The sequence below is a fragment of the Planctomycetia bacterium genome, assembly GCA_015075745.1.
Lineage (GTDB): Bacteria > Planctomycetota > Phycisphaerae > UBA1845 > UTPLA1 > UTPLA1.
The window spans coordinates 403,700-519,042 of the sequence record JABTTW010000001.1; the positions used below are offsets into that span (position 1 = coordinate 403,700).

The following is a 115,343-nucleotide window of genomic DNA, read 5'->3' on the forward strand; positions in this document are numbered from 1 at the left end:
ATGATGGGCGGAGGCACGGTGCTCTGTTGTGCCGGCGCCCTGGCCGCCTATCGCCGCAAGGCCGTGATGCCGATCCTCGATCAGTGGCTGCACCAGACTTATCTGGGCGGTCATGCCCGAGCGGGCGAAGACCACGCCATGACTAATTTCATCATTCGCCAGGGCTTCAAGGTGAAGTTCCAGCGAACGGCGAAGGTCTTCACCAAGAGCCCGAAGACCTACTCGGCGCTTTGCAAGATGTTCCTCCGCTGGGGTCGCAGCAACGTCCGCGAGACGGTGCACACCGCGAGCTACCTCTTCAGCAGTTTCCGCCCTGGCCTCCAGCTTGGCGTGCGATTCAACTTCATCAACAGCGCGATCGGGCTGGTTCTTCCGTACATCTTTCTGGGGTTCACCCTGGTGATGTCCGCCGTGTATCCGACGATCTTCGGCCTCAAGCTGCTGGCGGCATGCGTGACCGGCGGCCTCTTCTCCACGCTGTTCTTCGCCGTGCGAGAAAAGAGCACCGAGGCCATCTTCGGCATCGTGTACAGCTACTACGTGACGCTCTTCGTGTCATGGGTGTGGCCCTTCGCGCTGATGACCTCTCACAAGAGCGTGTGGATGACGCGGGTCGCGGCGAAGCCTGCCGGGTTGCAACCGTCGATCGCCCTGGTCGGCAAGCCGACGGCCGAGCCGGTTCATCGCCCGCACGCGGTGGTCATTCCGCAGTCCGTGGCCGCGGCTTCCTGATCATTCGGGCGCCAGCGGCAGATCCACCACGAATTCGCAACCGCCGCCCTCACGGCTGCTCACTGAGATATTGCCGCCGTGCAGTCGCGTGACGCCCTTGGCGATGGCCAGGCCCAGGCCGGTGCCGTTGGCGCCCTCCTCCACCCGCGGAATCCGATAGAAACGTTCGAAGACGCGGTCCATGTGCTGCTGCGGGATGCCCGCGCCGCGATCGCGAACCGATACGCGTACGATCTGGCCCTCGATGCTCACTTTCACCTCGACGGATTCGCCCGCCGGAGAATATCTCACGCCGTTTTGCACGAGGTTACCCAGGAGCGACTCGAGCAGGTCCGCGTCGCCCTTGACGAGCGGGTCGGGTTCGTCGCCGCTCGGCATGGCCAGGGACAACACGAGGCGGATTCCCTTCTCCTCGGCGATTCGCTGCCAGCGCTGGACTACGTCTGTCGCCGTCTCGTTGATCGACACGGCTTCGGTCGAAGCGAGCGGCAGCCCGGCGTCGGCGCGGGCCAGGGTGAGCAGGCTGTCGATCATCTGCGCGAGGCGGCGCATCTCGTCCAATAGGCCCGTCATGTAGCGATCGTACTCTTCCGGCGAACGCGGCTTTTGCCGAAACACCTGCAACTCGCCGAGCAGCACCGCGACAGGCGTCTTCAACTCGTGGGCGGCGTCGGCGACGAAGCGCTCCTGGGCGATAAACGCGGCCTCAAGGCGGTCGAGCATCTGGTTGATCGTGATGACCAGCTCACCGACTTCATCGCGCGCCTGCGGCAACTGCATTCGACGGTCGAGCCGGGCCGCGGTCAGCTCCTGTGCCTCACGGGCGATCTTGCGAATGGGCGCCAGCGAGCGCCGGGCGATGAACCACGACGCGAGGCCGGCGGCGAGCATGCCGAAGGGAATGACGATCAGGAATATCCGCTGCAGGTTGGACCGGCTGGTGTCGAAGGCGCCGAGGTTCAGGCCGATCTGAATGTAAAACGGCAACACGCCGGAAACCTCGCAATATCGCGTGAGCAGGCGCATCTGACCGTCGGACCCGAGCAGCGCGGCGATGTCGGTACCCTCGATCGTCTCAAACTTCGGCCGCTTGGATTTTCTGAGATTTGAGAGGTCGGCGGGCATGGGGAGGCGGACGTTGCGCAGGTTTTGGGATCGGTTGCGGGATTCACCGGTCGCCGAGCGAAGCTGAATGTAGTAACGCGAGCCGCGCAGCGACTTGAACGGCGCTTCCACCGCCTCGGCAAATGGCGACTCTCGGCCTTCGTTGGCGTCGCGTTCGATCTGTCCAAGAGCGACTTCGAGGCGATCTTCCAGGCGGCCGTCGACCGTTGCGATGACGTTGGACTCCCAGAATGTGAGCACGACAACGCTCAGGACGGTGATCGAGACGCCGAACACCGTGAGGAAAAGCATCGTCAGCTTGAAGCGGAGGGTGCGGACCTGATTCCACATGGCGTCAGCTCTCCCGCCGGTCCTCACCCGGCTTAGCTATCGACGCTCTCGGTGCTGAGCACGTAGCCGCTGCCGATGACCGTGTGGATCAACGGCTGATCGAATCCCTTGTCGATCTTGCGGCGAACCATGCTCACATAGACGTCAATGACGTTGCTGTCTCCGTCGAAGTTCATGTCCCAGACATGCTCGGCGATGGCCGTTCGCGTCAACACGCGATTCGGGTTGCGAAGAAAATACTCCAGCAGCGAGAACTCCTTGGCGGTCAGTCGAATGCGCTGGCCGCCGCGCGTCACGCGCCGCTGATTCAGATCCACTTCGAGGTCGGCGAAGCGAAGGGTCGTCGATCCGGCGGCCTGTCCCCGGCGGAGGATCGCCCGGACCCGCGCGATCAATTCGTCGAACTCGAACGGCTTGGTCAGGTAGTCGTCGGCGCCTGCGTCGAGGCCGGAGACTTTGTCCGACGTGGTCGCGAGAGCCGTGAGCATCAGGATCGGCGTCTTTACGCCGCGCCGGCGGAGATTGCGGCAGACCTGCATGCCGTCCATGTCGGGCAGCATGACATCGAGGATGACCAGGTCGTAGGGGTTGGACGCCGCCTGGTGTTCGCCGTCGTGGCCGGACGCGGCCGCCTCGATCAGGTAGCCCTGCTCCTCGAGGCCCTGCCGGATGAGCCCCGCCATCTTCGGATTGTCCTCGATCACCAGAAGCTTCATGAAATCGCCGCTCGTCGGGAACCGGTTTGTTATGCGATGATCTTGGTCATTTCCGGCGGCACCACGATGGCGTTGCCGATGGCCACGTCTTCGGCGTGCTGATTCACGCAGGCGACCATGAGCCGGACCCGCCTGGCGTTCACGATCTCCATCACCGTCGCATTGGCCTTGATCACGTCGCCGATGAACACCGGCTTTAAGAACCGGATATGCAGCTCCACAAAGATCGTTCCGACCCCGGGCAGCTCGCTTCCGAGGACGGTGGAGATGATCGCGGCCATGAGAATGCCGTGGGCGACGCGGTGGCCGAACCGGCTCTTTTTTGCGTACTCCTCGTCGATGTGCAGCGGGTTAAAGTCTCCGGAGATATCGGCGAATTGGAAGATGTCCTTTTCGCTGATGACCTTTTCAAAGGCGCCCTTGTCCCCCACGGTGATGGATTCGCGTGTTCGAGGCGTCAGGCCGGCCATGACAGGTTCTCCGTTTACATGTCCCGAATTGGATTATAACCCCGGACCTGTTCAGCGTGTGGTCATGATGCGCACGCCCATCAACCGACTATGATCCGGGGCCGTCGTGCTCGATGGCGCCGGCGTCGCATTCACGGCGGATTGTGAAAAAACCGCCGGACGCCGGGCGGCAGACTCCGAGGAGATTATTCAGCTTGTTCCGATGGCTTCGAGAGCTTCTGACCGGTCGCCCCGCAGCGCCTCGACAGTTGGAGCGCGACACGGCGGCCGTCCGTTGGAGCTTTGACGATCTTGCCGCGGACTTTCCGCTGCTTTGGTCGCTCCCGGCCCGCGACAAGCGATGCCTGCCGAAGCTGGTCACGCGGTTCGTGGACGAGAAAAAGTTCTGGGGTGCGCGAGACCTCCAGGTCACCGAGCAGATGAAGGCCTTCGTCGCGGCACAGGCCTGCATTCTCATTCTGCGACTTCCGCACCTGGGGCTGTTTCCCAAGACCAAGGAGATCATCCTTTACCCGTCGGAGATCGGCGACCGAATCGACGCGATTGGTCCCGATGGCGAGACTTACTGGATCGAGCCGGACAAGATCGGGGAGACGTGGCATCGCGGGCCTGTCCTTCTTTCATGGGACAGACTGCAAGCCGCCCGGGGAAACCCAACGCTCAAAAGCAACACGGTCTTCCACGAATTCGCTCACGCGCTCGATTTCCTGACCGGCCAGGCCGACGGCCGCCCCCCTCTGGATTCGCCTCGGCAGGCGGAAAAGTGGAATCGGGTGATGACATCGGCGTATCGAACCCACATTGCTGACGTGCAAACGGGGCGCAGGACCTTTATTGACCCCTACGGCGCCACAAATCCGGCCGAGTTCTTCGCCGTCTGCACGGAACACTTCTTTACGCAGCCGAAACGATTGAGCAAATCAAATTTGGCCCTTTATGTTGTTCTTGCTCGCTTCTATAGGCAGGACCCAGGCTCCTGGTGAGGCCCGGAAAAAGGTGGTTGCCGCAAGCGTAAGACGCAATTGGGTTATCTGTGCGCAAAAAATAGGACTGGCAGGTGATGCCAGCCCTAGGTCCCTACCTCTCGGGCCGGAGAGTAGAGAAAGGAGGCTCTCTAGTGGGACCGAATGTAGTATAGCCGGGAATTTACCCGATTCAAGCTCCAAAATGGGTAACGGGCTCCTCAACGGACTTTGAGGTCCGATTACATTTCCACGCGCTTCAGACGGCACTATCGGTATAAGTTCCCTATTCTAACATTGAGCGAAGAGCCTGTGATTTGATGGGCAATCGAGTCGAAATTCGGGCCCACATCGCTTGCATTTTGCTGCAAATCGGGGCATTTCAGACCACTCGTCTATCTATGACGCTGAATTCGATCGCCGTACGTCCCCGGCAATCTCAAGCAGACTGCATTCCGCACCCCTTGCACCGCGGGTTCGCTGATGAACTCCGGCTGCTCGTACGCGTGGTGCGCCTTGCGGAGAATCGGAAATGCGAGGGCGTACTGCGCCAGGTCAACGCGAAGTGTATGTTGCACGATCGGCCGCATGCGTGGGCGATGAAGCGGCCGCGGAACTGGTTGTCGTAGATCGATCGGGAAGCGGCGGCGAAGGCGATCGAGGAGGCGCGAAGGAGCGTGGCTCGCGGATCGCCGTCTGGCAACGCGGAATGGCCGAGCGACTGTTCATAATGCCGCGATTACACTGGGCCCGATCGAGCAGTTTTGTGGCGTGCGTGATGCGGAGTTGATCGTTGCCTTTATCCTGGAACGAAATCAGGAATCGCGCCATTACTTTTGCCCAAGAGTGGTCCGGCGCTTCGCGCGAGCGCGCCGAGGCCCAGACCTTCTGGAACGAGTTCTTCAACATCTTCGGCATCCGGCGCCGGTCGGTGGCGTCGTTTGAAGAGCCGGTGCGGAATCTCGGCGGGGCCTTCGACTTCATCGACCTGTTCTGGACGGGCAGGCTGATCGCCGAACACAAGTCGCGCGGGGGGGATTTGTCGAGGGCCGAGTCGCAGGCGATGGGCTACATCCAGAACCTCCAGAACGAGGGCCGCGGCGACGAAGTTCCGCGTTATGTCATTGTCTCCGACTTCGCCCGCATTGCCTTGCACGACCTGGAGCCCGAAGAGGGGCAGCCCGCCACGCACGAGTTCCCGCTGTCGGAACTGCGGGACAACATCCGTCATTTCGCCTTCATCGCCGGTTATGAAACTCGCCGCATCGACCCCGAAGACCCGGCCAACCTCCGCGCGACCGAGCTCCTCGCCAACCTCCACGACCGGCTGGAAGACGGCGGCTACACCGGCCACGACCTGCAGCGCTTCATGGTGCGCATCTTGTTCTGCCTCTTCGCCGAGGACACCGGTATATTCGAACCGGCCGCGTTTACGAATTTCATCCTCCACCGCACCCGCGAGGATGGAACCGACACCGGCGCGCAGCTCAGCCGATTGTTCGACGTGCTGAACAGGCCCGTGGACGAGCGACAGACCCATCTCGATGAGGACCTGGCCGCCCTGCCCTACGTCAATGGCGAGCTCTTCGCCGAGCGGCTGACCTTCGCCGATTTCAACCAGGCCATGCACGTCGCGCTTGTGCAATGCTGCCGGTTCAAGTGGGAGAAGATCAGCCCGGCCATCTTCGGCTCGCTGTTCCAGAACATCATGCAGGCCCGCGAGCGTCGGCAAATCGGGGCGCACTACACCTCGGAGCGGGATATTCTCAAGCTCATCCGCTCGCTTTTCATGGACGAGCTGCGCGAGCGGTTCGAGTCCGCAAAGCGCAATCGCCGCCAGCTCGAAGCCCTGCACCGCGAGATCGGCGAGATGCGTTTCCTCGATCCGGCCTGCGGCTGCGGGAACTTTCTGGTCATCGCCTATCGCGAGCTTCGGCGGCTGGAGCTTGACATCATTCAGGCGCGCTTTGGCGACCAGCCCACCGAGGCCGACATCCGGGCTAGCGCCCGGCTGCATGTCGGCCAGTTTTACGGCATCGAGATCGAGGAGTGGCCGGTGCGGATCGCCGAAGTGGCGATGTGGCTGATGGACCACCAGATGAACGCGGAGTTGTTCGAACGGTTCGGCCAGGTGAAGGCGACGACGCCGCTGACCCGTTCGCCGCACATCGTGCAGGCGAACGCCCTGCGGATCGACTGGAATGAGGTGCTTCCGGCGGCGGAATGCACATACATCTTGGGGAATCCGCCGTTCATCGGGCACCACTTGCAAACTGAATCGCAGAAAGAAGATCAACACAGGGTCTGGCACGATATCGCTGCCGCAGGGGTCTTGGACTTTGTAACGTGCTGGTATCGCAGGGCAGCCGAGTACATGGTGGGCACTTCGAATCGAGCCGCCTTCGTCTCAACCAATTCCATTACACAAGGTGAACAGCCCGGTATCTTTTGGCCTGACCTATTTCGGCGTGGCATCCAGATTCACTTTGCGCACAGGACGTTCCAATGGATGAGCGAAGCCCGAGGCCGTGCTCATGTTCATGTAGTCATCATTGGATTCGGGCGGAAAGACATAGCGCGCAAGAGAATCCACGAGTATGAAATCGGTGAGGATGCGGCCGCCGCTGTGATTGAGGTCACTAATATCAGCCCGTATCTATTCGAGGGGCCGAATGCGGTACTTACCAATCGAGCTCATCCGATCTGCAACGTTCCCGGCATGAAGTATGGCAATAAGCCGACCGACGGGGGCCATTTTCTCATGTCGACCGAGGACCGGGATGCGCTGTTGAGGGATGAGCCGGGCGCACGTCCTTTTGTTCGTCCTTACATCGGTGCCGAAGAATTTCTCGATGGGCGCGAGCGTTGGTGCCTCTGGCTGAAGGACATAACGCCGACACAGTTGCGCAGGTTGCCCGCAGTAGCGGCAAGAGTGAGGGCGGTCAAGGAATTTCGGCTTCGCAGCAAGGCGGAGACGACACGAAAGTATGCCGAATATCCCACGCTGTTCCGTCAGATCGCGCAGCCGAACACAAGATTTATTCTAATACCTCGCCACACATCTGAATCCCGCCAATACATTCCGTTCGCCTATTTTGAACCCGATCACATAGTCAGCGACTCGTGTTTTCTGATTCCCAACGCTTCCATCTGGCATTTCGGGGTCATCAGCAGTCTGATTCACATGGCATGGGTAAAGCAGTTTTGCGGTCGTTTGGAATCGCGCTACCGATATTCGAAAGACATCGTCTATAACAACTTTCCCTGGCCGCAGAACCCGACCGACGCGCAGAAGCAGAAAGTCGAGCAGGCGGCGCAGGCCGTTCTCGATGCCCGCGCCCAGTTTCCCGACGCCACCCTTGCCGACCTCTACGATCCCAACGCCATGCCCGCCGCCCTGCGCCGGGCCCACGACGTGCTCGACCGGGCAGTGGACCGCTGCTACCGCCCCCAGCCCTTCACCACCGAACGCCAGCGGCTGGAATTCCTATTCGCCCTTTACGAGCAACTCACCGCCCCGCTGGCAGCGCCTGCCGGGCGGCGGCGAAAGAAAGACCGGGGCGGCTGAAGGCCCGGCGGAAAGCATAGCGGGCGATCCGGTCGGGCGATCGATTTGCAACCCCGACGGCAAGGTCTTCATCGAGAATTGGGACGCGGCGGCTGACGCCAGGCTGTCATTCATTCGGTCGTGTCGGTCCTGGGGGTCGCCGCTTCGTGCGGGCGAGAGGCCCGCGATCACCCGGGCGCTGTAGAGATGCGACGATCGAACGAGGTCGGCGCTAGCTCGCCGCCTTATCCTTGCCCAGTCCATACTTGTCCATGCGATACTTAAGCTGGTCGCGCGAGAGGTGCAGGAGCTTGGCGGCCTGGGTCTGGTTGTCGTTGGACATGGCCAGGGCCTGTTTGACGAGCTGCTCCTCGATCTCGTCGATGCAAATGCCACCGGCCGGCAGGCGGACGAAGACGGATGAGTCGCGCGTCTCTCCGCGGCCGAGGACCAGGTCGTCCGGGCCGATCTCATTCTGTTTGCACAGGAGGACCGCGCGCTCGATGACGTTGCGAAGCTCGCGGACATTTCCCGGCCAGGAATAGGCGGGCAGCTTCTTCAGCGCCGCCGGCGTCAGGCCGTGGACATCCTTGCGAAACTCCTTGGCAAAGACCTGCACGTAGTGCTCGGCGAGCAGCTCGACGTCGCCGTCGCGCTGACGCAGCGGCGGCAGATCGACGGGAATGATGTTCAGCCGATAGAACAGGTCCTCGCGAAACTTGCCCTCCTCCATGAGCTGATTGACGTCGCGATTGGTCGCGGCGATGACGCGCACGTCGACCTCGATATCGTGAACGCCGCCGACCCGGCGAAACACCTTCTCCTCTAGAAAACGCAATAGCTTGGCCTGCAACTGCGGGGGCATGTCGCCCACCTCGTCGAGGAAGACGGTGCCGCCGTCGGCCAGCTCGAGCAGGCCCTTTTTCATCTGCCGCGCGTCGGTGAAGGCCCCGCGCTCGTGACCGAAGAGCTCGCTTTCGAGGAGCGTCTCGGTGATGGCGGTGCAGGTGATGTTCATGAACGGCTTGTTGGCACGATCGGAGTTGTAGTGGATCGTCTTGGCGACGAGGTCCTTGCCGGTGCCGCTCTCCCCCTTGAGAAACACTGTCGACGCGCCACTGGACGCCACGTCGGTGATCATCTGAAAGAGCTTTTGCATGGCCGCGCAGCGACCCAGCAGCCTGGAGAAGCCGTACTCCTGCTTCATCCGGGCCCGCAGGTCGCGCAGCTCGCGCCTGAGCTGGGTCGTCGAGAGGGCCTTGTTGACGGTCAGCATGAGCGCGTCCATCTGGAAGGGCTTGCTGACATAGTCGAAGGCGCCGAGCTTCATGGCCTGGACGGCGGACTCGACGCTGCTGTAGGCGGTCATCATGAGGACGACGACGTCCTGATCCTGGGCGCGGATCAGCTCCAAGACCTCCAGGCCGGTCTTGTCGGGCAGCTTGTAGTCCAGCATGACCAGGTCGTAGGTTTCGGCCGCCCACTTCTCCAGACCTTCGGCGGCGGTCTCGGCCTCGTCGACCATGAACCCCTCATCCTGGAATCGCTGGCGCAGGGACCAGCGAATGAGCTTTTCGTCTTCGATGATGAGGATGCGGGTCTTGTTCATGGGACAACCGGAAACTCCACGGTGACGCGCGTGCCGACCGACGGCCGACTCTCAATGAGGATCACGCCCTGATGAGCCTCAATGATACGCTTGCAGATCGCCAGGCCTAGTCCCGTGCCGCGCGCTTTCGTTGTGAAGAACGGCTCAAAGACGCGCGACAATACCTCCGGCCGGATACCGGCGCCGGTGTCGGTGATGCGAAGGCGCACCACGCGGGCATCGGTCTCCAGGGCACAGTCGATGTCGCCATCGTCTTCGCAGGCGTGGGCCGCGTTGATGAGGATGTTGGTGATGATCTGCTTGACCTGGCTGGGGTCGACGATGGCCCAGTGTCTTTCGGTGAGGCCCTCGCAGCGTATGCGTACGTTTTGAAACGCGGGCTCCTGACGCAGGAGGATCATCGACTCGGCGACGATCTCGCTCAAGTCGCAGCGGGCGACCGTGGGGTTTTGCGGCCTTGCATAGAGCAGCAGGTCCTTGACGGCGGCGTCGAGGCGATCGATCTGCCGAAGGGCCTCCTCGATGATCGGCTTGTGAGGATGCTCGTCGCCGAGTTCGGAGCCCAGCACCTGGATGGCGCCGCTGATTCCGGCGAGCGGGTTCTTGATTTCGTGGGCCAATGAGGCGGCGACCTGTCCGATCGTCGCCAGATGCTCGCTCTCGCCGAGGCGCTGCTCGAACTGCAACCGCTCGACCGCCTGAGTCCGATCGACGAAGTCCTCGCGATAGCTGTCGTTCATCACCGCCAGCTCCAGATCGAGCAGCTTGTGCACGGCACTGATGACGACGGCGGCGTTTGGAAGGCGAGCCTCAATAATCACGCGCACCAGCTCGCGGCGAATGACGCTCATGCCGAAGAACATGAGATGCTGCGGAAGCTCGATACGGACATGGGTACGACCGATGCGGCTTCGCTGCTCGAAGTAGGCCTGGTCGTATTCGCCGCAGAAGAGCTGATCGACCCACTGACGTAGATTCTGCCGAAGCCGCTCCAATCGCCCTATCTCCGCATCGAGGATGGCCTGGGCCTCCGGATCGTGCAGCAGCGTGCCGTAGAACTCGTCCACGACGCTCTCGAAAAAGGGGCGCAAGCGCTGTCGAGCTTCCAAGAGCGCGAGTTTGTCTTTGCCGGTAAATTCGACAAATCGCTGGAATTGGGCGAATAACTCTCCGGACATGCCCCGATCATATCGCAAAGCGGCGCTTATGACCCGATCCCTGGCGCTATAGGCGATCTGGGCCCGCGGCCGGAGCTCGATTCTGCGCTGCGCCATCCTCTCACTCCAAAATGGGGCCCGTTTACGTCCCCGTGGAACGCAAAAACAATCGGGCTTATTGCTTCTGGAAAAAACTCACCCGCTGGATTGTCGCGCAGGGAGCAAATACCGTTCCACGGGAGCGGCAACAAGCGGGTATCGCCCAAGTGGAACCCTCAACAACAGAATATGGCATGCGGAGACCGAATTCGCTCGGAGTCTGCGGAATTCTGCCTTTGTCGTGCGGACAATTCCTCCCTGCCGGCGACCGGGCGGGGCCGGCTCTGGATGGAAAGTACCCGTTTCGATCGACCGGGGCAGTCCGCCTTTTGTCGAAACAGCACTTCATCCCGCCTGGCCATGCGATGCAAACATGGATGGCATAGGCATTGCTCGATGGATTGCCGTGGCGGATGTGGCTCATTGGCCCGGCAAAGCGGCGAATTTGAGGTGCGGCGATGAAGACCGTTGATCCCGCGATTGAGGCTCGACTGAGAAGTGAAATCTGCCCGAGGTGCAGTCGTTACACGGCGCAGGGCACATGCAGTCTGCCGGCCTCCCGGCCGTGTGCGATCTTCCGCAATTTGCCCGGCATCGCCGAAATTGTTCGCCGGACCCGCTCAAAGCGCATCGACCCTTATATGGAGGGCGTCAGGCTGAATGTCTGCTGCGCGTGTCCGCACGAAGACGACCACGGATCATGCCCCATGCGAGATCACGTGGATTGCGCGCTGGATGCGTATCTGCCGATCGTTGTCGATTACCTCGAGTCCGCACTTGCGGAAGAAGCAAACCGCGGGATCGGCGACACTTCACCCGGAGGCAGCGCCGACGATCCGGCCGATCATCCGAGCCGGTGAAAAAAATGCAGAGACGAAGGGAGGATGACCATGAACCCTCAGGAACTGATGAACAAGGTGAGCAACGAGCATCAGAAGGTCATCGACTTGTCGGAGCGGCTTGGTGAAAAAGTATCGGTGGCGCCGCGAGTGAATCGAGCGAAGTGGCTTCGGGAGGTCCGAGGGGAGTATGAGCATCTGCGTGGCCACCTGATCAAGCACATGGCCCTTGAGGAGCAGGATGGGTTCATGGTCTCCGTCGCCGAGCAAAGTCCCGCACTCACGCGAGAGATCGAGCGGCTTGCTCACGAACACGTCGAGATTACCAAACTGCTCGGCCTCATCCAGCGCGAACTGAATGAGGTAAACGAAAAGGACCAGCTCCTGCTGCTGGATTGCTGCCGGAGGATCCAAGCCCTCCTCCAGTATGTGGAGCATCACGAGCGCGACGAGAATTTTCTTGTGCTTACCGCCTTCACCACCGACATCGGCACCAAGGACTGACGCCGGCCGGGCCGAGGCGCGATTCCTTCGCTTCAGCGACGCTGGTCACACAATACTCCGTAAAAAAGAATCGGCCCCCCGAAGCAGTAACTCCGGGGGGCCGATGTGATGAACAGTAGTGCTCAGACCGTTCTTACGGCTGGGTCACCTGAAGGACGAACTTGCCGTCCGGCGGATTCGTCGCCGTGCCGCTCTTGACGGCGCCGGAGATGCGAATCAGGAAGGTCTGCCCGCTCGGAAGCTGACTTGCCGCCTGAGACGCATTGCGAACCAGCCGCGCCTGGCGACCCTGGAAGAACAGGGTGTTCGTGCCCAGGCCTTGCGGACAGCCGTCGTCATTGCAACCACCGTTGACGGCGATCTGCGAATCATCGGCCGAGGTGGCCGGGCATCCCATGACGCCGGAAGTGGTCTTGTGGACCGAGATGATCGCGTCAAAGGTCGAATCCAGCGTACAGATCTGGAACGTGGTTGCCGCAGCCGGCGTTACCTGCGTCCAGCGGTAATACACGTCACGTGTATTGGCCGCGGGGCCGCAACCCGAACTGCTGCCCGGGTCGGTCGTGGCGCCGATCGTCGTACCGACAATCGGACCGGCAGGACCCGTACCAATGTTCGTCGCGTTTGCACACTGGTCGTTCGCCGGGGCAACCGGGCTGAACGCACAGACAGCGCTGGACACGTTGACCGGACCGACGCAGTAGGACAGATCCCGATCAACAATCTGATACGGGAACGCCGTTGCACCGGTGCTTCGGACGGCGGCCTTCTGATTACCACCTTCGGCCGAAGTCGCCCAGAAGAACACGCACGGCAGATCAACCACGGTGTTCTGGATTTCAACCCAGATGCACGCACTCGGCGTGACGTTTACCGCGGCGTGGAACGCCTCGTACTGGTACTGGACGCCGCCACCCTGGACACCTTCCGGATTGCCCGCCGTGATGGCGACGCTCTTCAGAGGTGTCAGGTCGAACGGACCGCCAATGATTGTTGCCGTATTCGGCAAGTCACCGCTGGCGGCATAGTAGGTGATCCTGAAGGTTTCCGGCGTCTCAACACCGCCGCCGCAATCGGCATTGGCGCCCTGGCGATGGAAACCGCGGAAGCAGATCTGGTTGATGAAGTTCGCTCCGCTGGTAAACAGCGGTCGAATATCATCAGCCGTCGAGATGCCGTTGTCGGCATCAGAGACGTAGCCACCCTGCTGGAGGTTGTTGCCGAGTAGGTGCGGCAACTGGCAGCGTCCGATGTTTTCGCAGATGCCGGTCGGGCAAGGCGAACTGCAATCGGCGCCCTGGAGCCAGATTCCACCCTGTGCACTACAGGCAACCTCAGAAACTCCGGAGGTACAGGTCGTATCGATACAGCATCGACCCGTCGGGCAAGGACAACTGGCGCCCTCAACCCACAGCCCGTTTGCAGCATTGCACGCGGACTGAGTGGTTGAAGCACACTGGGTCATCATGGCCATGTCGAGGTAGCAACAGCGACCGAGCGTGCATGCCGGATTCTCCGGCGAACACGTGCCGTCCTCCGACCACTCGCCGTTCAGCACGGCCACGCAGTCGCCTTCGGTGGTGATGCTGCAGACCACGCCGCCCAGAGGGAGAGGATCGTGGCAGCATCGGCCGGTCGGCTTGCCGCATCCATCCTTCGCGATGCGAAGGTTGATGCTGAAGGCAAGGTCTCGGATCCCGATGTTCGCCGCGGTGCAGGCGCTGTAGTCAGTCGGCAGGTCGTCGGCGCCGTCGCCGATGGCGTGACGCGTATCGCCCTGTGGCGACTGCTCCCAGACCCACTTGCACAGGCTCTCGGGCGTGTTGTTGGTGATCTCGATCCAGTAGGTGTTGCCGGCCGTCACCGTGAGCGGCGTCGCCAGCGTGGCGGAGTAGAAGTACTCCGTCAGCAGGCCGGCGGGCGTAATGATCGCACCGCCCGTCGTTGCACGGGTCGCATTGCCGACATACTGGCTGCCCGGAGGCTCGATGCGCGTGCCGGGGCAGCGATTCACTGAACCGCTGTAGAACGTGATCTGGAAGCAATCGGGCTCCGGACCACAATCGGCGCCGGCCAGGTCGGCATAGCCGCCCCACCAGCAAACCTGGGTGATCTGACCGCTTTCCAGCGGCCGGAAGCAATCAGCCGCTCGCTTGTCAGGCGAAGGCGTACCCGGAGGAGGCGTGATCTCAAGATCGCTCTCCGAAGCGCCCATGCTGTCAAACGGGAACTGACTGGTCGCCGCATCGGTGCAGACGTCGTTGAGCGTGCATACCGGCTTGTTCGCCGTGACGAGCAGGCTCACGAAGCCGGACAGGTCGCCCATGTCGATCGCACCGCTGCTGTCGATGTCAGCACGGCAGTAATTGGCCGAGAAGCAGCCCAGGAACTCGTCAAACACGGTGGGCGGCGTAAAGAGGACGCTGACCCACTTCTGAATGTCGAGCCCGTTGACCTTGCCGTCGGCATTCATGTCACCGAGGCAGCAATCGGCAGGCTGGTCAAAGCCGGAGCACTCCGCCTGAACGACGTACTCAGCGCTGCATTCAGTGGTGCCGAGGCCGCCGAAGACGGACTGGGTGACTCGCAGATAGTAAGTACCCGCACATACGCTCGCGCTGATTTCCAGCGGCGAAGGAGTACCTGCCGGCGGCTCACACGCAAACGAGACCGAGTTGGACGCCAGGACGAAGACGCTGTCGCAGTCGCCCTCGGGGTCCGCGAAGATGTCGAGCTGACCGGCGAACTCCTCGCTGAGGACACGCCAGAAGATCGTGCGCGGCTCAGTCACGACGAGCTTGAACCAGTCTTCGTCGCGATTCACGAACAGGTTGTTGCCGATACAGGAACCACCGACGCCCGTGCAGGGCTCGTTGCCCGGACAATCCAGTGGATTGTCGCAGGGGAACGGATGTCGGAAGTTACCCGAGCGGCCGCAGATCGTGACCGGACCGCCGGAGCAGTCGATCGTCGGACTGTTGAAGTCGAAGGTCGCCGAGTTACATCCACCGTTCCACGTGTCCTGCGGATTCGGATCGTTGGTGTCCTGACAAATCTGGTCGTTGCCTTCATCGATCGCACCCATCGGGCACGTCGCAGGACAGGTGAAGCACTGATTGAGTGTTTCAACCGTCACGGCAGCGACCACAGGCGTGTCGATCGGATCAGTCACCGGATCGACGATCAGCCGCGGCGAACCCGCGAAGACGAACTGCTTGCCAGGGATGTTCGACGAGCCGACCGCGATGTAGATGATCTGGCCGGCGGTCACATCCATGCCCGGACCGACGGACAAACAGAGACAAGCGTTGCTCGTCGCGTTGATTCCGCCGTAGCACGGCGCCACCGTCAGCGCGCCGTTCGCGGTGCTCTCGGTCGAAGTACAGTCATCACCGTACTTGATGAGCGATCCAAGATCGCAGTCACCGCTTGAAAGGACCGAACCATAAACACCAATGATCGAATCGTAGAAGCCGTTGCTGCCGCAGGAGTGGATGACCACGCCGCCGACCGCAGGCACTTCATACTTCAGATACATGATGTCAAGGATGTTGCGCGTGAGGGCTCCCGAGCCCACGCCCTGACCGAACTCACTGCCCATGGCCACGTTGAGGTCGATGGCGCGGAAGCAGGCATCGCCGACGCCGGGGCAAGGATCGGCCTTGCAGCCCGCGACGGGATCGCCGACGGAAGGATCGCCCTGATTGAAATCAGTCGATGGCCGCGGGAATCCGTTGAGGCCGAGACAGGTCGGCTCATCAATCGTGATCTGGCAACTGCCGTCCGCGAAGCAGCAGCGGCCGGTCTGAAGGGTAAACGGCGAACTTCGCGGAATGAAGTCGATGCCGAGTCGGGCCTGACCACCCGCAGGGGCCGCCGGCGTGACCGGGCTTCGTCCACGACCAATACGAATCTTGATGCAGTCGCCGGGATCGAAGAAGGAAGCACTGCCTGCTTCGACCGGAATGACCAGGTGGCCGACGCTGTTGAACTTGAAGTTCGTGCCATTGTCCAGAATCTGGTCGCTGCAGGCATACTGAGGCGCGCCACAAAGACCGACGCCACAGTTATTAACCGCATTCGGCTGACCGTAAACGATAATCCACGCATCAATGGCACTGCCCGCGGTGCTGAGCACCACGTCACCCGCGGTGACCGGGGTACCGTTGAAGTTCGTCGGGATACGATAGTTATAGAAAACGTCCTTGCGAATCAGGATGTTTCCGGTTGAAAGGGGCTCATTGTCGCAATCAGCGGGATCCTGAGGCGGATTGGTCGAATCCGACGCGAAGCTAGTGTCAGGCGTGACTTCCACCATGACGCCGGCAAGCTGAATCTTCGTGCCGCAATCGTCGTTGCTCGGCACACCGGGGCATCCGGCGCCGGCACACAGGGTCCCGTCACCTTGATACTGTCCGGCGCGACCCACACAGGCGACCTCGGCCAACTCGGAACAGCCGGCAGGACTTGCGTCACAGCAGGCGCCGGTCGGCAGGCTGCAACTGCCGCAGGATACCGAGAGTCGGTACCGCGTATCGCAGGGGATGCCCGCGAAGGTGTCCGGTCGAACGCGAATGAACCACGTGCCGGCAGGCAGGCATCGGACGATCGAAAGGACCTCGCACGCGCGGCCGGCCTCAAAGTCGAGGGCATCGTCGGTGCAGGTCATCGGATCGCCGCCGTTATTGATCAGCGACATCTGAGCACTGAATCGGGCATTCAGGTCGATGGTGACCTGGGTGTCCTGAGTCAGGACGAGCTTGTACCAGTCGTTGTCGCGCGAGTCGGCCGGACCCGTGCAGATCATCGTGACACAGGTCTGACCTGCGCTACAGTCGGCATCGGCCGTACAGGCGGAGTTGTAGGTGCCTGCGGTCGCGCAAATGCTCTGACCACATGCAATGGTCGGCAGGTTCGGGATCAGACAGTTCTCGTTGTAGTTGTCAACGTAACCGGCGGAGCAATTCGGCTCGGCATCAACGGTCGCGCCGACACACGCGTCGGCTTGTGAGATACACAGCGCACAAGCGGGATCAGTCATGCCGAAGTCGCTGCACGTTCCGGGCTTCCAGACACTGGTTGTGCTGCTAACCAGACAGACCGACCGGAAGACAGAGTCCGTGCAGGTTCCATTGCCCATGCCGTCGTTCATGTCGCGGTCGCAGCAAGCGCCGGGATCGCCGGGGTTGGCAAAAACCTGAACCTGAAGACCGGCGTAAGGATCGCCGCCGAACCAGAAGTAGTCGTCCATCTGGCCCGGGCCCAGGTCTTCGCAGGTACCGTTATTGTTGGGGATCACCATGTTATCTTCGGTGAAGCCCAACTCAGCGGGACCGCCGATTCCCCAACCGGCGCCGGCATCCGCAGCGGGAACCATCATGCCGATCCAGAAGAAGTCTTCGTCGAGGAAGAGAGGAGGACTAATGTCGAAGTTGACAATGTTGAAGGGGTTGGTCGCCGGAACGTTCTGAGTCGCCGTGTAAAGAACGACGGATCGTGAGTCTTCCGGGCAAATCGGGAAGTAGTTTCCGCTTCGGACGATCAGGGTGTACGGGATCAAACCACCCGTATTATTCAGATCACCGAGGACGAATGAGAAGCGGCAAATGAACCGGTCGATTCCCACCAACGCACAGTCGTCGTAGGTAGGCGTCTCAGCCGGATCATTGATGTTCGCGGCGGCATTCGGGCCGTTAAGGTTGTCGTAGATGAGAATTTCGCAGGGTTCAAGCGTACAGGGCGGCGGCTCACCGCGCGGGGCGCCGTCCAGCCGATTCTGCAATTCCGGAGGCGGAATCATCGGAAAGACCGGCCTGGTGTTGTAATTCGAATTCGGCCGTGCCTGCGGGACGTAGCTGCGATCGCGTCGCAGTGCACCGTCCGGCAATGCCGGCTGATAAGCGCCGTCAGCGGTCGGAGTTCCGACCGAATCAGGACGCTCGCGATGAGCGTTCTCCGCTTGAAGCGGAACCTGCCCGAAACATACGCATGCTAGAATTGCAGCGCAACAGAAAGATAACTTTCTCGTCATCTACCCAACTCCTTCCCTAGATACCCACTCGTAATAAAAACGAATTGCTCGCCAGTTATTTGGTTGACAACACACCCATGAGAAATGATTGGAAATCGGCGAAATCAGACGCCAAGTCTAGCTTCAAGAATCGGCGAACTGTCCACTCCACCACTCCACCGGTACATCGAAGAACTCGACTTTCCGGTCCAACCCATTTCTCCCACTATCAATCGATGGTAATCGAATCCGATAGATAGAGTCAAGAGGAGCGGTCCGAGAATCACCCAATTCTGGGGCATTTTAAGACGCTTGAAACTTTGAAAATCGCTCGGGTTGACGAGGCGGAATTTTGTTATCGCTAAACACGCATTGCTCCCATGTCTACCATGAATCGTTATCTACCGGTATGAATCGTTATCTACCGGTGGTCGGCGAAATCAACTGCTATGGAAGTGTCCCTGACAGACGGCGATCAAGCGGACTTGCCTACCGTCATCTCAAGATTGTGGCCTCGTGCACGAGCTATAACCGAATTTCGTTGATGGTGGCGGGATAAAAAAAGGCGGCGTACTCTCGGGACTTGTTCGAGGTTCCGAGCCGCCCACGATGGGCAGAGGAGTACGCCGATGCAGGAGAGTAACGAGTCGATCGAGACGATTCCAGTCCCCAGCCGAGACGTTTTGACGGAGATTCTGCGGGACGGGGCCCAACGGCTCCTGGGCCAGGCGATCGAGGCGGAGGTCGATGGCTGGATCGAAGGGCACGCCGATCTGCGCGATCCGCAAGGCCGCCGGCAGGTGGTCAAGAACGGCCATCATCCCACCCGGACCCTCGTCACCGGCGTCGGGCCGGTGGAGGTGACGCAGCCGCGGGTGTGGGACCGTCGGATCGTCGGCCGCGGCGAGGCCGGCGAAGCGTTGGATGCAAATGGCCAGGCCGTGGAGCGGTTCTGTTCGTCGATTTTGCCGCCGTACCTGCGGAAGACGAAGGCCATCGAGGAGTTGATCCCCTGGCTGTACCTCAAGGGCATCAGCACCGGAGACTTCAGCGAGGCCCTGCAGGCGCTGGTCGGTCCCCAGGCGGCGGGGCTCAGCGCCACGACGATCACGCGTTTGATGACGAGTTGGCAGGACGAGTACCAGTCATGGAATCGCCGCTCCCTGGAAGGCAAGCACTACGTGTACCTCTGGGCGGATGGGATTCACTTCAACATCCGCCTGGAGGAAGACCGGCAGTGCATTCTGGTGCTGATGGGCGCGAGGGCGGACGGCCGCAAGGAGCTGATCGCGGTGGTCGACGGCCATCGCGAGAGCGAGCAGTCGTGGTATTCGCTGCTGCTGGACTGCCAACAACGGGGCATGACGATCGACCCGAAGCTGGCCACGGCGGACGGAGCGCTGGGCTTCTGGGCGGCGCTGCCGAAGGTCTATTCGACGACCCGGGCGCAGCGCTGCTGGGTGCACAAGACGGCCAACGTGTTGGACAAGATGCCCAAGCGGGTGCAGACCGGCGCGAAGGCCAAGCTGCACGAGATCTGGATGGCGCCGACGCGGGAGAATGCGAACCAGGCGTTCGATCACTTCGTGGCCCACTACGCGGCCAAATACCCCGGCGCGGCCGAGTGCCTGGTGAAGGATCGCGAGGTGCTGCTGACGTTCTACGACTTCCCGGCCGAGCACTGGCGGCACCTGCGGACGACGAATCCGATCGAAAGTACGTTCGCCACGGTGCGGCTGCGTCACCGCCGGACCAAAGGCAACGGCAGTCGGATCGCGTGTCTGGCAATGGTGTTCAAGCTGTGCGAGTCCGCCGCGAACCACTGGCGGCTGCTCAATGGCGCGACGCTGCTTCCCGATGTCATCGCCGGTGTGAAGTTCGTCAATGGAGAAAAGGCCGAGAGAAACGCCGCCTGATTACCGCGTCATCAACGAAATTTGACCATTACTCCTCGTGCACAGTCCTCAAATAGTCACAGGTCAGCCTGCCGCTTGCCTCCGCGAGCGCCCGATGACCCTTAAGCCGCAATGTTCATCGTTCATAATCGCTGCGCCGGGATTCGATCACAACGCGGTTCATTTTCGGACACATCTGTTTGATTTCCGCTCGATGCTCCTCTAAGCTGCCCTCGATCCTCAAGTTATGTTCGCTTTCCGGGGCCCGAAGGTGCAGTTGCGGCCGAGCGAACTAACCTCGTGACGGCTCCCGTGTCTAAGAAAATGACCGAACCAGCAGACAAGCATGAGACCGCGGGTCAATCCACTCATGCCGAGGACGCCAAGCTCGTTGCTCAGGTGCTCAATGGTGAGCCGAGGGCCTACGACCTCCTGGTGGAGCGCTATCAAAGACGGGGCGTCTCCGTGGCCTATCGCCTGCTGGGCAATTTGAGCGACGCGATGGACGTGGTGCAGGATGCTTTTCTGCGAGGCTACAAATCAATAGAGACCCTGGAGAACCACGAGCGCTTCGGCCCCTGGATGATGCGGATCGTCAGCAATCTCGCCTTGAATTTTCGCCGGGGCCGCCGCAAGCATCTGTCATTATCGATCGGGGGAGAGTCTGACGAGTCGCAGGAAGCGGGAATCCCCGATGAGGGGCGGCGAGAGCGCAGCGGGGCAGCGGCCATGGAGTCAGCCGAGCTCAAGGCCAAAATCGACAGCGGGATCGAATCCCTGCCCGAGGCCCAGAGACTGGCGCTCATTCTCTTCGCGATCGAGCAGATGCCGCAGAAGGACGTCGCCGAGATCATGGAATGCAGCGTGGAAATGGTGAAATGGAATGTCTTCCAGGCGCGGAAGACCTTGAAGGCCAGATTGGCCGATTATCTTGAAGAATGAACCAGATACCCGAATATCTTGATGAATTGCTCTCGCAAGCCGCCGACGGCTCGCTCACGCCGGAGCAGCGCGCCGAGCTGGACCGCGCCTGCGCATCGGATGCACGGCTGGCTGTCGAGCGTCGACGTTACCAGTCGCTTGCCCGGCTTCTGAGCAATTGGCGCAAAGTCCCTATCGAAACGGACCATTCGCAAGTGCTCGAAGGCGTGCGCGGGCAGATGTCGCGGCAGCCGCGCGACGCGGATGCCGAACTGGAGTCCTCGCTCGCGACCTATCGTCAGTTGCCGGACGTTGACTGGGACTCATTTCACGCGCGCGTGACCGGGGCCCTCAGGCAGGATCGCGCCGCCGCCGCCACACCAAGGCAATCGATACGGCAGCGCAGCCGCTGGCGATTGTTCGCCGGCGTGGGTACGCCGCTCGCGGCCGCCGCCGCCGTTCTCCTCGTTGTGTTCCTGCAACGCCCGGACGCGCCGCATTCCGGCAATGGTTCGCTCACAGCGCCGTCGATGGTCGTGATTGAGCTCGCCGTCCCACGTCAGACCGGTCGAATTGAGTTCAGCTTCGCGACCGCCGGCGGTGACGAATCTCTCGCCCAGCAGCCGGATGACATTCCCGGCTCGGCCATCGCCATCGGACCCGGCACGATCGGTGGTCAGGAGCTTCCGGAGAGCGCCCTGCTCTTCTAGTCCTCTTGTTTGAACGAATCGATTAACGCCGAAATACCGGCGCGCGCCATCAGAGCGCGCCCATTCTCGACGAGCGCGCTCGGCCCATTCACTATTAGATGGTGATTCGCGATGCCTGAAAGTTAAGCGGCGGCCGGATCGGCTTTGACGTTCTGCGGAGTTTCCACTTCGCGTCCGCTCTCCAGTTCGCCGGCCTTTGCCTCGGCGACCCGGGCATCTTCGTATCGGCCGACCCGCTCCATGAGCTTGGCAAGCTGGCGAAGGTCATCCGCCTCAAGCCCCCCGTTTTCCGTCCGACGGCTCAGACGATCCGCCAGCTCGCGCAGTTCAGCTCGTGCCGCCGGCGGGACAGCGGCATCCACTTCCGCCAGTGTGAGATCGCGCTGCGACGCGGACTCCGCCGCAAGCGCCTCCAGCCGGCGCTCCCGCGCTGTCGGCTCAATATCCTCCGATCGAATGCGCTGTTCAGAAGCTTTATCCGTTGTCGACGGCTCATCGGCAGGACTGCGCCGCGGGCGGCTGCGCGATTCACCCTGCGCCCCGGCCTCCACGAACTGTCCGTCAGGGCCGTAAAGACCTGTCCGACGAGACTGCTCGGAACCGGCAGCCCTCAACGCTTCGACATCCACTTCAGCGGCGGGCCCGAAGTCGGTCGATTCGCGCGACCGCGGCTCATCTCCTGTCGGCCGCGGCGAAGCGTGGTATACGGGCAAGTTTGCGGTTATCGCGGATAACATGTCCCCACCTTCCAAGTCTTCCCAGGATCGGCTTCCCAACCGACCACACCCATCCAATGTCGAAGGTCGAATACAAATGCCCCAGCGTCAAGCCAAATCGACCATCATTCGAAGGGACGATCGACCTGCGCCTGCATTCGCGTTCTCTATCGGAACACCCGTCAACATGGCGGTTACCGGCTCGCCGAATGATGAATCGTGAGAGAATCTGATAAGAAACGTTGATGAAGTGCGTTATCGCCCGTCAGAGTGGTCATTGCCCTGCCCCATCAGACAGGGGTACAATAACACGAGTTCACTTCGCTCTCTTTGCGGACGATCGTCCGCTGATGTTCGTGATTGCAGGATGGCCGTCATGCGGATCATGATTCTGGAGAATAAGAAGCTCCGCAATGTCCTCCCGATTGAAGGACCGGCCCTGTCCATCGGCTCCAGCCCCGACTGCACCGTCCACCTGCCCGATCCCCGGATCAGCGCTGAACAGGCCAAGTGCATCCAGGACGACGCGGGCTCCTGGTGGCTGGAGATCGTCGACGCCTCGATTCCCACCTGCCTGAACCGTGCCGTTCAAAAGGGCCGGGCCAAGCTAAGACACGCCGACGAAATCGAGATGGGCGCCTTTTCGATTCGCCTCTTTATCGAACATCAGAACCCCGAAGAGGTTCGCCGAGAGCGAGTCGCCGCCCTCACCCGCCGGCACGCCGAGAGCCTGCCCCTCGACACCATCACCACGAAGTTCGATCATCCCGTCACCATCGGCAAAGACCTGCTCATGGAGATCACCATTCTCGCGATGCGACTGGCGCAGGCCGAGGCGCCGCGAGAACTATGCCCCATACTTCTCCGCTCGCTTCTGCGCGTCGTCAATGCCCGTCGCGCCTGGGTCGGCATCCGTCGCCCCGACCATCGCGAATTCGAATGGGAAATGGGAATGACCCACGACGGCCAGCCCTGTGACGCCCCCGCCTTTTCCACCGTCATGACCGAGCGATCTGTCCAGAAGTCGCAGTTCATCGCTTGTCCCGAGGTGCATACCACCGGCATCCGCTCCGCGATGGCCGCTCCTCTGCTTTCTCAGGAAGGCGTCATCGGAATGATCTACGTCGAGAACGCCGACGGCGACGTCGCCTACTCGCGCGAGTGGCTCGACGTCCTTTCCGCCGTGGCCTGCGCCGTCTCGCCGCCGATCGAGACAGTCATCCGCAAGACGACCGCCAAACGACAGGCCGCCGCAACTTCGGAGCACGCCGTCGGCAGGGCGACCCAGGATGCCGTCACCCCGCGCGCTTTGCCGCAGTGGAATGAGTTGCAGGTCGCCGCCTATCGCCACATGGGCTCGCAGAAGTGCTGCGACTACTACGACGTCGTTCAATTGCCCGACAAGACCTGCGCCATCATCGTCGCGAAGATGCTTGTCGATGGCGTCGCCGTCGCGCGATACCTCTCGGAAGTCCGCGCCGCTTTTCGAAGTTCCGCCCTGCACTGCGATGCCCCGCATCTCTTCGCCCGCAGCCTGAACTGGATGCTGACCGGAGACACGCGCTACGCTGTTGACCTCGTTGCCGCCTGGATCGCCCCCGCCTCCGGCAAGGTGAACTACTGCGCCGCCGGCCGGGGCGTGCATCTCGGCGTCGTTTATTCAGACGGACAGGCCCACAAGCTTGACACCAAGCGCAGCGAGTCCATCGGCCGCGTTAAGAATCCCGCCCTCGAATTGCAGACGCTCGACCTGGGCCACGGCCATACCCTGGGCCTGGTCACGGCCGGCGTACACAGCGCGGTCAACGCGGCCGGCGAAAAGTTTGGACTCATCGGTGTCGAAGAAGCCCTCTGCGACGCCCTCGGCGATGCCCCCGGACAGGTGCTCAGCGAACTGGCGACCGACATCACCACTTTCCTTGAAGACGGTCAGTGCCCCGAGGACATCTCCATCCTCCTCGTCCGCCGCACCTGACGACCTGCCGCGTCTCCGCCGTCACTTCATCAGCGCCAACACCGCAATCAGGACCGTCACCACGAATAGCGCACCGAGCACCGTGTACGAGACCCACTGCGGGATGGTGCGCGTGCGATGGCTCCGTTCGCCGAGAACTAAGGTGCCGTCGCGATCGTCGGGCACCAGCGCTCGCAGGAGGTCCATCGAGAGCTGATCGGCGGAGTGATACCGATCCTTGGGGTCCGCCTGAAGACACTGAAGCAGAATCTCACACAGCCTGGGCGGCCAGTTGTCCGGCAACTGTTCGCGGCGAATGCTCTTGGCATTCTGCTGCGAACGAACCATGCCGCTCTTCGTCTTCCCCGTCACCAGCCGATTCTCTGTCATCGCGTAATAGAGCGTCAGTCCGAGACTGTAGATATCGCTTTCCGGTGTCGGCCGCTCCCCTCGCGCCACCTCGGGCGAGATCCAGCCCGGCGTGCCGAGCGTCCGCTCCGCCAATTCCTCAATGCCCGCAAGACCGGAGACGTTCGCGAGCCCGTAATCCGTGACCTTCACCTGCCCCTTGGTGTCGATCATGATGTTGCCCGGCTTCACGTCGCGATGGACCGCGCCGAGGGCGTGACCGGCGGCAATCCCGCGCGCCGCGTGAGCGATGACGTAGCACGCTCGCTGCGCTTCGAGCGGGCCGTCCTGCTCGACCAGCGCCGCCAGCGTCACGCCGCGCACCCGTTCCATGACGAAATAGTAGATGCCCTCCTGCTGGCCCACTTCAAAAATCGTCAGTACATTCGGATGCTGGAGCCCCGCCGCGACGCGCGCTTCCTGAAGAAACATCCGCAGTCCCAGCGGCTGGTGCAATGGATCGATCCGACGAGGCAGCAGCTTGATGGCCACCGCCCGCTGGAGGTCGCCGTCCCAGGCCTCATAGACGTGGCCCATCGCCCCCATGCCCAGCACCGATCGAATCTCGTACTTGCCGAGCGTCTTGCCGATCCACTCCGCCGGCGTCGGGGCCGGAGCCTGGGCATGTCGCGACGCCATCCGCCCCAGGGTCGATCCGTGGTCAGCCGCCGCAAGCGTGGTAGAGCCGAGCTGCGACCACGACGTGGCCGCGCTCTTCAGCGCGTCGGCGACTTCGTCGATCGTCGCGCCGGAATCCCGCCAGACGTGTTTGCAGTGCCGGCACCGCACACGCCGCCCGGCCGTCGGACGCAGCGGGACGTATTGCGCCCGGCACTGCGGACATACCAGTGGAACCGGCTTCCATCCTGCCGGGGTAGACGATGATCGATCTGGGGATTGGCCGCCGTCCTTCATGTTGAGCCGCCGGTCGAAACGCGGCTGCCTCCTGAACGAATACTTCGCCCGCGGAGTATAGACGCTTTGCCTACCACTGCCGAATGAGTATCTTGCAGCCATGAGCTTGCCGGGCATTCCAATTGATGCCAATGACCTAAGCGCGTGGTCCGCCGTTGCCCTGGAGTATCTGCGCGATCAACTCGCAAATGACGCCCCAACAGCGCTCGGCAAGGGCAAGTTCTTCCCCAACTCTCCCCTTGAAGGCGAGGGCTTCACCGTCATCTTTCCGTTTCAATCGCAGCGCGGCGCTCCGGCCGACACAAACTTTTACGTGGCCGTCGGCCCATCGCACAACAATTACTACCCGGCCTACGGCCTCGCGATGGACGAGGCATATGACCTTCACCTCGGCACGCGTTTCATGCTGGTCATGGGCATCGCCCTGCGCAGCCCCGTACCCGATGACGATTTTGAAATCCAGCGCGAGGCCCGGCGCGTCGTGGACCGCATCGCGCCACAGGCGGTGATCGACGATCTGGAGCTGGCCGCTTCGTTCGACGTCGACGGGCAGTTTCACGCGGTCCTTCGCTGCAAGATGGCAGGCAGACCGGTCTATATCTTCGCAGGGGATGCGCCCATCGGGTTCTCAGAGAAGATCAGCCTGTCCCCGGCCGTCGCCTATCGAATACAACTCGGCCGTGTTCTGCGTCACGAGGCCAAACCGGACGACGACTAGGCGCGCACGCATCGTCCGTCACGGCGAAGGAGCAGCCGTCCGGGCCTGCTCCTTCAAACGCGGCATGACCGGCGGCTGCATTTCGGCGGGAAGCCGATCGAAAATCGCGACCAACTCCGCGGCCATTCGAGCCTTCTCCGCATTCACCTGCGCCATCGCGTGCCGATCCCCCGGCAGGCTCCAATTCACGCGGCGCGCGACTTCAAGATCGTCCACCCCACAGGCCATGCCCATCATCGCGCTGAACTTCAGCAGCGTGCGCAGTTCCGACGTCCGATTGCGAAGGCCCACCGGATCGAGGTCCAGCCCCTGTGAGGTCGCGCCGGCGTCAAAGCGAACCTGCAGATTGGCATACGTCTCGGCCTTCTGCATCGCCGCACACACGGCCATGTAGGCGCCCGGCTCGCTCTCGAACCGAAACCGCGCCGCGACATACCACGCATCCGCCACCACGGCATTGACCCGGCGACGGGGCGTCAGTTGATCCACCTGCCGTCCGTACATCTCGGCCGCCAGCCGCGAGACGTCGGCGGCCTGCTTCAATTCTCCCTCGCCGGCCAGCCGCAGCACCTCCATCCGAAATGTCTCCGGTGCAAACGGATCGGGCCACTGGCTCTCATCTGCAATCTCGATGCTGCGCCACGCCTCGTGCACCAGATCGGCCCACGGCTTCGAGACCTCCGGCGATGCCAGATCGCGCGCAATGTACGAGGCGAGCACGTTGTTCATCGGCGAGCGCACCAGCGCCGCCCGCACGCAAAGCAGGTTCTGCATCGCATCCTGCCCGCCGAGATAAATCCGCAAAATGTTCGCCTGTAGATCGTGTGGATCGACGTGCTTCAGGTATCGCTCCAGCGTCGCCAACGCTTCGGCGCGCTCGCCGGACAGCACCAGCGCCTCCGATAGCTTGTATCCCGCGTCCGGATAGGCCGGACAGCGATCGACCAGCTCTCGCCAGGCATCAACCGTTCGTCGGGCAATCTCCGCGAATGCGCCGCCGGAAGCCTTCGCGGCCGCGTCGCCCTGCGCCGCCTTCAGCAATTGCGAACAGAGCATCGCCCGATCGTATCTCGTCGAAAGCCACGCACGCGAGCCGAACTGGCGAATCGCCACATCGTAATCAGCTAGCGCTTCCGCCGGGCTCGCCGCCTGCGCCAGTCTCGCTCGCTCGTGCGCCACCGCGCATCGGGCATCCGCAACGGTAATCAACAAAATCAGCGCGGCGCCGACCAACGATCCCAATCGAACAAGGCTGCCCGATAGCAGACTGGGCTTCGTTGCAGTGTGACTCGTCTTCGCCGCCGCTTGCGGAATTCGCAGAAGCGCCGCCGTCACACCCAGTAGCGTCCAATACCACGGTGACACAACCGGATGCCGTAGATTGATGCTGAGCAACTCGTAAACCATGATCGCAATAAGCCCGGCGGCGCAGCACAGAAGCAAATCCCCCTGCCCTCCCGCCGCACCGCGCCGATACCTGCGAAGCGCGAGCACAATGGTCGCGATCGGCAGCGCGCAATAACTCAGCCCGCCGACGATGCCCAACTCGTGAATCGCCTGTAGCCACTCGCTGTGTGCGTCATACTCGACGCGGCCCCCGAACTGCTTGGCCTGCGTGGAATGGTCGAGCGCATTCACCGACGTCATGTCGCAGACGAACATATCCGGCCCAACGCCGAGAAACGGATGGCGCGGCAGGTCCGTCACGACGTGCTTCCAGTAGCCGGTCCGACTTTGAATCCCCTGTCGCACACCGGCGCGAGGCGAGAGATAGCGTTGTTGAACGACGAAGCCCGCAGCCGGAACGATTACGAGCCCGACGATCACCCACCAGCGCAGCTTCCCGGATCGGCCGCCCTTGAAGACGCCGGCCACGACAATGACCGCGAGCGCGACGCCAATGGCCAGCCAGCTCGCCCGCCGCGCCGCGTAAATCGTCAGCACAAGCCCGGCAATGACGACAAGGCCCACCCAGACCGTGCGCGCAAGGCCCCTCGGACGATTCTGATTCGCGGAAGAAATGAATCCCGAAAAAAGCCACGCCGCGCCCATCGCCGTCATCAACGCCCCCAGCGCGCCGGTGATCGTCACCGGGCCGACCGGCAACTCAAACGCAAACACCCCCAGTGCCAGACGGTGCCATAGCGCCGTCACCACCGCCAGCGCGGCAACCCCGGAAGCCAGCAGCAGCAATAGCGGAATCCGCTCCCTCGGCAGAAACCGCCGCAGCACAATGCTCCACGCGCTGTAAAGAATCAGCCCGAATATCCAGCCGCGAGAAAAACCGTACGTCCCATTCGCCAGCGCCGAACAGACGGCGACCACAATCACCACCGCCGCCAGCCCTTCGAACCACCACCGCGACAACAATGTCGCTCCTGAAGTCTCCCCCGCCCCGCCTGCTGCTTCCGCCGTCGTCGATCTCGGCGGCCGAAACGCAAATGTGATCAGGACCATCGCCAATCCCACCGGCAGCACATACCGGCGAATGTCCGTCATCCCCGGCATCGCGATCGGAAGCATCAATGTCCGCGCGATCCACGACGGCGGCCACGTGCCCTCCGGGGCGCTGCGGCGAATCTCAGGCACGTCGTTCAGCAGCAGCAGCGCCGACGCCAATACCAGCGCCGCGATGATGGCCATCGCATAGCCGCCGGAAAATGTCGCTATCTGCGCGTCTCGTCTCATGCAGATCCTTCAATCACCGCCACTCGCCGTCGTGCGCCTACTTCCCCGCCGAACGGGCCAGCTCCACCAGCCGCGGATAACTCTCCGGCCGCTGAAACTCCGGCACGCCCTCGAAGCGTTTCACCATCTCAGCCGCGAGGACCGCCACCTCCCCCATCACATCGGAAGGCGATTGTCGCTCCGGCGGAAGACTCCACCCGATGCGCAGCGTGATCTGCTTCGAATCGCCCTTCATCGCCATCAGCATCTGCGCGGAGAATCGCCACAAGTCGCGCAGCGTCTCCGGCGGGTTAACCGGAATAATCACCCCGCCCACATGCGGCGCACCCAACACCGGGTCCGGCACGAACTCCTTCACCGCGTCGCGCATGGCAAACACCTCGGCCTTCTGCGACCGGCGATAAGCCTCGACATAGTTGGTCGGCGAAAGATCGAACACAAATCGCGCCGCCAGATACCACGCATCCGTCTCTGCCGCGGCGGGCCGGCGAAATCGCGAATCGAGCTCCGCGAGCTTTTCCATGGCCCGCGCGGCGCGCATCTGCATTTCCTCCGCGCCCGCCAGATCGCCGGTGAAGATGCGCCGAAACGCCTCTACGCGAAGCACTTCGCAGGCGAGTCGATCCTTCCACGTGTCTTCGTCCCCGCGCCCGACGTCCTCAATCGCCCCCGCCACCCGCGCCGGCCACGCCGCCGCGATCGACGGCGTCTGCATGAGTTGCTGCGCGATCGTCAGCGTGTCCTGTTCCCACCGCTCCCACTTGATCGCGCACAACAGACGCTGCAGCGCCTCCTCAAATGAGAGCTCGCCGATCGCGATCAGGAGCATGTTCGCGTTCTTCTCGTACGGATACACCTCATCGAGGTACTGCCGAAGCGTGGCCACCGCCCGCGCCGTGTCGCCCGCAAGATGCTGCGCCTGCGCCAGTTGAAAGCCCGTCTTCAGATACGCCGGCGCCCGGGCATACAGCATCTGCCACTCCGCCTCGGTCTGCGCCGCCAGCGCCTTCTCGCCGTCGCTCAACGACCACGCCTGCGTCGTTGCGATTCCCGTTGGCCCGCCCCGCCGCATCTGCAGCCACAGGTTCGTCAGGGCCGTCCCGCGATAGTTGTGCAGCGACAACCACCGCGACGTGCCGAACCTGCCGCGCGCGTTGTCGAGCGCCGTCACCGCCTGCTGCGGGTCCGTGTACATCGTCGACCGCCCGATGCCGTGTTGATATGCCCGCGAGATGTCCGCCGAGCAGAGCCAGATGATCATGACCCCAAGCACCGCCGCCGACCCGCGACCAAGTGCGCCCGGCGCCGATATACGCTCACTCTCCCGATTGCCCGCCTCGCTCGATCGACAAACCCCCAGCGCCACCCCGAGCATCGTCCAATACCACGGTATCACCGTCGCCCCGCGCAGGTTCACGCTGCTCAGCTCGTTCACGTACAGACAAACTATCGCCGCGGCCAGCGCCAGCACCACTCGCCGCCGCGCCGCATCCTGTGAAGAAGCCCACGTCCGCAGGCACATCGAAATGATCAGCAGCGGAATCGCCGAATACGCCAACCCGCCGGGGATGCCCAATTCAAACACCGCCTGAAACCACTCGTTGTGGGCATCGGCATCGACACCCCCGTGCAGGATGTTCGGCATCTGGCTGCGCACCGGCGCCAGCTTGTTGGTCATCTCGCAGATGAACATGTCCGGCCCGAAACCAAGGAGCGGCGACTCCGGCAGCATCCGGACCATCGTTTCATAATAAATGTAGCGCACCTTCAGCGGGATGCTGGTAATCCGCTTGGAGCTCTCACTCTGCTGCCAGATAAACGCGACCGCGCCGACCAGCGCCAGCGCCGCAAACCCCACAACAACCCCGCGCCACACCCGGCTGGGCCTGCGAACCCACACGACGACGCCGCCGATCAACGCCAGGCTCGCCAGGAGCCCCATGATCGCCCCGCGCCGTCGCGCCTCGTAGAGCAGCCAACAGGCGAGAACAACGACGATGATAGCCGCAAAGCTCGACGCCGCGCTGGGCTTCGCCCCCTCCCCACCGCCGAACCATCGCTCCGCCAGCCAGACCGCCGCGAACACGCTCCAAAATGCCCCGAAGCACGCCGTCACCGTCACCGGGCCGACCGGTAGCTGAAAGAATCGCGGCCCCATCGCATACAAGTGCCACAACGATAACACCGATCCCACGACAATCAGCCCCAAGACGTACCCGAAAATGCCCCCGATATTCTCCCACGACGTCACCCGGGCCAGCGCCAGCATCCAGCCCAGGCCCATGCACAGAAAAAAGATGTACCCGCGAGAAAGTTCCCATGTGTCGTTGATGTAGGCCGATGAGATCGCACAGACGATGGTCAACCCCGCCAGCGCTTCCGGCCCGAAGCGCTTCGCCCAACTCCAACCTCCGCGAAGATCCTTCGCCGCCGCCGGTTCGCCGCGTCCTCGCCGCAGCGCATACGCAAACAGCAGACAAACCAGCCCCGCCGCGCACGCATACCACCGCAGGTCAGAAACGTCCGTCAACCGAATCGGCGCCGCCAGTATTCGGTCGAGAACCGAGGCCCAGTCCTGCTCGCGCGTCGAGGCCGTCGGCTTCGCCACGTCGCATAGCAGCAGCGTCGAATTGAAGAGCACCAGCAAAACGATCGCGGGCACGAATCGGCCCGACGGCGAAGGTTTGTGATCGGCGACGCGTCGCATCCGTGGCATTATTCCGACGTGCGCGAGCAACGCAACAGGCCCGCCGCGCCGACGCTTCAGCTTCCGCTTCCGCTTCCGCCGCCGCGGACGCGATGAATCATGGTGCTGGCTTGCGTCTTGATGCCGCGAAGCTGACTGGCCAGGGCCTCGGCGTTCGGCGCAAACTGCATCGCCACGTCCATGAAGACCATGTCCGTCTCTACCAGCTTGGCGATCGACGATGTGAAGGTGTGCATGCCCTCGCGCTCGCTCGACGCGATCAGAGATGGGATATCGGAGTCCTGCTCCTTGCGGATGAGTTCCTTGCAGGTCGGGCTGTTAATCAGCACCTCGGTCGCCGGCACCAGCGGATGATCTTCCTTCGAACCCGGCAGCAGCCGCTGGGCGCAGATGGCCCTCAGCGAATTGGCAAGCGACCCGCGGATGAACTCGTGCTCGCTGCGCGGAAAGAACTCGAGGATGCGCGAAAAGGCCTGCATCGTGTCAGCGCTGTGCAGGCTGCCGAAGACCAGGTGCCCCGTCTCCGCCGCCTGGAGGGCCGCCGTCATCGTGAACTTGTCCCGCATCTCGCCGATGAACAGCGTATCCGGGTCCTGCCGCACGATGTACTTGAGCCCCTCGGCATAGTCGGGAATGTCGATGCCGATCTCCCGCTGCGAAATGATCGACTTGACCGGCCGGAACAGATACTCCACCGGGTCCTCAATCGTCACAATATTGTCGTGACGCGTCTCGTTGATGTGCTCGATCATCGCCGCCAGCGTCGTGCTCTTGCCCGAGCCAGTCACGCCGCAGACGATCACGATCCCCTCGTGCGTTCCTTCGACGATCTTCCGATAGATCGGCGGAAGCAGCAGTTCCTCGAAACTGGGAATCTTAGAATTGACCCGCCGAATCGCCGCGTTCATTCGCGCCGCCGCCCGGAAGATGTTGATCCGGAAGCGATCTCCGTCCGCCAGCTCCGTCGCGAAGTCCAGATCGCCGTACTTCTCATAGAACTCGCGCCGCCCCTCGGGAATAATCGGCGAAATGACCCGGTCGATGTCTTCTCCCGACATCGGCGGCATGCTTACCGTGCGCAGGTTTCCGCCCACCCGATAGGTCGGCGGCAGACCGGCCTTCAGATGAAGGTCGGACGCGCCGTGCGTCTTCATCGCCATAAGAAGCTGTTGAATTGTGACCGGCGCGGCCATTCGTCACTCCATTTGGTCCCGGGAGGCCCCCATCATTGGATTATAACGACTCGCGGCGTTGAATCCCCGCCGCCTCTGGTACTGGTAAAGTTTGAGCGGTTACGTCGGCGTGATGAAGCAGTCGCGCTACTGTTGAGGCTGCAATTCTTGTGTTATTTTTTTGATCCTTTGAGAGTAGTCCGATGTCTCCCACAAACGGTCAAGAGCGTCGTTAATCGCGTCAACGACTTCGGCGTTCATGCTCTCCTCGGGGCGAATCAAGTTGTTCTGTACGAGCCAGTGACTCACAGCGTACCACGGCCACAGCGGGTATCCTTCAGTCAAATGACACTCTGGCGCTGGGAAGCCCCCTGGACCACGTTTCCCGGTTATATATTGATGCACCATTTGGCGGCTGCGGCCCATGCGTCGGGCGATGTCGGCAGCCGTTACCAAATTACATTCATCAACGCGGCGAACTTGAGCGTTAATTCCTGCACTGTGGACATCATGAATCGCGCTGATCATTGCCTCTTCAAGTGATGATGCCAACCGGCTGAACTCAATATAGAGAAGCCCGTATTGAATGCTTAGTGTTCCGTCGTCACACCCCGCCTTAAACAGGGAGTCTTCTACGTCTTGCGTTAGTTCGTGAATGTTTCCAACGATCAACGCAAAATCGAATTCGCGAGGACAGTCCTTCTTCGCCTTGGCACTCATTCTGATACTTCCCCTTCTCCTTCCGACTCCTCTACCTCCCGATGAGGACAGCGATCAACCGCATTTCTAATTTGGCGGGCGTGATTCTCAGGCACCCTCGGCGTTGACCAAACACAGACGATGCATCCACTTCTATCGAAATAAGGACAAAACAATCGCCCCCATGCATGGCCATTGGACATTTTGAGTCGCCAACCCTGTTGTTCGGCATAACGAACAGCCTGCTCTATTGGGGGCTTCGGATGCCTTGGTCTGGGCATCGGCATAATTGTATCACTCGCTTGACAATTGTCAAGCAACTTTCGCAAATTAATAAATAGCAACGTCTTATAAAAGCCAAAAACCGTTACTTAATCAGCGCAATCAGCTCATCCAACGTCCACCGAAAAACAGTTAATCCGGCCGCCTGAGCCGGGGTCTTACCCCCTAGCGTCTCGTGCTTCCGGCAGTAATGGTGATACATGAAAAACAAGGCCATCGGGTATTGGTAAAAGTTGAATCTGGCCCGATCGGCCAGGCCCGAAAAACCCGACCCACTCGACTAGCCCACGACGGTCAGTGACACCGCCCTGCGTTTCCCCCCGGTGACAGTTGCCTCACCGTCCTCAATCTTCCCGTGAAGCGTGTACGGAGTCGCCGCGACGATTCGTACGCGTGCCAGCGTCCCGATCCTCCCCGGCGCGCCGTCAAACACAACGACCTGATCGCCGCCCGTGCGCCCGACAAGCTGGCCGCTCGCCGAATGGGAATGATCGACCTCGCCGCCCCGCTCCTGCTCAGACTCTTGCGCCGCCAGCGCCCGCTTGCTGTGACCCTCGACCAGCACCTCGACGACTTGCTCAAGCATCGCCCGGTGATTCGATAGGTTGATCTCCGCCTGCACCGCGAGCATGTCGTTGTTGCGACGACGCTTGACCGCCTCGGGAACGTCATCGACCAGTCGATGATCCGCCGTCGTGCCCGGTCGCGGCGAGTATTTGAAAATGAAACAATTCTTGTATCTCGCGTCCCGAAGCAGCTCGATGCTCCGCTGAAAATCCTCCTCCGTCTCGCCGCAGAAGCCCACGATCATGTCCCCCGCAAGGGTGATATCCGGCATCTTCGCGCGGGCCCGATCGAGCAGAGCCATGTAGTCTTCGACGTTGTAGCCCCGGTTCATGCGCTTGAGCACGTCGTTGCTGCCGCTCTGCGCGGGAATGTGCAGATACTTGCAGATGCGCGGGCTCGCCGCCATCACGTCCAGGGCCTCGTCGGTGAAATCTCGCGGGAAGCTGGTCACGAAGCGAAGGCGCGGTAGTTGCGGCACCTCGTCATGCACCCGGCGAAGCAGATCGGCGAAGCTCGTCCGCGAGCCTCCCTCTTCATAAAAATAATGGTTGACCGTCTGGCCCAGTAGCGTCACCTCCATGACACCCGCGTCAGCCAGCCTGCGAACCTCATCGACAATCTGGCCCGGCGGCCGATGCACTTCCGGACCGCGCGTATAGGGAACGACGCAAAACGTGCAGAATTTGTTGCAACCGCGCGTGATGCGGACATACGCCTGATGCCGCCCGAAGACCTTCGGCACATCCACATGCGTCGAAAGCCCGAACACGCGTCCGCTGTCGAGCGACTCGAGGTCTTCGTGGTCCCCGGCGTGGCGAACCGGCGTCGTCTTCGTGCGCAGCCGACCTGATAATGCCACGGCCGGCGCGCGATTGGCGCGAACGTCATCCACCAGTCCCGGCAGCCGATGCAGCTCGCTCGGGCCGCAGAGAATGTCCACCTGCGGCATCTTCTTCAGCAGATTATCGCCGTCCCGTTCCGCCATGCACCCGATCACGGCAACGACCTGATCGAAACTCCGCACACGTGAAGATTTAAGCTGCCCCAGTCGTGAATAGACCTTGTCCTCGGCGTGCTGACGAACGCTGCACGTATTGATGACCACAAGGTCCGCCGACTCCATATGTTCCGTCAGTTGGAAACCTCGCAGCAGCAATTCGCCGACAACCAGCTCGCTGTCCAGCGCATTCATCTGGCAGCCCATCGTCTCGACGTAAATGGATTTCGACTCGCTCATCGAGCTGCCGCCCTCTCGCGCAATCGCCGAAGCGACTCGCGGGCATTGACCTTCAGCACCGCGTTGAGCTTCTTGGTGCCCAGGCATTCCTCGTAAAGATCGATCGCCACGTTCAGCCGGCCCATCTCCTCATACCCGCGCGCCGCCCATATCAACCCCTCCGGCGCCCGGGCGTGGTCGGGCATCAAAATCACCAGCTTCATTGCCGCCAGCGCCGCGTTGGCGTGGCGCCCCCGGGCGGATTCAACCCTCGCCTCAAGGAGATACCACTCCGCGCGATCGTTCGCCGATAGTTTGGTCTTCGTCTGTCGGATGATCTTCAAGGCCCGCCGAAGCAGCGTCCCGGCTTCCTTCGCTTCGTCGCCTTCCAGCGCCGACACGATCTGATCGTGCAATTCTCCCAGCGAAACCGTGTCCCGCGACGGCTGCTTCGCCTTCCCACCCGGCTCCAGCGCCGTCACCTGCGCAGGGCTCAACTGGACCGCAAACGCTGCAATTGCGAGAATTGAGAATGTGAGAACCGGCCTCATCGCCGGATTCTACCGGCTCGCGCCGAAAAGGGTCAACGAAAGGCATTGTCCCCCGCGAAAGAACCGGCTCCAATGTCCCGCATGAACGACGACCGCACTGCCCATCCAGCGCGACGCCGAGTCGCGACACTGCTCGGCCTGATCGCCGTTACGTTGCTCATCTCCGGCTGCCACCAGACGCGGTACGTCGCTAATGCCATGCCCGCCGACGGCGAAGAATTGCCGATCCTCTATCGCGTCCAGGGCGTCCATTCCCACGAAACCCGCGCCATGCGCATCGTCGTGCGCGATGCCGCGACCCTCGCCCAAATTCCCATCGCCGACGTGCCGGTGGACTTCTCCACCCAGATGCTTCTCATCGTGACGCTCGGCCGAGTCACGTCCGATCTCTACACCGTGGACATCCCGCGCGTCTGGCGCGAAAAGGGCCGTTTGCGTGTCGAAACATTGCTGCGTGCCCCGCCTCCTGGGGCGCCCGTCTCCATGGCCAGTCCCTACTGCATCGTCGTCGTTCCGCAGTGCGACCTGAACGTCGCCGACTTCATGACCCGCCCGCCGATTCGAGACCGATCATGGCAGCAAAGCGAACCGCCCAAGGATTGGGGCGGCAAGCGCTGACCGCGCGATTTTAGTTTCGTGATTTACGAAGCAAGAAGCGGCAGCGGCAACACGCCCTGCGCAGGTGGCGACTGCTCCGTCTTCACATAGACGTCGTCGTACTGCCCCTGCAGATAATCCCGCGCCGGTCCACCGTGAATATGATCCCACGGCAGTACCTCGTCATAGCCGCGCTCGCGATGGGCGTACCAATCCGGATTGACGCCCGTACTGTCGAACGCCCGCAGCCAGTGCCCGTAAGAGAAACACTCATCCCAACCGTCGAAGCGAGCGCCCCCTCGATAGGCCGCCAGGATGGTCGCAGACAACCGCCTGTCACCTCTCGAAAGCACCGCCTCCAGGATGCTCCGCTGAGGATCGTGGGTCTTGACCGATACCGCCCGGCCGCGAACACGCCGCGACGCGTCGGCGAGAATGCGCCGCGCCTCGATGAAGTACTCCACGCGGGGCTGCGCCGCCCATTGAAACGGCGTGTACGGCTTGGGCACCAGCCACCCGACGCTGCCGTTGATCTTCGCCGGCGCCTTGCCCAGCGCCCTGCGCGCGTTGGACATCTCCACGCACAGTTGATGAATGCCGCGAATATCGTCGATCGTCTCGCCCGGGAAACCGACCATGAAATACGTCTTGATCCGATTCCACCCCGCCTTATAGACCTCGGTGATGCCGTCCATCAGGTTGCCGTCGGTCACCTTCTTGCGAATCGCCGCGCGAAGCCGATCCGACGCCGCCTCCACCGCGATCGTGATCCCGCCCTTGCGAACCTGATTCGCCATCCACGGAATGTTCTGCAGCATCTTGTCCACGCGCAGCGACGGCATCGAGATATTCACGTGCCGCCCCGCGAAGTGCTCGTTCACCCGACCCGCCAGTTCGCGCAAATGCGGATAATCCGCCGTCGAAAGTGACAGCAGTCCCAGCTCCGTATTGCCCGTCGACCAGTATTGCTTCTCGGCGATCTCCAGAATCTTCGCAACGCTCCGCACACCCACCGGCCGCTTGGTGTATCCCGCGTGGCAGAACCGGCACCGCTGCGGACAACCGCGCATCACCTCGATCGCCATCCGGTCGTGAACCACCTCGACAAACGGCACGATCGGCCGCGTCGGAAAAGCCGCGTTCTCAAAGTCAGGCGTCTGGCACCGCTCGATCGGTCGAATGAAAGTCGGATCGCTCGACAGCGACGACGTCATCCGGCGGATCGTCCCGTCCTCGTTGTAACTGACCTCGTACATCGACGGCGCGTAAATCCACGGAAACTTCCGCGCCATGATCTCGATCATCGCCCGCCGGCGCACCCCGCTCGCCTTCAGCTCCTTGTAGAGCGCGAGGATCGCCGCCATCGACTCCTCGCCGTCGCCGATGACCACGAGATCGACAAACGCCGACACCGGCTCCGGATTATCCGCCTGCGGCCCCCCCGCGATCACCAGCGGATGCGAGTCGTCGCGCTCCGAGGCCATCAGCGGAATCCCCGCCAGGTCCAGCATCATCAGCAGATTCGTGAACCCCAATTCATACTGTAGACTGACTGCCAGAATGTCGGCATCGCCCACCGGCTGCCGCGTGTCCCATGTGAAAAGCGGCAACCGCTGGTGCCGCATCCGCGCCTCCGCGTCGATCCACGGACAATACGCCCGCTCGGCACAGACCCCCGGCGTGTGATTGCACAGCCAATAAATGATCTGGCACCCCAGGTGAGACATCCCGATCGTATAGGCATCCGGAAAGGCCACCACCACACGCACGTCCGCGCGATCCCAGTCGCCGTCGCTCACCAACTGATTGATCTCACGACCGATATACTGGCCGGGCTGCTTGATGAAGGGGAGCAATTCCTCGCTGACGCGCGACCCCAGCCCCCGCTTCTCACTTGTCACGTCGGATACCATGAACGTCACGATAAACGAAAGTCCCTTTACATAACAGGCTTGCGCAAACGGACCACACCGTATTACCCCGCGAAACCCCGCGGCATTTCGCGTCTCGGGGACACGTGGTCAGGCCCTAGAATGATGTAGTGCCGACGCGGTCAGCGGAGCCTCGTCCGATGGTTTTCAGACGTAGATGCGACCGTCCTCATTGTGCTTTTCGCGGCGTATTTGCGGATCAAAAGTGCTTTGCGGCTCCGACTTTGCGGCACCCTGGATTCTTGACGGAGCCGGTCCTCGCGGGATAGAATGGGCGGTCAGAGGGGTCATCCTTCGTCCCACCGGAAGCTGCATGCCAAGGGACATCCCCGCTTTGCGGACCCCGACCCGCCTTGGGAGGTAGATCAACGATGAAACGCCTTTTGAACGTGCGCAAGCTCTGTCTCTGGACCGTCCTGGGCGCAAGTAGCCTCGCCCTGACGATCGGCACGACGTGCCCGACGACCGGCGACAACACGCGCCCCGTCGTCCCTCCCGGCAACCGCCCGCCGCGCATTGTCATTACCAACGTCACTACACCTGGCGGTTCATCTCTTGCCGAACAAGGCGATCCTGTCTCGATCGCATTCACTGCAGAGGACGCAGAGGACGCCGCAGTTGCCCGGGTATTCGTTTCTACTGAGGCAAATCCGACCCCTGCGCAGGAGATCGCGGTTCTCGCTGGTTTTCCCGTGGGCCCTGGTTCTGCAAACGGCGTGGCCATCTGGGACACCGGTACCGCGCCTACTGGCATATACAACATCTTTGCTGAAATTGACGATCGCACGCTCGATCCGTTTTCTGGAACGGGAAACCCTGCGGTTCGCGTTACTTGGCTTTCCACAATTATCGTCTCTCCGCCTGGAACAGCGCCCACCAACGGTCCGCCGCTTCTCGTACCAAAGCTGCCCAGCATCGATCTCGGCCTTGGTAATGAAGACACTTTGATTGTGCGATTCGATGTATCTGATCCCAACGCGGGAGACTCTATTGCGCTGACCATTTTACTTGACACCGATCGTGACCCGTCTAACGACGCCGCCGGACAACCGATTGAGCTGGACACTACAACAATCCTAGCAAGCACGGCCCCGACGAATGCTCCGTTACAGGTCGAGCGCATCATTGAAATCAACTTGGCGAACATCCCACTGCGACGTGAGACAGATCAGTTTGGACGGCCATTACCTTATTTTGTTCGAATCCGCGCCAACGATGGGCGCGGCGGGGTAGTAAACGCTTACACCCAAGGTGCCGTCCGACTCCTTGCGTCTGCATCGGGCGTAGTTGACATGTTGACGGTCGGCGGACGCGTCGCCGGCGCAACATTCCAAGGCTTCGGAGGAAACACTACGAATCCTCGCAAGGGCGACCATGCAGGCAGCACGTTTGCGCCGCTAGGTGACATGGACTTGGACGGCATCGATGACTTCGCCATAGTCGCCGAGGCAGCCAGCCCGTTCGGCAACCCCAATGTCGGACATGTCTACGCGATTTACGGACGACCACGCTCAATCAATCCGGACTTGCCCAATTCTGGGTTCTTCCAGGGCCGATTGTCGGGCATTCTTGACCTCAACACAGTGGGTACATTCGTCCCGTTTCCCTCGTCGGACCCGCGATATCGCAACTTCTTCAAGATTCGCGGCCAATCAATGCCGCACTCACATGAATCTGGCACAGGATCTCCGTCCCTTGGGATTACGTCGCTCGTAGCAATGCCGGATGAAACCGGCGATTTCCGGCCCGAAATGTTTGTTGGTGCCCCATTGGCACGCAACATTATTGACGTCGAAGATGTCGATCCCTGTGACGCTTGCCGGCAAGATGGAAACTTTCATTGCCTGGGAGTAGACATTCAAGAACAGTTAACAGGTTCTGTTGCAAACCTGCCCCAGAATGCGATTCCGAGCAACGTTTGGGCCCCTAGGAATCCGGATCAATTATTCACCAATGCCACCCCTAATATCGATCTCACATTGGGCACTAAACGCATCGTAAGTATTGACAGTCTGCGAGTTGAATTCAGCGGGCAAGTACCGAATACGATGGGCGTCGTCAACTTTGACATTGAGGTTCTCCTTGAAGGCCAATGTGGGCCCTCGAGAACCGTCTCAGTTACGACTGACATGGGTGGCGGATTCGAGGACACGACAACTTTCGTGACATTCAATGTGAACCCAGTAATGGAATTCCCGGTTGGCCAGGGGGATGCGCTGCCGCCATCTATATACGATGGACTGTTTACCGTCTTTTTCAGGCCCAGCATTGCCGTCGAGTTCGCCTCAGTTGATGCTACAGTTACTGCGACTACGCGTAACGAAACAGATGTCCCGTTCCTGTTTAGATACTTCGACGGTTTGCCAAGACCAATTTCTGACAATACCACTTGCGGATCCTTGACTCCGAACGGAATTGACCCAGCCGCACTGAATTTTTCTGTCAGTTCGGCTTTCGACTTTACGACCCAGGGGCCATCCTGCCCTCCCATTAATCGCGCGGCGATGGCGCTGTCCTCCGCGGCAAAATCGACACCGCTACCGATCCTATTTACGACTCCGGCCGATCCACTAAGCGGCGATCCTGACATTCTTCTGGTTGGCAATGGTGTCTATAATCTGCACATAGATGGACATGTCTGTGATGATGTCAATGCTGTTTTCGGAAACCAGGCCAGCAATCCCGGTGACGACCTCATCGGCCCTTATGAATCAGGAATCGTCTACTGTACCGTCAGTAATGAGCTTCTCACCACAATTAACGAACAGGGAACATGGCAAGGGGACGGATGCCCCGTGCAACCACTGGGACAGTTCGGACAAGACTACGGAGGCTGCTTGAACGACGCTATTCGCGGCGCTCGATTCAGGGGAGCTTGGTATCATCCATACAATCCGTCTGACAGCGTCGGATCCGACGGCGAACGCGACTTTGTCTATGACCCTTTTTCGCTCTTCGGATACACAGTAGACGCGATGCCTGACATCAACACTATTTTTGGTGCCAGCGAGTTGATTATCTCGGCTCCGGGGGGCGGAATGGTCGAGGCGGCCCAACAGGACCTTTCACCGCAGCTCGCCGGACTGTACTGGGTTGATAATAGTCCGCCGTTTCCCAATCCGCCCATACTCACAAGCAATATCGCCGCATTCGACCTTAATACCGAGTTTGGTAGAGTGCTCCAGGCGACTTTGCGCATTCGTGGTCGCTTTAATGTTCCGATGATGCCCAATCATGTTGCAAAAAACCTCCCTAGGCTTCGATTGAGCTTAAACGATTCTATGGGATTCCCCGTTTTTGGAGCGGATTCAACGCTTATGATGTGGGAAGGTGGTGGAACTGTTCCAATGGGCCACAACGGCGGGGAACTCCTTTACAAGCGGTTCTTCGGTAATTTTATGTCTCCACTCCCGCTTCCTCCGGCTCTGCAATGCCATAATTACGAATTCTCATATCCGTTTGGTGTTGACATTACCCTTCCTTCGGAAGCTGACCTTTCATTAGGCGTGAGTCCTGCAATACTGCCGCTGCTGACCACTGTCGGCAATTTGTTGTCCTCCGGCGAGGGCACGCTGACGCTCGAAATCCTCGAAGATTGCACCATAAGGGATTCTTCGGTTGAAATTACCGAGGCAACATTTACCGTCGTCGGCCTTGTTCCGGGATGGGGCAATGTCACTCTGATTGAGGGACAGGACTTTACAGACGACGAAACGATAAGTGGCTTATGCAACTCCGGATTCGTTGCGACAAATGGTGATCCAGAAGGCGGTGCCGCTCGGCCGATGTCCTGGCCTTCGACCGGGTGCGATTCAGTTCCCGGCCATTCGTGGCGGGAGTATTGCTACCCTCAAGGTGTAGCCTATTTGACAGGTGAAGCCCGCGGAGATGCCTTTGGGTGGGCAAGATACGCTGGGGATGTTGACTTTGATGGTGTGGCCGACATTATATGCGGCGCACCACTGAGCAATAATGATCCCTTCGCTCCGGACTTGGATAATTGTCCATGTGGCCCCATGGTTGCGTTGCAGTTCTTCGGATGTAGTGACCGAATTGGGTTCGATGAACCTGCTCCGCTGAACAACAACGGAAAGGGATACTTGATCTACGGCGAGGCCGTCCTGCAAAACGGCCCACCCTGCCGCTACGAGCGTTTCGAAATCCGAGGAACGCATGACGACGACCAGTTTGGTCGCGTTCAGGGTCGAGCCGGAGATATGAACGGAGACTCTATTGACGATGTCTTCTTCGCCGCCGAAAACTATGACGCAACGGGCGGATTCGGCGGAGTTCAGGCGCGAGGAGCGGACGCCGGATTCGTCGGGATTCTCTTTGGCAATTTCACCTTGACCGGCGAAGTGGCCATTAATGCCGAACAACTCGGCACGGGCAGTTTTCACGGCTGCAAGTTCATCGGCGGATCAGCCGGCGTAAGACTCGGAGGCAGCGAGCCCGCGAAAGTCGACGCGACGTATTATCCTGTGACGCCACCAATCGTGCCTTCCAGATATGAACTGATCAAGCCAATCATTGACCGAGGGCAATCAGGCGTCTCCACGGCCGGTGACTTCAATCTGGACGGTGTCGATGACATCCTCATTACAGCCCCCGGCCAGGATTGGCCTGGTGCTAAGATCGAATTCACGAGCGGTGTGCCGGACGGATCAACGATTACGATCAACGGACGTGTTTTTGAGTTCGACACGGGTGGTGGTGTTACTCCTGGTCGAGTACCCGTACCCGTTACAACTGCGACGGCACAAGGCGCTCAAATGGCCCTCTTCTCGATTCTCGAGACATCGCAGGCTGATCAAACTCTCAATATCGCCGCGGTTACCTCTAGAACCGATTTCCCGGATCCATTGCCCGACACTCCAACAATTACGTTTCTAGCTGGCACACCTTCCGGGTTTGCCGTTTCGAGTTCAACGCCCGCTGTGCTGGCGACCCAGTTTATTCGAAAGGGCGTGGCATACTTGGTCTTTGGTGATGATGTACTTCTTACCGACAAGACGTTCTACCTGCCCGAAGACCTAAATCGACAAGTCGGCGGCAGTCGCGTACTTCAAGGAGTCGTATTTGTATCGAGCTTCGAAAAGAACACGGCTGCCGAGAACGACGGTATCTACGATCCTGCTGAAACCCCTGACGAAGCACCAATCGAGGCCGTCTCTGCTGCCGGGGACGTTGACGGAGACGGATTTCCCGATATTTTGCTTGGCGCGCCCCGGGCGGACTTCATAAACATTGTCGCCCCCAACCAGCGTCGCCAATCTTCCGGTGAGGCTTATCTCATCTACGGAAACGATTTCGGCCTCAATGGCGGGTCAGCCCCATAGATTATTCAGGCCCTCGACGGACACATGGCTAATAACAAGAATAAAGACGAAGGACGCCTTACAATAATCGGTGCCGCACCCCAAAATCCGGCGATGGCGGCCATTCGAATGTGGAAACGCCCCAGCGACAGGAGTCTCTCATGAACCAGCGGGCTATACGTAAAGCATTTACCCTCATCGAGTTGCTCACCGTGATGGCCATCATCACCCTCCTCATCGGCATCCTCACGCCCGCCCTCGGTGCCGCACGAGACCGTGCCCGGGCGACCGCCGTCAGGGCCCAGCTTAACGCCATGGAAGTCGGCCTTGAGGCCTTCACCAGCGACGAGGACGGCTTCCCGCCCTCCAATGCAAATCTGATGGCCAGCGACATCAACAATCCAGGGGCCGGAACCGACGTCGGCAATATCGTCGATTGGGAAGTGACCGACGGCGCGGCGCTGCTCCAGGGGGCACACCTGCTGGTCGATGCACTCGTCGGCCGCGACTTTCTTGGCTACGACCCCAAGGCCCCCGGCGCAGGCGCGCCCAGCACCTACAATCGCTGGGACTCCACCAATGACCGCCGCAAGCCCTACATTCCCGCCGACGGCGTCGACGTAACCTCCGTCAACGAGCCGCCGGAAGACGCCTTCGGAACCGTTCCGGACACGCCCGTCCCCAACAAGGCCCAGCCTACGATCGACAACCTCATCTGCCGCGTCTTCCGCGACAAGTTCGGCTGGCCGATTCTCTACTACCGGGCAAACCCGACCGCCACACAGAACACCCCGATCATTCAGACGGGGACCAATCCCGGCTCTGCCAACTATGGCGACGGCGTTTATGATGGGGTCGACAACGAGGTCTTCACTAGTCACACATGTACGGCGCCGGCGCCCGCTGTGCCCCTGCCCACGGAGCATCGGGTTTGCGATGCAAACATCGCTATGACGGTCCAGGTGAACTATGGACCCACGCTGGACAATCGCAGCCGCTTCGCGGAGTTCATCCGCTCCTTCCGGGCAAGCACTTTTGACACGACGAACCCGAATGACATTATCAAGCCCCGGCCGGTCCGCTCCGACCGCTTCATCCTCTGGTCCGCCGGCAAGGACGGCATCTACGGCAACCTCGACGACGTTGCCAACTTCCAGGTCCTCTCCACCGAGCGCTAATCCCGCTCGCCAGGTTTGATATTTCTGCGGGGCTCCGCCGTCCAACCCGACGCCGGAGCCCCGCTCTTTTTCGCCACACCGGCCGCCGCGCCCCGCGTGCACCCGCCCCATTTAGCCGCCGACCTCGGTCGGTGCCCGCGCGATCATCCCCGTAGCGCGTTCCCCGCGCCGATCCGATCACCGCGCGACCCCCACCGCGGCTTGCCGTTTGGCGACGGCCCACCAACCCGCTCCCCACGACGTCGCCCGCGCTCTCCACGAAAAAACCACCCCCGCGCCCCATCCGCAGCGCCGCCCGCACCCCATCCGTAGCGTCACCCCTTGTGGGTGACGACGTAACGCCCGACATCCCCATCGGCATCATCTTCCGCGTAACCGCCCGCCCCCCATCCGTAGCGTCACCCCTTGTGGGTGACGAAGTAAGGCCCGACATCCCCATCGGCGTCATCTCCCGCGTAACCCCCCGCCCCCCATCCGTAGCGTCACCCCTTGTGGGTGACGAAGTAACGCCCGACATCCCCATCGGCATCCTCTCCCGCGTAACCGCCCGCCGCCCCATCCGCAGCGCCGCACACCCTCCATCCGCAGCACCGCACGCCCCCCATCCGTAGCGTCACCCCTTGTGGGTGACGACGTAACGCTCGACATCCCCATCGGCATCCTCTCCCGCGTAACCCCCCGCCCCCCATCCGCAGCGCCGCACACCCTCCATCCGCAGCGCCGCACGCGCCCGTTCCGCAGCACCGCGCGCCCCCCATCCGCAGCGCCGCCCGCCCCCCATCCGTAGCGTCACCCCTTGTGGGTGACGACGTAGCGCCCGACATCCCCATCGGCGTCATCTCCCGCGTAACCGCACACCCCCAAAGAAAAAGGCGCGCACGTCGAGCAAGTATTCGCCAATAGAGCTCGAACCCAACACGCTCAAAAAAGATGCACGCAATGAACGAATCGCACATCCTCCAAACCGCAAGCCCCAGGCCTCATATCCCAGCCCTGTGTCGCTCATTTTTCACCCAAATCGCGAACCACCCCAACCCACGCCCACCACAAGTGTTGCCACAATCTCCGCGAGGCCTGTGTCACCTTATGTCACCTTCGATTCTGCAAGACTTCCACGAACGCCGCGCCCCCGATCCGAGCCGCGCGCGTCAGCAAGCGGTACCAGAAAATCCGGATCCCTATTGCATCCAACACCAAGCGTCGACCCAATCAGTACCGCCGCCTCTGCATTCTCCTGGACCCTCTCGAATGCCCCCGCGCAACCCCGCCGCCGCTCACCATTTCGACGTTTCGACGTTTCGACTTTTCGACGTTTCCGCCCCCAACCCCAACCCGCACCCGCCCAAGCGCTTACAATCCCCCCCCGGAGATTTTTCGCCTATTGTCACCTCGGGAATCGTGCCCTGTCCGACGAAAAACGGGCCTTCTATCATGAAAATGCCCCTAATCACTAACCATCAGCCATCCGCCGGGTCCATTTCCCTAGCCGCCCATGCGCCCCGTTGCCCAAACTGCGCGCATGCCTCCATAATCGGCCGCACTACGAGGACCCGGACCATGACCATGCGAATCCTGCTCATCCCCGCCCTGCTGTTCATCCTGCCGCCGACCGTCGGCGCTCAAACGCCTACCGACGTCGCCGCGGCCATCGACCGCAAGGTCGAAGCCCTCACCGTCAAGGACGCCGTCATCACCGACGCCCTCGCCGACATCGGCAATCAGGCCGGCGTCAAGTTCACCCTCGACGAGCAGTCGCTGGAGCTCCTCCCCTGGGGGCCGCAGACCCGGCTCGCCAGCGTCAACATCACCAACGCCTCGCTCCGCGAAATCCTCCCCCAGCTCCTCGGCGCCATCGGCATGACCTACGAGGTCCGCGCCGATGACATCTTCGTCTTCGCCTCCGACCCGCTCAAACGAATCAATCGCCGGGCAACCTGGCAGGAGCTCCAACTTCTCCAGCGCTGCCGCGAGACGAGATACTCCCCGGAAAACCTCAAGGACTTCGATCTCCAGTATCGCATCAGCTCCAAGGTCGACGCCGCCAACATGCTCAGCCATCAGCTCACCAAAAGCGGCAACGGATCGATGGCCGACATGCTCGAAGTCGCCACCGCATCGCTCGGCTGGGTCTGGTTCCCCAATGACGGCGCCATCGTGATCCGCACCCAGCAGGCCCAGATCGCCAATCGACTCGCCCGGCGAATCTCCGTGCGCTACACCGCCACGCCCCTGGCCCGCGTCCTGATGGACTTGTCCGACAAGGCCGAGACCGCATTCGTGCTGGAGCCCGGCATGATGCTCAAGCTCCCCCCCAACACCGTCCAAAGCTACACCCTGCTCCTGCAATCCACCTCCATCAGGCAGGCCCTCGAACTCATCTGCGCCGAGACCGGCCTCAAATATGAGATCGAGCGCGAGGTCGTCCGCATCGGTCTGTCCGACGCCCTTCACGAAGGCGGCAAGCAGGCCTCCGTTCGCGCTTCGCCCTACGTCGGCAAGATCGCAGTCCCCAGCGCCGACGGCAGCTACACCCTCGAGTTCCTCATCCGCGCCGAAGAACTGCCCCCGGACATCCTCGAAACCCGCGATCAGATGATCGAAGAGATCATCCAAAAGATGCGCCGCGACATGTCCACGTCAGCCCCCATGACCTCCCCCGACGCACCGGACCAATAAGCGATAAGACCGGGGCACAACACGTCATCCAATAATGCGGCGGACCTCCGCCCCTGACCGGGCTTCTTCTCGGCATCTCGCCGCACCTAATTCCCCCCACGCCGCAACCAGGTCGAAATCCACAGGCAAAGCCGCGGTTTGCCGATGACAGAAAGCCTGTGAAAACAATCCGGAGAATGCGCAGGCCCGTTCGCGCGGCGCGCAGCCGCGGCAAGCGGCCTAAAAAGGGCGACGGCGACAAAGGAGGCGTATCGGTGGCGAACCAGAAAAAACTCAAATCAGTATCAATCGACGCCGCCGAAACATTAGTCACCTTCGCCCCGGTCGACGTCGCCGTGTATCTCCCCGGCGCCGACGGCAGCGCCCCCGTACTCTACCGCGAAGAAGGCTCCGGTCTGCAAAAGCCGGACTTCAAGCGCCTCCGTCGCACCGGCGTCCAGACGATCCTCGTCCACGGCGACGACCTCGGCAAATACGAGACCATGCTCGAAGACAACCTCTCGAGCCTCCTCATGGACGCATCCATCCCCGCCGACCACAAGGCCTCCTGCGTCCACAGCGTCGGCACCGCCGTTGTCCGGGAGCTCATCAGCAGCGAGGACACCTCGCAGTCGATCGACCGCGCCTCTCACTTCCTCGACACGATCATGGAAGGCGTCCTGTCCCAGCCCACCGTCGCGGCGAACCTCCTCTGCATGAGCGGCCACCACCAGACAACCGCCAGTCACATGTTCGCCGTCTCCACCCTCGCCGTCCTGCTGGGCGCCGAGGTCTTCGGACGCGACCACAAGACACTCCGCGAACTCGGCCTCGCCGGCATGTTGCACGATCTCGGCAAACTCCAGATCGACCGCGCCATCCTGAATAAGCAGACACCCCTGACAACGGAAGAACTGCGGATCATCCAGCATCACCCCATCGAGTCCGTTCGACTCATCGGCGCCAACCCCGAGGTGTCGGAAACAGTCAAGCAGATGATCCTCCAGCATCACGAGCGCTACGACGGCCGCGGTTACCCCCTGGGACTTGGCGGCAACGACCTCCTGACCGGCAGCAAGATCATCTCCATCGTCGACGCCTTCCACGCCCTGATTGGTCGCAGAAGCTATCGCCAGGGAATGTCGCCCGTCGACGCCGCCCGCGTGCTGATGTACCAGAAGGGATCGCAGTTCGACCCGGAACTTTACTCCGTCTGGATCAGACTGTTCCACAAGTGCTGGCAATCGCAGGAGACGATTGCCGATCAGCCAGCCTCAGAAGAAGACGGCGGACACTCATTCCACAGCGATCATCGTCAGGAAAAAACCTCCGACACACCCCGCTCGCAGCCCAGGCTCATGTGCCGCGGACGCGCCGAGGTGCAATGTGTCCACGTCGGCAAACTTCTCGACGGTGGAGAAGGCGCTACCAAAGTCGTCGCGCCCCTCCAGGATCTGTCGCGTGGCGGCCTTTGCATGTGGACCGATCGACCGATGTATCGAGGCGAAGTCGTACACGTGAGACTGGAGGCCGGCGGCAATCTGGTCTGGGTGCGTGGTCTGGTGAGCTGGTGTCGCCGGGACAACACCAAGTCGAACTACAAGACCGGCGTGAAATTCCTGGAGCGAATCTCCGAAGACCAGGTTCACGAAAAATTACCCGTACGGCCCGTGAATGATCCCCGCCTCTTCCCCGAAACCCTGAGCCTGTCACAGAAAGAAGTCGAGGACGAGTCGGCATAGCCCATACCGCCGTCGCCCGTCGCCGCACCGCTGCAGTTCTCCCGATCACCCTTTGAAATCACCGATCGAAAGCGTCCGATCTCGCCCGCCGAGCTCGTGATAAACAGCCGCATACCCAAGCGACATCTTGGAGACCGAGAAATGCTCGCGCGCGAAGGCCCGCGCATTCTTCCCGAGACGACTTCCGACACCCGGATCACCCAAAAGCCGCGTCACGGCCGAGACGAATCCATCCTCATCGCCCTCCTCATGCAGGATAGCGGTCTCCTCGTGCACCAGACCATCATGGGGGCCGCCACGGGCCGCGACGATGGCCGTTCCCGCGCTCATCGCATGAACGGTCTCTTCGCGATATCCGCCGTCCCAGTTCGGAACGCAGAATATCTGCCCCTCGCTCAGTACATTGCGGAAATACTCAATGCGCCCCGTAAAGATGACGCTCGCCGCGACATCAAGGTCCTCCGCCGCGCCGCGAAGCGCATGCTCGGCCGGCCCCTTCCCGATGACAAAGAGCAACAGCCACGGATACGTCTCAATCAACCGGCGCAGGCCGCGCAGGAGAATCATCAGACTCGAAGCCGATCCCAATGGCCCCGCGAAGACGAGCATCGGGCGCACCTCTTCAGCGCCGGGCTCCTTCGCCGTGTTCTCGTGCGAAACGCCCAATGGGACGACCAGACTTCGACACCCTTTCGGCAGTCGACCTTCCGTCGCTTCCGCCATCGCCGTAGAAGGTAGAAACAGCGCGCGTACCTGATCGGCGCCGGGCCGAGCCCCAAACTCGGCCGCCTCCTCAATCGAAAACACGCTGACGATCATCTGCCCGTCGGCCAAGTCCGCCAGTTCTCGCGCCGTCCGAAACGTGCCCGGACCTCCGAAGCAGTGGATCAGCGGCGGGCCTTCCAGCTTGAGTGATCGGAGCTGAGCGACAATCGAATGCGCCGCGTCGGACTCGCGACTGAGACGTGGCCAGCGATCCGGCCGATAGGGGATGACCGCCGTCGGGCCCACCGCAAGGTCGGTGCACATCGGCGAATCCGGCACGGTCAAGACCGGAGTGACCTGCTCGTCAATGAGCCCGATCTGAAGCGAACGTATCGCCGAGGGTATCCGCTCCGCGACGGAGTCATCGAACATCAGACATACAACGGTGTTGTCCACCTTGCGTGGCTCCCAGTGACGGCTGCAAAACGACAGGCAGCAGGATTCCTGGACGAACTCGATATGAATCGACCAACACCCATATCATAACACGAATCGGCGTTGTTTCGCCCGAAAGACTTGACGCTCTCCCGGCAAGAGAGCCTAATAGCCCTGACGCAGGTGCGATAGGCCGCCGACACACTCCGGAACACGCATGGCTGACGCTTCATCAAGCAACCAAATCGCGCTGGGATCGGACCACGGCGGCTTCGAGCTCAAGCAGCACCTGAAGAAATGGCTGACCGATCGCGGCTACGCCGTTCATGACTGCGGCGTCCATGACAAATCCCCCGCCGATTACCCCCTGATCGCCGCCGCCGTGGCCGGACGCGTAGCCGACGGCGCTGCTTCCCGCGGAATCCTGATCGACGGCGCCGGCATCGGCTCATGCATGGTCGCCAACAAGTTTCCCGGCGTCAGGGCCGCCCTCTGTTATGATGTATCCTCGGCCAACAACAGCCGGGAGCACAACGATGCCAACGTGCTCACCCTCGGCGCAGGCCTGATCGGCGCCTCCCTCGCCGAGCAGATCGCCGAGGTCTGGCTGAGGACCGAGTGCACCGCCGAGCGACATCTTCGCCGGGTCGCCATGATCGGCGATATTGAGGAAAAGCAAAGATCGCGGCCGAGTCCCGCGACAAAGACCGCCATCGCGCCGACGATCACGCAAACACCGGAGCAGCCAAGCCGAATGACCCCCGATGAGATTCGAAACATGAGCGGCCTGACCAACCTGTCCCAAACGGACCTGGAAAAAATCGCCGAACGAATCGCCGGCATGATGTCGCAGAGCGGGTGGCCGACGAAGTCCGCCTGTTCCTGCTGTGGTGAGGATTGCCGCGGTCGCTGCGCCGAAACCGGCCCGGACACGGTCAGAGGCCTGATCGGTATGGGCGCCGGTCGAATCGGCATGGGTCTCGGCGGCGGGCCCATTCCGCGTGACGTCGCTCAATTCATCGATCACACCCTGCTGAAGCCCGAGGCGACCCGCTCGCAGATCGAGCAGCTCTGCAAAGAGGCGAAGGAGCACTCGTTTGCCTCCGTCTGCATCAATCCGAATTGGGTCAAGGTCGCAGCGGGCATTCTCAAGGGTTCGCCCGTCGCGGTCTGCACCGTCGTCGGATTTCCGCTCGGCGCACATGTTGCCGAGGTCAAGGCACTCGAGGCCCGCCGCGCCATTCGCGACGGAGCCCGGGAAATCGACATGGTCATCAACATCGGGGCCCTCAAGAGCAACGACGATGATCTCGTTCTTCAGGATATCAGGGCTGTCGTCGATGCCTGCATGGACGGACGGGCGATCTGCAAGGTCATCATCGAGTGCGCCCTGCTCACCGACGACGAGAAAGTCCGGGCCTGCCTGCTCTCGCGAAGGGCCCGCGCAGACTTCGTCAAGACCAGCACCGGATTCGCCTCCACCGGCGCCACGGCGCACGATGTGGCCCTGATGAGTGAAGCCGTCGCCGGGACGCGCATGGGCGTAAAGGCAGCAGGCGGCATCCGATCCTATGGCGACTTCAAGACCATGGTTGAAGCGGGCGCCACCCGCATTGGGGCCAGCGCCGGCATCGCGATCATCCGGGAGTCGAAGGGCGATGCTCCCGCCGCTGCGGCATCCGCGCCGACCGAGCCCGCTTCGCAGAAATATTGATCACGCTTGCTCGAGGGATTCCGACGCCGCCGACGAATTCTGCGCACAATCCGCCAGCTCCCCATCCTGCCCCGGCGCCGCCAATAGATATTGATGCTTGAACTGCTCCGACGTGCGCGATCGATTCCGACGCTGCGCCTCATTCCGCCGCGTCAGTGTGCCGGCCGGCAGCGGGCACATCTCCAACGCACCCAGCCGCAAGGTGGACCGCTTCGACGCGTACTCCCCGTTGACGCTGCAAATCGCCTGATCCAGACGATCGGCAAGTCCTTCATGCTGTCGCGCCATGCCCTGTTCCACGTACAGCCGATAGCGCGGCGGCTCTCCCCATCGCGGTGACAGCACAAACTCCACCACCCTGTCCATGGACTTTCCGCAAACCGATTGCATCGCCAGCACAACCTGGTGCTCGGTCAGCTTTTCGCCGGTCAGGGAGGACGTATGCGCATCGCGGCTGAGGAACTCGATCATCGGCGCCTGCCCAAGCCAGCCCGTGACGCGTACCCGATCGCCGATGTCGTAGCGAAACAGCCCGCTCGCATTGGTCAGCAGCAGGAAGTACTCTCGGCCCTCCTGAAGCTCGTGCATGCGCAGCACGGTCGGACTTGCGTTGCCGTATTCCTCAGCGGGGATGAACTCATAAAAGTGGCTTGTGATCGCCAGCACGCCTGACGCCGATTCATCCGCCAGCGGTATCGACATTCTCCCTTCGCTGGCGATCAGGCCAATATCGCGCACCGGCACGTCACCGAAGTAGCGCGGGATCTGCGAGCGATACAGTCCCATCGTCCCGCCCGTCCAGTGCGCGAGGAAATCCAATCGCCAATAGTCCTTTGGATAGAGCGATCCGCTTGCGGACGCCAGCCGCTCCAATCGCCGGGCCACGTCGGGCATGGCCGCCAGTCGCGGTCGGAGGGTGGCGCGTATTTCATTTGATACCGGCAACTTATCCCAGAGCGTGCCCTCGTGAATGTCGCGAATGAGCCGCTCCTTGTGCGCGTCGGCCGTCTTCGCGAGAAGCATCAGTGTGGAGGGGTTGGCCGTGACGGCCCAGGCGACGTCGCGCGGCATCGCCAGTCGCATGATCGTGTAATACTTCGCGGTCGAATCGCTGATCCCGGCCACGTCCGCGGGCGACGTGTAATACTTCCGGACGAGCCGCTTCTGCGTCGCGGCGAGCAGGCCGGTGATCGCTCCGCATGGCACACCGGATGGCGCGGTGTGATCCCGCATCGAGCTGGTCACCTGGAGAATGTGTCGCAGCAGCGATCGCGGATGATCCATGATCGCCTTCAGGCCCCAGATGTTCCATCCCCGCCGGCATTCCGCCAGGACCGAGGGCGTAATGGGAATGTACTTGGGCTGCGCCGTCGTGCCGCTGGTGAGCGCGAACATGAGCACTCGTTCGCCCGGCGGCAGGAGCGCATCGACCCGCCCGGCGCGCACCTGCTCCACATATGGCGATAGCTCTTCATAGGTGCAGATGGGGACGCGATCGCGAAACTGCTCGTATGACTGTATCGAATCCAGTCGATGATCGCGGCCGAATTGCGTGAGGGCGCCGCGCCGGATCAGCCGGTCCAGAAGTCTCTGCTGACAGCGAATCGCCGAGCCAAGCTCGGCCATGAACTTTCGCGTCGTACGAGAGGCCTGCAGGCTGGCAGCCTTGGCGAAGATCGAATCAAGAATGGACCGGTCGGACACGCCCCTGGTGACTCCATGATGCGCGGACTGCAAGACGCCCCCGAAAAAGGGACATCTGGTTTCGGAGAATCATAACGTGGTTTTCAGTTAACTTCGATCTCGTCGAGTTCTTCCGGCGATTCGGCGGGAATCCGAAGCCGTGTGACCGTCCGACCCATTTCGTCGGCGGCGGCGAGTTGATTATGTTCGGCCAGAGCGCCCAGGGCGAACTCAACAAACCGGCCCTGCTTGTACATGTTGTCCGCGTCTTCGCGCCGGGCAAGATAGCGATCGAAGAACTCGACGGTGCGCCGGGTGTATTCCTCGGGTACAACATCGACCGACTGATTGTGCTTCGCCCCGTGAACCACCCAGAGATACTTGGGCTGTGCCGACAGGGCGTACAGCAGCCGCGACTGCTCCACCGGAATGTAACTGTCCCGCTCGCCGTGAATGAAGAGCATCGGGCGGGGCAGCATGCGCATGAGCGTCTTGCGAACCGACGGATAACGGCATTTGAACTTGACGCGACATGTCAGGAAAAGGCACCAGCGAAGAAACCTCCAGAACTCCGGCGGGTGATTCTCATAGATGATCTTCACCCGGGCGTAGATCTTCGCCCAGCGTTTCATTAGATGCTCAAGCGTGCAGTCCGATGAAAATGCGCCGTCGGTAATGAGTGCCCGAACAGACGCGCACGACTCGCTCGCCAGAATCCCCGCGCAGGCCCCGCGGGAGATGCCGAAGAGTCCGATCTCAATCGGGCGACCCTGCTCCTCCAGCCATTGCTCGACCGTGGAGATGGCCCCCATCATGTCGGAGACCTCTCGGTCGCTGGCCCACTGCCGCGCTCGATAGCCCTCCTCGGACGCACTGGCCCCATGGCCGCGGAAATCGAACGAGAAGACGTCGTATCCGGCATCAATCAGCGGCCGACAATAACGAGCGCACGACAGACGCGTGCTCTTGAACTCCGGGGCAAAGATAATCGTCCCCCGTCGCTCCACCTCGGGCGGTGGATGCATCAGCACGCCCCGAAGCCGGACCCCGTCGGTCGCGTAGAAGTCTCGCTCCTCGCCGGGAATAGGGCGGAAAGACCACTGCGGCACCGAAAGCGGCGGCTCGGTATCGCTGATGATGTTCAGGCAGATTCGCAGGTATTTGACGAGAACCAGGGCCGGGATGACGACGAGGAGGATCAGCGTCAGGATGATCGAAGTCAGCGCCCAGTTGCGCGCCACGGCCGTCCAGAAAGATGCGAGCAGTTCTGTCGATTGCGAGGAAATATCCAGCACCGCGCCGGCCTCCGATCTGTTGGAATACACAGCATAGTGCTACCCCCCCATCGACGCCAGCGCCATTGTAAATAGGCCGCGGCTATCCCCCTAGACGAGGGTGGAACGGATGATTCTTTCGCCGGAATTGTCCGCTAGGTCTTTAGAAGTGAGTCCAGGTCTGACGCGAGTTCACCCAGTAGGTCCGGGCGCTTCATCTTTGGCAGTCGGGCATCGGCCAGCGCGCTTTCGATCTTCGCGGGGTCGTCCACCCAGCAAAAATCACACACCCCCTCGAGGGCCTTCACAAACTCAAGCTGGTGATTGCCCGCCTTACCCTGATTAACCACGGCGATCATCGGGCGACCGAGTGAAATGAACTCGAGCAGGCTTCCGGTGCCGGCGTGCGTGATGATCAGGTCGGCGTCTGCCGCCTTGGACAGGATGTCCTTGTCGAAAGCGACGTACTTCATGTGACGCGGCGTTCGCTTGGCCAGACCGATCTGCCCGAACACCGGTTGCACGAGCACACCGCGACCCGCGAGGTCATCGACCGCGTCGATCAGCTCGTCGAAGTACTGAGTGCCGACGGTGACGAGAATCATATCACCGCCCCCGCATATCGAAGATCGCCTTCGCCGCCTGCAAGTTCCGGCCACTGAACGTACAGCCGATGTGGAAGCCCCAGCTTCCTGAGAATCCGCCCGGTCAGCGAGAGCTCGTCCACGCGTGTCAGAGACTCGATAAAGCAGCACCGCGATCCAAACAGCCGCCCCGCCGCGAACAGCGGCACGGCCATCGACGTGCCGACGGCGAGTATCCACGCCGGACGCAGTTTCTGAACAATCGAGAACGCCTCGACGCAGCTCATCAGCATCCGCGCCGGGTTGCTCACGAATCGCACAGGATGCTTTCGCGTCGGACCGAGATAGTGCATGGGGTAGCATTCGCCCGGATGCGGCGTCGCGAGTCGCTTTGCCCCATGGACGCCCTTGCAATGGCCGTACACATAGGCGAACCGATACGCGCCCGTATCGAGTCGCTCCAGCAGGCGACACGTCTCCTGGTGCCAGCCCCCGCCGCAAAGCGCCACGAGAATCAACGGTTTTTGATTGTCAGAACTCACCCGCATCGTGCGCCCCCGTTCCTCGCCCGACCGATACTAACGCTGTGGCTATCGGTCCAGCGGATATACCGCCTGACCTATTACCGACCGGAAACGCGCATGGCCCTGCAAACCGCACCACCGCCGCCGTCCAGGCCTCGATCGCCGGAAGCGACGGCCTGCGCAATTCCTGCCGATCCGCCAAAAAAGAGTCGCATCCAGGTGACCGCCGACCACTATCTCGGCGACTATCTCAATCTCCCGCGCATGATCACCTATTGGTATCAGGCGAAGACCGTGCGCGACTGCGGCGGGCGTGACGTGCTGGAGATCGGCGTGGGAATGGGGCTGACCGCGTGGATACTTCGCCGCTGGGGGCTGTCGCTTTCAACGCTCGACTTCGACCCTGTATTGCGACCGACCGTCGCCGGCGATCTGCGCACGATGCCGCTCGCCGACAACAGCTTCGACACGATTCTCATCGCCGAAGTCCTCGAACATCTTCCCTGGGATGCCTTCGTGCCGGCACTCGTCGAGCTGCGCCGCGTCGCGCGCCGGCACGTCATCGTCACGCTGCCGTGCCCGCTCGTCGGGTTCAACCTTGGGCTCAATGTCCCGATACTCGAACCGCGCTTCTGGGCGCTGGGCTTCCGTCAGCTTTCCCGCCCGCGCTTCGACGGTCAGCACTATTGGGAACTCGATCGATTGGGATATCCGAAGCGTAGAATCCGCGCCGCCATGCGCGAGGCCGGCTTCGAGGTCGAAAAAGAATTCCGCCCCGGCCTCAGCCTCTACAACTACTTCTTCGTGCTGCGTAATTTGTAAGTCTTGTTTATTCCGCTTTACCAATCGCGGCGGCAATTGCCTTTTCAACTGACTTTCGCTTTTCAATGTTCATTCGGTCGCGAAGTCCGGTTGATTCGCACAAAGAACATGGATCTCCTCCGGATCCTTGACATGCAGTACACGGCCCACGCTGTTCCCGAGAACCAGCGCCCTTACACTTTGAACACTGAATCTTCCCGTTCTTGCAGCCTCGGCAGACGATCCGCGAGCTATAACCGAATTTCGTTGATGGTGGCGGGATAAAAAAAGGCGGCGTACTCTCGGGACTTGTTCGAGGTTCCGAGCCGCCCACGATGGGCAGAGGAGTACGCCGATGCAGGAGAGTAACGAGTCGATCGAGACGATTCCAGTCCCCAGCCGAGACGTTTTGACGGAGATTCTGCGGGACGGGGCCCAACGGCTCCTGGGCCAGGCGATCGAGGCGGAGGTCGATGGCTGGATCGAAGGGCACGCCGATCTGCGCGATCCGCAAGGCCGCCGGCAGGTGGTCAAGAACGGCCATCATCCCACCCGGACCCTCGTCACCGGCGTCGGGCCGGTGGAGGTGACGCAGCCGCGGGTGTGGGACCGTCGGATCGTCGGCCGCGGCGAGGCCGGCGAAGCGTTGGATGCAAATGGCCAGGCCGTGGAGCGGTTCTGTTCGTCGATTTTGCCGCCGTACCTGCGGAAGACGAAGGCCATCGAGGAGTTGATCCCCTGGCTGTACCTCAAGGGCATCAGCACCGGAGACTTCAGCGAGGCCCTGCAGGCGCTGGTCGGTCCCCAGGCGGCGGGGCTCAGCGCCACGACGATCACGCGTTTGATGACGAGTTGGCAGGACGAGTACCAGTCATGGAATCGCCGCTCCCTGGAAGGCAAGCACTACGTGTACCTCTGGGCGGATGGGATTCACTTCAACATCCGCCTGGAGGAAGACCGGCAGTGCATTCTGGTGCTGATGGGCGCGAGGGCGGACGGCCGCAAGGAGCTGATCGCGGTGGTCGACGGCCATCGCGAGAGCGAGCAGTCGTGGTATTCGCTGCTGCTGGACTGCCAACAACGGGGCATGACGATCGACCCGAAGCTGGCCACGGCGGACGGAGCGCTGGGCTTCTGGGCGGCGCTGCCGAAGGTCTATTCGACGACCCGGGCGCAGCGCTGCTGGGTGCACAAGACGGCCAACGTGTTGGACAAGATGCCCAAGCGGGTGCAGACCGGCGCGAAGGCCAAGCTGCACGAGATCTGGATGGCGCCGACGCGGGAGAATGCGAACCAGGCGTTCGATCACTTCGTGGCCCACTACGCGGCCAAATACCCCGGCGCGGCCGAGTGCCTGGTGAAGGATCGCGAGGTGCTGCTGACGTTCTACGACTTCCCGGCCGAGCACTGGCGGCACCTGCGGACGACGAATCCGATCGAAAGTACGTTCGCCACGGTGCGGCTGCGTCACCGCCGGACCAAAGGCAACGGCAGTCGGATCGCGTGTCTGGCAATGGTGTTCAAGCTGTGCGAGTCCGCCGCGAACCACTGGCGGCTGCTCAATGGCGCGACGCTGCTTCCCGATGTCATCGCCGGTGTGAAGTTCGTCAATGGAGAAAAGGCCGAGAGAAACGCCGCCTGATTACCGCGTCATCAACGAAATTTGACCATTACTCCGATCCGCCCCTCTCCATGACATGTCTTGCATTCGGTCTCGACTCGCCGCTTGGCGGAAGTCGCCCCTTGTCCGCCGCCGCTGACCCATCTCGCCTTAACACCTTTACCATTGCACGGTTTACATTCCTGAAAGCCGGTTCCCTTGCAGGTCGTGTGCGTCTTTTGCCCCTGCCCATCACAACTTTTACAAACCCTGCTCTCCTTAGACTTCCCAATCCCCATGCACCGAGCACACGGAACGGCTCCCTGACCCCAGCATTGCGAACACCCACGCTCGATTCTATTGATGTAGGGCTTCAGCTCGGAAGCTGATTCGCGAATGATTGCAGCTCGGCCCTTGTCCGAAGTAGATTCGGCCAATGTGCCTAGATCATCCAACGCAAGAATGAATTGGCCGTTTTTGAGCTTCGTGAGGCGAGTAATCGCACGCTGGAGTGATTTCTTGAAAGGACTCTCTGGATCCTGCGAGAAATCCATGGAATTAATATCCGCATTACATTGAGACTTTAATGCGTCTATTTTTCCCTTCTCGTCCTCGTCCTTTAACACCTGCTTGTAATAGACCTCGACGAGACGCTGTGCACAATGCCCCTGAAGCACATTCATCGCCCAAAGTGGCTCACTGGCCTCCGGCACTAAAGATACAACCTGTTCCGTAATCTCGGGAAAATTCACATGCGCGCTGAGCGACTCGGGCAAAAACCCCCTTGCTTCCACGGTGAATTCCACTAGACCTGACTTTAGGCCAGAAACGACCTCAGAAGGTCCCGCGGGCGGAAGCCCGGCAAATCGAACAATACCCTCCGGGGGCAATCCGATGATCCTCAACCTCCCGCCGATTTTCTCTCTGAGTTCGTTCCCAAATTCGTCAATTTCAGGACCTTTGTGCGGTCTATTGCGAGCTAATTCATAATTCTGAAGCGCTCCCTCAAAATCACCGGACGAGAGCGATTGCCTTGCTTTGGCGAACAAAGCCATTGCGGGTGCGTATTCCGCGGCCTCACGTGCTTCTGCCAAACGCTTTTCCAGTTTCTCGACCTGCCGTGTATCCTGAACAAACTCGTTGAGAGCCCTTGCATCCCGCAGTAACTCCTCTACCTTCTTTAGCCCTCCACTCTCTAGTTCCAGTTTCGCTTTTGCGAGTATTTCAGACCTTAGCCCCTCGGCTCCCTTGGCAATCGCAGCCTCCAATTCCGTGACTACCGAGATTTCGAGGCCCGCAAGCTGCGCCTGCCTAACTGCTTGAGCCGCTTCGCCAGGCTTGCTTTTCTGAAGCAACTCCTCAACTTTAGTTCGAGCGTCAGAAACCAGCGATGCATTCTCTCTGACTTTTTGTTCTGCAAGTGCCTTGCGTTCAGCACGACTGCTGACGACATACCAAATTGATGCACCAATGAGCACGACGACCACGATGGACGAAATTACTACCTTCGCGAGCCATTGCCGATAGAATAGCCGCTCTACCCAATCGGTTTTTTCGCGTTTACCCCCTGCCAGCGAATAGTCGCTAGCCGCATCCATCGCCACCCGAGCCCAATGCTTGTCATCCGGTCTACCAGAATTCCCCGAGCTAACCGCTACAATTTCGGAAATGTCCGCGGGAGACGGAGGAGGGCTGGCTGATGAAAAACGCTGTGAGTCAATATTCAGCCTAATCTTGGCCTTGCCGATGGTGATTGAGCCATTCTTACTCAGAAGCAGTTGGGTGATCCGCTCGTTGCCAAAAAATGTCCCGTTACGCGACGATAGATCACGAATCATGATACCATTGGGCTGCAACTTCAACTCACAGTGATGGCGCGATGCCTTTTCATCCGCCAATACCACGTCGTTGTCGCTCTCTCTCCCAATGCGGATTACCTGGCGATCCAAGACCATCGCAGTACTTTGGCCTGATTCCAAGACCTCGATCCGTACCATGACGTAGCCCTCTTGCTCATTTGAAAGTGGTTACTCACACAACGTGATCTCCAATAGCGCCGGGTACTGTCGCAGCGCAAAATCCAAAAAATTACTTCTAATCATTGCCCCAAAGCCTCGACGCGGAGGTGAAAACGAGGCAGGCTGCCCGAACGGCGGGCAACGTGACTTAGAATCAGCATAAACGAGCGTTAGACGCCAAGTCAATTATGACGACTTACTCCTTTTCTGACCCGAATTGTGAGTGTCGGTTAGTGCCCAAAATAAAAACTACCGAAACGGCCCACGGAAGTCGTCTTAAGGCAATGATCAAATCTCGATAGTGGTCGTGTATTCCACTGACTGCGATTGGCTCGCGGATACGCCATCCGCCAACCATGCAGAACTACTTCACAGCTACGGGTTCGCCGGGACGCGGATTTCCGCCGGGCGCGGGGCTGGGCGAACGATGCCGGGGCTGCCCTGGGGCGCGACGCGGGGCCCATCAGAAGAGGGCGAGGAGTTTTCGGACGGCATTGACCGTCGCGAAGCCGCTTCGGCCGCTGCCTGACCGACGATGACATTGCCGACGAAGATCGCCCCATCGTTGATCTCCAGCCGCGTCGTCCGCAGGTCGCCCTCGACCTTCGCGGTGGCGAGCAGATGAAGCTTCTCAGATACGACGAGATTCCCCTTACACTCGCCCTCCACCTTGACGTTGGAGGCCTCGACATTCGCCGAGATCTTCGCGCCTTCGGCGACGTGCAGGGTGCCCTTGGACTTGATATGGCCGTCGAAGCCGCCCTCGATCCGGACGCCCTTCTCGAATGACAGTTCGCCCTTGAACTTCGCGTCCGGCCCGATGACTGTGGGAAATTCACCGTTCATGTCGGCCATGATTCCATATCCTCCAAGACCCCGCCGCAGGGGGCAATTATCCGTTCAAGAATGCCTACCTTGGTTTTGAACCGCCCCTCCGTGGAGACGAGAAAGTATAACGACCACCCTGTAAAAAACAAACAAACCTCGTCACCGAGCGATCGCGCCATTGCCCTTGCCTGCCAATGCTCAGAACGAGGCCGGCGGCATGACTTTACGATCCATTGCTTCCTGTGATTTTTCTTTCGACTGGATCGAGAATCCGGCCCATGCACAGCAGATCGCCTCCCTTTCGAGCCACAAACCGGCAATCCAGGGATCAGCATCAGCACCTTGCCGAGGGGCTGTGAATTCTTGGGGCTCCGCGTTTCCCCTGCCTGGGCCGGCCGCCGACCGCGTCGGTTTCTCGCCGGCGTCGTGATCCGCGCCTCGCAGGTCAGCAAACGGTGCTTTCCGGCCGAACAAGAGGCGCGGGCAGCGCAAAATCGAAGGTGACATAAGGTGACACACGCAATTTTTTTCGTTTGCAACTCTTGTGGCGGGCATGTGTTGGGGCGCTTCGCGTTTTGGGTGGTTTTTGGGGACAAACGTCGAAAAGTCGAAACGTCGAAACGTCGAGATTCCGAAATTCCGAAGACCCCGGGGACCTGAGGGGCGAGGCTGTAGGCTGCAGGTTTGGGGGTTGAGGCTTGCGGTTGGGATTGTCGGTACCGGGGACATCGGGCACTACCTCGCGGGGTGTGGGTGGATTGATCTCCATGTATCAAATCTTGCTCGGTGTGCGCGCGGAATGGGGGCCGCTGGTGGATGATGAACCGCCCGGACTGAAGTCCGGGGCTCTTCGAAGTCGGGGGCTCTTCGGGATCCGGGGCTCGTCGAAGTCCGGGCGCTTCTAAGTCCGGGGATCTTTGGGGTCCGGGGATCGTTGTTGGGGGAGGGTTACGGGGTGGTTGCTGAGAGGATTGCGGCGATGAAGGCGGGTATATCGAGGGCGTTTACGGTGGTGTCCTGGTTGAGATCGGCGGATTCGACGGGGCAGCTGGGGTAGGCTTGGGCGAAGGCCTCGGCGTCGATGAGGGCCAGGACGAAGGCGGGCACGTCGTCGTCGTCACAGTCATCGTCGCAGTCGATGTCGGCATTGCACGAAGGTATCCGCTCAAAAGCACCTACGTCGGAGGCTGCGCCGGCGATTGTTCGCGTCATGCTGGATTGATGCTTCACGTATTGCCGCGTGACCGCGCCGTCGACGGCGACGGTTGGGTGGAGCGCGGTTGCGGCGTCGACGCAGGCCGAACTCGATGTCAGCGTGAAGTCCTGCCCCGCTTCGTTCGTAAAGCCCGGCGACGCGCCGAGGATCTGCGTGCCGTCGTTGTTGATGACGCCGGAAAGGCCGCCGAATGCGCCGACCCAGCCCGGCTTGATCCAATTGTGGGAGAGGTCGAGGACGCCGGTGGCGTCGAGCATGGCGAATTCGCTGCCGGGGGTGGTGACGTAGAGGATGTTGTTTCTGGCGTCGCAGTGTTCGTCGTTGGTGGAGAGGCGCACGAGCGTTGTTCGATCGGTTCGGGTGGAGACCAGCGTGTTGTGATAGAAGAAGAGATCGCCCTTGCGATAGTCGCCTGTTGTGCCGCTGTCGCCGCCGTAGTGGATGATCTGGCGGTTGCCTGCGCCGGCCGGCTCGATGAGGACGTTGCCGTAAACATCGGTGCGGCGATAAGTCGGATGGTCGCGGATGAGGGTGCTGTCTTCGGCGTCGACGAGGTCCAACTGTCGATTGCCGCCCTCGATCCAGTTGTAGCGGACGACGAGGCCGGCGGAGCGATCCTTGAGATTGTTGCCGCCGGCGCCTGAGGCGAGGGGGCCGAAGCGGTTGAACTGATAGACGATGCCGATGGCGGCGGTGTAGGTGTTGTGCTCGAAGATGCTGCCGCTGTTGCCGTTGGAATGGATGTAATTGTTTTCGATGAGGATGTCGCGGGAGATATCCTCGTCGAAGGAACTGACGAAAATGCCGTTGCCGCTGTCGCGGATGATGCAGTCACGAATGGTGATGTGCTCGCCGAGCTCGACGTGAATGGCCGCGGCGTTGAGTGAGTAGGTCTGCACCTGGCCGGTGTCGCCGGTGAAGGTGTTGGGCGGGCGGGCTCCGCGGATGTCGAGGCCTTCGATGAGAATCCACTGGGCCATATCGTTTGTCGGGGTGTTTGAACCGCCGACCTTGATGACGGAGCGGGCTTCGTTCCAGTAGTTGAGGGGCGCGGGGGTGGTTGCGTTTTGGCCGTCGATGATCGGGCGCTGGCCGGAGGGGCCTGGGACGCCGCGCACGCTGATTGGAAGAGAGGCAGTGCCCTGGCGGCCGATGACCCACTTCTCGTTGTATGGGGCGGCGCGCCAGTGGATCCAGACTGTGTCGCCGGGGGAGAGCGTGTGCCACGGAACGGCGCCGATTGATGAAAACGGCTGACTCGTGCCGACGTGAAAGTCGGCGGCGCGGGCGGCGGTGAATGTGCCGAAGAGAGCGCAGATGCAGATTGAATGCGCAATGGCGCGAACGAGTGGGAGTGATTGAATGGTGCGCACCGGCGTGGTCCTCGCGCGAGGGAGGGATGCGCGAGGATTGTACGAGGAAGACGCGGAGGCGGCGACGATTGAGCGTGAACCGGTAATGCGGTGCCCCTAATTCGCTCGACCGTCAGCAAACGCCAAAGCGCGGCTGGTCGTCGCAGTCCAAGCGGCTGTCAATTTGAGTCTGATTGTGGCTCTGCGACCGTCTCGAAGAAAGTTACTGCGATGTCTTGTCGGCCGCTGCCTCAATTGTTCAAGCACGGCCGAGGGTTCATGCGTACGGCCTGCTATCTCGATCGCCTTCTCCGCCAGACGACGACTACGACCGACGTGACAACGACCCAGATCACGCTGCCGCCCACTAGAAACTGCACCATCGTCGCCAGCGTGCCGGTCATGAAGTCCACGCCGCTGTACCAACCCGCGCTTATTCGCTCGCCGAAAGAGCCGGAGAGCCAATTCCCTCGGCTTGCGCTTGCGTCCGAAGAGCGTATCTGTACCAGAATCGTGGCCAGGTCCGTCAGTCCCGCGAGCCCCTCGCGCTGCCCCACCAGACGCTCAATCTCTCCGCGCACCTCCTTGAGCTTCTCGCGCAGTTGAATCACGTCCGAAAGGGGTGCGTCCTTTCGCTCATCGAGCAACTTGAGCAATTCTTGCTCGATACGGCGTTCGTTGCGCAGCCGGGCCTCCAGATCAATGACCTGCTCGGTCACGTCGCGACCGGTCTGCCCCTCCGTATCCACCGTGGCAAGCTCTCGAAGCCCGTTCATCGCGTCTGGCAACCGGGCGGAGGCGACGCACAGGGTCATGCTGGCGAAAGCGTCGGTGCCCGAGCCGTACAGCGATGACTCCTTGACGTACTCGCCCAGTTCAGGCTGCACCGATAGTCGGGCCTTGAGATAGACGGCGCGCACATCATTGGTCCTCAGCTCGATATTCGCATTGCGGATGACGTGCCGGTTCGTGATCGGTCTGGAAGTTTCCGCGAGCGACGATGCGGGGACTGACGGAGTACCTGCCGCCGATTGACTATCAAGCGTGGGACCGGCCATTTCCACATCTGTCGTGGACGGCGAAAAAAACTGCCGTGGCAGAGCGCTCGAAGATCCAGCGTATGGCCAAGAGCCGGACTCACCTTGCTGGTAAACATACATGGCCTGTCCAACGCCTTTGAGATCGGCGGTGAGACGCGGACTCTTTCGCGCTCGGTCACGCGCTGGAGCGGTCGAGAGTTGCGGGACGAGATTGACCACCACCGCCGACAGAATCAAGACCGCCGCCGCCGAGATTCCAACGGTCATCGGCGAGAATCTGCGTCCCCGAAGCCTGCCGAAGTTACCGCGACTCGCGCGCAGGCCGGTCGAAGCGAGCGCCCTGCGCCACTGGCCCGCTTCGCGAGCGTCCCACTTCGTAAGGTCGCGTAGAGCGGCATTCAGCTCCGTATTGTCGTTAGTCGTCATCGGTCCATCTCCAGGGACAGCATTGCTCGCAGTGCCTCAAGCGCCGCGTGGAGTCGGGACTTCACCGTGCCAATCGGAATTCCAAGGACGTCCGCCGCCTCCTCATGCGTCAGCCCTTCGTGGTAGCAGAGCAGAATCACTTCTCGCTTTTCGTCGGCGAGCCTGCCGACCGCATCTCGCAAGGTAAACGCTCGCTCGCTCCTTATGGCGTCGTCTTCGACGCTCCGCGTTGACTCAATCGAGCTCCCTTCGCATGACGCGTCCGACGTTTTTTCCCGACGCCCCGCGATGGCGGTGTGCAGGCTCCGGCATTGATTCATCACGATCTGGTACAGCCATGTCTTCGCCTGGCATTGACCGTTGAAGCCTGCGGCGAAACGAATCACGCGGACCCACGACTCCTGAACCGCGTCTCTGGCAAGGTCACGGCGGCCGCCCATCATTCCCATCGCAACGCCGAGCAGTTGTCTTTCGTAACGGCGCGCCAGCTCCTCCAGCGCCCGGCCGTGGCCCTGACCAAGCTCCCGAAGCAGTGTTTCGTCGCTCTTGTCTTGCATTGCCCGGCGGCCCTCGGCTGCGTCCCGCATGATTAGACCGATCGGAGGCCCGTTTGGTTCGCGCGATAGGGAAAAATCGCAGAATCGATCGACCGATTCGCGTGATCGGCCCGCCACGCTGCGATTGGATCGCGGAAATGCCACCCGATGGCCCAAATCCATTCCATGGATGGCTCGCTACGGACAGCCTCCAACGCTGATCGCCGCGGTGACGAAGTTGGGGACGTCGGCGGAGTTGAGGTCGAAGCTATTGTCGGTGTCGGCGCACTCGCAGCCGGGGCCGATGAAGGGGCCGGCGAGGATGCAGTCGATGAGCATCTGGATGTCCGCTCCGGTGATGTTGTTGTCACCGTTGACGTCGCCGGGGCAGGTGCCGCACTCGCCGGGGATGAACTGCACTTCGTAGGCGCCGCGATCGACGACGACGAGATAGGTCGGCGGATCGGTGACGCCGGTGTCGGCGGTGGCGGGGTCGTCAGCGAAGCGCGGCTGGTCGTCGAGGTCGAGCGGGTGGCGCTCGGCGAGGTCCATGTCGACATCGAGATCGGCCGCGTCGAGCGGCACGCGGGTGTTGTCGCCGGAGTCGACGGCCGGGGAGCCGGAGGCAATGCGGAGGTCGTCGTCTTCGGTGCCGGGGGTGTCGTCGCCGCCGTCGGCATCGGCGAAGATCGGGTCGGAGCCGTTGTTGCCGAGGCCGCCGAGGGATCCTGTCCAACCTTCGACCGAGGAATAGTTGATGTCGATTGAGCCGCCGAAGATCTGAATCTGCTGCGACTGGGCTGAGCCGTTGGGATCGGTGTTGCCCCAGAGGAGGCAGTTGGAGACGGACGTCGGATTTGCGGCGTCGAGGGCGAGGGCTCCGCCGGCGAAACCGGCGTGGTTGCCGCTGAAGCTGTCGTTGGCCAGGGTCGGACTGACGGCGCCGGCGATGGTGACGGCGCCGCCGTGGCTGTTTGTGGCGGTGTTGCCGCTGAAGACGCAGCCGGCGATGAGGGAGTCGCTGGCGATGTTCTCGATCGCCCCACCGCTCCAGTCGGAGAAGTTTCCGAGGAGGTAGCTGCTGGCAAGAATCGCAGGGCTGCTGTCGAGCCAGATGGCGCCACCGGAGCCACCCGCGGAGTTATCGATGAAGGTGCAGCGGCGGATGACGGGATTGCTGCCGACGACGGCGCCGATGGCTCCGCCGAGGCCGGAGGGGATGACGCCGGCGGTGTTTCCTTCAAAGCGGCAGCCGTCGACGAGGGAACCGGCGTTGTAGAAGTACATGGCGCCGGCATCGTTGGCGGAATTGTTGAAGAACTCGCAGCCGGTGAATGCCACGTCGGTGACATCGAGGCAGTAGACCGCCCCACCGAAACCGGCGGTGTTGGAGAAGAACTGACACCGCACGAGCGACGCCTGTGAATCCAGAAAGTTACCCACCGCCCCACCACCGTTGTCCGCATCATTTAAAGTAAACTCGCAATCGACCAGCTCAGGCGCACACGCAAAATTATCCATCGCTCCGGCGTAGTCTGCGGTGTTCGCCGAAAAGGTGCACTGGTCAAAAAGCGGTGCCGGATCTAGTTCATTTCCAACGGCTCCTCCAGAACCACCGATTGCTGTTGCAAGGTTGAGGTTGAAATCGCAAAGTGAAATAGTCAACGCAGACGCAAAATTCCGCATCCCCCCGGCATAAGTCGATTCATTCGCTGTAAACTCGCAACTCAAGAACGTCCCGTCGCTATATGCATTGTGGACGCCACCTGCCGCAAAAAGTGATGTGTTGCCCGGACCAAATGTGCATGTGTCGAAGATCACGCTACTTTCCCAATTCATCACACCGCCGGAATCCTCGGCCACGTTCATTTCGAAATTAGTGTCCGTGACAATGGGACTGCTCAATATGCTGTACATTCCGCCGCCAAAGGACGCCGCTTCATTACTCAAGAACGTGCAGCCCGAAATGAGTGGCGCACTGTCCTCGAGATTCCCCATTCCGCCGCCGCGCTCGGCGGTGTTGTTTGCGAAGGTACAGGTCAGGACGTTGGGCGAGCTGAAGGCGAGGTTGACCATTCCGCCGCCGGCGTCGACGACCGCGTTCATCGAGAAGGTGCAGTTGGCGACGGTGGGGCTGGAGCCGTCGCAGCGCATGCCGGCGCCGTCGTCGGTGAAGTAGAGGTTTGACGTGTCGGCGCTGCCCTTGGTGATTGTGAAGCCGTCCAGGCGGGCGGTCGCGCCGTTGCCGATGGACATGACGACGTTGTTGCTGTTGTCGAGGGTGGTCATGGCGGAGCCGATCTCGCCGCTGAGGATGGTGACGTTGGTGACGGGATTGCGCTGGGCGAGCATGGTCTCTGTGCCGGCGAAGCCGCCGTAGATTGCGAGATTGTCACGCAGGTAGAAGGCCATTTGCTCGAGATCGGAATTGAGATCGGGGTAGTAGGTGCCGGCGCGGACCCAGATTTCCTGCACGGCGCCGCTGGAGCGCCTGGCCTGACAGATGGCGTTTTGCAGATCGTCCATGGCGAGGGCCCAGGAGGTACCGTCGCCGCCGGGCGATGCCGCGGCGTTGACGTAGAGGCGCGTGGGCAGGCCGACCTCGGGGGCCAGGCGATAGTTGGCGACGATGAGCTTGGTCTTGTTAATCGTCGCGGCGCAGTGGCTCTCGTCGGGCATGCCGATGGGCACGCCGGTGGGCAGGCCGCCGAAGTTGATGCTGGGATTGGAAAAATGGGGAATGACGGGGGTGTTGGGCGGGACGACGGCCATGATGGTGTGCCACGCGCCGCCTGGTTCGTGGTAGCCGTAGGAGTATGAGAAGTAGTTGTCGGGGAAGGCGTTTGGCCGGTCGTGGGCGCAGCCGAGATTGTGACCGAGCTCGTGGGCCATGGTGAGCAGCGACCAATTGTCCTGGCGCATTTCGTGGAAGCCGCTTGCGCCGGTGGGCTCCATGGGGGCGAAGACGCGGCCGCCGACTTCGAGGCTGCTCACCCAGAGGATGGCGATGTCGGCGGCGTGTTGTTCGCGCAGGGCGTGGACGTTGTCGAGGAAGCCGTCGTTGGGATCGAGCAGGCGCGGGCCGTCGATGAGGCTGTCGCCGGTCTCGGTGTAGGCGACCTCCTGTCGGTGGACGAGATTGACGAAGCAACTGATGCCGCTGTTGGAGAAGGCGGAGTTGGTGTCGGAGACGGCGGAGGCGATGCGCATTTCGATGGCGGCCTGACCGCCTGCGGCGATCTTGGCGGCTTCGGTGTAGACGACCATGACGTCGATGACGAAGCCGCTGTCGCAGCCGGTGATGGGGATGCCGCGCGGGTGGGTGTCTGACGGGGAGGCGTCTTCATTGGAGGTTTGCCCGGGGGAGTTTGACGGGCGGGTGAACTTGTCGGCGCCGCGTGTGTATTGCGAGAGGTAGTCTCCGCAGGAGAAGCGCGAGGAGCGGTTCACCTCGGTGAGCTCGCGGACACCGTCGGGGGTTGTAGCGATCTCGAAGGTCTGGCCGGAGGCGGTGCGGACGACGCCGGCGATGCGGCTGTCGCGCCGGACGAGGGTGAAGTCGCCGACTGATGCGTCGTCGAGCTTGCCTTGAATGATCTCGTCGCCGAAGCGGGAGGATTGGTGGGCGATTTGCCCGGTGACGCGGTGCTGGTTGGGGAGGACTATTTCGACTCGGGCGTCGGTGATTGAAACGGACTCGGCGGGATGGACGGAGGTCATGCGCTCGGCGGCGCGGGCTTGCCGGGGCACGGAGCAGGATGTCAGGATGGCGAGGACGGCGAGCGCCGCGTGGGCATTGCCGCGAGAGATTGAACTAATGGACATTTGAATCCTCCGTGCGAATCCGCTTCTACCACACTCGCGCTGCCGGACGGACGACTTTGAATGAGACAGGGGCGAGGTTCCGGCTCCGGCAATTCCTACTCTACAGATCGGCGGAATCGAAAGTCAAGATGAAGCGGGTGTGAGGGCGTTTCGACGCTTTAATCGGCGGGCGACGCGCGATACGATTCCGGCGTGAGCCATGTGCAACATCACACGACGGCCCTTGAGCTTCGCGCTGCCGCGGCGAGTGTTTGCGTGGGCGTTGTGCTGCTTGCGCTGAAGTTTGCCGCGTATCTCTTGACGGGGTCGGCGGCGATCTTTTCCGATGCGCTGGAGTCGATCGTCAACGTGCTGGCATCGGCGTTCACGCTTTATGCCGTGCGACTGGCGCATCAGCCTGCCGACGAGGAGCATCCCTACGGGCACGGCAAGGTCGAATTCATGTCGGCGGGGTTTGAGGGCGGGCTTATTCTGATCGCCGCGCTGGTGATCGCGTTCAAGTCGCTCGACGTGCTTTTGTTCAGCCCGATGAAGGTCGAGCAGATCGGCATCGGGCTGGGGCTTGTCACTGTCGCCATGACGGCCAATGGGGCGGTCGGCGTTTATCTGATTCGGCTGGGGCGATCCAACGGCTCGATGGCCCTGGAGGCCAGCGGCAAGCACCTGCTGACCGACGCGATTACATCGGTCACGGTACTTGTCGCGCTGGTTGTCATCAAGTTCACCGGCTGGACCTACGCCGACCCCATTGTCGCTCTGGTCATGGCCGCTTACATCGCCCGAATGGGCGTCAGCCTTTTGCGCCGAGCGGCGGCGGGCATCCTTGATGAGCAGGATCCCACCGACGCGCGCAAGCTGGAACGCATAATGACCAGCCACGTCGGTCCGGCCGGGCGCGAGCCGCGAATCTGTTCGTTTCACAAGCTGCGGCATCGCCACGCGGGGCGGTATCACTGGGTGGATTTTCACGCGGTCGTGCCTGCGCGGCTGAACGTCGAGCAGGGTCACACGATTGCCAGCGCGATTGAGTACGAGATCGAGCAGAAACTCGGGCACGCCAACGCGACGGGGCATATCGAGCCGTGCGTTGATGCGGACTGCGCGAATTGCCGGCTGATTTGAGGGAAGAATCGCCCGGGACAATTGAGCCCGATCCGCGACGTGCGACATCCCACGGCGAAACCTCCGCGGCGGGAGGCTTCAACTGCGCGGCCGGGTCGGCTACATTCCCCCCCTTCCTGACTATTGGGAGTCAGAAGACCAGCAACGGGAGTTCGCCGAAGAGCATGGCCAAGTACAGCGTCAAGACCGACAAGCACATTTTGTATCAACATTCCGTCCAGTCCGCCGATGCGGAGGTGGACTTCATCGATCGACTTTACAAGAAGACCTACGGGCGGGCGGCGACGCTCTTTCGGGAGGATTTCTGCGGGACGCAGCTTATCTCCTGCGAGTGGGTGAAGATGCGTCCGAAGAACGTCGCCTACGGCATCGACCTTCACAAGCCGACGCTGGCCTGGGGCATGAAGCACAATATCAGCAAGCTGCCCAAGGCGGCGGCGGCGCGGGTGCACCAGGTGAACAAGAACGTGCTGGACGTTTCGGCGCCGAAGATGCACGTGATCGGGGCGTTTAACTTCAGCTATTTCATCTTCAAGGAGCGGCGCGACCTTGTGGCGTATTTCAGCGCGGTGCGAAAGTCGCTGGCGCCCAAGGGCATGTTTGTCTGCGACGCGTACGGCGGCTGGGAGTCGCAGCAGGTGATGAAGGAAAAGACGAAGATCAAGAACTTCACGTATATCTGGGAGCAGGCGGTCTATAACCCGATCAACGATCACACGGTTTGCCATATTCATTTCAAGTTCAAGAACGGGACGATGGTCAAGCGGGCGTTTACTTATGACTGGCGGCTTTGGACGCTGGGCGGCGTAAGAGATGCGCTGCTCGATGCGGGTTTTGCGACGGCTGACGTATACTGGGAGGACGAGGACAAGAAAGGCGAGGGCACGGGCATCTATCGCAAGCGGAAGAGCGCGGATAATAGCCCGGGATGGAATGCGTACATGGTGGCGCTGCCGTAGGTAAATGCTTTGACTCTCACGGGAAACCGGCACGAATAAGCATCACTCCAAGCCCACGGATTCGAATCCGTGGGCTTTCTTTACGCGAAAGTTCCCATTTTTTTCTTTACGCGAGTTGCCATTCCTTCGTTCAGGAGTTGCCATTGATTCGTTCACGATTTGCCATTCGATCGTTCAAGCGATAAAACGACAGCCATGCGGGCATGGAACGGGTGGTACCATTGCAGCGGAACCACGTATGGAACCTGGCTGCGCGGGGATCCGCGTGGGTGGCGATCTCGTCATCATCGCGAGCATGTCGACGGTGATTACAAAAACCCTCCTCCCGCAGGAACCGACGCACACCTTCTTCGGTTTTCGCGGCTCGTCATGAAGCGCCCGGCTGTACATCCTAACGAAGAAGCACAACTCGCGGCCTGCCTTGTGATGGTTCAGGTCCTCATTCATCACCTTGTCGAAGTCGTTGCCGTTGCGATTGATCATCACCACTTTCACCTGCTGTGCAGATTCCCAACATCTGCTGTACAGGGATCACCCATCACGCCAGGCGCATTAAATCGACGGGATGGCAACCGTGAATTCGCAATCGCCCGCCATTACGTTGGCATCGCTAAGAAAGAAAGCGCTCGATACCTCTCCGAGAGAAGTCTGGTTGAGCCCGGAGGCGTGTGGGGGAAGAGATCAAAGTGCGTACCGATTGAGAGCCGCCGCCACCAGATAAATGTTTTTCATTACATCATGGCTCACGGCGACCGGGGGGCCGCTGTCTGGAGCTACAAGCAACCAGTTCCCCGGCTCGATCTGTTGCGAAATTTGAAGAGAGAGCAGTTGCATCCGCCGAAATTCAGTTCAGCGGAATCTTTGCGGCCAGGCGTCACGTCGACTTCGCCGAAGACCATGCGTCTCAAACCGCGGGCTTCGAAGAATTCATGACCTCGGAATCACCCATTACTGACGGGCCCGACGTTGCCGCCGAACCGGTGCCGGCGTCACCTCAGCGCCGGCGCATGCGGTGGTATTTTCGCGTACCGATTCATGCGGTGATCATTTACAGCGCTTGGTGCGCGACGCTTTATTTTTATCAGGACAAGCTTCTGTTCCCGGCCGACATGGCGCCGACGCCGTACCCGGGCGAGAAGTACGATCTTTCGACCATCGTCTTCAAGCGGCACATTGATGAGGGCGACGTCGTCGGCTGGCTGGTACCGGCGGCTGGCGCTCTTGCCGCCAAGCCGGCACCGCTGGTCATCTTCTGCCACGGCAATGCGGAGATCATCGACGATCAGGCGCGGATGATTGTGGGCTATCAGCAGCTTGGGTTCGCGGTTTTGCTTCCTGAGTATCGCGGGTACGGTCGATCGGCGGGGACGCCGAGCGAGCGAGGGATTGTTGAGGACGCGGTTTGGTTTTTCGATCAGGCGATCGAGCGGCCGGAGATCGACGCGGGGCGGATTGTGATTCACGGGCGATCGCTGGGGGGCGGGGTTGCGGCGGGACTGGCGGATCAGCGGCGGCCCAGCGCCCTGGTGCTCGAGTCCACCTTTACGAGTGCCGCGGCGATGGCACGAACATACTTTGCTCCGGGGTTTCTGGTCAAGAACCCGTTTCACGTGGACGACGTGCTGCGGACGCTCGACGTGCCGACGCTGGTCATGCATGGCAGCCGCGACGACATCATTCCCGTGGCGCACGGCCGGACGCTCAAGACGCTGGGCGATCACGTGACGTACATCGAGTTTGACTGCCGGCACAACGATTTTCCCGGGGATGGCAACGAGGAGAAGTACTGGAAGGACATCGGGGAGTTTCTCGTTGCCAGCGGGGTGATCAGCGAGATACCACCGGCGCGCCCCCTTCGAGGGCGAGGGCGATGACACGACGGCGAGACAGAAAAGCGCGGCGCGGCGACGGCGGCGACGGGAAGTTTCGCCTTGCGGTGATGATTTCCGGCGGCGGGACGAGTCTGCAAAACCTGATCGACCGCATTCGCGACGGACGACTGCCGGGGGTGGAGATCGCGGTCGTCATTTCGTCGCGCAGCGAGGTGGCGGGGGTGGCGCGGGCCGAGGCGGCGGGCCTGCCTGTTGATGTCATTCGCGTGAAAGATGTTCCCGACGCGGCGAAGTTCAGCGACCATATCGCCCTGACGCTGGACGTGTACGCGCCGGACCTCGTGGTGCAAGCGGGCTGGCTCTGCTATTGGGTACCGCCGGCGAAGTGGATGGGCAAGGTGATCAACATTCACCCCGCGCTGCTGCCGAAATTCGGCGGGAAGGGTTTTTACGGCAGCCACGTGCATGAGGCCGTGCTGTCGGCGGGCGAGACGGAGACGGGGGCGACGGTTCACCTGGTCGATCACGAATACGACCATGGGAAGATTCTGGCGCAGCGGAAGTGCCCGGTGGAGCCGGGGGATACGGCGGAGACGCTGGCTGCCAGGGTGATGGCATTAGAGCGGGAGCTTTTACCGGAAGTGATTCGGACTTTTGCGAGCAAGAGGTAGCTTTGCGAAACGCAACGACAGTGCTCCGACTGGAACGGAGGGATCATCGTAAGAATTCGACGGCCCTCCCATTCGCAAGCTGACCGCTTCCTTACCAAGGTTGTGCGTTTGTCAGATTGGCTCACCGTGAATTCTGTTTGTCAGGCAGCGCTCTGTCGCCCCGTTCGGGGCTTTAGAATTCCGGCATACACTTTCCACGGGCTCGCGCCCGTGGCTACGATCCGACGCCCCTATCGGGGCTGAAGTTGAATACCTCGCTCGGCGATGCTTCACACCCAAACGCAGATTGTTGTTACGGGAGAAGGCCTCGCAAGAATCCAACGGCCCTCCTATTCGCAAGCTGACCGCTTCCTATGGCAGATTGCGCGTTGATGCAGCGTTGTATATCAGGAAATGTTCCTTGCGATTCACGTCCGGCAGAGGCACCGGACGCTACGCAGATGCGCAAGCCGCTTTAACAGTCGCGGCTCTGATCAATTATTGCAATTGATCGACGAGCGCCACGAATCTCGCGATGGCTTCTTCGCGGTGGGTGTCCCAGACTTCCATGTGATCGGTTGCGTCGACCTGCCAGAGTTCCTTCGGCTCGCTAGCGGCGTCGAAGAGACGCTGCCCCATTGACGGCGGGACGATGCGGTCGTCCTTGCCGTGCATGATCAGGATCGGCGTCGGTGAGATGCGGCCGATGCAGTCGATCGGGTCGTGGCCCTTTTCGATTCCGAACGGAAACCACCATGCCACCAGCAGCATGACCGGGTTTCGCAGGATGTGGTGCCGGGCGATTTCGCGGTAATCGGTGAAGGGAGAATCCAGCACGACGGCCGCCAATTCGCCGCGGCGCTCGGCGGCGAGTGCAATGGCAATCGCACCACCGATTGACTGGCCAAATAGAATGATGCGCTTTGCGTCGACATCGGCCCGGCCACGGAGATAGTCCAGCGCTGCCCGGGCGTCGCGGATTGTTCCCTCGCGCGAGACGCTACCCTCGCTCCGCCCATAGCCGCGATAGTCGATGGTGAAGACGTTGAAGCCGGCGGCGGGCATCCAGCTTACGAAGGGGAAGTGGCCGGTGACGTTGGCGGCGTTGCCGTGCAGGTGGAGGACGGTTGCCCGGGCGGCGCCGTCGGTCGCCGGGAGGAACCAGCCGTGCAGGCGAACGCCGTCGGAGGCGGTGAAGTGGACATCCTCGAAGGCGAGGCCGTCGTCAGCGGGGCTGCCACGATCGTGCTGGTCGGGGTAGTAGAAGACTCGCTCGCAACCGAACATGGAGAGGGAGAGTACCGCGAAGACGCTCAATGCCAAGCGGGATGGTCGGTTGCCTCGGCATTCGGTTTCATTTCGAGATATCATTCAGCACTACTTGACTAGCGGAGACTACCCAGGTGAATTCTGTATCGTCCTCGACCCCATGGCAACAACGATCAGAAAAGTACTCGCGTATTTTCGCGAATCTGGCTAGGGTCGCCCTTTGCCTGTGGCTTCTTTGGGTGTGCCTATCACGCTGGGGTGGCATCCCGCAGGATATGGAATCGTTTCAAACTCGAACAGCCATTTCGAGGATTCCCATTGACCCGCGCGAAGACCGCACAAACATTCTTAAAACAGCCGTTGCCGCGATCCCTCCGGAACCTGCCTGGATTCTTCCTCCCCCTCCAGACGGAATGCGGTGGGCCTCGACTCCGGCCGGAGCGATTCAACCTTCCGAAGCGCTCGACGGCGAATGGACGCCGGCAACTCGTCCGCACTTGAGTGCCGTAATTGCGTACATGGCTACTCCTGAGGCGGCCGGAGCGATTGATATGCTGAAAGCGATTCCGCCCGGCGGCTGCCGGCTTCCAAAGTCCTATCCTAAGGAAATCCGAAGAGCGGTAAGGTTTCTGGCAGTTCATGCCCGGATTGCATTAGAAGAACATGATGATCTCGATACGGCGATTGACGATCTGATGGCCTGCCTTTGGTTGTCCCAGATCACATGCTTCTCCGGCGACGCATTGCTTATTATGACGGGACAGGCATGCGAGTTTCTGGCTCTTGATCAGCTTCGCGTAGCCAGTATGGAGAAGCCGTTTTCGCATTCGCAATTGATTCGATGCCTGTCTGCAATTGACGAGCTCTCAGAGATCGATCAGTTGTGGGCGGAGGAAGTCGGCGCCTGGACCGAGGATCTCAATCAAGCGTTGAACTTGACGTACACACTTGACGACGATGAGAACGGGTTCCTTGCCCTTCGTTGTTTCAATTCACTGGCCGTGGGGACTGTGCCGAGTAATGGTCAAATTTCGTTGATGACGCGGTAATCAGGCGGCGTTTCTCTCGGCCTTTTCTCCATTGACGAACTTCACACCGGCGATGACATCGGGAAGCAGCGTCGCGCCATTGAGCAGCCGCCAGTGGTTCGCGGCGGACTCGCACAGCTTGAACACCATTGCCAGACACGCGATCCGACTGCCGTTGCCTTTGGTCCGGCGGTGACGCAGCCGCACCGTGGCGAACGTACTTTCGATCGGATTCGTCGTCCGCAGGTGCCGCCAGTGCTCGGCCGGGAAGTCGTAGAACGTCAGCAGCACCTCGCGATCCTTCACCAGGCACTCGGCCGCGCCGGGGTATTTGGCCGCGTAGTGGGCCACGAAGTGATCGAACGCCTGGTTCGCATTCTCCCGCGTCGGCGCCATCCAGATCTCGTGCAGCTTGGCCTTCGCGCCGGTCTGCACCCGCTTGGGCATCTTGTCCAACACGTTGGCCGTCTTGTGCACCCAGCAGCGCTGCGCCCGGGTCGTCGAATAGACCTTCGGCAGCGCCGCCCAGAAGCCCAGCGCTCCGTCCGCCGTGGCCAGCTTCGGGTCGATCGTCATGCCCCGTTGTTGGCAGTCCAGCAGCAGCGAATACCACGACTGCTCGCTCTCGCGATGGCCGTCGACCACCGCGATCAGCTCCTTGCGGCCGTCCGCCCTCGCGCCCATCAGCACCAGAATGCACTGCCGGTCTTCCTCCAGGCGGATGTTGAAGTGAATCCCATCCGCCCAGAGGTACACGTAGTGCTTGCCTTCCAGGGAGCGGCGATTCCATGACTGGTACTCGTCCTGCCAACTCGTCATCAAACGCGTGATCGTCGTGGCGCTGAGCCCCGCCGCCTGGGGACCGACCAGCGCCTGCAGGGCCTCGCTGAAGTCTCCGGTGCTGATGCCCTTGAGGTACAGCCAGGGGATCAACTCCTCGATGGCCTTCGTCTTCCGCAGGTACGGCGGCAAAATCGACGAACAGAACCGCTCCACGGCCTGGCCATTTGCATCCAACGCTTCGCCGGCCTCGCCGCGGCCGACGATCCGACGGTCCCACACCCGCGGCTGCGTCACCTCCACCGGCCCGACGCCGGTGACGAGGGTCCGGGTGGGATGATGGCCGTTCTTGACCACCTGCCGGCGGCCTTGCGGATCGCGCAGATCGGCGTGCCCTTCGATCCAGCCATCGACCTCCGCCTCGATCGCCTGGCCCAGGAGCCGTTGGGCCCCGTCCCGCAGAATCTCCGTCAAAACGTCTCGGCTGGGGACTGGAATCGTCTCGATCGACTCGTTACTCTCCTGCATCGGCGTACTCCTCTGCCCATCGTGGGCGGCTCGGAACCTCGAACAAGTCCCGAGAGTACGCCGCCTTTTTTTATCCCGCCACCATCAACGAAATTCGGTTATAGCTCAGACTGTGCCTTCCCCAGAGCCGCGGATCGGTGCCTGGAATACACTCTCGGTGCTCTTTAATTCTCGAACGGCGGTGCAGAAGAAAATTGACTCAATTCGGAAATCCATGACGTCAGCGTACGCTGGCTCTTTCGCCGACTGTCGCGAATTCCTGACGAGGGAGGGCAACAAGTCGCCGTTTAACATTCTCGATGGGCCAATCTGGCGATTATCACCACTCGAGCACGTGCACTACAGGCTCAGAACCTTGTTCAACATGGCTGCTGCGCGATCAGCTACACGAGCCTCGCTCGCTTTGTCCTGTTACCGACATGATCGTGGCGAGTACCCCGAGTCAATCTCCGAATTGGTTCCGCAATGGCTGTCGGAGATTCCTCGCGACTCCTTCACGGATCAGGCGCTCGGCTATGCTAGGCTTCCCGACGTCGACGACTACATTATCTACAGCGTCGGGTCCGACCTTGTTGACGACAAGGGCAAGCGTCGCAGTCGTGTAGGTCAAGACGCAGATGACAACACGACCTATGACATTGTCTATGATCACGTTCGCGGGAAGCAACTCTGGGCCGAATCCAAACTGGAGAGGATCAGCAAATGACCGAGTACCCCCGCGACCACAACCGGAGCCCGAGTGAGGTTGTGCCGGGTCTTCTGCCACCCCTCCAAAGAAAGCCTCCGCCTATCGTCTTGCCCATCCGAACTATCTGGTTGCCCACTGCAATCTTCGGGTTGTGGTTCGCACCCAAACGATTCGGCCCTCGGTTCAACCAAACTCCGCTGCTCTCAGTGATTCTCACCAGCCTCGTATGTACCTGGTTTGGCCTTGGTCTTCTGGCTTACAAGGAGTTAACAAATTTCGCGCCTCGTTATGGAATCCCCGACCTTAGCTTCACAGTGGAGCCTCCGACCACCGAAATGACCCTGCTAGAGGTCATTCGCGCTCCCTTTTCGAGCCTCGTCCTTGCAGTCCATGCTCTCATCCCTCTTGCATTCAGCAGTTTCTTATACCTTGCAATCTCCGTTCTCATTGCCCTATCGCCGATTCTGATAGCCGCATTACTTATGCCTGTGATCGCAGCCGGAGAATCTCTAGGTCGATTGTTTCGGCGATGCATAATCCTGTCATTATTGAGTCTTACGATGACCATTCCCATCGGGATAATCTGGTCGCTGCTGCCGAAACTGCTCCATTTGGCAGGAATAGAATCGCCGCCTCAATCGGGACTCGAAATCGGCACTCAGTCGGAACGATTCACAACCGAGATTATGTGGGTTCAAGCTTTGGGGATTGCCGTCTTTGTTTGGTGGCTAATCGTGCTTGTTCGGTCTGGCCTGAATTACTCCGGTCCTTCCGAGGGCCCCGGGTGGGCGCCACAAACTCCCAAATGCATGAAATGCGGGTACATCCTCGCCGGACTCGGCAAATCGTCCACTTGCCCGGAATGCGCGGTTTCTGTTCAAGCTTCGCTTGATGCCGCAAGTAAACGCAACAAGTTCACACACTGGAACGCGTTCAAACTCGCGCTGCACTTTGCAATGACGAAATCAGAATCGAAGTAGATAGATGGTCAAGAGAATTGTCGCGCAAGAAAAAAGCGTCCTGCCTCCCGAAGATCCATCTCCAAAGAAGCAGGCCGCCGAAAAAGCCGTTCGGCGCGAAACGAATTCTTCAAAGCAATCCTTGCGGGAGACAGACGGCCCAGCTCACACTCCGCGCCCACGAGCCGGGCCCAACACCCCTCCGTTGGCGTCGGAAAAGAAAAATGCTGCTGAATGGTGTGATCGACCGCGTGCCCTTCGAAGTTTCCATCGTCGACCGTTGGGCCCGCCCGCGTTGCCGCCGGCGAGTCAATCCCTCTTGAGCTTGCGTTCCCGTTCAGAGTTCGGTGCGGTCGGCTGGTATCGCGGGTCATTGGTTCCGCGATCCCACTTTGCCGTTGTCGTCAGACCCGGCCGGGTGGTCTTTCCAACCGACCGTCGCGTGCGGATGGGTTTAATATCCGCCAGCGCACCTCTCATCGAGTTTCGCCGCCCTTCAGGGCTTTGCCCGGTCGAGACTGGCCGCCGACCTTTCAGTCAGCGACACCTCCCATGGGCTTCGCTTCCCTATGACACATGCGGCTCGCGAGGTCCGGTTCACACGGGCTTTGCCTGCCCGCCACCTTCCGTCCTCAGGGTTTGGTCTCCCTCTCGACGGCTTACTCCCTCGCGTGCCTTGCCGGCCTTGTTTCGTGCCAGCAGCGCCTCTGGGATTTTCCCTTCGGAGCCTTCTCCTCCCGGAAAGTCGCGTGGGCGTTACCGCCGACGCCTGCCCCGCCTGCCGTTACCTGCTAGTCCGATAATACGGCATCGCCGAAGCGTGACCAAAACGTGACTGCGGACCGGCTACCGGGTTCGTCCTTCCGGGAGTCCCTTGCGACCAAGCCGGGTGTTTAGCCCGACGATCGCCGGTTGCTCCCTTGGGCTTTTTCCTCTCAGGGGTATTTCTCGCCAGCCTTGACGAGCATTTCGGCTCGTCTCCTCCCGCGCGCTTCACCGCAGCTTCGGGTTACCCCGCGCCGGGGCATGTGCGCCTCGGAGTCTCAATCGGCTGACGCCTCGCCCGACCACGTGGGCCGGGCACCCCTCTCAGGGTTTTCTCGCCTCAACATCCCTGGCATTAGGCCGCGTGCTTCGGTCCGGGCTATGTGTTCACCTTGCAGGTCGCGGCGTGTTACCACACCGACGCCGCCTGCTCTTTGGACCGAAGCGGGCTTACCGAAGCTGTCAGGGCTGCTGGTGGGCGACGATCAAGCGCCACCATTCAGTAGCAATAGGAAAATACCCTGTGCCAGAGGCGAGTCAAACAAAAACCCGGTGCGCGACGATCTCACAGGGAGGAATCGAAACTTAGGCAAGTCGTCTCGCGCGCAACATTCGGTGCGGCGTCGGATAGGATCGATGTCGAGATGCGCAAGTTTTTTGGGGTGGTGCGCCGGAATTTTCGGAGTCACAGGCGCGGCGCGGCGGTTGCGGACGGTTCTTCGCATCTTGCTCACGCCAACTCACCGCAAGTCACAGGTTTTGCACAATCGGCCGGATGGGACGATCATGAGCGCCTAAGCACTTGGAGGGAGACGGTTTGCCATCGATACGGGCGAAATTTCCGAGGACACGCAGGCTCTCGGGCGATATTGCGTTTGCGCGCGTCTTTGGGGCGAAATGCTCCGCGTCTAACCGGCATCTCGTGGTGTACGTTCGCGAGAATGGGCTGCCTTATGCGCGGCTGGGGCTGTCGGTCGGGCGGCGCCTTGGCGGGGCGGTGCAGCGGAATCGATTAAAGCGGCTGATTCGCGAGGCGTTTCGCATGGAAGCGGCCGCCCTGCCTGGCGGGTTCGATCTTGTGTGTATCCCAAGGCCCGATTCGGGTGCGACGCTTGAGGACTACCGCGCTGCCATCAAGTCGGTGACTGCCCGGGCACTTGCGCGATTCAAGGCTTCGCCGCCGGCGAAGACGGAGCCTCGGGCGTGACGCAGGTGACCTCCCCCGCCGCCGTGCCAGCCGCCTCTACGGCGCGAATGCGCGGCGGGTATTTTCTGGTCGGTGGGTTTATCGTCGTCGCAGCTTGGCAGATGACGGCGGCGCGACTTGGGGAATACCACGGCGACTTTGTCATTTATGAGAATGCCGCGCGGAGCCTCTATGAGAATCCGGAGAGGCCGATCCATGAGGGCGAGCCGGGGTATGTTTATCCGCCGTTTCTCGCGGTGGCCATCCGGCCGTTTCACGTTATTCCGCAGCCGTGGCGAAGTCTTGTCTGGGACCTGCTGCGCTGGGCATGCATCGGCGTCGCCCTTTGTGTGTGCCATCGACGCGTCACAGAGATATACTCCGCGAGCGCGGCGACGATTGCCGTGGGATTCTGTGTCATAGCGGGACTGCGTCCGCTTTGGCACGACACGTGGAACGGGAACGTCAACGCGTTTTTGCTGCTTGCGACGATGGGCGGCTGGCAGGCGCTGGCGACAGACAGGCCGATGAAGGCGGGCGGGTTTTGGTCGGTCATTGCGGCGATGAAGCCGGCGAGCTCGGCCATCCTTCTTGCGCCGCTGGTGCGCAGGCCATCCCGCGCGGCGAAGTGCTGGGCGTCTTGCGCGGCGGGGCTCCTTGTGACGACGGTGCTTCTGCTGATTGTCATCTTCGGATGGGACGTCGCGTGGATGCAGATCGCGGAGTTCCCGGAGGGCGCGGCGACGCCGACGGGTGCGGTCTTTACGCGTTTCAGCAACTTTTCTCTGGGACTCGCGACGGCGCGACTTTGGGGCGTCGTGACGGGGACCTACAGCGAGGAACCGGAGGCGAGCGTCTTCATGATGGGGCGCATCGTCAGCAGCGTCCTTCTGGTGGTGGTGCTTGGGATGATGATGCTGCGACTGCGACGGCGGAACGATCGCCGCTCCATCGACTATGCCGTGGCCGGGCTCTGTGTGGGCAGCACGCTGATCTCCCCCGTTGTGTGGTTCGCACACTATCTTGCGCTGACGCCGGCCTATGCGGTTCTCGTGGGCGAGACGCTCGGCCATCGGAGTCGGCGAATGCGGACGCTTTGCGGCATCGCGGTCTTTTTCTGTTCTTCGATTATCACGGCGAAGGCGACGATCCTGAAGACGCTCGTTTGGGGTCCGCTGGCACTTCTGACCGTTATCTGGCTGCTGGCTTATCAACCATTGCCGCGGGAAACCCAGGATTGAGACCCTTCGAATCCGCAGGGTAGCGAGACTGCCCGACTTCGACTTCCTATAAGATCATGTTTCGGGGCGATTCGTGAGCGCCACGAGACCATTATCGAACTACCAGCCAGCGATAATTGCCCGATGATTTTTTGAGGTCGTTTTATTATTAAGCGGCGTGCAAATCGGACCGAATGTAGGGCTGACGGGATCGTAGAGTGCATCCTGTCTGTCCTGCCCACAACCCGCTGCGGCATTCATCCAAGGGTGCCATCAGCGGTCTTCCCACCAGGCCGGGGCCTTCAAAGGCCTCGGCTTTTTTTTTGCGCGCGTGGCATCTCAATGAGCAGGGCGCAATCGACCTGCGCAATTGCGCGTCAGCGGTCGAATTCACTTTGAAGCTGTCAAGACGCGGAGGAGATGGCGCTGGGGAAGGGATCAAACAATTGGCTCGGGTGCATGGGCTGTGGTAGAGGTGCCGTTTGGGCCTTGTCGAGTCGCGGGTTGTCGGGAAGCAGGGATTGCAGCTTTCGCATCTCAAGCTCCCGACGGGTCGCGGTGCGAAGGGCGATGTGCAGACCGACGAGGACGAACATGAGTTCGAGGTACTCTTCGTTGTGAAAGAGGCCGTGGATGCAGAATGCCGAGATGCCGAGGCAGATGCCGCGCGACCAATAATAGGCCCATCGCATGTCGGGCGGGAGCCGCCTCGACCAGCGCATGAATCGGTATGAGCTGACGAGCGAGCCGATCACGACCAGCAACCACAGGGGGTGGCCGAGAAAGCCCAGTTCAGCGAGATTTTGCAGGTAGATGTTGTGGGCGGCTTTCTGGCCGCCGTCGAGAGATTCCTTGGCGACTTCGAAGTTGGCGAATCCGACGCCGATGACCGGGTTTCTGGCGACAAGCTCGCGGGCCACCTCCCAGGTCCAGAATCGCGAGCGTGCCGATCTGTCCGACTGGTAGGCGAAGATGGAGTCGATTCGATCGGCGATCTCGTTGCCGGCCGCGGCAAAGGCCACGATGACGACGAGGAAGACCGCCATGAAGGCGCGAACGCGATACCGACTGGACCAGGCCATTCCGGCGAGGACGAAACCAAAGGCCACGAATCCGGCACGGGAACGCGAACCGATGATGCCAAGGCAGATGAGCACCGAGCAGATCATGAGGAGATTTCGCCATTTCGCGCGGCGAAGCGACATGCCGAAGTAGAAGACCATCGGCAGCACCATGGCGCTGGTGAGGGCGAAGAGGTTGTTGTCGTATGTTTTTCCGTAGACCTGGTGCGGGCCTAGGGCGATGACCTTGAGGCCTCCCTTGATCGCCCAGAAGCCCACCGAGAGGGCGACCACGATGTAGAGGACGCGGAGCCTGCGATAGTCCGAGGCCATGCCGGTGACGAGGGCCATCACGATGAGCATCTTGAGGAGCCCGCGGTACTGATACGACGTGTGGGCGAGGGAATGCGGCACCAGGATCCGGGTGACCGAGATGTAGACAAAGAGCAGCGCGCAGGTCAGCAGCAACCAGGAGGGTTCGATCAGCGAGCTCTGGACAACTCGTTCGGTGAGGCCGACGACTTTGCCGGAGAGAACTTCCTTGCGCGGACTGACCTGCTTGCGCCGGATGCCGATCAATATGGCCCCGACGATGAGCGGAACGCCGACGAGCATGGCGTCCTGAAAATCGGGATGCCAGCAGAGCAGCTTCGGCTGAAGGAGCGAGACGACGTAATAGATGCAGAGCCCGAAGAACGGCCGCAGCATGACCAGCGGCAGGATGGCCAAGAGCATCATCACGTAGAGGGTAAAGCGCATGTTCGCATTCCGATGGACTGGGAAAGACGGCCGGACTCGAGCGCAGAAGCTCGTATTATCGCGGCGTCCTGCCCACCACCTCCATCGGTCGGGCGAGGGGGTCACATAACTTCGGCATTTTCTGCGCGTTGGCCATTGCGGGGCGATGCGTCGCGGATGCGGAAGTGGCGTGTCGATCGCCGCGGAGGGCCTCCAGAAGACTCGCCAGCTCCACGCCGGCTGCCTGCCAGGTAAATCGCTGGACGGCGCGGCGTCGGGCAAGGGCCCCCAGTCTCAAACGGAGATCGGCGTCGTTGTGCAGTCGGTGGATGGCCTGCGACAATTCCCGGGCATCGTCCCCTACCAGCAGGCCGCATTGGCCGTCGTCGAGAATCTCCAATGATGCGTTGCGCGTCGTGTTGCCATCCGGGCGGACGGCGATGCAGGGCAGGCCACAGGCCATCGCCTCGGCCAAGGCTCCGCCGAACGACTCGCCGCGCGAGGGGAATACAAACGCATCGGCGGCATGAAGGATCGGCCGAACGTCAGACTGCGCGCCGGGCAATTGGACGATTTCTTCGAGGCGGCTCTGGGCGACCCGGCTTTCGAGCGGCAGGCGCAGCGGGCCGTCGCCGATGAGCAGGGCACGATCGGGCTTCGGCTCGGCGAGCGCGACCGCGTCGATGAGCAGCTCAAGATTTTTTTCGGGGGACAATCGGCCGGTCCAAGCGACGACAAATTCATCGGCGCCTATCTTCAGGGCAGCTCTTGCGGCGGCGCGCGCGGCTGCATCGGCCGGGGCGAACTGGTCGGGATCGACGCCGCCGTAAATGGTGTGACACTTCGCGGGGTCAATGCGGTACTCGCGGATGACGCGCTCGCGGGTGTGGTGGCTGTCGAAGACGATGGCGTTGGCGGACTCGAAGGCGCGACGCTCACTGGCGCGTTTGAAGCGGCGATCGAGACGAAAGGCCAGACGCCGCGACGTTGAGCCGCCCGCCTGACGAGCGAGATCCGCCGCGTCATGGAGCAAGGTCGTGCCGCCGCAGACGTAGACGATCACCTGCCGCGGAAATGACTGCCGCCGGGCTGACACCGCCTCGGGCTGGCAGGAAATGAATACGTCGCTATTTTCCGGCACGCAGGCGACGCACCTTGCGGCGTTTTTTCGCCGGGAGAGCGCCTGAAGCGACCAGTGCAAAGGCGTCGCGGATTCGCAGGGTACGCGCTCGACGGGAATCCCTTCGATTCGGTCGCCGGTGATGTTGGTCTTGCTATCGCTGACGTAAAAACAGACTGCGTGCCGAGGCAGGAACCCCTTCGCAAATTCAATCGCTCGTCTTGAGAGCCCGCAGCCGAGGGACTGGAGGGTCGGCATGTGCCAGGCGATCTTCATGCCGCCGCCTCTTCCGCGTCGCTTGGATGGCTGATCTTGAGCCGGGGGCGGCCGTCGACGCAGCCGTCGAGCAGTTCGGCAAACTGGGCGGCCAGCCGGTCGCGGCGAAACGACTCGACGAATGCCTTGTCGCGCGGTTTTTCGCTGGTCCCATTCGACCATGCGTCGAACGCCCTTTCGATGGCCGTCTTCCATGCATGGGCGGTCGGCTCGGCGACGATGGTGCAATCACCGGCGCGGCGAAGCCAATCTTCGACCGCAGTGCCGCGATGGACGCCGGCGACGATGTGCCGACCGAAGGCGAAGTACTCGAAAGTTTTCGCCGGGATGCAGTAGCGCCCGCCCTCGTTGGCCGGCGTGGTGAGCACGAGGGCATCGGCTGAGGACATCTCGCTGATGGCTTCGGCGTGCGGTTTGTACCCGACGACCTTGATGAATGCGGCGTCGTCATCGTTCAGGAGTGCCCGCTGCGGCGCAGACATGGTGCCGACGATCCTGAATCGCAGCTTCTCGGCTGCATCGGGTCTTTCACTCCGCAGAAGGCGAAGGCCGTCGAGGATCGGAGCGATGGTCTGCTGGCGATAGAAGGCGCCGACGTAGGTCATGGTGAATCGATCGCGATCGGCGGGCTCGTCTGCGACAAGCTGAATGTCGGCGGAGTCGTAGCCGTTGGGGATCATTCTGATTCTCGTATCCGGCAGATCGGCGTAACGCTCGTGGAGCCGGTCCCCCAGTTCCGGGCAGGTCACGACGACGCGATCGGCGCCGTGCAGGATCATCCGCTCGATGGAGCGTCGAAAACGCTGTTCGAGCCCGGCGTCAGGATCGCCGGCGAAGTTGTCGACGATCGGGTCGCGCAGATCGGCGATCCACGGCATGCCCAGGCGGCGTTTGAGGTGACGACCGATGTAGTGCGACACATTCGGCGGAGAGGTCGTGACCACGGCATCAATTGGAAATCGTCGTGCGACTTCGCGAGCGCGGGCGATTGCCGAGGGAATCCAGGATAGTTCCTGCTCGGGCAGCGGGAGTCTTCCCTGCCATCGTTCGAGTCGCCAGTAGAGGCGATTCTCCCAAGCATGAGTTGCCTCGCGGTTTTTCCAGACGAGTCCAAGCTGCCTGCCGAAGCGCGCCGCGAGCGAGCCGGCATCCCAACCGAGGGTCGGATAGACGGACGCTTCCGGTCCGATCTCATCACGAAGAGAGGCGTCGGACACGGGATAGTGCTGATGGGCTGCGCAGACGACGTGGGCGTGCCAGTCGCTGTCGGGCAGATACTTGGCGAGCTTGAGGGCTCGCTGTACGCCGCTGCCGCCATGCGGTGGGAAATGATAGGAGATGAGTAGAAAGTTTCGCATGTGGATTAGGGAAACGTCACTCGCTATCGATTTATTCAACGCACGCAGAGGCTCATACCAGGCGCTCGCGCACGATCTGTCGCAAACGCCAGGGCCAGATGGTCCGGCCATCGACCGCCTCGATCAGGCGGGCCAGGCGCCGTTTGATGCGCCACTTGGGCCGCAGGCTCCACGCCGGCCGACTGACGGAACAATTCAGCCCGATTTCATCGAGCGCCCGGAGGATTCCCTGTTCGGCGTGTTCGATCGAGGGCTGCCAGCCGGATTCGTCGTAGATGCATGGCGTGCCGAAGGGGTTCCAGAGGGTTTCATATCTTTGTCGGTTGCTGATGCCCAGGCGGGTCCAGCGAATCTCTGCGCCGCTGCCCCAGACGAAGTGCGGACACCGGCAGAGGCTGGCTAGATGCAGGCCGCCGGTCGATGCGCCCACGGCGATGCGACTGCCGGATAACTGGGCGATGGCGCGGCTGATCGGGGTGGCATAGACGCTGACTCGAAGGCGGCGACTTCGCAGCCGGTCGGCCAAGTCGTTCCACCAGTCGGGCGATGCATTGCGATCGGCCGCCAGGCGGCGCGTCCGCGGGATCAGGAGGACATCGGTCGTCAGCTTTTCATGGGAGCGCAGCTCGGCAAACTGCTGCTCGCCGGAATGGACGGACCACAACTGCGAGCGATGGCTGGAACAGAGGATGTCCATGTCAGGTTCGGCGAGGCCGAGCCGGCTCGCGGATTCCATGGCGGCGCCGACGGCGAGCGACCTAAGTTGATCCGCGTCGATCGGTCGACCGGCCTCGTCGATGCGATGATCTTCGCTCGCCTCGCCAGGAAGCGGTATCCGCCCGATGGGGCAGAAGATGACGTTGCGATGCCGCGGCAAGTCGGCATAGAGCGGCCGGCGATCCGGCGGCGCGCAGATGATGACGCGATCGTGCGTACCTGCGAGGGCAAGACGGCGCACCCTGGCCTGCCAGTTCATCAATTCCCAGCCGAACTCCCCGAGGTACGGCGCAACCATGAGTGATTTTTTCTTGCCGTGGATCATCGGGTCTCGGAGTTCGTGGAGTCGATCGCCGCGTTGTCCGGCCAATCTTCGATGGCCTGCTCGAACTGTTGCTGTGAGCCGCAGGGCGCGGGCTTTCGGCTGATGTTGAAGGCGTCGACGCCGGGGAGATTCAGGCGGCGGCGCATGTCCACTGCCGCGCGATGTCCTGTCTCGGCGACGAGCCGCCGCGAGATTGCATTGAAGTGGCGCTTGAGGCCGAAGGGATAGGCCACGGCGAAGGGCATGCGTCCGGTGAGATCGCGGATCGCATCGCGCGCGGTCTGCAATTCGTTTCGCTGGGCCGACTCGTCGAGGTTCGCCATGATGGCGTGCGAGTGCGTGTGGTTGCCGATGTGGATCAACTCGGGATTGAAAGTCGCCAGGTCCTCGCGCTCGATGTAGGGGCGGGCCTTGGCGGCGATGGCCGGACCGGTTGAGCCGGTGGCGCGGATCAATGTCTCCAGGATTTCGGGCAGGTCGGCTCTGTAGTGCTGACGGGCGTATTCGTCGACGCTTTGGCTTTCCAGAATGGGCGGGTAGCCCTCGGCGGCCATGGCCTCCACGACTTTTTCGCCCAGGCCCTGGGATTGGAGCCAGGTGAGCTTGTGCTGCCACATCAGGTCATCATTGCCGACAACGGAGGTGACGACGAAGAGGGTCGCGGGTATTCGCCTTCGCACGAGAATCGGGACGGCGAAACTTGCGGAGTCTGCCATGCCGTCATCAATCGTGACTGCGACGGCGCGGCGAAGCGACTCACCGCGTTCCATGGCGTCCACCATCGCCTCCAGGCTCATGAGGTTGAAGTTGTCCGCCAGATAGTCCATCTGCCGCTCGAACTCGGTGGGGTCGTGCCGCAGCGTGGTGCCGGCGGTGAAGATGGAATCGCGCGGGGAGATGCCGTGATAGGCGACGACGTTGATGCACTGCTCGTTGTAGCGACGCCGGATGCGACGAAGCCACTGCCCGGTCCAGGTGTCAAATTCCGTTCTTGCCAGCCAGCGACTCACGAGATTACCTCCCGCCTGATTCCCCTGCGCGGTGCGACGCGATTAAACAACTCGGCGAGCTGTTCGGACTGGCGTCGCCGCGTGACTGAGTTCAACAAGTCCTTCGCACGCCGGACCTGAAGCGTTCCCGATAACCATCGACGATAAAGGTCGCAGATCGCGCGATGGATTCCGTCAATATCCTTGGGCGAGACGAGCCAGACGCCGTCGTGGCGGCCCAGCTCCGCCGCAGCCGCGCCGGTGCGCGGCACGGTGGCGAGAATAGCCCTGCCCGCTCCGATGCATTCGTACATCTTCGCGGTGGTGTCGCCTTCACTGCCCGGCAAGTCGGGCAGCATGATGAGATTTACATCGGCCGAAGACATGGCCGCCAGGGCCTCCGCATGCGGGAGCACGCCGTGATATACGATGGTTCCGCGATCCGCCGGGTTGGTCAGCTCGTCTCGAAAGACGCCGGCCCGACCGGCGAATTCCAATTGTGCGTGTTCGGCGGCGCCGGGGGTTTCGGTGATGTAACGTCGCCAGGCCGTCAGAAGATTCATCGGGCTGCGCGTCTCGTAAAGTGAACCGGCGTGGAGAAGGCGGAATCGTTTGCCCGGGGGCTGGTCGGTCGCGGCCGCGAAGTCGTCGGGGTCATAGCCGTTTTCGATGGTGTTGAATTTTCGGACGTGGGCGGCGTATCGATCCTTAAAGCGGCGGGTCATGTGATCGTTGACGCTGATGACCGCGGCGGCGCGGGATATCACGGCGGACTCCGACCATTTCGTCAGCAGGCGGCCGAGTCCGTCCTCCCATTGTCGCCAGTGAATGTATTCGACCCACGGGTCACGGAAGTCCGCGATCCACGGCTTGCGAATGATCGACGACACGACCAGCCCGATGAGGTGATCGCTGAAGGGCATGCCGGTGGAGAAGACCGCGTCGAAGCGATGTTCCCGATGAAGGCGCCGCGCTAATCGCACAGCGGAAGGCAATCGCCAGATTCCCCGATCGGGAAAGGTGAGCTTGTCGTGCAGCTTCTCGATTCGCCACTTCAGGACGCCGCGCCACCATGTCTCGTCGGCGCCGATGCGACCGGTGATGCCCGCGAGGAAGCCTGAGAGGCTGCGACTGGCGAAGCCCGGCCAGTTGTCGGGGATGGGGCTGAGGCGATGAACCGGTACGTCGGCGGGGATATCCTGGAGGCTCAAAGGGTCGGCCGCGCGGCGGGCGTCGTGTCGCGAGATGCGGGCGGAGCGCGCCGCGCCGGTGATGACGACGGGCTTCCAGTTAAACTGCGGGAGGTATTTTACGAATTTGCGAACGCGAATCGCGCCGACCGAGGCCACGGGCGGGAAGCGACTGGCGATCACCAGCACCTTGCGTGCGGGTCGGCCGCTATCACCCCGGTCGTCATTTGCACCATGGTGCTTGCCACGGATGGACTCGTCGAGGTCGACGGGCATCGTGGAGTGAGGCCCCATTGGCCAGGTGGTGACCGATCCTGCGGCCGCCTTCGCGGTGGGTCGTTCGGCCAGATGCAATGTCGCCTCGTCCAAAGCAGGACTCCATGCTTCGCTGCGGGCACCCGCGCCGCGGGTGCGATAATGATCTATCGAGCGTGCAAGACCCCTACTCAAGCGCTAATAGGTACACGGTGGGCCGGCTGTTTCAGAGCAGTTTTTGCGCCCGCGATGACGGCCAATCACTTGGAGCGAAGCCGGCGGCTGCCGCTGAGTAGGGCTTACCGGTGAGGGTTTGAATGGGCCTGCCGAAATCGCTGCGAAAGGGAGTCGCGGGGCGATTTGCGACTGGAGTGTTTTGATTGCGCACGAATTGCGCTTCTCGGTCGGACTTGTTCGATTTGCCTTGCGCCGGCCGCTGCGAGGGAAAGAGAAGCTGCTCGTATTGGCGCATGGTGTCCGACCAACTGTGACGCCCTGCCGCGTGGCGATATCCGGATTCGGCGACACGATCGCACAGGCATTCCGATTCGAGGAGCCGAACTACCTGCGATGCGAACGCCGTCGGCTCGTCGGCGATCAGCACTTGGCGACCGGGCTCGACGTCCAGGCATTGGGCTACGGATGAGGTCGCCACGACGGGCCGCTGCATGGCCATCGCCTCCAGCACCTTGTTGGGCATTCCCCGAGCGATTCTCAACGGGGCGATGACCACGCGACTTGAGGCGAGGTAGCGACGGACCTCCGGCACTTCGCCGGTCACCGTGACGCCGGGCATCTTCGCCAGGCGCACGATGTCGGCGGGTGGATTTCGTCCGACGATCATCAACTGCGCATCCCTGACGCGGGCGCGAACTTGCGGCCATGCGGTATGCATGAACCAGGTCATGCCGTCGCGATTGGGTCGATAGGACATCTCCCCCACGAAGCTGACGACGGGCCCCTGCCGCGAGGCCTGGGGAGGCAATGCATAGGGAAGATCGACGCCGTTGGCGATCACGTGCAGGCGCGGGGATGTTCCAGTCGGATCGAGCGTACGGCGCTCTCGCTCAGAGATGACGGCTGTTGCGTCGAACTCCTCGATGCAGGCCAGTTCCAGCGCGCGCAGTCGGCGGGCCTCGAGGGCATAAATGGCGAACATCGGGAAGTGCGAGTAGGCAGCGTACTCCTGCCACTTGGCGCTGTCGGAATCACACAGATCCAGGACGCGACGCCGCGCTCTTGCGCGGCGGGCATAGGGGGCCATGCAGGCGGAGAAGGCGACCACCGCGTCGAACTCGATGGAGGACGACCAGGCGTCGATCTGTTGATGCATGCGCGGATCATCGTAGGCGGCCTCGGAAAGCGCGCGATCTCCGGCGAGGGCCCTTACCGCGCGAAGCATGCCCCGGTGCGGTCGCCACTCCACGGTGAAGACGCCCTTGCACCAGCGCTGGAGGGCGATGGCGTGAACGCGATCGTCGGGATGATCGATGAAGCATGCGCAGTAGACGTCGTGATCGACGGCGAGGTGATCGAGCTGATGAAACGTGCGAATCTTGTCCCCCTTGTCGGGAGGAAAAGGCACACGGTGGGTGAGAAAGAGGATTTTGCGGCGACGGCTGGTCATGGTTTCCACCCATTTCCATCGGCTCTTAGCCGGGAATGGATTTGGCCAGCCATCCACCGAGCGGACCGGTCGCCCAAATCGGCAGTTTTCGCCACAACCGGCGAGCAAGTGCCCATCGAGACGATGCCGGGGACAAGTCGGGCGCGTGGCCGCCTTCGGGGATGTATCGCTGATAGGAGAGGAGCCGCGGCTCGAAGCCGCACAGGCGTTTGAACTCGAAGGGGCCTGTGTTGTCGATGCGACTGCGGCCGAAGTCGAAGGTGTCGAAACCGTTGGCGACGCCCCAGCGCATGGACTCGCGGTAGAGATAGTGCGAGAGGCCGTAAATCTCCACGCGCTCATCGAGACCGACAAAATAGGGCATGACGGTTCGTCGGTGCAGGAAACTAACCAGGCTTGCAACCGGCCTGCCCTTGCAGCGAACGACCTGCACCAGGACGCGACCCGGGGCCGCGGAGGCGATGGCTTCGAAGAAACGCAGCGGATAATTGGGCGACCCCAGACGGCGCATCGAGCGGGCGTAGAGCCGCCAGACTTCATCCATCGCATGTAGACCGAATTCAACGCTTAACTCATTCTGCTCGGCGGCACGGCGGGCGCTGGCACGCGCTTTTCGGGGCAGGTAGGTCTCGATCTCGTCGACCGTTTCGGGCAGGGCACGAATAAACGTGGCGTGTGTCGCGTGAACCGGGAGGGACGGGTCGGCGGCCTGCATCGATCGCAGTTCCAGGCAGCGGGCGGACAGACCTGTCGTTAACGATTTCGCGTGGCGGAGGAGCGGTTCGCGCGCATCTTCGTCTGCCGACAATACGCCGCCATAGGTTGCGTACGGCATGCTCAGCAAGAGCCGTCCGGCCAATATGCTGTTGACTTCAAATAAGGGGAGGACGCCGACGATCGCCGGGCCGCGCATTGCCGCGAGATAGTGCGGGGTGTGTCCGAAAGTCCGGGCGACCGCGTCGCGCCAGGATAGCTCGTGAAAGAATGTCGCCTCGGGCTGGTCCGCGACGAACGACTCCCAGGCGGGTTCATCCAGACTGCTCAGCTCGGCTACTTGAATAGGAGGAGATGAACGAAGACCGCGCAGGCCGGCGGGCGCATCGACTGGGCGTCTTACGTCTCCGGGTATTCCCCGGATCGGTAGGAATAGGTCGCGTCCTTGAGGCTGCAACCTGTCGCCACGCACCCCATCACGTTGAGATTGTTCGACTGAAGCCATGTGATCGACTGCCGAACCATGTGCGATGCCGTCTTGTGCATCCGCACGACCATGACCAGACCCGTGCACAGCGCACCGATCACGCCCACGTCTGAAACGCTCTGTACCGGGGGTGTATCGACGAGTGTGTAGTGAAATCTGTCGCGGACCTCGTCAAAGATGCGGGCCGCCGCCGCTGAATTCAATAATTCGGCAGGATTGGCGTCCTTGAGACGTCCGGCGGGCAGGATGCAGAGGTTGGGAATCGGCGTCTGGACGATCGCCTCATCGAGCGTCGCCTCTCCTGACAGGACATCCGTGAAGCCCGGCGAGCGCGACAGCTTGAACAGACCGGCCAGAGCCCCCTGGCGAAGATCGCAATCCAGGGCCAGCACGCGCATTCGGCGGATCTCCGACATCGCCACGGCGAGATTCGCGACTGTGACGGTCTTGCCCTCGCCCGGAATGCTGCTGGTGATGCACAAGCACGTTCGGTCCCGAGGCTTCACGCGACACAGGAGCCAGGTTCGGATGGCGCGATACTGCTCGGCGATTGACGAGCTTCGCTCGCGGAGCGTGACCAGCGGGGCTTCGACGTCCCACTGCACGGGCGGCGCGATGGCGGCCATCGACTCGTCGGAGGCATGGTCGCGCAGGCGGGTCAAACCGGGTCTTAGAAGATCTGCTAACCGACGAGGGCCTTTGTCCGTGCGATCGCTTTCGACGGCACCGGGCGGACGAGACTCACCCGGCAGTTCGATCAACTGCGGAGCAAAGGAATCAACCGGTCGATCCGGGCGCGGCTCGGCAAGCGGCCGGACGTGCGGAGCTTCGCCGAGGCGCAACTGGTCCTCGCGCTCCTGTCGGGCTCGCTTGAGTGCTTCCGCGATGTGTCCCATTGTTCTCTCACCGGCGATCAGCCGTCGACCGAAAGGCTGATCCGCTTACTGGCCCGTCAATCCGTGCCTTTTACATTTTGGCGCAGCGACCCTTATCTATCGTCATCCCAGGCCGACGAGCCGTCGCATCCTCTCGTAGCTTTCAGGGTGCTCCAGGCTCAGATAGGCCATGGTCCCGACAACGCTCATGGTGAGGCCCATCGCCATCGTCACGGCCGGCAGCATCACAAACCGACGCAAAATCAGCCGACGACGCGCAGGTTCCGTCAGTATCTCATCAATGCTCTCGATCACCGGAATGCCGAGCGAGGTATTCAACTGCCGGACCGTCTGGAAGGATCGATCGAGGAGCTCCGCCAACAGCAGGATCAAGACCCCGACGCCGGCGCCGATGGCCAGGCAAATCGCCATGACGATGATGCCGTTCGGCGAAGTCGGCTTCGGGTTGAGGACGGCATCCTGAAGCGTCGAGAAGTGAATCCCGCGATTGCTGTTTTCAATGGCGAGGACGTGGCCGATCGGACCCAGGTTGGCGTGCCATCCGTTGAGTTCCTCGCGCAACTGGTTGGACTGCTGACAGAGCTTGAGATAGGCCTCGCGATGGTCGGCCGTCTCGATGCGACGGCGATCGATCTCGGCGGTGAGTCGTTTGATCTCCTCCAGCCGATTGGCATTGGCCATGATCTCCGCGTCCGTGTTTTCCAGCTTGATCGCGGCGCGCTGCACCTCGGTGAGCCCTTCGACGCCCGTCATCCTGGCATCGTTGGTTCCGGTCTCCGGAATCATCGACGGCGTCGCCGCCAGTTCCTCTTCGCGAAGCTTGATCGTCTTGACCAGTCGAAGGACGGTCGGATGCTCCTCGGTCATCAGGCGAACGCTGCGGCTCTCGTGGAGCTCCTGCTGCAATTTCGCCAGCTCGGCCTCAAGCTCGGATATCCGGGGATTTCGAACCGTACCGATCATTTCCGACGGCAATGTTCGCGGCCCGACATCGTCGACGCACTGGCCGTCGACCATCGCCTGCAGGCGCAGTCGCCGAGCCGTCAGTTCGTCCTGCTTGCGGCCGATCTCGATTCGCTCGACGACGAGCGCGGCCTGCCCAGATTGCGACGCATCCGGTTTCGACGGGTCGATCCCCGGGTAGGTCGCCTCCATTTCGATGATCTGCTTTTCAAGGCCGCGGAGCTTTGACCGGCAGCGCTCCGACTCGGCGGTGAAGAAACGCTGCACGTCGTTGAGCACCTCCGAGGCGCGCTTGCGCGTGATCTCCATGTATCGATCGCGACAGGCGGCCAGAATCTTCGCGGCGCGGGTCGGCTCGGACATGGTGAGTCTGATCTCGATGACATCCCGGTTCGGCGACGACTCAAGGGTCACGACCTTCAGGCCGGTGGAGACTTCCTTGGTCAGCCGGACGGACCCGGTTTGCAAGGGGGACGGCGCGCCGGCGCGGTCATCCGTGGCCGCGGCGATCGCGGATGCAGCCGGATTGTCCATGTCCGAGAGCACGTCCGACACAAAGGTGGTGTTCGAGATATCGGCGGCCATTCGCTGGCGGATTTCGGCGTAGGGCTCGGTCCAGCTCTTACCCATCATGCTGGCCAGGACGGGGTCGTGCTCGCGCTTGATGATCGTCGTCGCCGTGTATTTGCGCGGCGCCCAGAACGAGGCGATCAGCGCAATCGTCCCGACGGCGAAGAAGGGCAGAACGAAGTGCCATCGACGATTCGTGACGACGCGCCAGACTTCGCCGAGCGTATGTCGAATGTCCGAGACGGAGAATTCGTCAATGTGATGTTGCATGGTTTCGAAACTCCTCGGTCAGGCCTCACCGAACCGCCGCGAAGCGACCCGGAATATTCTCGCGCTCAATTGACGTTGTTGGTGTCGTTGTTGGCGTTCCGATAGGTTTGGTTCGACGAGGCGATACCGGCCGGCGCACTGTAGGTCTGCAACACCGGCTGAATCGGATACAGGATTTCCTGGAACCTCAGACCGATCCAGCCGAGCACCGTCGGCGGCACGTAGATGATGTCGCCCTCCTGCAGGAGCACATTCTGCTCCATCCTGCCCTGCTCGAGCATTCGATAGGCGTCGATCGTCAGCACCTGGCGCTTGTCTTCCTCGTGGCTGGGTCGAATGACTTTGATCATCTCTTTTGCGGCAGTGAAATTCGGATTCGCCAGGGCCAGCGCCCCCAGCAGCGTATCTCGGCCCGTATACTGGAACGCCCCTTCCCGCGCTACCTGCCCAAACACGTAATATCGCTTGCTCCCCGCCGAGCTGACGCGCACGCTCACCTGGGGCTCCAGGTAATAGCGGCGCAGGAGCGACTCGACCTTTCGGGCGATTTCCACGGGGGTCAGTCCGGCGACCTTGACCTCACCCAGTAGGCGCATGGTGATCTTGCCGTCCTGGCGAACCGTTTGAATTTCACCGTCGATTTCCAGCGCATTGGACGAACTGATTTCCAATGAGTCCGGCGGCTGAACTTCATAGTCGGAAGCCGAGACCGAGGCCTCCCATTCGTGAACGAAGGCCTTGATTTCCTTTTCGCTCGGCCCACAGGCGCCGCACAAGGTGAGGCCGACGAGTCCGCAGACCGTGCCGAGCATCCGCACTACGTCGATCGTCCGATTGTTGAGTTTGTCAGGCATGATTCGGGTCCTGTTTCGTATCCGGTCGGGCTATCGGGCCTGACCGCGGCGGACTTTTCGCCGGACGGCTTATCGGGTCGGGCGGGGAGCGACTCAATATATGACCCTCCCAAACGTCATCACTTAGCGGCCGAATAATCAGAAGGCGGCATCGAGCGGCATTCGCCGGAGATTCTCAGTCACGCAGAGTCTGCGCGTCCGAGTTCGATTTGCGCGCTCGACGGAGAATCGATGCGGCAGATTTCGGCCGCAAGGTGAGAGGGGCAATTTCTGCCGAAAAGTTATCGCCGCCGCCGCTAAGCGGATTCTGCCACGCTTCCGATAACAAATGCACAGGCGCATATCGCCCGACGACGTCCGCACGCCGCGGCCCGCAGCACGGCATCGAACGTCCCGCGCTGTCTTGCGCCATCGAGGAGCCAGGTATGTATTTCGATTTCTTCGGTCTCAACCTCCTGCCGTTCAACAATACGCCGGATCCCCGGTTCTTCTATGAGACCCCGGATCACGAAGAGGCGCTGGCCTCGCTGTTGTACGCCGCCCAGGAGCGCAAGGGCTTTGCACTCGTCACCGGGGAAGTCGGCGCGGGAAAGACGCTGCTCAGTCGGCTGCTTTTAAACCGGCTCGGTCCATCGGCGCGCACCGCCGTCATCACCAACACCCGGCTGGGACCGCGAGACCTGCTCACCGCAGTCTGCCGCGAATTTGAAATCGCCATCTCTCCGGACGCGACCATCACTGACATTACCGGGGCGCTGGAGCACTTTCTGCTGGAGCAGTACTCGCGCAATCGCCTGGCCGTGGTCATTCTCGACGAGGCTCAGAATCTGCCGCTCGAGTCGTTTGAGGAACTTCGGCTACTGGGCAATCTCGAAGCCGACGACGCAAAGCTTCTCCAGGTGCTCATCCTCGGGCAACCTGAGTTGCAACAGACCTTTCGCGCTCCCGCGATGAAGCAGCTCGAGCAGCGCATGTTCCGCAGCTTTCACCTCACCGCCATGAGTCGGGACGTTACCGCGGGCTATATCAATCACCGGCTTCGCGTCGCCGGTCTGGATGAGAAGCGGGAAGTGTTCAGCAGCGGGGCCATCGACGCCGTCTACCGGCATTCAGAGGGTGTTCCCCGACTGATCAATCAGATCTGCGACAACGCGATGCTCGCGGCGTACACCAAGTCCACGCGTGAGGTCAGCGAATCGCTCGTTGAGGAGATCGTCGAGCAGTTGATTGCCAAAGGCGCGCCTACTGTCGCCCAGGTCCCGCAGGGGGTTTATGCCCGACAGGCGCTCGGAGTTTCCAGCACGTCCGCCCAGCCGGCTACGACGGCGGCCGACACCATTGCCCGGGCAGAGTTGATTCAACATCAGGAGGCCCTTGAGGAACGCATCCGAACGATGGATCGGACGATGCGCAAGATGGCCGAGCGATTGGAGAGTTCGGAATCTCGACTCGCGGAGATCGACGAGGTACGCAAGCTCGCCGAGCAGCGACCTCGACAGGGGGCCGAAGAGTTGGATGCGGTGCGGCGAATCCGCGCTGAGGCGCTCGTGGTGCTGGAGGAGACACAGAACGCAGCACGTGAGGCGGTGAAGCAGGCCGATGAGCTTCGCCGCAGGAAGGACATTGAGTCCGACCAGGAGCGCCAGAGAATCGACACAACCCTGGAGAGGACCGAGCGGCAGCACGCCGCGCTCAAGCAGCAGGTTTCTGAATTACTCGCCGCCGAGAAGGCCGAGTTGGAAGCGGCGCGGCAGATTCGCAGTCAGACGAGTGAGTCGCTGCGCGAGGCGGCCAACGTCCTTCGCGAAACGAAGTCGGAGTCGGAGACGCTTCGCGCTGAGGCTCGCGAGGCGGCGGAATCGCTCCAGCGGCAACTGACCGAGACGACTGAGAAGACCGAGAAGCAGAACGTCATCGTGCAGCGTCAGATTCGCCAGGCGCTTCAGGAGCTGCACGCATATACCCACGCGCAGAAGCTCAGCCTGAGCAAACTGGTCACAGAGGAAAAGGCGGGCATGACCCACGCCCGGCAGATTCGTCAGAAGGCCGCCGGGGTCTTGCAGGAGGCCCTCGCCGCGGCGGAGGAGGCCAAGAAGCGCGCAGAAGAGGCGCAGGCCGAAGCGCAGGCTGCCAGAGCGCGGGCGCAGGACGTCAAGAAGGAGATCGAGGAAGTCTCCGCTTCGCAGCCGACGCAGGTCGCGCAGGTTCGCGGCACTCAGTTGGAACTAGCGGAGCTTGCCCGCAAAGCCGACGCCGTCCGTGCCGAACTCGACAACCTTAACCAAGCCACACGCCGGGCCATCGAAGAATCGCGAAGCTCGACCGGCGAACTATCGCTGAAGGCGGAGGCCATTCGCAACGATCTCGGCGCCTTCGCCAACGACACCAAGAAGTCTCTCGAAGAGGCCAGAACTGAGGTCGGCTCGCTCATCGCCCAGTCTCGCGAGGAAAACAAGGCCTTCAAGCAGAGTGCGAGCTCGCTCGAACGCGATCTGCGCACACAGGTGGCGGCAGCACGGCAGCAGTTCGAATCGCGCATCGGCGAGGCCCTTCAGCAGGCCGACCTCATCCGCTCTCAGTCTCGCGCCGTCGCGGCCGATCTGGCCGAGCGGCTGCAACAGGCCCGCGTCAAGCTCGAAGGCGCCATCAACGAGGCCCATCAGGCCGCCGACGAGGTGCGCGAGCGCGGTCAGGCGAGCCTCTCCGAAGTGCGCGTCGCCCTGCTACAGATGACCGATCGGGCGTCGTCGCTGCGAGGCGACCTCGTCAAGACGGGCGATGACGTGCAAAGCCAGGTCGAAAAGGTGGTCAAGGACTTCGACGGGCGGCTGGAAGCGGCCCGGCGCGAGTCCGCTCAGCAGACAGACAAGATCAGCGATCTACTCAATCGCTCGCAGACCATCGCCGTCAATCTGACGGAGCGCAGCGACAAGACTCTCGCCGAGGCCCGCGCGAATGCACAGGCCATTACCAAGCAGGCGGAGGAAATGCTGCGCAAGGCCGATGAAGCCGCTCAGACCATCACCAATGAGGTGCGCGACCTGCGCCTGCGAGCCATGAAGGAAGGCGAGCAGACCCGGGAGCAGGTGCAGATCACTCGTCTCCAGCTTACCGAAGCGCGCATCGACTCGGCCAAGGTGGTCGATCGACTGACGCGCATCCACGAAGAGACGCAGTCGAAGACCGACGAACTTCTCCAGCGCGGGCAGCAGGTTGCCAAGCACACGCAGGAACTTCTCGACATGCCGGCCCAACAGATCGAGGAGGCGTGCAAGCGGGCCGCTGCATTGGCGCAGCTCTCGAAGAGCACGGCGCAGATTGTTCAGCGACTTGAGAAGAGCCGCGGTGAAATCGAAACGTCCATCGACACGGCCAAGGACGTGATCGGCCTCTCCGATGAGAAGATGGAACTGCTCCGCCAGCAGACTTCACGCGTCGGGCAGCTCGTCGGCATCGTCCGGCAGCTTTACGGCTCGCTCGAGGCCAAGGCGAAGATTCAGCAGATCCGAAGCCGGCTCGACCAGGCCGACGACCTTTGCAGCAGCGTCCTGCCGCGCGAGATGGAAAACCTCCGCACGGTGCTGACCGAGCAGCTCAACCCCAAACAGGTCGTACCCGCCTTGCCATCCAAGGCCCGGGCCGCCGCCACCGCCCCCCGTCCGGCGGCTCAAACGGCCGCCCCGCGACCTGCTCCCGTCGGCCAAAGGCCCCAGTCGCCTGCCGCTCCGGCGCAGCCGAACAATGTCACCCTCGGTGAGATCGTCTCCAAGAACAAGAAGCTCAACGAGTGGCTTCGGGAGACCCTCGGTCGGGAGGAGGCTCAGGAGACGCCCCCGGCGCAGACGGCCGATCGCATCGACCAGACCATCCTGACCAAGGCATCCTGACGACGCAAACCGGACACGCGGACACGTTCGCCCTGCGCGGGGGCCCTGCGAAAGTGCGGGCCCTTGCCGATATTGCCCGATTCGACAACACTCATTGCCAGCCAGCTACTCTCCCGGGGTCGCTCGCCGAGTCACCCGTTTGAAAAAGGATCGCCACATGCCCATCGCCGCCGCTTTTTCGCTTCGCGCCGTCGCGCGCTACGGCCTTCTCGTCCTGCTTCCGCTGACGCTCATTGCGGCCCGGACAGGTGCCGATGGTCCGACACCCGTGCCCGATGCCGATGCGCTGCGCGAGGGCATTCGGACGCTGATCGAGTCGGCCCGTGACAAGGTCTTTCCCGCCCTGGTCAACATCAACGTCGTCACGGTGAATTACTGGGACGGCAAGGAACACAAGGGAACGGCGGTCGGCAGCGGCACGATCATTTCGCCCGACGGATATGTCATTACCAATCAGCATGTCACGGACAATGGAAAGAAATTTCGCTGCACTTTGGCGGACAAGCAGGAGATTCCCGCGCGACTCGTCGGCGAGGATCCGCTGACCGATCTTGCGGTGATTCAGCTTGATCTCACGAAATTGAAGACGCCCAAGGACTCTTTGCCCGTCGCGGCGTTTGGAGACTCTGACGATCTACGTGTCGGGGATCAGGTCATGGCGATGGGGTCGCCGCTGGCCTTGTCGCGCAGCGTCACGCTGGGCATCGTCTCGAACACGCAGCGCGTCTTCTCCGGGCACGATCAGAACGACCTTGAGGAGATGGAGCTGGAGAGCGGTCAGAGGACTGGACTCTTTACGCGGTGGATTCAGCATGACGCCCTGATTCACCCCGGCAACAGCGGCGGTCCGCTGGTGAATCTGAAGGGGGAGATCGTCGGCATCAACGAACTGGGCGGCAACGCGATCGGCTTTGCCATTCCGTCCAATCTGGCCAAGTCGGTCGCCGATCTACTGATCAAGCATGGTGAAGTTGAGCGAAGCTGGCTGGGCATTGCGCTTAAGCCCATCGAGAAGACCGGCTTCCAGCACGGCGTGCTGGTTAATTCTGTCGTCGATGATTCGCCCGCGGCGAAGGCCGGCATCAAGGCCGGCGACGTGATCGTCCGGCTCGACGGCGAAGAGATCACCGTTCGATTCGCCGAAGAGATTCCCATGACGATGAAGCGGCTCGCCGAATATCCGATCGGGGCGACCGTGCGCATCGCGTACGAGCGCGACGGTAAGGAGGCCGAGGCCGAGGTTGTCACGACGCGACTGGAGAAGGATCGCGGTGATGAGACGGCGCTTCGCGCGTGGGGACTCACGGTGGAAGAGATCACCGATCGCATGGCCCGCGAGCGGCGGCTGGACAGCACGACCGGTGCGATTGTCAGCAGCGTGCGATCCGGCGGACCGGCGCAGCTTGCGGAGCCGCCGCTGTCTTATGGCGACGTGATTCGCAAGATTGATGACCAGCCGATTGAGAACCTTGCCGCGCTGGTCGAGCGGTACAAGAGCATTATGGCGACGAGCCCACTGCCGGAGTATCTGCTGATCGAGTTCGATCGCAGCGGTAAGAATCAAGTGACGCTGCTGAAGCCGAAGCCGGAGGATGACGAGGACCCGCCGCGCGAGGTGCCGAAGGCGTGGATCGGCATTGCGACTCAACCGGTTATCGACAAGCTGGCCAAGCAGCTGGGGCATCCGGACGATCTGGGGTATCGGGTGACGCGCGTCTATCCCAACACGCGCGCGGCGCACTCGCAGTTGCAGACGGGCGATATCATCCTTGCGCTGAACGGGCAACCGCTTCGGCCGCGGGGGATGCAGGATGCGGGGCTTTTCAATCGGCAGCTTCGCAAGCTGGACACCGACAGCGAGGCGAAGCTCACGGTGCTTCGTGGCGATAAGAAGATGGAGATTACCGTCGAACTGGAGCGGACGCGGATCGCGCCGGCGGAGGCGCGGAAGGATCGCAATCGCGACTTTGAGATGACGGTGCGCGAGATCACCTTCTTCGACCGGGACGACAACCGATGGAGCGTTGATACCAAGGGCGTGATCGTCGAGATGGTCGAGGATGCGGGATGGGCGAGCCTCGGCGGGCTGGAGTCGGACGACCTCATTCAGCAGATCAACGGTAAGCCCATTAAGGGGCTCAAGAGTTACCGCCGAGAGATGAAGAAGATCAGCGAAGAGCAGCCCAAGCGCGTGGTCTTCGTTGTGCTGCGAGGGGCTTCGACGCGGTTTCAGTTTGTCGAGCCGGAGTGGAAGCCGCAGCTCGGCGACGAGAAGAAGCCGGATGCGAATTGATCGACCTTACGGAATCGAATGAGCGGCGGCCGCTGGACCACGAAATCGCCTGGTGAACCGACCGGGCAAGGAGACACGCACGTGATTCGTCAGACATTCCTCTTCCTCCTGTGCATTACTTTCGCCGTGCCTGCCATCGCGGATGATGAGGCCGACGTGTATCGACGGCTGACCGAGAGCAAATCCTCGGCCCTGGTCACGGTCAAGTTCCTTTTGCGCATGGAGGGGCAGTTCGGGAAGCGGGAGAGCGAGACGGAGATCACCGGCATCATGATCGATGCGAAGGGGCTGATCCTCTGCGCCAACTCGAAGCTCGGCGCGCCGCGGCGATTCGGCAGCGCGACGCCGACGGACATCAAGGTGCTGATCGGCGACGACATCGACGGGCTGCCGGCGAAGGTGCTGGCGCGCGATACGGAACTGGACCTTGCATGGGTGCAGATCAAGGAGCCGGGCGAGAAGACGTTTGAATTCATGAACCTGGCGGACCCGGGCGAACCGAAGATCGGCGATCGACTGTACGCGCTGCGGCGGATGGCGAAGTTCTTTGACCGGACGCCGATCATCAGCGACGGTCGACTTGCCGGTCGGGCGAAGAAGCCGCGCGATCTGCTGGTGCCGGCGGGATTGTCGCTGGACGCGGGGCAGCCTGTGCTGACCGCCGATGGCAAGCTGGTGGGCATCGTCTCGCTGCAACTGCCGGAAGATGAGGAGTTCCAGGCGAACCCGATGGCGTTCATGTCGATCGGGCGCGACATCGGCGGCGGGCTGATCCTGCCGACGGCGCAGGTGGCGAAGGCGACGGCGCGGGCGCTGGAAGCGGCGAAGGACGAGGAAGAGGAGGACGACGCCGACGCGGACGCGGAGACGACGAAGCCGTCGGAGAAGAAGGACGACGGCGAGCGCGAGTAGGCGCGGGCTGCGCTAGTCGGTTTCATTTTGCCGCCGCCTTTCGGAGAGGAATGCCTGCCACTCCTGCGGCGTGTTGCAGTTTTGCCAGCAGGGTTCCAAATCATCGGGAATCGTCACGGCGACGGCTCCCAGCTTTGACAACACACGACGCAGCGAGCCGCCGCAATCGACGGCGGACGATCTTATTTGTTCCACGATGCCAGCGCGATAGACGGCGGGGAATGGCTCGATGTCGTCGGCTGCGCTGCGCCGGGCGACTGTTGCGCGGTGGGCGGGATCGTGGTGATCGAGCAGCCAGGCCATCGCTTTGCTCGACATCGCCGGCATGTCGCAGGAAAGGACGAGCCAGTTTGCATCCGGGGCCGATGAGAGGGCGCTGAGGATTCCGGCGAGGGGGCCGGCGAAGGCGGGGTCGTCTTCGAGGGTGGTGATTTTTTTTTGCGAGTTCGCGAGGCGATTTGCCGCGGCGCGGGTGGCGTCATCCATGCGGCCGACGAGGGCGATGCGGCTGGCCAGCGGGGCGATTTGGTCGACGGCGAGTTCGAGGAGCGGGCGGCCGTCCAGGAGGAGGGCGGGTTTGGGTTCGCCCATTCGGGAGCTTTGGCCGCCGATGAGGATTGCGGCGTTGATTGTGCTGCGGTTCATGGTTTGCCTTTTTGTCGGGTGGGTCATTTTAGCGGGGAGCGGCGCGGGCGTTTTCGATCCAAAGGGGCTGAGGGGTCCAGGGTGAAGACGGGGGCTTTGATGGCGCGGGCGGCGGGATTGCTGGTGGTCCGTCGCCAAACGGCAAGCCGCTTCGTTGGTCGCGCGCAAGTGCTGCAAAATGGAAGGTGACATATAGTGACACACGCGATTTTTTTCGTTTGCAACTCTTGTGGCGGGCATGGGTTGGGGCTGTTCGCGGTTTGCGTGGTTTTTGGTGGAAACGATGTGAGGCGCGAGGGTGTAGGCGATAGGCTTTAGGCTTTAGGCTGTAGGTATGGGGTGTCGGGCTTGGGGTAGAGGTTTTTGGTAGCGGTGACATCGGACGCTGCCTTCTTCCGGGGTGGTGGAATGGTCTCCAGCTATAGAATCTCATAGCTTGATCCTTGCTCATCGTTCGCGCGGATGAGGCGCGGCGAGAGAAATCGGAAGGGTAAAAGGTGGAGCGAAAATCAGATTGGCCCGGTGTCACCCCCTCGAAGGGCTTCTTCGCGGCCGATACGGATGAACACTCAAGGATTGGCGAGTATGGCGTGCTCTAGATTCGATCCGCTGAAGAGCCTCGCCATCGGCGTCTTCGGTATACCAACGACGCGGCAGCGATCAGTAGCGCACTCGCCGGTTCAGGAACTCGCGTCACGAATACGCCCGAAGTGTTGTCTGCAAATCTCATCTCAATTGCTATGTCGCCAAGCTCATTGACCGACTGGCCAAAGGCAAAATTAAAGAATGCCACCGTACGAAAGTCACCCGACCCAACCTCAATGACATCGCCCTGCCGAACCAGCTTCAGCAGTTCTCCCATTGGGTTCTGGACCCAGATTCCATTGCTGTTCTCCGTTGTTACGCCTGTCCCCCGCAGACTCGCCCCAAAAATCAACTGACCACTTGCGAGCATGTCGATTGTGTTAAAGCGATCGAAGAGTGCGCCGTCGGGAGCGCCAGGGGCTTGATTGCCCGCCCGCGCCACTAAGTCCAGTGTTCCAAATCCTTCAGAATACACTGCACGGCTGTTTGTGAACAAGTTGACCCCAGGGCCGATGAGACTTGTTTTGAACGCCGTTCGGCCCGACTCACTGATTGGCAATGACTGCAAGTTATTGCTGTACATTGCATCGAAGCGAACTCCCGGTAAAGTTCCCGGTGCTTGGTCGCCATCTTGCGCAATAAACCGCAAAGCGTCTTGTGAGCCGGCATAAACCATGAAGCTATTCTGTGCCCCATTAGGGTCACCGGCAAATCCTGTGAACGCCGTTTGACCGGAGCTGTTTACGGCAAAAGCACTTGTCAAGATGTTGCCAAGCAATCTCCCATCTTGAAATCCAGGCGCGGGCATGCCGGTATATGCAACTAAGGACATGGATGAATTCGACTCAACCCAAAGTCCATAGTCAAAGCCACCACCCAAGATTCCGCCTTTCATCGAACCATGAAATACCCTCGTAGGCGTTCCGGTCTTCGAAGAACCTATAAAGGTCAGCCCGGACACGGTCGCACTTGGGGAAACTTCGGGCACCGCGTCTCCCTCCCGAGCCAGGAGCTCAGGAGAACCGCCGCGCTCAGTCCAGACGCTGTCGTGATCAAAATAGGGCACGCCCGCTGCATTACCAAGCGCGGACCAAAAGCTGACGCCGCCATCGGATGCAACGGAGAATTTCGCCGTTCCGATTGATCGAAATCGCTCGCCCTCGTCAAGCCCGGGCGCGAGCGTGCCCGTTCTTGCAACTATTCGAACATTATTCGAATTCCAGCCCCACATCCCGATTGCGCCGGTTGAAGGCATGTCAGGGCCCTCCATGGCACCATTGAATGCAACAGTACCATCAGATCCCAAGTAGTATACCGGCCCGATCAATCGCAACCTCGTCCCCGACTCTACGAGTGGAGCATCAAATCCTTCACGAACAATAAGATCAAGCGAGTTCGCTTCGCCGTGCCATAGTCCTTCGTTGTTTGATGAATCAACTCCCGGCCCTGACACATATCCGCGAAATGCAACTCGTCCGGCGCTGTCAATCAGTGGGAAACCGAAACCATCAAAGGTCAGCCCGCCTGCAATCCCGGCCGCCGTCTCCCCTGAAAGAACGACTTTATTAAAAGTGTAACCTTGATCAGCGTGTACTTTGGCGCCGACAAGAAGTGCAAGAGAAGTCGATAGAACCGCGGTCCACAATTGCGAGACGACTCGAACCCTTGCCCTTTGCACATCCATACCCCTGAAAGGTGGATTAGCGACCGTCTGAATATGCAGTTCACTGCGATTAACTTCGATTTGAGTTCCTTTGACCTTCGCAAGTAAACAATTAGGCACAGTCGAATCCTCCTTCATCAATCCAGAATTGTGAACGTGAGCCTTGTCCCCAGCCCTATCGATTCCGGCTATTGTACACCTGCAAAGTGCGAACTGCAATGGACGCAAACTACCCGGTATGTCAATCGGGAGCCAAGGCAACTCTGCAACTGCTCTCGCCTGCGCTTCGGGCTGGTGGGGTGGGGGCGAGGCGAGGTGATCGGATGTTGAGCCCACGGATTGGTATCCGTGGGCTTGGGAGCGCGAGAGGGTGCCATAGGTGAGGCACTGGTCGCCCAGGCCTGAAAGACTGGGCTCACGGCCCTGCGGGGAAGACCCGTGAACGGGGCTGGGGGGGAATTGGCGATGATTCGGTACGAGGTTGGTTGCGCGGGGGCGTAGGGTGGCTGAGTTTCGCCCTCGCTTTGCGCTTCGGGCTGGTATGGGAGGGCGCGATGCGAGGTAAACAATGAGAAAACCCGCGGATTGGTATCCGTGGGCTTGGTATCCGTGGGCTTGGGGGCGCGGGGGAGGGGTGAATCTATTGTCGCGTTATTTCGCCGTCGGTTTCCGCGACTTCCGCGCATGTTTGCGCTACGGCGTCGTGCGCGATTGGGCTTTGCGGCACCGCTTGCTTACGCGCGCGGCTCGGATCAAGGCATCGCGCCGCGACGCCCTGGCCTCGCGCTTCGGGCTGGTATTGGGGCGCGGGCTTGTCGCCTTAGCGCGCGCCGGGGGCGTCGGGGCCGCCGGATTCTTTGCTTAGCCAGGTGAGGTGGTAGTCCTTGTCTTCCAACTCGTGGGCCACCTTCGTGAGTCGCAGCAGTTTGTAGGTGTCGCACATGACGGCCAGCTCGCTGGTGCGGTCGTGGCCGACGCTCTTCTCGTAGGTGCCTGGGTGCGGGCCGTGGGGGATGCCGGCGGGGTGGAGGCTGATGGAGCCGCTGTCGATGCCGCGGCGGCTGGTGAAGTTGCCGGCGACGTAAAACAGAATCTCGTCCATGTGGACGCTGGCGTGGCCGTAGGGGCAGGGGATGGCTTTGCTCTCGCCGCGATCGAAATAGTCCACCTTGCGCGGGACGAAGCTGCATACGACGAAGTCGTTGCCGGCGAAGGTGAGGTGGATGGTCGGCGGGAGGTGGATCGTGCTAGTCTTGGGCTGGTAGTCGTGAATGTTGAAGGCGACGGGGTAGACGGTGCCGTCCCAGCCGACGACCTCGAACGGAAAGTGCTTGTGCAGGTGGACGGTGAGCACGTCGTCGCGCTTGACGACGAGGCGGAAGGTGCCGGTGCCGTGCTGGGCTGCGTCGTACTTGAGCAGTTCGGTGGGGCCGTGGAAGTCGCGATGGGAGTACGGGGCGTACATGGTGATCTGGCCGTGACGGTTGCGCCACTCCTTGGGGACATCAATGAAGCCGCGACCCTCGAAGACGAGGAAGTCGGGATCGGGCCCATCCCAGTGGATGCGGTACGGGGTGGAGCGCGGGATGAGCAGATAGTCGCGGTCCTTGAAGGGCAGGACGCCGAAGAGGGTCTCGATGCGGCCCTTGCCGCGGTTGACGAAGTAGAGCTCGTCGCCGTCGCCGTTGGAGAAGAAGCGCGGGCTCATCTCGGTGGGCTTGACCATGCTGATCTGGACGTCGTTGTTAAAAAGCAGGACGCGGCGGGCATCGAGGAAGTCGCCCTTGAGCTTCATGTCCTGGGTCTTGATGTGGCGACGGTAAAGCGGCTGCTCGGCGAGGGGCTCGAAGGGGCAGAAGCCGGGGATGGCGAGCTTCTCGACGGCGTTCTCGTCGGTGGGCGGGGTGCGGTAGTAGAGGATGGAGAAGGCGCCTTCGAAGCCCTCGCGGGTGTGGCAGTGCTCCATGAGGAGCTTGCCGTCTTCGTAGTGGGTGGTGTGGGGCTTGGGGGGAATCTTGCCCATTGCGACGTACTGGATCATGAGGTGGCTCCCGCGGAAGTTTTTTTATTTGTGCTTCTGCGGAAGGGATTATATCGCAATCCTGGCGACGTCGATGCGGCTCAGGTTGCGCGGGCAATGAGGGTGAGTGATTCAGCGGCGCGAGGCGACGGCCTCGACGATGGCGGCCTTCAGTTGATTGGCATTGGGCTGGGGTGCGGGGCGCGGCGGGGTCGGCGCGGGGCGGACAGCGCGCGGGGCATAGACGGGTAGGAGGAAGCTGGAGTTGAGATTGACGCCGGGGGTTTCGGCGGAGATTTCGAGGTGCCAGTAGGTCGGGGGCGCTTCGATGAGGCAGGTCGGCGGCGCGTCGGCGGGGACGTCGAAGGCCAGGGCGATGGATCGGTCGTAGGAAGAGGCCGCAACGTCGCCGGCGATGTCGAGCGTCTGCTCGTAGAGGGCGGAAGAGACGATGGTCGTCGTGGTGTCGTTGCCGGACTGGGTCGTGATGTAGGCCTCGCGGATGCAGCGGAGGGTGCAGGTGAGCCTGGTGACGTTGGAGAGTTTGCGGGCGGGGACGTAGTCGAGCTCGAGTTTTTCGCCGAGGTAGTAGGGACATTTGCGGAAGCGGACCTGGCCGGTGCCGTACTTCATCCAGCGGGCGAGGCGGTAGAAGAAGGCGATGGTGTAGACGGCGACGAAGAGATTGACGCAACCGAAGACCATGCCGACTGCCGATCCCTCTTTGAGACCTGCGTAGAGAACGAGATTAAACGGGGCGGCGAAGAGGATCATGAAGAGCATGCCGAAGAGCATCTGGCGGACGCCGCGGGCCTGCATGTCTCGGGCGCAGTGCTCGTTCCACTTGTGGTCGGAGCGCCAGAGCTCGTCGCCGTAGCGGAGCTTCATCTTGCGCGACCAGCGCTGGCGCAGGACGCCGCCGAGGCCGTGCAGCACGACCCACAGACCGGCGATGGCGAAGATGGAGCCGGCGATGACGCCGACCCAGGGCGGCGCGTCGGCGCTTTTCGTTTTTGACGGAATGACGCCGGTGACCATGAGGCAGATGAAGACGCCCATGGCGACGAAGAGGGAGCCGAAGATGACGGCGGGCTTGCCGTGGATGGTCGTGGCGCTGACGGGGTTGTGCTGGGGCAGGACGCGGCCGTCGAGCTTGACGCCGGACTCGGCGAGCTTTCGCTCGATGAGCGAGACGCGGTTTCTTTCTTTTCGGCGTTGAGCCATGTCGGATTATCGTCCCGGGGGGCGGGCGACTTTGGGGTTGGGTGCGGGGGCGGGGAAATCGGGCGGCGGCTCCGAGAATCGGGGCCGGGGGAGACGCGGGGGCGGGCGGGTCACGTTCGGGGGCGCGAGGTTGAATGGGGGGAACGGCATCTGGTAGGCTGGCGACGGTTCGGGATATCGGTTGATTGCCGGGATGGGAGATGAGCATGGGCGCGAGGTTGTTTCGGATGGTTTTGCCGGTGACGTCGATTGAGAAGGCGGCGGCGTTTTACAAGACGGTGCTGGGGGAGGCCGACGTGCGGGTGCCGCCTGGGTGGCACTACTTTGACTGCGGCGGGGTGATACTGGCGTGCTTCGACCCGAAGGCGGACGGCGACGGGTATGAGGCGGTTCCACTTTCGGAGTGCTTGTACTTCTGCGTCGATGACATTGAAGTGACGTATGCGGCGTGCCGAGAGGCGGGGGCGACGTTTGAACCGGGCGACGTGCACGGTGAAGCGGCCGGGGAAATCGCGAAGCGGCCGTGGGGGGAGCGGTCGTTTTATGTGCGCGATCCGTTCGGGAACAAGCTGTGCTTCGTGGACGAGGTGACGGTTTTCGAGGGATAGTTTTCTTGCACTCCACGGCCGGCAGTGGCGCCGGCCGCTACGGGCGGCAGTCGGTTGGGGTGGTGGCGGCGTCGGGGCGGAGGGCGGCGCGGAACTGGCGCGGGGACAGGCCCATCTTGCGACGGAAGAGCCAACTGAAAGAGCCGAGGCTTTCGAAGCCGACCTCGGTGCAGATGGTGGTGATCGGCTGCTCGGTCCTCGCCAACAGGACGCGGGCGACGTCGAGGCGGCGCTGCTGGAGATAGCTCATCGGGGTCTGCTGGAAGGCCATCTTGAACATTCGATGGAAATGGAACGGCGAGAGGCAGGCGACCTTCGCCGCATCCTGGACTGTCAGCGGCTCGGCATAAGACGCGTAAAGAAAATCGCGGGCGTGATGCAGCCGGCGATAAAGCTCTTCCCTTGTCGCGGCGCGCTGGACCGGCAGCGCGTCCACCTCTCGCTTGGTCTGGGCGTGAAGGTCTAACAAACCGTGAGCCAGGTCGTAGAAGCGATCCTCCAGCCAGGACGGATCGGCGTGCAGGTGGCGGATGTCTGCGCGGATGGCGCGGAGGACACCGGCGACCTTTCCCTCCTTGGCGTAGAGGCGCTCGAAGAAGCCGTGCTCCTTGAGGGCGTGATCGTCGCTGCCGCTATCCGGTTCGCCGTCGGTCGAGCGGTGATGCGACTGGGCGGCGCCTTCCATGAAGCCGGGCTGGAAGAAGAAGGTCATCGCGTCGGTGTGGTCTTCGGGGAGGATGTCGGTGTCGTACTCCTGGCCGGGGTTGAAGATGAGGAACTTGGAGTCGTCGACGAGGTAGCGCGACTGGCGGGTGCGGTAGCGGATGCAGCCGGCGGCGACGGACTTGAGGGTGAGGGTGGTCTTGTAGCCTCGGATGTGAAAGCGGCCGGGCCGGGTGTAGAGAATCGTGTTGCTGGTGGGGATCTCGGCGAAGTGGGGATTCACCAGGAAGCGGAATCGCGCGGCAGTCTGAACCATGGGATTGGCCTTCGGGGGTTGTGAGCGGCTCAATCACAGGAACGGAGAAATGGGGAGGGGCTAACCCGGGAGTTTTGCGGAATTGTGGGGATAGGTGAGGGGAGGGAGGGAATCAGGGGTGGCGCGGGCCCCATTCGTCGATGACGACGTGCTCTTTGCCCTCGGGGAGGTATTTGAGCGGCGGCGGGAGGGAGATGCGGCTCAGTTCTTTGAGGGCGCGGAGTTTATCGGGCGGGTCGAGCCTTGGTCGAGCGCGGCTGCGCGCGCCGGAGACGAAGTCGTCGGCGCACTCGTCGCGGCAGACGTTAACCGGGCCCTTCTGGGAGACGCCGGAGCCGGCTTTGTTTTCGATGCCTTCGAGCTTTGTTGTGGTCTGGTTGTCGATGAGGCCGGACTCGATGGCGTTGTCGAAGAAGCGGGTGACGGTGGTTTCGCCGGTGAGGCGGATAGGGATTTCGCAGTTTGAAAAACGATTCTGCTCCAGGGTGACATCCTTACTGGTCGTGGCGAGCACGGCGACTTTGCAGGCGTCGAACAGGTTCCTGCGGATTGACTCGCGGGCGGAGTCGTGGCCCTGTTTTTGGCCGTAGGCGCTCGCGATCAGGTCCTTGTCGTCATCCCACCAGAGCCACACCCCCCTACCGCAGCGTGCGAAGTCGTTGGCGTCGATCTGATTGCCGCGGCCGTGCTCGATGGAGACGCCGTTGTCGCAATCGGCGATGTCGTTGCCCTTGATGACGCTGTTTGAGGAGTAACCGGCCCAGACGCCGTGGACGCAGTGGTGGAGTTTGTTTTCCTGGAAGATGTTGCCGTCGGAGAAGGTGGCCTCGATACCGTTGGCGACGGCGTGGGAGAAGTCGTTGCGGTAGACGATGTTGCGATTGCAGCCGCCTTCGCCGGTGCGCTGGGTGGTTTCGTGGCCGGCGTAGAGGAAGAAGCCGTCGCCGCCGTGGGTGGCGCGGTTGTAGGCGAAGATGTTGTCGGAGCACTGTTCGTAAACAAGGATGCCGGTGGAGTCCTGGCCGCGGGCGTAGACGCCGTGGGAGTAGCCGCGGATGCAGTAGTCGAAGCGGTTGCCGAGGACTTTGCAGTGGTTCGACCGCCACATGGCGAGGCCCCAGCCGGACATGAAGGACATGTCGTTGTCGATGATGGTGGCGTTGTCGCAGTTGACGAGACAGATGCCGTTCTGGCCGTCGCGGGCACGGCAGTTTTTGATGGTGACGTTGTCGCAGTTGCTCAGGTAGATGCCTGCGCCGTACCAAACCCATTGGGAGTGATCATTTTCGTGGCCCCATAGCCAGTCGTCGGTGTGTTCGTTTTCGGGGGTGCTTTTTAGATGCTGGCGGAAGTTGTTGGAGACGTCGCAGTTTTCGATGGTGAGGCCGGAGGCGTATTGAGCGCTAATCGCGATTCTAAAGCCTCGGATACTGGCATTTCTGATCGTAACGTTTTTCGCATTTATCACGCTTATCGCGACCAACGAATACTTGTTGGGCGGCGTATCGGCAGTGGAGCCCATGATCTCAGAATCCGCGAAGTCCACCGTCACCCCATCGGTGCGAATCTGGAACGACCCAGTGCTCCACGGCTTTTCAACCTTTACGCGCGAACGAACGAAAGTCTCGCTGGTCTTGATCTCGCGCTGGTCGGACATGGAGATTTCGAGGGGCGCAGGAGCGCATCCCGCAATGAGAACCAGCATGACAGCCTCGCCAAACGGCAAGCCGCGTCGAATGGGTACTCTGATGCAAGGCATGATCTGCTCCGGGCGAGGGCTGCGCGGTTACTTTGCTTCGGCGTTCAGTTCGTCGAGCAGGGCGACGGCGCGGCGGAGGTGCGGGATGACGATGCTGCCGCCGACGATGAGGCCGACGTTGAAGATTTCCATGAGTTGCTCGTCGGTGGCGCCGCATTCCTTGCAGCGGATGACGTGGTAGGCGATGCAGTCGTCACAGCGCAGGACCATCGACGCGGAGAGGCCGGCGAACTCCTTGGTGAGCTCGTCGCAGGCGCCGGTCTTGTAGGCCGCGCCGTCGAGGGTGAAGAAGCGGTTGATGTTGAGATTCTGCGCGGCGAGGATGCGTTCGTTCATCTTCTCGCGGAACTGCCGGAATTGCCTTAGTCGTTCGCTCATTTGCGTTTTCCCTTTACGGAGTGCTGACTCGACATACTCGGCTCTTGTTCACCGCTTCCTCACGGGCGCGGCTCGGATCAAAAGCGCCGCGACTCGGATCACGTCGCCACCCACAAGGGGTGGCGCTACAGTGACCCAATCCGATTCTCGTCACCGCCCGCGAGGGGTGGCGCTACGGTGACCCAATCCGATTCTCGTCACCGCCCGCGAGGGGTGGCGCTACGGTGATCCAAATCGAACCTCGTCGCCACCCACAAGGGGTGGCGCTACGGTGATCCAAATCGAATCTCTTCGCCACCCCCGAGGGGTGGCGCTACAGTGACCCAATCCGAATCTCGTCGCCGCCCGCGAGGGGTGGCGCTACCGTGATGCGCCTGCGCGATGATTAGGCACACTGACGAACGCGGATTATACTCAGCCGCGATGAGCAGCACGAAGCCGAAAGTGATGATGGTGGTCGGCACGCGGCCGGAGGCGGTGAAGGTCGCGCCGGTGGTGCACGAATTCATCCGGCAGGGCTGGGCCGACGTGCATGTATTGGCGACGGCGCAGCACCGGCAACTGCTCGATCAGATCCTCGATTTCTTCAAGATCACGGCGGATATCGACCTCGACCTGATGCGCCCGGATCAGTCGCTGGCCGATCTGACGGGGCGGATGATTCCGGCGCTAGACGAGGTGTTCGCACGTGAGAAGCCGGCGATGGTGCTGGCGCAGGGCGACACGACGACGGTGATGGTGGCGGCGCTATGCTGCTACTACCGGCGCATTCCCTTCGGGCACATCGAGGCGG

At 61.6% G+C, this 115,343-nt stretch carries 78 protein-coding genes and 1 pseudogene (2 of these 79 running past the window's edge); 33 read left to right on the forward strand and 46 right to left on the reverse strand.

The genetic code is table 11. From position 1 onward, the window contains the following. Positions 1-732, forward strand: the 3' portion of a protein-coding gene (locus HS101_01660; GenBank protein MBE7504971.1) for a glycosyltransferase family 2 protein. The gene continues 780 nt to the left of window position 1, outside the view; only the last 732 of its 1,512 coding nucleotides appear in the window; its start codon lies beyond the left edge, outside the window; the stop codon is at positions 730-732. On the opposite strand, the gene HS101_01665 is transcribed toward HS101_01660, so the two are convergent. The 3 genes from HS101_01665 to HS101_01675 are packed head-to-tail and all read right to left on the reverse strand — an operon-like array spanning position 733 to position 3,373. Next, positions 733-2,187 carry a HAMP domain-containing protein gene (locus HS101_01665; protein MBE7504972.1) on the reverse strand — a complete coding sequence of 485 codons (1,455 nt, stop codon included), beginning with the start codon at positions 2,185-2,187 and terminating at the stop codon, positions 733-735. Between the two features lie 32 nt (positions 2,188-2,219). After that, positions 2,220-2,903 carry a response regulator transcription factor gene (locus HS101_01670; GenBank protein ID MBE7504973.1) on the reverse strand — a complete coding sequence of 228 codons (684 nt, stop codon included), beginning with the start codon at positions 2,901-2,903 and terminating at the stop codon, positions 2,220-2,222. Between the two features lie 29 nt (positions 2,904-2,932). Further along, positions 2,933-3,373, reverse strand: coding sequence for a MaoC family dehydratase (locus HS101_01675; protein MBE7504974.1), 441 nt, complete (start codon positions 3,371-3,373; stop codon positions 2,933-2,935). Positions 3,374-3,567: 194 nt separating this feature from the next. Between HS101_01675 and HS101_01680 the strand changes: the two genes are divergently transcribed. Beyond that, entirely contained in the window at positions 3,568-4,356 is a 789-nt protein-coding gene (locus tag HS101_01680) for a zinc-dependent peptidase (protein MBE7504975.1), read from the forward strand. Positions 4,357-5,128: 772 nt separating this feature from the next. Then, a complete protein-coding gene (locus tag HS101_01685) occupies positions 5,129-7,903 on the forward strand; it encodes a class I SAM-dependent DNA methyltransferase (GenBank protein ID MBE7504976.1) in 2,775 nt (924 codons plus the stop codon). A 211-nt stretch (positions 7,904-8,114) separates the two neighbouring features. On the opposite strand, the gene HS101_01690 is transcribed toward HS101_01685, so the two are convergent. Both HS101_01690 and HS101_01695 read right to left on the reverse strand, forming a co-directional pair. Beyond that, a complete protein-coding gene (locus HS101_01690) occupies positions 8,115-9,491 on the reverse strand; it encodes a sigma-54-dependent Fis family transcriptional regulator (protein MBE7504977.1) in 1,377 nt (458 codons plus the stop codon). Continuing rightward, a complete protein-coding gene (locus HS101_01695; protein MBE7504978.1) occupies positions 9,488-10,765 on the reverse strand; it encodes a hypothetical protein in 1,278 nt (425 codons plus the stop codon). Before HS101_01695 ends, HS101_01690 begins: the two co-directional genes overlap by 4 nt. Positions 10,766-11,454: 689 nt before the next feature. On the opposite strand from HS101_01695, the gene HS101_01700 reads away from it, so the two are divergent. Both HS101_01700 and HS101_01705 read left to right on the forward strand, forming a co-directional pair. Further along, a complete protein-coding gene (locus HS101_01700; protein MBE7504979.1) occupies positions 11,455-11,607 on the forward strand; it encodes a hypothetical protein in 153 nt (50 codons plus the stop codon). Between the two features lie 30 nt (positions 11,608-11,637). Beyond that, positions 11,638-12,090 carry a hemerythrin domain-containing protein gene (locus HS101_01705; protein MBE7504980.1) on the forward strand — a complete coding sequence of 151 codons (453 nt, stop codon included), beginning with the start codon at positions 11,638-11,640 and terminating at the stop codon, positions 12,088-12,090. 133 nt (positions 12,091-12,223) lie between these two features. Here the strand turns inward: HS101_01705 and HS101_01710 are convergent, their stop codons facing one another. Continuing rightward, a complete protein-coding gene (locus HS101_01710; GenBank protein ID MBE7504981.1) occupies positions 12,224-18,121 on the reverse strand; it encodes a hypothetical protein in 5,898 nt (1,965 codons plus the stop codon). Positions 18,122-18,729: 608 nt separating this feature from the next. Here HS101_01710 and HS101_01715 point away from each other — a divergent pair. The 3 genes from HS101_01715 (at position 18,730) to HS101_01725 (ending at position 21,626) form a co-directional block, all read left to right on the forward strand. Beyond that, positions 18,730-20,016, forward strand: coding sequence for an IS256 family transposase (locus tag HS101_01715; protein MBE7504982.1), 1,287 nt, complete (start codon positions 18,730-18,732; stop codon positions 20,014-20,016). 303 nt (positions 20,017-20,319) lie between these two features. Then, positions 20,320-20,937, forward strand: a complete 618-nt coding sequence (locus tag HS101_01720) for a sigma-70 family RNA polymerase sigma factor (GenBank protein MBE7504983.1) — start codon at positions 20,320-20,322, stop codon at positions 20,935-20,937. Continuing rightward, positions 20,934-21,626: a hypothetical protein gene (locus HS101_01725; GenBank protein MBE7504984.1), complete on the forward strand. Its 693-nt coding sequence runs from the start codon at positions 20,934-20,936 to the stop codon at positions 21,624-21,626. Before HS101_01720 ends, HS101_01725 begins: the two co-directional genes overlap by 4 nt. A gap of 122 nt (positions 21,627-21,748) precedes the next feature. On the opposite strand, the gene HS101_01730 is transcribed toward HS101_01725, so the two are convergent. Then, a complete protein-coding gene (locus tag HS101_01730) occupies positions 21,749-22,339 on the reverse strand; it encodes a hypothetical protein (protein ID MBE7504985.1) in 591 nt (196 codons plus the stop codon). A gap of 379 nt (positions 22,340-22,718) precedes the next feature. On the opposite strand from HS101_01730, the gene HS101_01735 reads away from it, so the two are divergent. Beyond that, entirely contained in the window at positions 22,719-24,317 is a 1,599-nt protein-coding gene (locus HS101_01735) for a SpoIIE family protein phosphatase (protein ID MBE7504986.1), read from the forward strand. A gap of 21 nt (positions 24,318-24,338) precedes the next feature. On the opposite strand, the gene HS101_01740 is transcribed toward HS101_01735, so the two are convergent. Beyond that, positions 24,339-25,721, reverse strand: a complete 1,383-nt coding sequence (locus tag HS101_01740) for a protein kinase (GenBank protein ID MBE7504987.1) — start codon at positions 25,719-25,721, stop codon at positions 24,339-24,341. Between HS101_01740 and HS101_01745 the strand changes: the two genes are divergently transcribed. Continuing rightward, complete coding sequence (locus HS101_01745) at positions 25,720-26,337, forward strand: hypothetical protein (protein MBE7504988.1); 618 nt, start codon at positions 25,720-25,722, stop codon at positions 26,335-26,337. The genes HS101_01740 and HS101_01745 overlap by 2 nt on opposite strands. Positions 26,338-26,355: 18 nt before the next feature. On the opposite strand, the gene HS101_01750 is transcribed toward HS101_01745, so the two are convergent. The 6 genes from HS101_01750 to HS101_01775 form a co-directional block, all read right to left on the reverse strand. Continuing rightward, positions 26,356-29,025 (reverse strand): O-antigen ligase family protein, encoded by a 2,670-nt coding sequence (locus tag HS101_01750; protein ID MBE7504989.1) that lies wholly within the window; start codon positions 29,023-29,025, stop codon positions 26,356-26,358. 37 nt (positions 29,026-29,062) lie between these two features. Further along, positions 29,063-31,732, reverse strand: coding sequence for an O-antigen ligase family protein (locus tag HS101_01755; protein ID MBE7504990.1), 2,670 nt, complete (start codon positions 31,730-31,732; stop codon positions 29,063-29,065). 56 nt (positions 31,733-31,788) lie between these two features. Continuing rightward, complete coding sequence (locus HS101_01760) at positions 31,789-32,925, reverse strand: PilT/PilU family type 4a pilus ATPase (protein MBE7504991.1); 1,137 nt, start codon at positions 32,923-32,925, stop codon at positions 31,789-31,791. A 126-nt stretch (positions 32,926-33,051) separates the two neighbouring features. Beyond that, positions 33,052-33,624 carry a DNA-binding protein gene (locus tag HS101_01765; protein MBE7504992.1) on the reverse strand — a complete coding sequence of 191 codons (573 nt, stop codon included), beginning with the start codon at positions 33,622-33,624 and terminating at the stop codon, positions 33,052-33,054. Positions 33,625-34,165: 541 nt separating this feature from the next. Next, positions 34,166-35,689, reverse strand: a complete 1,524-nt coding sequence (gene miaB / locus HS101_01770) for a tRNA (N6-isopentenyl adenosine(37)-C2)-methylthiotransferase MiaB (protein MBE7504993.1) — start codon at positions 35,687-35,689, stop codon at positions 34,166-34,168. Beyond that, positions 35,686-36,219, reverse strand: coding sequence for a hypothetical protein (locus tag HS101_01775; GenBank protein MBE7504994.1), 534 nt, complete (start codon positions 36,217-36,219; stop codon positions 35,686-35,688). The genes miaB and HS101_01775 overlap by 4 nt, the downstream gene beginning before the upstream one ends. A gap of 72 nt (positions 36,220-36,291) precedes the next feature. Between HS101_01775 and HS101_01780 the strand changes: the two genes are divergently transcribed. Then, on the forward strand, positions 36,292-36,837 hold the full coding sequence (locus HS101_01780) for a protease complex subunit PrcB family protein (protein ID MBE7504995.1): 546 nt from the start codon (positions 36,292-36,294) through the stop codon (positions 36,835-36,837). Positions 36,838-36,860: 23 nt separating this feature from the next. Here HS101_01780 and HS101_01785 read toward each other — a convergent pair whose 3' ends face one another. Then, positions 36,861-38,738, reverse strand: coding sequence for a TIGR03960 family B12-binding radical SAM protein (locus HS101_01785; GenBank protein ID MBE7504996.1), 1,878 nt, complete (start codon positions 38,736-38,738; stop codon positions 36,861-36,863). 380 nt (positions 38,739-39,118) lie between these two features. Here HS101_01785 and HS101_01790 point away from each other — a divergent pair, with 380 nt between their 5' ends. The 4 genes from HS101_01790 to HS101_01805 all read left to right on the forward strand — a co-directional run bounded on the left by HS101_01790 (position 39,119) and on the right by HS101_01805 (position 49,640). Beyond that, on the forward strand, positions 39,119-44,086 hold the full coding sequence (locus HS101_01790; GenBank protein MBE7504997.1) for an FG-GAP repeat protein: 4,968 nt from the start codon (positions 39,119-39,121) through the stop codon (positions 44,084-44,086). Positions 44,087-44,226: 140 nt separating this feature from the next. After that, entirely contained in the window at positions 44,227-45,243 is a 1,017-nt protein-coding gene (locus HS101_01795; protein MBE7504998.1) for a prepilin-type N-terminal cleavage/methylation domain-containing protein, read from the forward strand. Positions 45,244-46,800: 1,557 nt separating this feature from the next. After that, complete coding sequence (locus HS101_01800) at positions 46,801-47,919, forward strand: hypothetical protein (protein MBE7504999.1); 1,119 nt, start codon at positions 46,801-46,803, stop codon at positions 47,917-47,919. A gap of 254 nt (positions 47,920-48,173) precedes the next feature. Continuing rightward, positions 48,174-49,640: an HD domain-containing protein gene (locus HS101_01805; GenBank protein MBE7505000.1), complete on the forward strand. Its 1,467-nt coding sequence runs from the start codon at positions 48,174-48,176 to the stop codon at positions 49,638-49,640. 45 nt (positions 49,641-49,685) lie between these two features. Here HS101_01805 and HS101_01810 read toward each other — a convergent pair whose 3' ends face one another. Further along, the gene (locus HS101_01810) at positions 49,686-50,801 is read right to left on the reverse strand and encodes a glycosyltransferase family 4 protein (GenBank protein ID MBE7505001.1); all 1,116 of its coding nucleotides are present in this window, start codon (positions 50,799-50,801) and stop codon (positions 49,686-49,688) included. Positions 50,802-50,997: 196 nt separating this feature from the next. On the opposite strand from HS101_01810, the pseudogene rpiB reads away from it, so the two are divergent. Together rpiB and deoC are read left to right on the forward strand one after the other, a co-directional pair. Continuing rightward, positions 50,998-51,453, forward strand: a pseudogene (gene rpiB, locus HS101_01815) (ribose 5-phosphate isomerase B). A gap of 321 nt (positions 51,454-51,774) precedes the next feature. Beyond that, positions 51,775-52,494 (forward strand): deoxyribose-phosphate aldolase, encoded by a 720-nt coding sequence (gene deoC / locus HS101_01820; protein ID MBE7505002.1) that lies wholly within the window; start codon positions 51,775-51,777, stop codon positions 52,492-52,494. On the opposite strand, the gene HS101_01825 is transcribed toward deoC, so the two are convergent. The 4 genes from HS101_01825 to HS101_01840 form a co-directional block, all read right to left on the reverse strand. Next, complete coding sequence (locus tag HS101_01825) at positions 52,495-54,198, reverse strand: GH3 auxin-responsive promoter family protein (GenBank protein MBE7505003.1); 1,704 nt, start codon at positions 54,196-54,198, stop codon at positions 52,495-52,497. It lies immediately after the preceding gene. A gap of 83 nt (positions 54,199-54,281) precedes the next feature. After that, a complete protein-coding gene (locus HS101_01830; protein MBE7505004.1) occupies positions 54,282-55,502 on the reverse strand; it encodes an alpha/beta hydrolase in 1,221 nt (406 codons plus the stop codon). 104 nt (positions 55,503-55,606) lie between these two features. Further along, entirely contained in the window at positions 55,607-56,056 is a 450-nt protein-coding gene (locus HS101_01835; GenBank protein ID MBE7505005.1) for a hypothetical protein, read from the reverse strand. Further along, complete coding sequence (locus HS101_01840) at positions 56,053-56,583, reverse strand: hypothetical protein (GenBank protein MBE7505006.1); 531 nt, start codon at positions 56,581-56,583, stop codon at positions 56,053-56,055. Before HS101_01840 ends, HS101_01835 begins: the two co-directional genes overlap by 4 nt. A 195-nt stretch (positions 56,584-56,778) precedes the next feature. Here HS101_01840 and HS101_01845 point away from each other — a divergent pair, with 195 nt between their 5' ends. Together HS101_01845 and HS101_01850 are read left to right on the forward strand one after the other, a co-directional pair. Beyond that, complete coding sequence (locus tag HS101_01845; protein MBE7505007.1) at positions 56,779-57,381, forward strand: class I SAM-dependent methyltransferase; 603 nt, start codon at positions 56,779-56,781, stop codon at positions 57,379-57,381. A gap of 334 nt (positions 57,382-57,715) precedes the next feature. Continuing rightward, positions 57,716-59,002 (forward strand): IS256 family transposase, encoded by a 1,287-nt coding sequence (locus tag HS101_01850; protein ID MBE7505008.1) that lies wholly within the window; start codon positions 57,716-57,718, stop codon positions 59,000-59,002. A gap of 11 nt (positions 59,003-59,013) precedes the next feature. Here the strand turns inward: HS101_01850 and HS101_01855 are convergent, their stop codons facing one another. The 6 genes from HS101_01855 to HS101_01880 all read right to left on the reverse strand — a co-directional run bounded on the left by HS101_01855 (position 59,014) and on the right by HS101_01880 (position 70,201). Then, the gene (locus HS101_01855; protein ID MBE7505009.1) at positions 59,014-60,957 is read right to left on the reverse strand and encodes an FHA domain-containing protein; all 1,944 of its coding nucleotides are present in this window, start codon (positions 60,955-60,957) and stop codon (positions 59,014-59,016) included. A 396-nt stretch (positions 60,958-61,353) separates the two neighbouring features. After that, on the reverse strand, positions 61,354-61,833 hold the full coding sequence (locus HS101_01860; protein MBE7505010.1) for a polymer-forming cytoskeletal protein: 480 nt from the start codon (positions 61,831-61,833) through the stop codon (positions 61,354-61,356). Positions 61,834-62,754: 921 nt separating this feature from the next. Further along, positions 62,755-64,395 carry a polysaccharide-degrading enzyme gene (locus HS101_01865; protein ID MBE7505011.1) on the reverse strand — a complete coding sequence of 547 codons (1,641 nt, stop codon included), beginning with the start codon at positions 64,393-64,395 and terminating at the stop codon, positions 62,755-62,757. Between the two features lie 272 nt (positions 64,396-64,667). Further along, positions 64,668-65,840 carry a DUF4349 domain-containing protein gene (locus tag HS101_01870; GenBank protein MBE7505012.1) on the reverse strand — a complete coding sequence of 391 codons (1,173 nt, stop codon included), beginning with the start codon at positions 65,838-65,840 and terminating at the stop codon, positions 64,668-64,670. After that, the gene (locus tag HS101_01875) at positions 65,837-66,427 is read right to left on the reverse strand and encodes a sigma-70 family RNA polymerase sigma factor (protein ID MBE7505013.1); all 591 of its coding nucleotides are present in this window, start codon (positions 66,425-66,427) and stop codon (positions 65,837-65,839) included. The genes HS101_01870 and HS101_01875 overlap by 4 nt, the downstream gene beginning before the upstream one ends. Positions 66,428-66,574: 147 nt before the next feature. Then, a complete protein-coding gene (locus HS101_01880; GenBank protein MBE7505014.1) occupies positions 66,575-70,201 on the reverse strand; it encodes a hypothetical protein in 3,627 nt (1,208 codons plus the stop codon). Between the two features lie 192 nt (positions 70,202-70,393). Here HS101_01880 and HS101_01885 point away from each other — a divergent pair, with 192 nt between their 5' ends. The 4 genes from HS101_01885 (at position 70,394) to purN (ending at position 74,785) form a co-directional block, all read left to right on the forward strand. Next, positions 70,394-71,323, forward strand: coding sequence for a cation transporter (locus tag HS101_01885; protein ID MBE7505015.1), 930 nt, complete (start codon positions 70,394-70,396; stop codon positions 71,321-71,323). A gap of 164 nt (positions 71,324-71,487) precedes the next feature. After that, the gene (locus HS101_01890; GenBank protein ID MBE7505016.1) at positions 71,488-72,282 is read left to right on the forward strand and encodes a class I SAM-dependent methyltransferase; all 795 of its coding nucleotides are present in this window, start codon (positions 71,488-71,490) and stop codon (positions 72,280-72,282) included. A gap of 929 nt (positions 72,283-73,211) precedes the next feature. After that, entirely contained in the window at positions 73,212-74,156 is a 945-nt protein-coding gene (locus HS101_01895; GenBank protein ID MBE7505017.1) for an alpha/beta hydrolase, read from the forward strand. After that, positions 74,153-74,785: a phosphoribosylglycinamide formyltransferase gene (purN, locus tag HS101_01900; protein MBE7505018.1), complete on the forward strand. Its 633-nt coding sequence runs from the start codon at positions 74,153-74,155 to the stop codon at positions 74,783-74,785. The genes HS101_01895 and purN overlap by 4 nt, the downstream gene beginning before the upstream one ends. A gap of 477 nt (positions 74,786-75,262) precedes the next feature. On the opposite strand, the gene HS101_01905 is transcribed toward purN, so the two are convergent. After that, a complete protein-coding gene (locus HS101_01905) occupies positions 75,263-76,087 on the reverse strand; it encodes an alpha/beta hydrolase (GenBank protein ID MBE7505019.1) in 825 nt (274 codons plus the stop codon). A gap of 80 nt (positions 76,088-76,167) precedes the next feature. Between HS101_01905 and HS101_01910 the strand changes: the two genes are divergently transcribed. Then, positions 76,168-77,082, forward strand: coding sequence for a hypothetical protein (locus HS101_01910; GenBank protein MBE7505020.1), 915 nt, complete (start codon positions 76,168-76,170; stop codon positions 77,080-77,082). Here HS101_01910 and HS101_01915 read toward each other — a convergent pair whose 3' ends face one another. Continuing rightward, the gene (locus HS101_01915) at positions 77,083-78,369 is read right to left on the reverse strand and encodes an IS256 family transposase (protein ID MBE7505021.1); all 1,287 of its coding nucleotides are present in this window, start codon (positions 78,367-78,369) and stop codon (positions 77,083-77,085) included. Positions 78,370-78,526: 157 nt separating this feature from the next. Here HS101_01915 and HS101_01920 point away from each other — a divergent pair, with 157 nt between their 5' ends. The 4 genes from HS101_01920 (at position 78,527) to HS101_01935 (ending at position 83,208) form a co-directional block, all read left to right on the forward strand. Continuing rightward, positions 78,527-79,075 (forward strand): hypothetical protein, encoded by a 549-nt coding sequence (locus HS101_01920; GenBank protein MBE7505022.1) that lies wholly within the window; start codon positions 78,527-78,529, stop codon positions 79,073-79,075. A gap of 542 nt (positions 79,076-79,617) precedes the next feature. Next, entirely contained in the window at positions 79,618-80,037 is a 420-nt protein-coding gene (locus HS101_01925) for a hypothetical protein (protein ID MBE7505023.1), read from the forward strand. Between the two features lie 1,561 nt (positions 80,038-81,598). Next, positions 81,599-81,988, forward strand: a complete 390-nt coding sequence (rnpA, locus tag HS101_01930; GenBank protein MBE7505024.1) for a ribonuclease P protein component — start codon at positions 81,599-81,601, stop codon at positions 81,986-81,988. Next, the gene (locus HS101_01935; protein MBE7505025.1) at positions 81,985-83,208 is read left to right on the forward strand and encodes a DUF2029 domain-containing protein; all 1,224 of its coding nucleotides are present in this window, start codon (positions 81,985-81,987) and stop codon (positions 83,206-83,208) included. The genes rnpA and HS101_01935 overlap by 4 nt, the downstream gene beginning before the upstream one ends. Positions 83,209-83,591: 383 nt before the next feature. On the opposite strand, the gene HS101_01940 is transcribed toward HS101_01935, so the two are convergent. From HS101_01940 to HS101_01990, 11 genes are all read right to left on the reverse strand, one after another. Then, the gene (locus HS101_01940) at positions 83,592-85,007 is read right to left on the reverse strand and encodes an O-antigen ligase family protein (protein ID MBE7505026.1); all 1,416 of its coding nucleotides are present in this window, start codon (positions 85,005-85,007) and stop codon (positions 83,592-83,594) included. Positions 85,008-85,062: 55 nt separating this feature from the next. After that, positions 85,063-86,382, reverse strand: a complete 1,320-nt coding sequence (locus HS101_01945) for a glycosyltransferase family 4 protein (GenBank protein MBE7505027.1) — start codon at positions 86,380-86,382, stop codon at positions 85,063-85,065. Continuing rightward, complete coding sequence (locus HS101_01950) at positions 86,379-87,740, reverse strand: glycosyltransferase (protein MBE7505028.1); 1,362 nt, start codon at positions 87,738-87,740, stop codon at positions 86,379-86,381. The genes HS101_01945 and HS101_01950 overlap by 4 nt, the downstream gene beginning before the upstream one ends. A gap of 52 nt (positions 87,741-87,792) precedes the next feature. Next, positions 87,793-88,827 carry a hypothetical protein gene (locus tag HS101_01955; GenBank protein ID MBE7505029.1) on the reverse strand — a complete coding sequence of 345 codons (1,035 nt, stop codon included), beginning with the start codon at positions 88,825-88,827 and terminating at the stop codon, positions 87,793-87,795. Continuing rightward, on the reverse strand, positions 88,779-89,792 hold the full coding sequence (locus HS101_01960; GenBank protein ID MBE7505030.1) for a polysaccharide deacetylase family protein: 1,014 nt from the start codon (positions 89,790-89,792) through the stop codon (positions 88,779-88,781). The genes HS101_01955 and HS101_01960 overlap by 49 nt, the downstream gene beginning before the upstream one ends. Next, entirely contained in the window at positions 89,789-91,330 is a 1,542-nt protein-coding gene (locus tag HS101_01965) for a glycosyltransferase (protein MBE7505031.1), read from the reverse strand. The genes HS101_01960 and HS101_01965 overlap by 4 nt, the downstream gene beginning before the upstream one ends. A gap of 112 nt (positions 91,331-91,442) precedes the next feature. After that, positions 91,443-92,843, reverse strand: a complete 1,401-nt coding sequence (locus HS101_01970) for a TIGR03087 family PEP-CTERM/XrtA system glycosyltransferase (GenBank protein MBE7505032.1) — start codon at positions 92,841-92,843, stop codon at positions 91,443-91,445. A 25-nt stretch (positions 92,844-92,868) separates the two neighbouring features. Beyond that, on the reverse strand, positions 92,869-94,014 hold the full coding sequence (locus tag HS101_01975) for a FemAB family PEP-CTERM system-associated protein (GenBank protein MBE7505033.1): 1,146 nt from the start codon (positions 94,012-94,014) through the stop codon (positions 92,869-92,871). Further along, positions 93,957-94,940 carry a CpsD/CapB family tyrosine-protein kinase gene (locus HS101_01980; GenBank protein MBE7505034.1) on the reverse strand — a complete coding sequence of 328 codons (984 nt, stop codon included), beginning with the start codon at positions 94,938-94,940 and terminating at the stop codon, positions 93,957-93,959. The genes HS101_01975 and HS101_01980 overlap by 58 nt, the downstream gene beginning before the upstream one ends. Before the next feature lie 102 nt (positions 94,941-95,042). Next, positions 95,043-96,743 carry a hypothetical protein gene (locus HS101_01985; protein ID MBE7505035.1) on the reverse strand — a complete coding sequence of 567 codons (1,701 nt, stop codon included), beginning with the start codon at positions 96,741-96,743 and terminating at the stop codon, positions 95,043-95,045. Between the two features lie 65 nt (positions 96,744-96,808). Further along, on the reverse strand, positions 96,809-97,597 hold the full coding sequence (locus HS101_01990) for a polysaccharide biosynthesis/export family protein (protein ID MBE7505036.1): 789 nt from the start codon (positions 97,595-97,597) through the stop codon (positions 96,809-96,811). Between the two features lie 425 nt (positions 97,598-98,022). On the opposite strand from HS101_01990, the gene HS101_01995 reads away from it, so the two are divergent. From HS101_01995 to HS101_02005, 3 genes are all read left to right on the forward strand, one after another. Then, the gene (locus HS101_01995; GenBank protein MBE7505037.1) at positions 98,023-101,484 is read left to right on the forward strand and encodes an AAA family ATPase; all 3,462 of its coding nucleotides are present in this window, start codon (positions 98,023-98,025) and stop codon (positions 101,482-101,484) included. 157 nt (positions 101,485-101,641) lie between these two features. Then, the gene (locus HS101_02000) at positions 101,642-103,777 is read left to right on the forward strand and encodes a PDZ domain-containing protein (GenBank protein MBE7505038.1); all 2,136 of its coding nucleotides are present in this window, start codon (positions 101,642-101,644) and stop codon (positions 103,775-103,777) included. 81 nt (positions 103,778-103,858) lie between these two features. Then, entirely contained in the window at positions 103,859-104,689 is an 831-nt protein-coding gene (locus tag HS101_02005) for a trypsin-like peptidase domain-containing protein (protein ID MBE7505039.1), read from the forward strand. 12 nt (positions 104,690-104,701) lie between these two features. Here HS101_02005 and HS101_02010 read toward each other — a convergent pair whose 3' ends face one another. The 4 genes from HS101_02010 to HS101_02025 all read right to left on the reverse strand — a co-directional run bounded on the left by HS101_02010 (position 104,702) and on the right by HS101_02025 (position 110,826). Further along, positions 104,702-105,334: a molybdenum cofactor guanylyltransferase gene (locus tag HS101_02010; GenBank protein MBE7505040.1), complete on the reverse strand. Its 633-nt coding sequence runs from the start codon at positions 105,332-105,334 to the stop codon at positions 104,702-104,704. A 595-nt stretch (positions 105,335-105,929) separates the two neighbouring features. After that, on the reverse strand, positions 105,930-107,720 hold the full coding sequence (locus HS101_02015) for a hypothetical protein (protein MBE7505041.1): 1,791 nt from the start codon (positions 107,718-107,720) through the stop codon (positions 105,930-105,932). A gap of 682 nt (positions 107,721-108,402) precedes the next feature. Continuing rightward, positions 108,403-109,623, reverse strand: a complete 1,221-nt coding sequence (locus tag HS101_02020; GenBank protein ID MBE7505042.1) for a homogentisate 1,2-dioxygenase — start codon at positions 109,621-109,623, stop codon at positions 108,403-108,405. 111 nt (positions 109,624-109,734) lie between these two features. Further along, positions 109,735-110,826 carry a hypothetical protein gene (locus HS101_02025; GenBank protein MBE7505043.1) on the reverse strand — a complete coding sequence of 364 codons (1,092 nt, stop codon included), beginning with the start codon at positions 110,824-110,826 and terminating at the stop codon, positions 109,735-109,737. A 206-nt stretch (positions 110,827-111,032) separates the two neighbouring features. Here HS101_02025 and HS101_02030 point away from each other — a divergent pair, with 206 nt between their 5' ends. Beyond that, entirely contained in the window at positions 111,033-111,434 is a 402-nt protein-coding gene (locus HS101_02030) for a VOC family protein (protein MBE7505044.1), read from the forward strand. Positions 111,435-111,471: 37 nt separating this feature from the next. Here HS101_02030 and HS101_02035 read toward each other — a convergent pair whose 3' ends face one another. From HS101_02035 to HS101_02045, 3 genes are all read right to left on the reverse strand, one after another. Continuing rightward, positions 111,472-112,413, reverse strand: coding sequence for a helix-turn-helix transcriptional regulator (locus HS101_02035; protein MBE7505045.1), 942 nt, complete (start codon positions 112,411-112,413; stop codon positions 111,472-111,474). Between the two features lie 112 nt (positions 112,414-112,525). After that, complete coding sequence (locus tag HS101_02040) at positions 112,526-114,172, reverse strand: right-handed parallel beta-helix repeat-containing protein (protein MBE7505046.1); 1,647 nt, start codon at positions 114,170-114,172, stop codon at positions 112,526-112,528. A gap of 27 nt (positions 114,173-114,199) precedes the next feature. Beyond that, positions 114,200-114,550, reverse strand: coding sequence for a carboxymuconolactone decarboxylase family protein (locus HS101_02045; protein ID MBE7505047.1), 351 nt, complete (start codon positions 114,548-114,550; stop codon positions 114,200-114,202). 423 nt (positions 114,551-114,973) lie between these two features. Here HS101_02045 and wecB point away from each other — a divergent pair, with 423 nt between their 5' ends. Next, a protein-coding gene (wecB, locus tag HS101_02050) for a UDP-N-acetylglucosamine 2-epimerase (non-hydrolyzing) (GenBank protein ID MBE7505048.1) crosses the window boundary here: on the forward strand, positions 114,974-115,343 show its beginning. It continues 764 nt past the right edge of the window; 370 of the gene's 1,134 nt are visible here — the first part of the coding sequence; its start codon is at positions 114,974-114,976; its stop codon lies beyond the right edge, outside the window.

Coding starts and splice junctions, on each gene's coding strand:
- HS101_01665 (MBE7504972.1), bottom strand. CDS start 2,187: ATGTGGAATCAGGTCCGCACCCTCCGCTTCAAGCTGACGATGCTTTTC.
- HS101_01670 (MBE7504973.1), bottom strand. CDS start 2,903: ATGAAGCTTCTGGTGATCGAGGACAATCCGAAGATGGCGGGGCTCATC.
- HS101_01675 (MBE7504974.1), bottom strand. CDS start 3,373: ATGGCCGGCCTGACGCCTCGAACACGCGAATCCATCACCGTGGGGGAC.
- HS101_01690 (MBE7504977.1), bottom strand. CDS start 9,491: ATGAACAAGACCCGCATCCTCATCATCGAAGACGAAAAGCTCATTCGC.
- HS101_01695 (MBE7504978.1), bottom strand. CDS start 10,765: ATGGCGCAGCGCAGAATCGAGCTCCGGCCGCGGGCCCAGATCGCCTAT.
- HS101_01700 (MBE7504979.1), top strand. CDS start 11,455: ATGCGAGATCACGTGGATTGCGCGCTGGATGCGTATCTGCCGATCGTT.
- HS101_01705 (MBE7504980.1), top strand. CDS start 11,638: ATGAACCCTCAGGAACTGATGAACAAGGTGAGCAACGAGCATCAGAAG.
- HS101_01710 (MBE7504981.1), bottom strand. CDS start 18,121: ATGACGAGAAAGTTATCTTTCTGTTGCGCTGCAATTCTAGCATGCGTA.
- HS101_01715 (MBE7504982.1), top strand. CDS start 18,730: ATGCAGGAGAGTAACGAGTCGATCGAGACGATTCCAGTCCCCAGCCGA.
- HS101_01720 (MBE7504983.1), top strand. CDS start 20,320: ATGACCGAACCAGCAGACAAGCATGAGACCGCGGGTCAATCCACTCAT.
- HS101_01725 (MBE7504984.1), top strand. CDS start 20,934: ATGAACCAGATACCCGAATATCTTGATGAATTGCTCTCGCAAGCCGCC.
- HS101_01735 (MBE7504986.1), top strand. CDS start 22,719: ATGCGGATCATGATTCTGGAGAATAAGAAGCTCCGCAATGTCCTCCCG.
- HS101_01745 (MBE7504988.1), top strand. CDS start 25,720: ATGAGCTTGCCGGGCATTCCAATTGATGCCAATGACCTAAGCGCGTGG.
- HS101_01740 (MBE7504987.1), bottom strand. CDS start 25,721: ATGGCTGCAAGATACTCATTCGGCAGTGGTAGGCAAAGCGTCTATACT.
- HS101_01750 (MBE7504989.1), bottom strand. CDS start 29,025: ATGAGACGAGACGCGCAGATAGCGACATTTTCCGGCGGCTATGCGATG.
- HS101_01755 (MBE7504990.1), bottom strand. CDS start 31,732: ATGCGACGCGTCGCCGATCACAAACCTTCGCCGTCGGGCCGATTCGTG.
- HS101_01760 (MBE7504991.1), bottom strand. CDS start 32,925: ATGGCCGCGCCGGTCACAATTCAACAGCTTCTTATGGCGATGAAGACG.
- HS101_01765 (MBE7504992.1), bottom strand. CDS start 33,624: ATGAGTGCCAAGGCGAAGAAGGACTGTCCTCGCGAATTCGATTTTGCG.
- miaB (MBE7504993.1), bottom strand. CDS start 35,689: ATGAGCGAGTCGAAATCCATTTACGTCGAGACGATGGGCTGCCAGATG.
- HS101_01775 (MBE7504994.1), bottom strand. CDS start 36,219: ATGAGGCCGGTTCTCACATTCTCAATTCTCGCAATTGCAGCGTTTGCG.
- HS101_01780 (MBE7504995.1), top strand. CDS start 36,292: ATGTCCCGCATGAACGACGACCGCACTGCCCATCCAGCGCGACGCCGA.
- HS101_01790 (MBE7504997.1), top strand. CDS start 39,119: ATGAAACGCCTTTTGAACGTGCGCAAGCTCTGTCTCTGGACCGTCCTG.
- HS101_01795 (MBE7504998.1), top strand. CDS start 44,227: ATGAACCAGCGGGCTATACGTAAAGCATTTACCCTCATCGAGTTGCTC.
- HS101_01800 (MBE7504999.1), top strand. CDS start 46,801: ATGACCATGCGAATCCTGCTCATCCCCGCCCTGCTGTTCATCCTGCCG.
- HS101_01835 (MBE7505005.1), bottom strand. CDS start 56,056: ATGATTCTCGTCACCGTCGGCACTCAGTACTTCGACGAGCTGATCGAC.
- HS101_01840 (MBE7505006.1), bottom strand. CDS start 56,583: ATGCGGGTGAGTTCTGACAATCAAAAACCGTTGATTCTCGTGGCGCTT.
- HS101_01850 (MBE7505008.1), top strand. CDS start 57,716: ATGCAGGAGAGTAACGAGTCGATCGAGACGATTCCAGTCCCCAGCCGA.
- HS101_01855 (MBE7505009.1), bottom strand. CDS start 60,957: ATGGTACGGATCGAGGTCTTGGAATCAGGCCAAAGTACTGCGATGGTC.
- HS101_01860 (MBE7505010.1), bottom strand. CDS start 61,833: ATGGCCGACATGAACGGTGAATTTCCCACAGTCATCGGGCCGGACGCG.
- HS101_01870 (MBE7505012.1), bottom strand. CDS start 65,840: ATGACGACTAACGACAATACGGAGCTGAATGCCGCTCTACGCGACCTT.
- HS101_01875 (MBE7505013.1), bottom strand. CDS start 66,427: ATGCGGGACGCAGCCGAGGGCCGCCGGGCAATGCAAGACAAGAGCGAC.
- HS101_01880 (MBE7505014.1), bottom strand. CDS start 70,201: ATGTCCATTAGTTCAATCTCTCGCGGCAATGCCCACGCGGCGCTCGCC.
- HS101_01890 (MBE7505016.1), top strand. CDS start 71,488: ATGGCCAAGTACAGCGTCAAGACCGACAAGCACATTTTGTATCAACAT.
- HS101_01895 (MBE7505017.1), top strand. CDS start 73,212: ATGACCTCGGAATCACCCATTACTGACGGGCCCGACGTTGCCGCCGAA.
- purN (MBE7505018.1), top strand. CDS start 74,153: ATGACACGACGGCGAGACAGAAAAGCGCGGCGCGGCGACGGCGGCGAC.
- HS101_01915 (MBE7505021.1), bottom strand. CDS start 78,369: ATGCAGGAGAGTAACGAGTCGATCGAGACGATTCCAGTCCCCAGCCGA.
- HS101_01925 (MBE7505023.1), top strand. CDS start 79,618: ATGACCATTCCCATCGGGATAATCTGGTCGCTGCTGCCGAAACTGCTC.
- HS101_01940 (MBE7505026.1), bottom strand. CDS start 85,007: ATGCGCTTTACCCTCTACGTGATGATGCTCTTGGCCATCCTGCCGCTG.
- HS101_01945 (MBE7505027.1), bottom strand. CDS start 86,382: ATGAAGATCGCCTGGCACATGCCGACCCTCCAGTCCCTCGGCTGCGGG.
- HS101_01950 (MBE7505028.1), bottom strand. CDS start 87,740: ATGCGAAACTTTCTACTCATCTCCTATCATTTCCCACCGCATGGCGGC.
- HS101_01970 (MBE7505032.1), bottom strand. CDS start 92,843: ATGACCAGCCGTCGCCGCAAAATCCTCTTTCTCACCCACCGTGTGCCT.
- HS101_01980 (MBE7505034.1), bottom strand. CDS start 94,940: ATGGGACACATCGCGGAAGCACTCAAGCGAGCCCGACAGGAGCGCGAG.
- HS101_01985 (MBE7505035.1), bottom strand. CDS start 96,743: ATGCAACATCACATTGACGAATTCTCCGTCTCGGACATTCGACATACG.
- HS101_01990 (MBE7505036.1), bottom strand. CDS start 97,597: ATGCCTGACAAACTCAACAATCGGACGATCGACGTAGTGCGGATGCTC.
- HS101_01995 (MBE7505037.1), top strand. CDS start 98,023: ATGTATTTCGATTTCTTCGGTCTCAACCTCCTGCCGTTCAACAATACG.
- HS101_02000 (MBE7505038.1), top strand. CDS start 101,642: ATGCCCATCGCCGCCGCTTTTTCGCTTCGCGCCGTCGCGCGCTACGGC.
- HS101_02010 (MBE7505040.1), bottom strand. CDS start 105,334: ATGAACCGCAGCACAATCAACGCCGCAATCCTCATCGGCGGCCAAAGC.
- HS101_02015 (MBE7505041.1), bottom strand. CDS start 107,720: ATGAAGGAGGATTCGACTGTGCCTAATTGTTTACTTGCGAAGGTCAAA.
- HS101_02020 (MBE7505042.1), bottom strand. CDS start 109,623: ATGATCCAGTACGTCGCAATGGGCAAGATTCCCCCCAAGCCCCACACC.
- HS101_02025 (MBE7505043.1), bottom strand. CDS start 110,826: ATGGCTCAACGCCGAAAAGAAAGAAACCGCGTCTCGCTCATCGAGCGA.
- HS101_02030 (MBE7505044.1), top strand. CDS start 111,033: ATGGGCGCGAGGTTGTTTCGGATGGTTTTGCCGGTGACGTCGATTGAG.
- HS101_02035 (MBE7505045.1), bottom strand. CDS start 112,413: ATGGTTCAGACTGCCGCGCGATTCCGCTTCCTGGTGAATCCCCACTTC.
- HS101_02040 (MBE7505046.1), bottom strand. CDS start 114,172: ATGCCTTGCATCAGAGTACCCATTCGACGCGGCTTGCCGTTTGGCGAG.
- HS101_02045 (MBE7505047.1), bottom strand. CDS start 114,550: ATGAGCGAACGACTAAGGCAATTCCGGCAGTTCCGCGAGAAGATGAAC.